Raw genomic sequence first — 115343 nt, 5'->3', positions numbered from 1 at the left:
ATCAACAGTCCTAGTTTCTCCATAAAAGTCAAATCCCCAAATTTTTTCTAATAATACTTCTCTAGTAAGTACATTATTAATGTTATTTAAAAATATTAATAGCAAATTATATTCCTTTAATGTTAGTTGCACTATAACATCATTAGATTTTACTAATCTCTTATTAGTTTGTACTAATAGATGATGATATTTAATTACATTTTCTTCTTTCTTACTGCTTTTTTTTCGTCTTAGAACAACTTCAATTCTTGCCAATAATTCTAATGGCTCAAATGGCTTAGTAATATAATCCTCTGCTCCAAGCTTTAATCCTAAAATTTTATCTTGAACTTGAGATTTTGCAGATAAAAATATAACTGGAACACTCTTATCATCAATCATTCTTATTAATTTGAATCCATCTATTTTAGGAATCATTATATCTAAAAGAATTAAATCAAATTTCTCATTTTCTATCTTGCTTAATGCTTCTTCTCCATCTTTTGCAGTAATTGTAGTATAATTTTCCATCTTTAATGTCAACTCAATTAAATCCCTTATACCATAATCATCTTCAACAACTAGTATTTTTATCATTTTCTTCCTCCACATATTTTTATTTCTTCTATATTTAGTATATACATATTATTATCATATACACTAAAATACAACATGATTTTACAACTTTATTACAATTTAAAAAAATTTATCATATATTTAGATGTTAATATTAACTTGTTCAAAAGATTTAATATTTATGAGGTAAATTGTTATGATAAAAAGAAAAAACAAATTCATGTATCAAAGAATTAGACAAAAGAAGCTACGTAGAAAAAGAGCTATAAAATTAACCCTTAATGCATTAATTCTTATTACATTAGCTAGTGGAACATTTTCAATTATGGGTGGAGTAAAAACCAATGAGGTTATCGCATCAGATAATTTAAATACAAATTCAGATAATTTAAATACAAATAATGAAATTGATAAAGAAGAAAATATACCTATTCATAAAGACACTGATATTATAAAATCCAGTAACATTACTTATGGAGGAGAAAAATATTCAGTTCCTGCAAAAAAAGTGCAAGAAATTGTTAATGGCTCTTCAATTGATGAAAATAAATATGTATTTTTAACATTTGATGATGGACCAAGTCCTAATACAGAAAAAGTATTAGATATATTAAAAGAAAAAGATGTAAAAGCAACATTCTTCGTTCTTGGACAGAACTTAGAAAATAATACATCTTCTCAAGAATTATTGAAACGTGCTATAAAAGAAGGAAACGCTATTGGAAATCACTCATATTCACATAATCTGAAAAAGCTTTATCCTAATAACAAAATAAATATAGATGCTTTTATGGATGAAATAAATCGTACTAATAATTTACTAAAAAATATCTTAGGTGATGATTTTGATACCAAATTGATTAGAATGCCAGGTGGATATAATAGTAGACAATATTATAATGACCCATTTCTTCCAGCTTTTAATGATAATTTAAATAAAAATAATATTGTGAGTATAGATTGGAATGCATTAAATGGAGACGCAGAAGGTAAAAATTATTCTACTCAAGATATGCTAAATTATGCTATAAAAACTTCAGAAAATAAAAATCAAATAGTAATTTTAATGCATGATACATATGGAAAAGAAAAAACCGCTCAAATGCTACCAGAACTTATAGACTATTATAAAAATCACGGATATGAATTTAAAACAATTCAATCATAAGGCATTATCCAAAAATAACAAGTCCAAATATGCCTAATAATTAAAATCTAATATGTATTAAATCTCCTCATTAAACACAATATATATTTAAAATATACTGTGATTAATAAGGAGATTTATTATGTCTAAAAAAAACTACATTTATTACATAAATGATATAAAATCAAAAATTAGTTCTATAGAAACATCTGTTACTGAAGCTCATTCTTTAGCAGATATTTCTGATAAAGCAGAAATCGAAAAATTAATGGTTGATATTCAGTCATTTAAAAGCACTTTAAATGAGATTGACTAAAAAACAAATAAATGTAACGGTACACTAATATTAGATATAGCGTTACATTTAACTATGTTTTTATATAAATATAATTATTTAAGTCATATTCTCAAACATTTTATAAAAATTCAACACCCCATATCCCCAATTGGGATTTGGATATAAATCTCCAGGCCTTTGAATAACTCCTCTTCTAATAAAAGTTTTTATACTTTGCACATACATATATGGGTACTTTCCTTGAACTATTCCCCATTGTAACAGTAAGATACATGCTCCTGCACCGATTGCTGCTGATAAACTTGTTCCATTTATAGTTGCAATAGAATTATCTAATCCAACTGTCTTTGTATTTACACCACCTGCTGCAACATCTATTTTATCTATATTCTCTTCTCTAAATCCAATTCCAGAATAAGGTAATAAACTATTATTGTTTTGATTATATGCAGCCATTGTAACAATAAAGTCTGAATCTCCTGGTATAGTTATAGCTCCATACGGATCACTAGACGTAAATCTTGTGCCTTTAGATACTATTCCACTTTGCATAATCCAGCTATTATATGTTGCCATTTCCCCTTCTCTCATTCTTAGCTTTAATGTCCATAATCCTGATGTTATATTTCTAAAGTTTATTGATATTAACTCCTCTCCAGAATACTCCTCAGGTAAATAATATGCTATCCTCATTGTGGTGTTTGCTAAAATGAATGAATATTTTTTTTCCATATTTAACATAGCTTGAACAAATCCTGTTTCTTCACCAGCAGGTGATACTACACTTATATCAATTATATTCGGTAAATCAACCCATATTTCTACTGATAAATTTATCTGATCTTCTGAAATTAGTAGACCTATAGATTCTACTCTATCTTTATTTTTAATAACTCCTGACACATGTCCATCTTGGAGTGCTTCATTTCCTGTTCCTGTGACTATAACTATTCCTACATTACCTGATACACTTTCTATAAAACTATCAAATACATTATCCCCTTTGTGGTTACCATTATTACTACCCAATGGCAATAATATAACTACAGGTTTCCTTTTATTAAATAATATTCTTCTTAAATACCCTACAGCCACCATAATTGGGGGCAAATTGTATACTGGTATATCTAAATTCGATAGTTCTTCAAAAAAATTTGCTTCAGCTAATTTTACTGCAACAAATTTGCATTCTGGTGCTACTCCTTTAAGCTCAATATTTTTACCTGTTGCTCCAACGATTCCGGCCATAGCGGTTCCATGCCCATTTTTATCTACACTTGGAACAATGCTATATGGATCACCTCCAGATTTATATAGTTTTATGGCTTCGTTTATTTGATCTTTCGTATAAATAGTTCCAAACGGTACATTACTTTTTTCATTTGTAGATGGAGGTATAGTTTGATCCCATATTTCCTCTATCCTTGTCTCTCCATTCATATCCATAAATTCTTCATTTAAGTAATCTATACCTGTATCTATAATTCCAACTATAACCCCACTCCCAGTTAAATTTAAAGGTACATTTGCCTGCAATGAACTAACTTGTGCAGCTTCTATTGCTGATATTTCTTGCAATGTATATAATTGTGGTAATGATACAAATCCCAATCTAAAATTCTGATCAGTCAAATATTTTTCTAGTATAGTCCTAACTTCATTATTGTCTAAATAATCTTCTAAAAGTGTTTTTTTTATAGAAGCTATAGCATATTCATTATCTATTAATGTAATATATATATCTTTATTCTTATCTATCTCGCTATCAAAATTCCCAATATATTCAACTATATACTGAATATAATTCGGACTATTAAAAATATTGGTTACATTCGCATATTGGTTATTTTCCATTAATTATATCCCTCTCCTCCAAATAAATTTGATTAGTCGGATATCTTATAAATAACTTATTTACATAATACTCTGTATATTCTTGTTTATTTCTGTGAATTCCACTGAATACATTAAAAACACCTTCTAAATCTAACTTTCCATACCCTATATTTTCATTTGGATAATCATATATTTTTTCCCTTTCTGCCCCATATATTAATGTACTTCTTAATTGAGTCGAAAAAATATTTCTTAGTCTCTTATCACCCATTCCCCATTGTATTAATATACAACATGCTCCAGTGACTATTGCAGTAGCTGCTGAACTTCCACTCACTGTAGTTATTTTGTTATCTATTCCTGATGTTGTAAGTATATTAATACCAGGAGCCGCGATATCTGGATTTATTAGATAATTTGTATTGAATCCTTTTCCAGATGATGCAAGTATAGAATTATTAATACTGTCATAATGTGATACTGTTACAACTCTTCTTGCCGTAGATGGTATAGTCAAAGTATTATATGGGTTAGGTTTCAAAAATTTTGTTCCTTCTGGTAAAAGCGTTTTATCAGGTAACCATATATCATATCTACCAGTTGTAATATATTCTCCTCTAAGCTGAAACTTCCAAATTCCTTCTTTTATATTGGTAAAATCAATAGCAAATACTTCGTGACCTGTAAAATTTTCTGGATCAAAACATTCTACCTTAACATTAGTATCAATTAAAAAGAAATTTTTACTTTCAATTGAATATATTCTTGGACTAGTAAATCCAAGTTCCTCCCCTACAGGATCTATTATATTTAATGACATTCTATCTGGTTTCCCTACCCATATAAAAAAGTTTAAGGACTTCATTGCTTTTGAAATTTTTAGTTCTACAGTGCTAATCCCACCAACATTTTTCACAAAATCCGTTACATGCCCCTCTGAATCTCCCGAATTTCCTGTTCCTGATGCAAAAACAATCCCAGCTTTACTTGCAATTGAAGTAATAAAACGTGCTGTTATATTATAACCATCATGACTTCCTTCATGACTACCAACTCCAAAAAATACTATCATTGGTCGTCCTAATTCATAGTATTTTTTTCTTAAATATTCAATAGCTGATAAGATTTCTGAATTGCTATAAACAGGAACTTCAGTTATATTATTATCTCGTAATGTCTTTTTATAACTAGGTGAAGGTAATAATTTTACAGCTATAAAATCACAATCATTAGCTACACCTTGCATTTCCCCATTATATCCCCTTGCTCCTATTATTCCTGCCATTTTTGTTCCATGATCCATTTCATCCTTACTTGGAACTATACTATATGGATCCCCACCACTTTTGTATACCTCTATAGCTTTATTTATCTCTTCACTCAAATATTCGGTTCCAATATAAAAGTCATTTTTTTCTTTGCTTTGCACTGTCTGATCCCAAATTGAAAGTATTCTTGATGTATTATCTTCTCTTATGAACTCCTGGTTTATATAATTTATTCCACTATCTATTAGACCAACCACAACTCCTCTTCCAGTCAAATTTAAATAGGGATTGATTTTGATTGTTTTTATATTGTCCGCTTCTGATGGATTAATTTGCTGTAATACATATATACTCCTTGCTTCTATAAAGATAATTGATGGAACATCTTTTCTTAATCTATCTAAGTTTTCCTGATTTACTGCTATTACCCCTAATGTTTCCGTTATAGCATCACCACATGCATAGTCTAGTTTACTTATTTCTTCTTTAAATGATCCTCTATACTCTATTACATAATGCTGATAATTTTCATCTAAAAATTTTTCACAATCTATCCTACGTTTCATTAAATGCTCCTTTCTACGTTTTATAAATATATATTAGTAATAAAATGTATTTATTAGTAAAATTCACTTTGTACACAGTAATCAATAATTTGCTTATCTATCCCTAATCTTATTTAATTTTTCAGTATGATATTTAAATATTCAATATAAAAAAAAGAAATGCAGATAGATTTGTTTACATCTATCTGCATTTCTTTTTTTCAAGTTTTGTAAAATATAATCAATTCACATTGTTTAATAATTTTATCTCATATAAACACTACCATATAAATGGAGTTCTTTATATTTGAAAGTTTGCTTTTCATATTTTTACTTACTATTCATTTCCTATTATTCTTCTTGCTTTATCCGGATAATTGGTTATTATTGCATCAATATTATTTTTATTTAAATACTTCATTTCTCTTTCATCATTTACTGTCCAAACGTGAAGCTTTATATTTTCTTCTTTACATTTTTCTATAAGATTATCATACTTAAGATTGCAGTTCCATGGATGCAAAGCATCAACTTTTAATTTTTTTGCATAATCTATAACATCTATCCATCCATCACAATACAGCAACCCTATTTTAGCATTTTCATCTAATTCTTTTACTTTCATTACTGAATAATGATTAAACGAAGAATATATTATACGTTCTTCCATTTTCATTTCTTTTGCTAGAGACAATACTTTTTCCTCTATTCCTTCATAAAAAAACACACCTGTTTTGAGTTCAACATTAATATCCATTTCAGTTGATTTCAAAAGTTCGAAAACTTCTTTTAAAGTCGGAATATTCACCTTATGGTACTTTGAATTCGAGTGATTAAAATTAAACTTTTTAAGCTCTTTTAATGTATAGTCTTTAACAAATCCTTTTCCATTACTTGTTCTATCTATTTCTTCATCATGTATTACAACAAGTTCTCCATCTTTTGAAAGCTGAACATCAAGTTCTATTCCATCTGACCCAATATCTACTGCAAGTTTAAATGCTTCCAAAGTATTTTCCGGTGCATAAGCTGATGCACCTCTATGTGCCCATACTTTTGTATTGTTCATACCTACTCTCTCCATATATCTTATCAACAATTTTATACTACACATAAAGAGTATCACTAATTTTTAATTAATGATACATTTTTATTATTAAATTAATATAATTCTTTACTAATAATAGCTCTGTTAATATTATAATGTTTTATTGTAAGTCTCTTTTATTTTTTTTCATATGTTATATAATAGTAGCAGAACATCTTTTGAGAGGAGTTAATTTTTATGCATAACCAATTAACATCAGAAAATATGAAAAAACTTCAGGAAGAATTAGAATATAGAATGACTGTTAAAAGAGCAGAAATAGCAAAAGAAAAATTAGTTGCTGCTGCACATGGAGATAGATCAGAAAATGCTGAATATAAGGAAGCATGCAGAAATTATAGAGAGAATGATAATAGAATACAATACTTGTTATCTATGATTAGTACAGCTACCATAATAGATGAAGATGATATAGATAAATCCGTTCTCGGAGTTAATAGCAAAGCAAAAATAAAATTTGTAGAAGATGACGATGAGGATACAATAACCCTTGTAACTACCATGGATGTAGACCCTGAAAATATGTGTATAAGCATAGAATCTGACCTTGGTAAAGCTTTATTAGGAAAAAAATCTGGTGACATAGTGGAAGTTAATGCTCCTGGTGAAAATTATACTGTAGAAGTGTTGGAAATCTTATAAAAAACAAAGATTAAGTGCTATCTTACAAACTAGAATTTGTTTATCAATTCTCAATAGTCAACTTTCAATAATCAATGAAGGAAAAAAGCTTACAGCTTTTTATTATATATATTGCATTGCTATGGCATTAGCCATAACATTCGCTGGCATATAGTGCTTAGTGAAGCATGAACTTAGCACTATAGCCAATATTTTTCTGGAAGAAAAATATGTTTCCTAATCAAACAGCGAATTACATTTGCTTTGGCAAATATAGATGCAATACTATAGTCTTAGAAAAACTGAAAGTTTTTCATCCTTCATTGAAAATTGATCATTGATAACTGATCATTAAAAGACAAATTCCAATTTATATTACATACAAAAAAGCTGATGTCTATTACACCAGCTTTTTTACTAAAGTGTCCCCATCCTAAGCTTCATATATTCTTTTATGCACCCTACTGTTTTTTCGAATCCTAATTTTCCTGTATCAATACACAAGTCATAGTTTTTCATATCTTCCCATTTATTTCCTGTGTGATAAGTATAATATTCACTTCTGTAGGTATCCCATTTCTTTATATATTTCATTGCTTCTTTTTTCTCTGTACATAAATAGTAAATTTCATGTTCAATACAGAAATCATCAGAAGCATATAGGAAAATTTTAAATACATTTGGCTTGTCTTTCAATACATAATCTGCACAACGCCCTATTACAACATATGATTCTCTCTCTGCAAGTTCACGTAATACTTTTGCCTGATAATTAAACAAGTTATTATCAGAAGCAAAATTATCACTTTCAGGAGGTATTAATTCTCCCTTGTAAACTTTTTTAGATACACGATATAACAAACTATTTTTTATTCTTTCATCTGCATTTTCAAATAGAGCCTCATTAATGCCACTATCTTCTGATGCAAGTCGGAGAAGCTTTTTATCATATAAATCTATACCAAAGTCATCAGCAAGCATTTTACCAATTGTAGTTCCTCCACTACCTGCACGTCTTGTAATTGCAATCACAAATCGTTCCATATAATCCTCTCCCTTATAACTTATATTAATCACCAAGATATGCTTTTCTTACAGCATCATCATGTAGTAAGTCATCTGCACATCCTTCCAAAACTATATTTCCTGTTTCAACTACGTAACCACGATCTGCAATTTGAAGTGCCGCATTTGCATTTTGCTCAACAAGCAGAATTGTAGTATTTTCTTTACGTATGCTTTTAATAATTTCAAATATTTCTTCAACAACTATCGGCGCAAGCCCCATTGATGGTTCATCCAATAATAATAATTTAGGTGAAGCCATAAGTGAACGTCCAATTGCAAGCATTTGCTGCTCTCCGCCTGAAAGTGTTCCTGCTAATTGATTTCTTCTTTCTTTAATACGTGGAAACCATGCAAAAACTTTTTCCATGGATTCATTAATTTGTTTTTTATCTCTTTTTAGATAAGCTCCTAAAAGTAAGTTTTCTTCACAAGTCTGATCTCCAAAAACACGCCTTCCTTCTGGGACCTGACTTATACCTGCAGCCACAATTTTATGCGGTGCAATATTACTTATAATTTTACCATCATAGCTTATAGATCCGCTTTTTACTGGATTTAAACCACTAACTGCCCTAAGAGTTGAAGTTTTTCCTGCTCCATTTGCTCCAATCAAAGTAACTATTTCTCCATCATTTACCTCAATACTTAAATCATGTATTGCATGAATTGCTCCATAGTATACATTAATATTTTCAATTTTAAGCATGCTTATCAGCCCCCCTTCCAAGGTATGCTTCTATTACCTTTGGATTCTTTTGTATTTCTTCTGGTACTCCATTTGCTATAATCTGACCAAATGAAAGAACATAAATATATTCACAAACATTCATAACCAGCTTCATATCATGCTCAATAAGTAATACAGATATTTTAAATTCATCCTTAATCCATCTAATCATATCTGTTAATTCCTTTGTTTCTTGTGGATTCATTCCTGCTGCTGGCTCATCTAATAATAATAACTTAGGCTTTACAGCTAAAGCTCTGGCAATTTCTAACCTTCTCTGCTCTCCATATGGTAAATTTTTTGCAAGCTCGTTAGCTTTATTCTCTAATTTCATAATTTTTAAGAAGTTCATTGCTTCTGCTTTCATGCTTTCTTCTTCTATAATTTGCCCTGGAGTATGAAGAACAGATCCAAGCAAACTTGTTTTAGCTTGACAGTCAAAGCTTGTCATTACATTTTCAAGAACGGTTAATTCTTTAAATAGACGAATATTTTGAAATGTTCTTGAAATTCTTTTTGACGCTATATCATAAGGCTTAATACCATCAATTCTTTCATTATTAAATTCTATCTTTCCATATGTAGGTTTATAAACACCTGTAAGCATGTTAAACAATGTTGTTTTTCCAGCTCCATTAGGTCCAATAAGGCCTACAAGACTTTCCTCTCCAATTTCCATATTCACTTCAGAAACTGCTGTCAATCCTCCGAATTTTATTGTTAGATTTTCTACATTCAATAAAGCCATGCTATGCACCTACCTTTGTTTCTGATTTAGAAGTTTTCTTAGAAAATAATTTTTTTATCCATTTAACTATACCTTTTACTGTTATTTCTTTAGAGCCTAAGATTCCATCTGGCCTAAAGATCATCATTAAAACAAGTAAAAATGCATATATTAACATACGATTTTCCTTTAATGCATCACCTAAACCACGTAATGATTCTGGCAAAAATATTAATATAGATGTTCCAATTACTGTTCCTGATAGGCTTCCCATTCCTCCAAGTACAACATAAGTAATTAATTCAAATGATTTTGAGAAATTAAATGTTACTGGATCAATAAATGTATTAAAATGGGCATACAATCCTCCTGCAAGCCCAGCCATGCCACTTCCGATTATAAAAGCGATCATTTTATATTTTGTAGTGTTTATTCCCATTGCTTCAGCAGAAATTTCATCTTCACGGACTGACATTATAGCCCTTCCCTTAGATGAATGCAGTAAATTTTTAAGAAATGCAAAGCATCCACATACACACAAGAAAATAATTAAGAGACTTGACTTTGTAGGTATGCTTGTCATTCCTCTAGCACCGCCTACATAATCGATGTTTTGAATAATAACTTTAACAATTTCACCAAATCCTAATGTACATATTGCTAAATAGTCACCTTTTAATCTTAAGATTGGATAACCTATTGCTGCGGCTAAAATACATGCTACTATAGTTCCTACAATTAATGATACTGCAAAAGGCATATTAAAATTTTGAGTCATTATTGCAGAACCATATGCACCAATTGACATAAAAGCTGCATGTCCCATAGTAAGCTGACCAGTAAACCCTAGTATTAAATTAAGTCCAAATGCCGCTATCATAAATATACCAACCTGCTTTATAATTCTTAGGGTATAGTTATCCATAATACCCATTTGAATCATCATCAATGCTATCCAGTATATAATCAATATAACTCCGAGAGTAACAGCATTATTAATGTAGGTCTTTTTTATACTTTTTTTAAAATTCATTTTTTCTGCATTAATATCCATAAATCTTTTCACCTACACTTTCTCTCTTGCATTCTTTCCAAATAAGCCATCTGGCTTTACTAAAAGAATAATTATAAGTATTGAAAATGCTATTGCATCTGATAAACCTGAACTAATATAAACCTTTGATAAAGTTTCAATTAGTCCCATAATAATTCCACCAACCATTGCTCCTGGAATTATTCCAATTCCACCAAGAACAGCTGCTACAAATGATTTTAAACCTGGCATAACCCCCATTGCTGGTGTTAGTTTTGGATATAACATACCAACTAATACTCCGGCAGTTCCTGCGAGTAACGATCCCAATGCAAAAGTTAATGAAATAACTCTATTTGTATTAATTCCCATTAATGCTGCTGCATCCATATCAAAAGAAGTAGCTCTCATAGCTCTCCCAACACTTGTCTTCTTAATAATAAATTGTAATATAATACAAAGTAATAATGTTGTAAGAACAGCAATAATTTGATAATTGCTTATGATGATACTTCCTAATTTATATGATGTTAAAGGTAATATTTCAGGAAATGATTTTGTATTTGGTCCTGCGAGGACATTTGTTTTAATTAAATTTTGTAACAATAATTCCACACCCATTGTAGTAATAAATAATGTAACTTTTGGTGAATTACGCAATGGTTTGTATGCAACTCTTTCTATGAGCATTCCTAATGCTGCACATGCTACCATAGCAAAAACTAATGTTCCTGAAAAACCAAATCTGCATACTGAAACAGCAAAGTATCCTGCGTATGCTCCAAACATATAAATATCACAATGTGCAAAGTTAATTAATTTTATAATTCCATATACCATGGTATATCCTATTGCTATGAGTGCATAAACACTCCCCTGACAAATACCATTCACGATTTGCTGCACCAAAGTATTCATCTTTTTTCGCCTCCCTATAATCTGTACTATAAGCTATATAAAATGCTTGCATTATTTTATACAATTTGCTGCAAACATTTTATATAATTTCCCCTAATCTTCCCTATTTAGGTTCAATTTCTTTTACAAATTCGAATTGTCCATTTTTAACTTGATTTATTACAACACTCTTAATAGGATCTCTATTTTCATCAAATTTATAGTGTGTAGTTCCACAATCTTCATCTAGTTTATTTAATGCATCTTTAATTGCATCTGAGTCTGTACTTCCTGCATTTTTAATTGCTGCTGAAATAATGTATACTGAGTCATAAGCCAATACTGAGAATGCACCTGGATCTTGTCCAAATTTATTTTTATAAGTCTCTGCAAACTTAGCTAATTTTTCAGATTTAATCGATACGTGATCTGTAAAATATGCACCTTCAACTGCATCTCCTCCAACTTCTATAAGTCCTGGATCTGACCATGAATCACTACCTAATAATTGAACTTCCAAACCAATTTCCTTTATTTGTTTTGCAATTAATCCTACAACATCATAATCATCAGGTATATATAGTACTTTTACACCTTTATTTTTTATTTCTGTTAAGTAAGATTTGAAATCACTTTCTCCAGTATTATATTTTCCTTCATATGCAATTTCTCCACCTAAACTTGTAATTGTTTCTTTAAATGTATCTGAAATTCCAACACAATAGTCTTTTCCAACATCATATAAAACTGCAACTTTTTTTGCATCTAAATCGTTATATGCATACTCTGCTGCTATCTTCCCTTGGAATGGATCTATAAAGCACGCACGGAATACATATTCTCCACCTTCACTTGTAACCTTAGCATTTGTAGAACCAATAGAAAGCATAACTTTTTTATTTTGAGCTGCAATTGGGGCCATTGCGATTGAACAACTACTCGCATATGTTCCGAGTACTGCATCAACTTTATCCTGTTCTATTAATTTTGTAATAGCATTTGGTGCAGTAGCTGGTTTATTTTCATCATCTTCAATAGTAGCTTTAATTTTTTTTCCATTAATTCCACCAGCATTATTAATTTCTTCAATTGCTAGCTCTGCACCATTCTTCATTGCACTACCAAGATTAGGAACACTACCTGTTAAAGGAAGTACAAAGCCTAAATTGATAGTATCAGACTCTTTACCGGATGAGCTACTGCCCCCACTTTTAGTTTCACTACATCCTGTAAATGACAGCATACACATTGAGGCTACAGTAACTATAGCAGCTATTTTTCTTAACACTTTTTTCATAAAAATCCCCTTCTTTCAATGTAATAAAATTTTTTATTTTCATTCGCTAAATAAATGTATTTCTATATAAAAACAAACAAAGACATTAATATAATTTATACATAACGCCTTTGTTTGTAATTATTTTATATATATATTGATTTTTTTGTAATTATTTATTTAAAAAATAGCGAAGCTTAATCTTTTAAATAAGCTCCGCTGCTTTATTATTTATCTTTTTTTCATTATACTACCTGTTAATTATATATTTCAACTTGCAATTGAATAATATTCTTTGTGCAATTGCACATTTTCTTTATTATATTAATTTTTTAACATAATATCACATATAACTTCAACTTATTTTTTAAATTAATTATGTCCAACTATAATTTTATATGTTTTTAAGAGTATCTCTATTTTATATTTGTCTTGCCACTTCTACAGCCTCTGCAATACAATTTAAAGCCCTACGAGCTCTAACTGCATCTCCAATAGTATAATATTTTATATTGTTTTTATCACAATAATCTGATATTTCATTGAATTTACGAGATTTTGCTCCAATAGATACAACTACTGAGTCACATTCAATTTCTTCTATACTTCCTTTATTATCTATAACAACTGAGCTTTCTTTTATTTCAATACATTTAGCATTCGTAATAGTATTGATTGACTCAGCAAATAAATTTTCCATAACACAAATTTTACGAAGTTGTCCTAAGTCTTTTGCAACTTGGTCAAGCATTTCAATTACAGTTATCTTATCTGCCTTACCTGAAATATATTCTGCAACCTCTAAGCCAACAAGTCCTCCTCCTATTATTACAACTTTTCCTGAAATATTAACTTTTCCTGAAAGTACATCATGTGAATTAGTTACATTTTCTAAATCAGCTCCTGATACTTTTAAATTAATTGGTTCAGATCCAACTGCTACTATTACTACATCTGGATTTATTTCTTCAATAACCTTAGGGGTAACTACTGTTGAAAGCCTTATTTCTATTCCTTTTCGTTTAGCCATTTCTCCCATAGAAATTGCGGCTTCTTTCATTTCTCCCTTTCTAGGAGCTGCACCTGCAAGAACAAACTGTCCTCCAAGTGAATCAGAAGCTTCACAAACTATTGGATTATGTCCTATATCCTTTAAATTTATTGCAGCTTCTAACCCAGACACTCCACCACCTATTACTAATACTTTTTTAGGTGAATCTGTCTTTAATAAACCATATTCCGCTTCTCTTCCCAGTGCAGGATTTCTCATACATGTTATAAATGGAACCTCTGGAGATGCATATCCATCATAACAGCCTTGATTGCAACCTACACATCTTATAATATCTTCTATTTTTCCATTCATAGCTTTATTGCAGAACTCAGGATCTGCTAATTGAGCCCTTCCAATTACAACCATATCTGCTTTACCACTTCTTATAATTTCATCAGCTTGTTCAGGGGCATTTATTCTTCCTACTGCAACTGTAATCATTCCAGTTTCTTTTTTAATTCTAGCTGCGTTTTCTACATTAAATCCTCTTGGCAAATCTACTGGTGGCACTTCATATTTTATCGCAGCACTTGAGAAATTTCCTCTAGACACATCTAATACATCTACGCCTGCCTTTTTAGCTGATTTACAAAATTCAATAACTTCTTCAATTGTAAGTCCATCTTCTAAACAATCATCATGAGCATCGATACGCATAAATAAAGGCATATCTTCTGGAATATTATTACGGATTGATTCTATACATTCAATCAGGAATCTCCCACGATTCTCTAAGGTTCCTCCATATTCATCTGTCCTTTTATTAAAGGCTCCACTTAAGAAAGAATGCGGTGTATAATTATGTCCCGCATGAAATTCTATAGCATCATAACCAGCTTGCACAGCACGTTTAGCTGCTTTTCCAAATGCAGCAATACATTCTTTAATAACCTCTATACTTGCATCTGGTATCACATAGTCATCTCCAACCTTAAATTCGCTTGGAAGTACTACATTAACATCTGTATCACCACTAAACATTACAGCTGATCCACCTAACCAAAGCTGTACACCTGCTTTAGCCCCTGCCTCATGAATTGCATCAGCTAATTTCTTTAATCCTGGAATGTACTTATCATCTGAAATCGCTAAAAAATTCTTAGGTGAAGCTTTTTCATAAACTGAACATACTTCAGTAAAATTAATACCATTTCCTCCACGTGCTCTAGCCACATGATAATTTATTAATTGGTCAGTAACATATTTACTACCATTTAACATCTTAGTTCCCATAGCTGGAAACTCCACTCTATTTCTTATTTCCATCCCTCTTATTTTTATAGGACTAAAAAGATTGTTATAATACATAAAAAGACCTCCTCTATATTTAATAGTTAACGATTTCATTGACTTTATTATCAACTAAAACCTATGAATAAAATTTCATACTGTTTATAAGCAAATTATAAAGCATTTTAAATTTTAAAACAATATGTTTTAAACATTTTGTTTTATTTATAACAAATTAAAAAGTCATCTAATTAATTCTATTAGATGACTTCTATAATTTATCTATTTCCTTTTAATATTTTTAATATGTATTTTATGTAATTTATTCTTCCATCTTTATTTTTTAAAAATTCTTCATTAAATACTTGAATATTTTTATCACTTGTAGGATATAAAACTGATGATAAAACAATCATTCTATGATATTTAAAATCTTCTTCTGAGCTATCCAAAACCTTTATTAAAATTTTATCAAGCTTCTCATTCATACTAGCTGTTATATTTATAATTTGATTAGACATTTCATCCTTAACTTCAGCATTTACTGCTTCTTTATGCATTACAATAACTCCTGGGTATCTTAATGAATATTCCATTATTTCATTAAGACATAAAACTACCTTTTCTTCATCATTTAGTTCATCATTATCTAATGGTAAATAAGCAGCTATTGTATTTTCTATATAAAATCTCTGAACAGTTCTTATCATTTCATCTTTGCTTCCAAAGTAATAATTTATTGCCCCTACATTTACATTAGCTTCTTTTGCAATAGTTCTTATGGGCACATTAGTAGATCCATTTTTACCAAAAAGGTAAAGTGATCTATCTAAAATTTTTTCTTCAACACTCTTTAGTTCTCTCACATTTTCACCCCAGTTAATTAAATACTAAATATAATAAATTACTATATTTAGTATAAACTACTTTTTCATAATTTTACAATAAGTTAATTATGAAAATTAGTTTTGATTAATTTAATTATGCATTCTTACTATTAACTTTATCTAATAACCAAATTGAAATATCGTTCATTACTTCCTCTTTATTATCTTCATTCAATATTTCATGGCGTTTATCTTTATAAAGTTTATATTTAACATCCTTAATTCCATTATTCTTTAGTTTTTCATATAAATTCATTATTCCTTTCCCAAAGAATCCAACAGGGTCCATATCTCCAGCTAATATATATATTGGCAATTCATTCGGTATGGATATAAAATTTTTCTCATTATGAATTTCCTTAAGTCCTCTTAAAAGATCATAATAAAATGAGGAAGAGCACACAAATCCGCAATGTTCATTAGCAATATATTTATCTACTTCGCTATCTACACTGCATAACCAGTCATAAGGAGTTCTATTGGGTTTAAATTTTTTATTAAAATTTCCAAAAGATAATTTATCCATAACTTTACTAGTATGTTTTCTTCCAAAAAGCTTAATTTCTAATCTAGATATTAATATTCCAAATGGTGTTAATTTAGTTGGTTCTCCATTACTTCCTGATAGTATTAATCCATCTATGTCTTTTCCATGTAATTCTACAAATCTTTGACTAACAAATGATCCCATGCTATGTCCAAATAAATAAATTGGTAACCCTTTATTCTCTTGTTTAGCATTAGAAATTAATTCATATAAATCTCTAACTAACCAATCAAATCCTTCATTATCAGCTATATATCCTAAATCTTCTTTTGTCCTTGCAGTTAATCCATGTCCTCTATGATCATGACCATATACAATAAAACCTTTATCATTTAAATATTCTGCAAATTCATCATATCTTAGTACATTTTCTGTCATTCCATGAGATATTTGTACTATTCCTATTTTTTCATCTTTAGGAATCCATTTGTATACATTTAATTCAATACCATCACTATCCTTAAATTTAAAGTTTTCTCTCATATTTTCACCTCATATATTAAATATATCTTCATCCTGTCGAATTATGTTTGATTATATCAAATCCAACTTAATTGTACTAGCAAAATTCTCTTTGTTGCTATTTATTAAGAAGCATAGTAAATCGTATTATATTTTATTCCAAATATATGTCATGAACTTTTTTTGCTGATTAATATCAATCATTTTAATATCTTTTACTAAATAAGCCTGCTCCTTCTATAATTTTTTGTTCCATAAACAAATTCGCAATTTCTTTATTATAATCTATTAAATTTTGCGCTTGCCTTATTTTTTTAATATAGTTCTTATTATCTGAAAACATATAAATCATATATGACCACAACTCTTTCATTTTAAATAAAGCACCTGTTTCTTGTGGAAATAATTCTATATATTCATTCAAAATATAATCATGAAACTTTTTTAAAGTTTTTTTATCTATATTGATATTATTCTCAATTTCATTTATTAATCCTGGATTCGCTAATATTCCTCTTCCAATCATAATTGTATTTACACTCGGAAAAGTTTCTATTAATTTGTTATGATTTTCTACGGTAAAAATATCACCATTATAACATACTTTATTTGTGCTTAAAGATAATGCATCTTTAAATACTTCTAAGTTAGGTTTGTTTCCATAAAAATCTTCTCGTGTTCTAGGATGAATAATTAATTCTTCCAAAGGATATTTATTATATATTTTTATAAGTTCATAAAACTCTTCTGGTCTATCTTTTCCTATTCTCGTTTTTATAGAAATCTTCATATTATCTATTTTAAATATTTCATCTAAAAATTTATCTAATTCATCCCTGTTTGCTAGAAATCCTGCGCCTCTCCCCTTCCCAACCACTGTTCCAGAAGGGCATCCTAAATTCAAATTAATTTCATTATAACCTAACTGCTTTAATTTATTTGCAGTTATAATAAAACCTTCTGCATCATTAGTTAGTATTTGAGGAACTATATTTAATCCTTTATTATTTTCAGGTTGAACATCTATTAGTTCTTTAGTTTTTAAACTTTTGCTTTCGTTTGGAATAATGAAAGGCGTAAAATATTTATCAAAACTAGGAAAGAATTTTGCATATGAATTTCTATATATGTATCCTGTGATTCCTTCCATTGGTGCTAAATAATATTTCATTTACTGGCTCCTTAAAATTTATATAATATTTACTTTTATTATAATATCATTACTTGAAATTATCTTCTACTTAAATGTTAGCTGAGTTTCCTTGGCATATACTGCTTGGTGAGGTACAAACTTAACATTCTATCCCATATTAATCTACTAATAAATATGTTTCCTTAACCAGAGAACCAAAATCTGCGATTTGGTGTGAAGCGCTTATACCTACGAATGTATATGAGTAGGTATTTCCTCTAAAAGAATTCCTTCTAACCCTCATAAAATAAGAAAAGATCCGTATTGCAGCATAGCCGCTCTTTTTATGGGTGCATATTCTTATATTCTTAAGAATATATCTTCTAAAATTCTTAAGTTCTTAAGATCTAAAATTCTTAAATTCTTATATTCCAAAGAACTCATTTTGCTAACTTAATATTTTCTCAGTAATTTTTTTAGAAAAAACTATTCATAGTACTTGTTAATTTTTTAAAATAATTTGAAATTTAAATAAATTTCGTTATTATGGATAATCTAATATAGTAATACTTTTCAAGGAGGATACAAATTATGAGCGATAAAAATATTCAGTCTAATGTAGATGTTACTTTTTCAGATCCTGCATCACCAAAATATAGCAAAAATATAAAGAATAAGGCACATGAAAAAAGTCCTTATGGAGAAGCTGAACCTTCTACAGGTACTACTTATAAATAAAATATTTAAAGGAGATAATATATATGTCTAATATAACTGGTATTGTTAAATGGTATAATAAAGAAAAGGGCTATGGATTTATTTCATGCAATGATGGAAAAGATGTTTTTGCACATCACTCACAAATTAAAGAAAAAGGACCTGAAAAAGATTTACATGAAGGAGAAAATGTAAGCTTAGATATACAAGATGGTCAGCGTGGTCCAATGGCTATAAATATACAAAAATTATAGCTTTATAAAAGAATCGTTTAAACATAATACTTAATTAATTTTATTAATTAAAATAAAATAACTTCAGCCCAATATTATTAGGCCTGAAGTTATTCAATTATATAGTACAAACAAAATATTTACTATTTTTAAATTCAATTTTCAATATATTCTAATTTTCATAATTGATGTCTAGAGTATCCCTATAATTGAATATTTTTATTTCTTTCGCATCTAAATATTCTTTATTCATATCTATTGCATTTATTCTATTATTATAATATGTATTATAATAATAAATTCCTTTCTGCTGACACATGCATGAAGTATAAAGAGTTATATCATTTTTCCCTTTTTGGGTCCTTACGGCACCATTTACCATAGCTACATTATTCAATATATGAAAAAACTCAATTATTCCACGTTCTAAATCACTAACTGTATTAATTCTAGATTTAAAAAATGCTGTTCTCACAAATCTAGATACCGTAGAAAAATCCCCAGGTATCCCCATAGAGCCCAAACCTTGCCCTAAAGGAGTTAATTCTTGATTATTCCATACTGTATTTTCTGGCTGAAGTGAACTAATGCCCATATACTGTCTTAAATTAGTTATATGCCAGTCAAATGTTGGAGAATTAGTTAAAACTCCAACTTTATTTTCGTAAACACTCAATTTCTCTTTTGTTTTTTCTATTACTATAGAATTTCCATCTTTATCTGATACCATCCAATGGAGAGTTGGTAATGGAGTAAATTCATTAAATGGCTTTTTAACTATATTTACATTTTTAATTTCTTTTCTAACCTCATCTACAGTTTCAAAATTAGATAATATCCAAAGTATTAAATCATATGGTGCTAAATTTATTTTATTAGGGATTACTTTATCCTCATAATAAGCATATCCAGGAAAGTTTAATCCTGCACAAGCTAATCCTTTTTCATTTAATCCATCTGCAAATGCTGGATACCCTTCAAATAAAGTTCCCATGCCTATTATTGCATATTTAGTTTTTTTCATTTCACCTGTTACATTATCTTTATAAGCAAATTTTCTAGGTACTAAATGTATCGATTGATTAAATGAATATTCTATATCCATATTCCTGCCAAATAGGTTATATCCATCTTTTGTTTCTAATGCTAATGCTGTACACATACTACTTTCCTCCGAATAATTTATATATTTATTATTTTAATCTAATAAAATAAAATTTATTCATCTATAAATTCTTAGCAACATCATATATCTTTTTCTTTAATCCAATTAATTCATTTCTTATAAAATTTAAATCTCCGCTGACTAATTTCTTATTTCTTACAACAATTTTACCATCCACTAGCACAGTATCAACATTTGCTGGATTAGCAGAATATACTATAGATGCATAGTAATCATATATTGGCTGCATATTTACTGATTGAGTTTCTATTAATACTAAATCAGCTTTTTTCCCTTTTTCTATTGAACCAATCTTTTTATCTAATCCAAGGACTTTCGCCCCACCCATTGTTGCCATTTCAACTAACTCTACTGATGGAAGCACTGACCTATCATTTGAAAATAATTTATGTATCTTTCCAACTAAATTCATTTGAGTAATTATATCTATTGTATTTCCACTCATAGGGCCATCACTTCCAAGTCCTATATTTATCCCTTCTTCTCTCATTTTTAAAATAGGAGCTACCCCTTTTGCACCCTTTGCATTTGCGCCAATATTATGAGATACTTTAACTCCTCTCTCTTTTAAAATATTTATATCTTCATCATTAACTAATACACTGTGGGCTGCTATAAAATTTTCATCTAATATTCCTAATTTATCGAGATATTGAACTGGTGTTAAATTATATTCTTTTACATACTTATCATACTCATAATCCATTTCAGCTACATGCATAGTTAATGGTACATTATATTTTTTGCTTAATTCATAAGCTTTTTTTAATGATTCATCATCATTAGTATATGGAGCATGTGGCGCAATGCCTGGTATTATTAAAGAATCATCTATCCATTTTTCTATAAATTCTTTTGAATACTCTAGTCCACCAAAAGGCTCTTTTGAATCTGGGGCAGGAAAATTTATAACTGATTCACATAATACTCCCCTAATGTTTAATTCCTTTGATGCCTTTGCAACTTCATCTTCAAAGTAATACATATCGCAAAATGTAGTTACTCCCCCTAACAGCATTTCACATATTGCATATTTTGCACCTATATACACTAATTCTTTATTAACTAGCTTTTGCTCTAATGGAAATAAATATCTTTTTAATCTATCTTTATAATCATCAGCTAAGCTTCTAAATGGAATCATAGATGCATGAGTATGACAATTAACCATTCCTGGAATAAGTATTCCTTCATCACCATCTATAACTTCAGCTTCTTTATATTTTTCTCTTATTTCATTATTTCCTACTTCTAATATTTTGTCATCTCCTATTACTACAACACCATTTTCTATAATATCTCTATTTTCATTCATAGTTAGTATTGTTACATTTTCTACTGCTTTTATATTTTTCATATAATAAAATCCTTTCTTTAATTTATACCACCTAATATCTTTAAAGCGCTACTTCACAATTAAAACTAAAATTGCAACTAAGTTTCTTAAATAATTATACTAGCTGTTATCTTTATTTGTTCATTTATAATTCAAGCCATTATATTTAATTCTATATAATTATTATTAATTAATCTAATAATACCGTTTTTAAAATTAAATAAAAGGTGCCTGCATCGCTTTCTGCAAACACCCTTTATTTATCTTTGTATTATTTAGACAGTAAAACTATATTATTTCCTTTAAATTAGTTCATTATTCTATTCCAAGTATCTAACCAAGTACTCATTTGCGAATTAATGTATTCAAAGTTTAGTACTTTTGCATTATCAACAACTGATCCATAAGTTAAATTTTTAGCTTCTTCATCAGTTAATTCTACTTTTGTATTTACTGGTGATTCACTTAAAGCTTTAGCTGCCCTTGCTTGAACTTCTTCACTTAATGCATAATTTATAAATTCATATGCTAAATCTTTATTTTTTGAATTCTTGTTTATATTTATAGTATTAAAGTTTAAGTATGTTCCGCTTTCTGGTACTACATATTTTACTTCAGGTTTTGCTTTAGCAATTGTTTCATAAGCAAAATTTGCTGATACAGCTGCTACTATTTCACCACTTGAGAACATGTTTGCAAGGTCTGATGATTTGCTATATGTTTTAACTACGTTTGGCTTTAACGCTTCTAACTCTTTAAATGCAGCTGCTCCATTATCACTTTCTAAATCTACTCCAGCTTTTTCTGATGCCATGGCAACAATTGCAGGACCATTAGTTGTTGTTATATCTGGTATTGCAATCTTACCTGCAAGTTCTGGTTTCCATAAATCCTCAAATGAATTAATTTCTACTCCTGCTGAAGGATCAACAACAATTCCTATACTATTTAATGTATAAGCAGGACCAAATCCTCTTTCTACAGTTGTTTGTGCTTTTTCATTTAAAAGCTCTGCATTAGAAACCTTTGAGTAATCTATTTCTTCAAATAATCCTGCTTCTATTCCTTGTTCAGCAAATGATTCTGCAAGGTATATTAAATCTACATTTGAGTTTGGATTGTTTTGAAGCTTAGTTAATCTTTCTGAGTTGTTTCCTATTTCTAAAACTACATCCACTCCATACTTTTCTTCAAAAGGCTTAAATACATTTTCATTTAATAAGTCTTCACTTAATCCCCATGTTGATATAACAAGTTTCTTTCCAGATTCATTTGATGATGCGTTGCCACATCCTACTAATGTTGTTAAAGTTAATGTTCCTAATAATATTGCTGCTAAACTCTTCTTTATCATTTGTAATTCCTCCATTATATAGACTTATTATACTAATACTATTTTATTACTTGGTAATTCTAATGTTATTTTGTCCCCTTTATCATAAACAGCTGTGTTTTCACCATTAACTATGATATTTCCAATTGAAGTTTCAACTTCATACTGATAAGACTTTCCAAGGAATGTTCTTATTAATATAGTTCCTTCAATAGTGTTTTCTTTTTTAGAATCAACTATCTTAATATCATCGGGTCTTATTGTACCTTTTACTTTTTCTTTTGTATTGCCTTTATTTACATTAAATATTACTCCAGATTCATCTTTATAAACATTATCTGAAATCCTGCTTAAGTTTATGAAATTTTCAAACCCTACAAACCTTGCTACAAATTCTGTACTTGGATTTGAATATATATTTTCCGGTGTATCAAATTGCTCTATTACACCTTTGTTAAGTACTGCGACTCTATCTGATATTGAAAAACATTCTTCCTGATCATGAGTTACAAATAAAGTTGTTATTCCAAGCTTTTGTTGAAGTTTTCTTATTTCAACTCTCATTTTTAATCTTAATTTTGCATCTAAATTACTTAAAGGCTCATCTAAAAGTAATAAACTTGGTTCTATAACTAAGGCCCTTGCTATAGCAACTCTTTGTCTTTGTCCTCCTGATAATTCCTTCGGATATCTTTTAGCTAAGTGACTCATATCAACTACTTCAAGCATTTCAGAAACCTTTTTATTTATTTCATCTTTACTCATCTTCTTCATCTTTAATCCAAATGCCACATTTTCTTCAACTGTTAAGTGTGGAAATAATGCATAGCTTTGAAATACCAATCCAAAGTTTCTTTTATGTACAGGCATCTTTGTATAGTCTTCATTATCTAACATGAATTTACCACCAGTTGGCTCTATGAATCCTGCTACGACTCTTAAAGTTGTTGTTTTTCCGCATCCACTTGGTCCTAAAAGCGAAACAAGTTCTCCCTTTTTTATTTTTAAATTCAGGTTTTCAAGTATATTATTTTTGCCATCATATGATACATCTATATTTTCTAACTTAATTAAATCCATTTTCATCCTCCGTAATTTTAGCTTATTTTTATGCTACAAATTTACCTAGACCTAAAGTCTTTTCTGCTACAAACATAACTCCAATAGTTATTATCATTAATAATACTGATAACGCTGAAACTGTTGGGTCATAATTATATTCCACATAATTCATCATTGTTATTGGCAGTGTGCTAACTCCAGGTCCTGTCAAAAACATTGATACTGGTACATTATTAAATGAGTTAATAAAAGCTAACATAAATGATGCAATTATTCCTGATGTTATATTAGGAATTACTACTTTAAAGAATGACTGAACCTTAGTACATCCAAGGCTTACAGCTGCTTCTTCAATAGAGTAGTCTACTCCTTCTAAACTAGAACCTACAACCCTTATAATATAAGGCACTATTACTAATGTATGACCTATAAATAAACTAAGATATATTGGTAATCCTAGCTTTACAATAAGAAATTGGAATAAGGAAAAACCTACAACTATTCCTGGAACTATAAGTGGTGAAAAGAAAAAACTTTTTAAAGCACTTTTTCCTTTGAAGCTTCCCCTGCTTAAACCATAAGCTGCAGGAACACCTATAATAAGCGCTATTAATGTTGATATACCTGATATAGTAAAACTAATGCCCATACTGCTCATAAAACTATCTGAATTAAATACATTTAAAAACCACTTTATTGAAAAACCTTTAGGTGGAAATGCTATGTAATTTTCTGTTCCTATACTTGTCATAGCTATTATAACTAGTGGAGCAAATAAGAAAATATATACTAATACAACGAAAATACTTAATAATTTCCCTTTTTTCATATTATGAAACACCTCTCTTATCCATTTTTGATGCTAAGAAATTAATTCCTTTAATAACTATAAGAGTTGTAACTATCATTATAGTTGCTACTACTGCTGCTCCTTGCCAGTCACCAAGAGTCATTGTCTTTTGATATATAAGAGTTGCTAAAACAGTATTTTTATTTCCTCCTAATAATTGTGGCGTAGTATATGCAGTTAAAGAACCTGTAAATACTAAAACTTTTCCAACAATTAATCCTGGTAAACTTAATGGAAATACTACTTTAAAGAAAGCTGTAACTTTATTTGCACCTAAACTTTCAGCTGCTTCTAATAAATCTTTTTCTATATTTTCCATAACACCTATTAGTGAAATAATCATTAGTGGTAAGAATATATATACTGTACCAATTATTATTGCGCCTTCAGTATATAACAAAGATAATGGTTCATTAATTAAATTTAGCTTTAATAATATGTTATTTATAACTCCATTTTTTCCAAGTATACTCATCCATGCAAATGATCTAACAACTGAGTTTGTTAATATTGGGAAAACAGTTAAAGCTATAAATAAACCTCTAAACTTTTGAGATGTTCTTGATATGTAATATGAAACTGGTACTCCTATAATCATACATATGATTGAAGATACTAATGATATTTTTAAAGTTCTATAAAATATATTCATCATATATTCATCTTTAAAGAAATCTGTATATAATTTCAATGAAAAACCGCTATCATCATTAAAAGTTGGAATTATTGTTCCAAGAAGTGGCGTTATCATGAAGTATAAAATCAATATTAAACATGGTATAAACAGAAAATAAATCCATTTCTTCTTCATTTGTTAAATCTCCTCTTTAAAATAATATTACGAACATTAATTTTATTTTACAAGTTAAAATACGTGTTTATTTTAAACTTTTCAAGTAATGCCTGTCAATATTTTTTGTAGATTTCTATCATATTTAAAAATTTTAATTTAATTTAGTTTTATTTAATATAAAAACATTTAAATAATTTTACCCTTAAATATAATTATTTTGTCAAAATTGAGCAGTATATATAATTAAATCATTATTTTTATAAAGATTCGCTAGAAAGGTTTTTAATATAAAAAAATCGCCAAGGCGACTTCCTAACTTTTTCCTCTCAAAGAAATAAATACATTAACAGTCAATAACTTTAATTAAAGTTATTATGAGCCGTCGATTTTTTTAGCGCATTCTGGATTTTCTGAACTTGCCGAAGAAAAGTCCAGGCGCATATATTTTATTCTTTAGGAAACTTTTCTTTTATCTTCTTCTAAATTACAAATTAAGTTATCCACATATTAAAAGATAATATAATTTCCTAAAGAATAAAAATAGACTATGTTTTAGTCTATTTACTAAAACATAGTCTCATAAATAAAATTCATATTATATTTATAGTTGTCCTACTATTTTTAAAATTTTTTTTACATTCTTTTCGCCATTTTTTATTCCCATATTAATAATTATTGATGAAATTGTACACACAATCATAATAATTATTCCTATAACTCCAAAAGCAAATTGTAATGTAGTTCCTTGAATTCCCCAACAAGCTATAACTAAACCTATAGTTGAAAATCCCATAAAGTTTCTAAGCCACTTTTTTAAATTTTTCAATACCTTAACTTGCTTATCAGCTTCATCTATTAACAATTTCTTCTTTTCATTTAACATATTATAGCCTCCAGCTCTGGATATATCTCTAAATTAGTATTGTAATCCAGGGTTAAAGAATCCTACAAGTACTCCTATAAATGCTATTACTACAAGAATAAGCATAACTTTTGTAGGTGACATTTTCTTTTTGCTCATTAAGAACCAGCAAAATATTACTGTTAATAGTGGCAATAATTTAGGGAAAATACCATCACATACATTTTGAAGATCAATAATTATCCCGCCTTCAGAATTAAACATTTTAAATGAGGTTGTTACACTTATCCATGATGCAGCAACTGCTCCTATAACTATTGTTCCAAGCATAATAACTGATTCACGTATAGCATTTGCTTTTTCACCAACTATAATCTCAACTGCTTTTCCACCTAATTCATATCCTTTGTAATAAAGAAATCTCATCCCTAAAGTAATAACTAAATTCCATACAACAATATAAAATATTGCACCTAATGGTGATCCATTTGTTGATAGACCTAAAGCTATACCTAATAATATTGGAATTAATGTACCTACAACAAGAGAATCTCCTATTCCTGCTACTGGTCCCATAAGTCCTGCTCTAATACCATTAATCATTTCTCCATCTATATTATCATCACCATTAGCTCTCGCCTCTTCAAGACCTGCTGTAATACCAACTACAACTGTACCTAATTGCGGCTCAGTATTAAAAAATGCTGTATATGTTTCAAGTGCTTCTTTTTGTTCTTCCTTTGTATCATATAAGTCCTCAATTATTGGAAGCATTGAACATAAATATCCGAATGTCTGCATATGCTCTTGAGAGAAACAAGTTAAATGTCCATAATACCAATTTCTAAAAGATTTCTTTAATGCCTGTTTAGATATTTTTTTATTACTTTCAGCCATTTTATATCTCCTCCTCATCATCATATACTGCATTTCCTCCACCGGAGGCTACTGGCTTTGCAATTTGAATCATCTTAATTTTATAATTAATTACAGCAAAGAAACCTCCTACTATTGCAGATCCAATTAAATTTACTCCCATAAATGCTGCTAAAATGAATCCAAATAAAAATGTAAGCATATCTGTTGCTTTATTTACAACTTGCTTTAATAATATTGCTATACCAACTGCTGGAAGCAAACTTCCTACAGTAAATAAAGTTTTCATAGCTAGTCCATCCATAGGCAATGTTGTTTTTATTATATCAACCATATTAGCACCCATCTTAGTGATAATTAATGTTGGGATAAAGCTAAAAAGTATGTGTGAAACCCAAGGTAATATCATATCTACAGCATAAAGTTTCTTGAAATCACCTTTTTCAACTGCTTTCCAGCCTATATGCTGCCATACTAAGTTCATAGTAGCAGTTCCATAAAAAAGTACTGTTCCAAGTGTTCCAACTGCTGCTCCTAAAGCTGCTGCCATTTGAGCAGCTTCAACTGTTGAAGGATCAATTCCAAGTCCTTTTATTGCTGCTATTGATAATGGAATTCCTATATAACTTATTGCACGAACATCAGCTGATACTGTTCCACCTGGTGTTACTAATGCTATATATATAACCTGAATAGCTGCACCAACCATAATACCTGTTGAAACATCACCAACTATTAATCCAACTATTAATCCTGCAACTAATGGTCTTCCTAAAGTATAGTTTCCTATTGCTGTACCTCCCATACCTGGCATACTTGCTAGACATGCAAGTAATCCAAATAATATTGCCTGAATCCAAGTAATTGTCATTTACACCATCCCCCTTTATTATTTAAATCCAAATTGACCTCTAAATTTTTTCCAATTTCCAATTGCTTCTTCTTTTAATAATGCAAATTCAACATTATAACCAGCATTCATAATCTTTTCTAAAGCTTCTGCTTCTTCTTGTGTAATTGATTGATTATTACCAAGTTTTATTGAACCTGGTCTATCATTACATGGACCTATAATAACTTCTTTAATTCCTGGTTCAAATTTATCATCTACTAAAATTTGAGCCATAGAAATTGGATCTTTTGTTATTAAAAAATAACGGCTTTTACTTTCCATTACCTTTTGGGATTTTTCTTTCCATTCTTCATGCGTCCATACAAAAGTCTTTTTCCCACTCGCACTTTTGTATGCTGCTTTTAATACAGGTGTATGTGCAGCTTTATCATTTACAGCTATTAGTCCATCACAAGGATATTCTAATGCCCAGCGTGTGCATGTTTGACCATGAATCATTCTATCATCTACTCTAATAAATGAAATTGACATAATTTATTCCCCCTTAAATATCATCATCATTTCCATCTGAATCTAATTCAAATTCTTTTATAGATTCTTTTGACTCTTCGATTAGTACTTGTTTAAATTCATCTTGTTTTAGAACATCTTTCATTAATACTGCATTAAGCGCTAATGATAAATTCATTCCACCAAAGACCATTGTGTTTTTTAACATATCTTTTTTACTTAAAACATTCAAAGTTGTTGTTAGTGGTGATCCACCTATAAGATCTGCAAGTAATATTATTTGGTCCTCTTGAGTAATTTCTTGAACTAGTTTCTCAACTTCACCTTCGAATCTCTCTACAGTCATACCATTAATTAAATTAGTGCTTAAAATATCATTTCTATCACTTCCAGCCATCATCTCTAACACGCTATGCAGTCCATTTGCAAAAATTCCATGACTTACTAATAACACATACTTCATATTTCATCCCTCCCCTTAAATATAAATTAAACATTTATTTGTTTGATTAAAGTGTAACAATTTATTAGAACGATTACATGTGTCTATAGTCATCGTTTTCATATTACATTTGTCATGATCATAATGATAAATGTAATATGAAAAACTTTTCTTCCCTATTATTCATCAAAGAATATACTATCTTCGTATTTAAAATATTATATTTCTTACATAATGTAGTTATAGATTTATCTTTATATAATAATTTAGAGTATAAAAATAGCCTTCTTAAAATTATAAGATGGCTATTTTTATATACTATTTAAAACTATATTTTTTTAATACTTCAAATATACCCTCATTGTTATTATCTAATGTCACATAGTCAGCTTGCATCTTTACTTCTTCTGGAGCATTTCCCATGGCATAACTTTTTCCAGTAGTTTTAAGCATATCTATATCGTTGTAGTTATCTCCAAATGAAATAGAATGTTTAATATTTATATTCATAGAATCACATAATATTTTAACAGCATCAGCTTTATTAGCTTGTCCATCCATTATTTCTAAATAAGTATCCTTGGACTTGTAAATTGAAAGCTCTGGATATTTTTCTTTTAATTTATTTACAGCCTCATTAATAATATCAGCATCTCCTATACATAGTATCTTATGAATTTCTTGATTATTTTCTAATACATCTGTAAGTTCTCCTATTATTGGAATTGCTTTAGTTATCTCACTTTCTTGAATGATCCACTTATTTTTTATATCATCAGCAATCCAATTATTATATGAATAGACACTGCAGCAAATATCTTTCCAGTTATCTTTTACATATTTTTTAACTTCAATGGCTTTACTTACTTTAATTCCCCTACTATCAATTATTTTGTTTTCTTCATCTATTATTAGACCACCACTATAACATACGATTGGTGATTTTATATTTAAAGCTTTTTGAACTAGATAAATACCTTCTGACATTCTTGCTGAAACCAAAACAAATGGTATACCTAAATATTCAAGTTCTTTAATTTTCTTATTAGTATTTTCGCCTATCTTATTCTCGCTAGTTAAAAGTGTTCCATCAATATCACTAAATACTATCTTACATTTATCCATTATATATCCTCCTCCAATATCTCAATCTCCACATTAGCTTCTTTTAAACTTTCTACAATTTCTTTAGGTGGCATTTTATTTGTAATTAGTATATCTATATCACTTAGTCTTGCTCCTTTAAACTTGCTAGTCTTTAAAAATTTACTATCATCAGCTACTACGCATACTAAATCTGATCTTTCTGAAACCTTCTTTTTAATATAAGAATCTTCTTGATCTTCAACATATATTCCATCTTTTTGAATTGCTGCAGCACCTAAAAACGCAATATCAAAATGAATATTTTCTATTTGTAATATTGTAGCTGCACCATAAAGAAATCTGTTATTCTTATTAAGTTTTCCTCCGAGTATATTAACATCACACTCTTTTTTATAAAGTCGTTCCATATTGTCTATTGAATGAGTAACCACATAAATACCATTTTTAACATAATCACATATCTCATTTAAGGTTGTAGATACATCAAGAAAACAAACCTGTTTGTTTTTTAAGTGATTTGAAGCTTTTTTAGCTAACTCTATTTTTACTGATGAATTCATATTGATTCTTTCCTTATAGTATCCTATTTCAGAAAACAATTCAGGTATTGTAATTCCACCATGTGTACGCACTGCCACCCCCTCATCAACAAGTTTTAATATATCCCTTCTTGCAGTATCCCTAGATATATTAAATTTCTCCATAATTTCTTGATTAGATAAACTCTTCTTTTCTCTTAATAGTTTTAAAATTTTGTATATACGTTCTTCTTGATACATTATTATCACTCCTTAAAAGTGCTTATATTTATATTAATATATTAAGCGTTTTTAAGTATTTTTTCAATATATATAAGTATTTATAAGTGATATATTGATTTAAATACGATTCTTTAATCATAATGTATCTTTATTAAATTCCTATAACACAGTCTTCTTCATAAACTATATCTTTGTATTTACAAAAAAGCTCATCAGATTCTTTAGAGATATATTTTTATAAAAAAATCCAATGAAGTTATATTTTATAATTAACTTCATTGGATTTTCTCATACAAATTTTAGTTTCTTAAAATATTATTTACTTCACGCTGAAGCTTTGATAAAAGATAACTTAAATTATCGTCCTCATCATTTATAGCTTGATTTATCATATTATCTGCCATATCCATTACAGAATTATATTTTCTAAACCTTGGTGAAACAATTCCACTTTCCATTATTTCATTTAACAATGTCATATCAATATAACTTCCATTAGGTGTACTTTTACTAAGCTCCTCTATGACTTCTTCTGAATTTGTAACATTTTTTAATACTGATACTCCTTGAGAATACTTGAATATTTCTTTTTGTACGTCTTCATCATAAGTTAATGTCTTTAAAAATTCCCATGCCAGCTGTTCTTTCTTTGTCTTAGAATTAATACCCATAAGCAGTGTAGTAACTTCTGATATATTTTCTCCATTTTCACCTGCTGGCAGCTTAATACAATCCCATTCAAATCCAGAATATTTTTTTATCTTCCATGGGTAAGTCTTATATGTAGTATATTCTGAAAATAATAAAGGATGAAAGGCTACTTTTCCATCATCAAAATCTTTTGATGTTACTCTATAGCCATTATTAAGCTTATCTAATTTCTGTATAAAGCTAACTGCTTCTTCAACTTTTTTATCTCCAAAATATGATTTTGTTCCATCTTCATTGAATAAAGTCACTCCATTCGAATATATAGCATCCTCCCAAGTATAATCATAATATCCAAATTGATCTATTATTCCATCATTATCAGTATCCTTAGTAACTTCTTTGCATATCTTATAAAATTCATCAAATGTCCAATTATTACTTGGCATCTGTATCCCTTCATTTTCTAGCAGAGTTTTGTTAACAAACATCATAGTTGGTACACTTTCATAAGGTAATGCAAATTGATTTTCTTCATATTGTCCAAACTTATAAGAAGTATTATAATATTTATTTTTATCAAACTCCTTATCTTTTTGAATTAATTTATTAAGATTCTTCATTGCACCAACATTAGATAATGTATTAAAATCTTCTGGCAAAATCATAAATACATCTGGTGCAGTTCCTTTTAGAAGTTCACTTGATAACCACTCTGAATAATCTTCCTTCATTATTCCATTTACATATTTCACTTCTACTCCTGGATTTTTTTCTTCAAATCTTTTTATAGCATTATCTATTATTTCATATGAATTACTATAAGGAACATCCCAATTACTCCCTGCAAACATTCCAAAAGTTATAATTGTTTTCTTTTGTGATGCTTTTAATACTATAAAAAATATTATTACCAAGAATATACAAACTAGTAATCTAAATATAAATCTTCTATCTTTCATATTTATCACCAAAATCTCTAGTGGTTACGCCTGTTTCTACTGCCCAAATAGCTAATTGAGTTCTATCTCTTAAGTCTAATTTATTTAACACCTGACTCAAATAGTTTCTTACAGTTCCTTCTGATAAAAATAATACTTTTGCTATTTCTTTGTTTGATAATCCTCTTCCAACCTGCTGTATAACCTTCCATTCTGTCTTTCCAATTGTTTCGATGTTCTTTTTATTCACCTTTATTCCTAAATTTCCCTTTGCGAGTTGTGAGAATAGCTTAACTACCTTTGTAGCAATATCTGGATTTATCATTGCACCACCTCTAGCTACTGTATGTATACCTTCTATTAATTCCTTCATAGAAACCCCTTTTAATAAGTATCCACTAGCTCCATACTTAATTGCATCAAATATATATTCATCATCATCAAAAGTTGTTAATACTATTATTTTTATATCATGATACATTTCTTTTATTACTTTTGTACACTGAACTCCATCCATTTCTGGCATCCGGATATCCATTAATATAACATCCGGATTATTTCTTCTTACACTCTTAATAACATCTAAGCCATTGGAAACAGTATCAATAACCTCTATTTTTTCATCTGAACTTAATACAATTTTTAAGCTCTCTCTTATTAATTCCTGATCATCAGCAATCAATACTTTGACCATATATATCACCTCGTCTAATTGGTATATTAGCTATTATAGTAAAACCGTTTTTACTACTAAATTCTATACTCCCATTTAATAATTCTACCCTTTCCTTCATATGCTGTAAGCCAAATCCACTTTCTATTTTTTCACATCCTATTCCATTATCCGTTACTATTAAAACTAAGTCATTTTCTCTTTTATATATAGTTACATAAACCTTTGTAGCATGTCCATGCCTTATTGCATTTGTTATACTTTCTTGTATTACTCTATATATAGCATCTTCTTCATCTGAATCAAATTTAAGGTCATCCATTTGATTTTCTAATATTATATTGCATTTAGAAGCATCTCTTATTTCAAATATCATCTTTTCTATTGCTTCTTCAAATGATAGATTTTCTAGCACATCTGGTCTAAGAGCTTTTACCGACCTTCTTACATCATTAATCCCTTGCTTGGCTACTTTTCTTATAACATCAAGCTGTTTTTTAACACCTTCTGGCGAATAATCTATAATTGTACTACATGCATCTATACCTGCAATTATGCCTGTGAGAGAATGTCCAATAGTATCATGAATTTCTCTTGCAAGCCTATTTCTCTCTCTTGTTTCTGTCATTTTTTCAGTTTTACTTGCATAATCTTTAAGTTTTATATTCATTATCTTAAGCTCACTATTAGCTTTATTTAATTTATCATTAAGGACTTTTATCCTTTCATTTTCATCACTTTGTATTCTCATAAGAATAATTACATACAATATAAAACTCATTATATTTATTGATGTAAGCATACTTTTTAATCCTAAAATATAATTTTGAATTCTAGTGTTATAATAAACTAAGTACTTTGAAAATGAAACCATACTAAATTTTAGTGACACAAAATCATAATCACATAAAATATATATAATAATCATAATACTTAAAAATATTAATTTATTATTTCTATCTTTTACATGATAAATTATATCTGCAATTACCACTAGAATTATGCCGTTATAGCTCATATTTAACGCATATAATACTACTGAACATAAGGCTAACTCCATAGTAGAAAACAAGATTATTATACCTAGACGTTTTCTTTCCTGTTTTTCTTTTAATTGCATAATGATTAAAAGTACTATATATGTTATTATTGAAATTATAACAGTAAGATTAGGCTTCATTGGCAAAGTAGGTATTTGCTCTAAAAATTCTCTTGATCCACTAGAATTACTTATTAAATAAGTACTATATGCCATAGTTATAGAGATAAAAAGAATTATTAATAAATTCAGCCATTTCATAAAATAACCAATATACGATAATATCTTATTCCATTTCATTATACTGCTCCTTATTACTATCTAATTTTCTTACTGCCATGCATCTATTTTATATTTATCTATATTCTCACTGTTTATAATCTCAACTGGAACAATTATTTTCTTCTCTATAGAATTTCCTTTAAATATTTCGTATAATTTTTCTGCTGAAATTCTCCCAATATTCTTTGGAGATTGTGCTACTGTAACAGTCATTCTGTTATCCTCTATCATTCGCTTTCCATCTGGAGATCCATCAATTCCATAAACCTTTATATTTTTTATATTCTTTTGTTCTAAAGCCATAATCGCACCTAGTGCACTTGGATCATTCAATGCCATAATAACGTTTGCATCTGGTGCTTTAGCTAGTAAGTTTTCTACAACAGGCATTGCTGTTTCTAATTGTCCATCACAGTTACTTCTTGCAACTATTTTATAATTATTATTATTTTTAATTGTATCTTCAAATCCTTTAATCCTGTCTATAGCTGATTTTGCTATTGTATGCTCTAATAAAATTATATTAGCTTCTTCACTATTTTTCATTAAATCTTTTGCACATTCTACACCAGCATTATAATTATCAGACAAAATGGTACAATCTATTAAATTTTCATCATATACATCTGTATCTATTGCAATAATAATGATTCCTGCCTTTTTTGCATCTTCAAGAGCTGGCTTTATCCCTATCCAATCAACTGTATTTATAAAAATTGCATCCACTTTCATATCTATAAAGTCATATATTTCTTCAATTTGTTTGTCTAAATTTAAAGCTGGATCTCTTGTTATTAAAACATCACCTTGTTCTTCAACTATATAACGTATTTCTTGATTTATGACTTTAAAATAAGTATTATTCATAGTCATATAAGTTGCACCAATTCTTCTTTGATTTTCTACTCCATCAGCAGAATATATGCCATCACTATCAATATAAATAAAAATACCTATTGTGCCTATAAAAAACATGAATATAAGAATAATAGCTATTAGTGTTCTTCTATACTCCCTTATCATATCTCCCCCCACTATTTTCTAAAAACTCATTACAATACAACTATATATTATCTCATTTTTTCTATTAAATCCAGTTTATCACAATATATTCTATTTAAGTATATAATAGAAATACTTAATAAAATGTAGTATGACAATTGTATATCAATTTTATATAATAAAATCAAAAAATTATCTAATTAAAGAATCTCTCAATTTGATTTAACCTTTTTATCAGACAGAAACATGTAATATATATAATTAATTGAATCATATGAAATAAAATCATATAATCAAATAGAAGTAAAGAATATTTAGGAGGGAACCAACATGGAAAAAGGTAATTTTAAGTTAGGCAGTCTACCTTATGATAGATTCACAATTGAATCCTTCGAAGCTGAAGGCAAAAATATTTTAAATAAATTTAAAGAGGCAAATTCTGGAGAAGAACAATTTACAGTTCATAGAAAATATTATGAATTAATAGAAAAAATGGCTACAACAAGAATTTTAGTACAATTAAGATATGATGGTAATGTTACTGATAAGTTCTATGAAGATGAACAAAATTATTATGATTCAATATGGCCTAGAGTTACAGCTTTCGAAACTGAATATAAAAAAGAATTATTCAATACTAATTTCAGATGTTATTTGGAAGAGAAGATAGGAAAGATCGCCTTTAAAGATATAGAATTTGATTTAAAATCTTTTGATGAATGTATCATTTCTCTAAAGCAAGAAGAAAATACATTAATTTCTGAATATAACAAGCTTCTAGCAGAAATTAAAATTGATTATGAAGGTGAAAAATTAAATCTTTCTCTTTTAGGAAAATATTTGACTAATAAAGATAGAAATATAAGAATATCAGCCACTAAAGCTAGAAGTCTAGAGCTTTCAAAAATCAAAGATAAGTTAGATGACATTTATGATAAAATGGTCAAAAACAGAACTGAACAAGCTAAGAAATTAGGCTATAAAGATTATGTAGAACTTGCTTATTACATTATGGGAAGAACTACTTATGGAATAGAAGAAGTAAGAAAGTTTAGAAATCAAGTCAAGAAATATTTAGTTCCTTTTGCAAGTAAATTACATGATGAAAGAAGAAAGAGATTAGAATTAGAAAACTTAGATTCTGTTGATGAAGGAATTTATTTTAAAGAAGGAAATCCAACACCTATTGGAACTGCTGATGATATTTTTAGAGCTGGAAAGAAAATGTATAGTGAATTATCTGAAGAAACTAATGAATTCTTTAATTTCATGTTAGATCATGAACTTTTTGACGTACTTGGCAGACCTAATAAAGCTGGTGGCGGTTATATGGAAATGCTATTTACTTATAAAGCCCCAATAATTTTTGCAAACTTTAATGGTACAAGTGGAGATATAGATGTTATAACTCACGAATGTGGCCATGCATTCCAAGGATTTATTACAAGAAATGATGAAATTAGAGAACATAACAATATAAAAATGGAAACAGCTGAAACTCATTCAATGTCTATGGAATTCTTTACAGAAAAGTGGATGGAATTATTCTTTGGCAATCGTGCTGATGATTATAGAAAAATGCATTTAGAAGATGCTATAGCCTTCATTCCATATGGCTGTATGGTAGATGAATTCCAAGAAATAGTTTATTCTAAGCCTGAACTTACTAAAGAAGAAAGAAGACAAGTTTGGAAAGACTTAGAAAAACAATATAAACCTCATTTAAAATATGAAAATGATGAATTCCAAGGAGAAGGGCGTAGATGGCAGCTTCAAAAGCACATATACATGTATCCATTCTATTATATTGATTATTGTATAGCTCAAACTTGTGCTTTACAATTTAAAATTAAAATGGATGAAAATTATGAAGATGCATGGAATAAATATTTATCCTTTTCTAAAGAATCTGCAAAAGATAGTTTCCAAAATATGCTTCATCATATAGGATTTAAGAGTCCTTTTGAAGATGGATACATGAAAGATTTAGTGTCAAAACTAGATAAATAAATTTAAAATAATTCCAATATAGAATCAATTATAATTATTCTATAGAATAAATCCTATAAAAAAAGTATAAATAGGCAATTTTGTTTTACTCCACTGTCTATCTATACTTTTATTTATTTTATTAAAACTAAGCCCTTACTTCTCGCACAAGTACATTCTCTTGGTTCCTCTGAATGTAAACATTGATATTTGATCTTTTTAGGTGCTTGAATTTCAACTTTCTCTTTTATGTTATTTAATTTATTTTCTTCTTTACCTATTTTGACCACTTCCTTTTATAGCATATTATGATTATATAATAGTAATTATTATTAATCAATCATTTTCCATATTAAAATAAATTTATTCAAAATGCTAATTATTAAGTGTTATCTAAAAACTATTAAATCTAATTATAATTTAGATCATAATATAACAGGCATAAAAAACATCTGCTTTTTATTTTCAACTTTATGAATTTCAAAATCCATTTCATATACTGCCTTTAAGTTTTCTTTTGTTAAAACATCTTCTACAAAGCCATTTGCATAAACAGAACCATCTTTCATCAAAACAATTTTTCTGCAATAAGCTGAACTTAAACTCAAATCATGTAATATTGCAATAATTGTCTTGTTTTCTTCTTCGTTTAATTTTTTTAATGTCTCCATTAATTCAACTTGATATCTAATATCGAGATGAGAAATTGGCTCATCTAAAATCAAGTATTTTGTATCTTGAGCTATTGCCCTTGCTACTAATACTCTTTGTGCTTCTCCTCCACTTAAATAGGAAAATACTTTATCTTTTAAGTAAGTGCAATTAGTGACTTCCATAGCATGATCAATAAGCTCCCTATCTCTTTTAGATAAATCCTGGAATCTCTTTTGATACGGAGTCCTTCCCATAGAGATAATATCATAAACTGTAAAATTCACATCCATATTAACATTTTGAGGTACAAAAGAAATATTAGTTGCTATTTCTTGTCTAGAATATTTATTTATATTTCTATTATCTAAGCAAATACTCCCTTCCTTTATCTCTAAAAATCTAAGAATATGACGTATAAAAGAAGTCTTACCTGATCCATTTGGTCCCAGAATACCATAAAATCCCCCTTCATGAAAATCTTCTGAAATATTATTTAATATATAATTTTCATTATCAGGCTTCCAGCATAAATTATTTACTGATAAAGTTTTATCTTTCATTTTCAACATCTTAAAACCTTCCACTTTTTGTATTACGATAAAGTAAATATATAAAATATGGTGCTCCAAATACTGCAGTAATAACCCCTACTGGTATTTCTGTAGGTTGTGCTATTGTTCTTGCAATAGTATCACAAATAACCATAAAACCAGCACCACCAAAATAAGAAAATAAAATTAAAAATCTATGATCTGATCCCACAAGTAATTTCATGCAATGTGGAATTATCAATCCAACAAATCCTATTGTTCCACTTACAGATACACCGGATGCTACTAAAAGTGCACATATTAATATCAAAATATTTTTTAATCTAACTGTATCTATTCCTAAGCTACTTGCTATATCATCACCAGTCAAAATTACATTTAAGTCTCTGCCAAACATAAATATAGTAGTAACACAAATTACTGATATCACCGTTAAGAATATAACCTTATTCCAATTAGCTGAACTAAAACTTCCAAGCTGCCATAAGTACACTTTTTCTAATTGCTCCCTATTATAGATCATAAGTAAAGATATTAATGCACTCAGCATTGTTCCTATAGCTGTTCCTGTTAATAACAAATTTGTAGTCATAAATTGTCCACCTAAACAACCAATTTTATATACTAAAAGTACTGATAAAATAGCACCAACAAAGGCAAAAATACTAGTTATTCCTAGACCAAAAAAATTCAATGTAATTCCTGATAAAATAGCCAAAGTTGCTCCAAGGGATGCTCCTGATGAAATCCCAAGTATATGAGGATCTGCTAGAGAATTTCTAAATATTGCTTGGAAGGTGCAACCCACCACTGCAAGGGCTCCTCCAACAAGAGAAGCCTGCAATATCCTCGGTAGGCGCACCTTCCAAATAATAACTTCATATACTTCTTTTATATCTGCTGTATCTATCAAATTATTTATAATTGGAATTTTAGAAAGTATAACTTTAAAACTATCGCCAATTGTAATAGATGATGATCCAACAGACGCAGAGGCTAATATACATAGGAACAAAAAAATACTCAATATAATAACATAAAAACAATACTTTTTTTTCTTTGCTTCCACTCTATTATCCTCCTATTATTTAAATGCTTCTGGATGGAATATTTCAGCTAATTTTAATAATCCTTCTGAATTACGGTAGCCTTGACGATCTAATAGATTATTGTCAATTTCATATACTCTACCTTCTTTAACAGCAGTTAATTCTTTATATCCTTCTGTAGACATAAAGTTTTCTTTTTCACCTGCTCTTACGACTATAATATCTGGGTCTGATTCTAATAATGATTCTAATGAAAATGACCAGCTATCTGATTCTGGTACTATATTATTTCCACCAGCTAATTTTATAAGCTGACCTACAAATGTATTTTCTGGTGCTGAGAAGTCTCCACTTTCTCCATATCCAACAACATAATATACACTCGGCTTTTCTAATTCAGAAACAGTTTTTGTAACTTTATCAATTGAAGCTTTCATTTCTTCTACTGTCTCAGTTGCTTCTGGCTGTTTATTTAATGCTGTTCCTAATGTCTCAATCATACCATATACACCAGTAACATCATTTTCTTCATATAAACCAATCACTTTAATACCTGCTGCTTCAAGTTTAGCTGTATTTTCTTCATCAAAATGTGTAGAAGCAATAACTAAATCTGGTTCTAATCCAATTATCTTTTCAATATCTGGTTTTCTTAACGTTCCAATAGATTCTACATTCTCTACTTGCTCTGGATAATCACAATAATCTGTTCTTCCAACTAATTTATCTTCTGCTCCAAGTTTATATATAATTTCAGTTATATTGGGAGCTACAGAAATAATCTTCTTCGGTTCTTTTTCAAGTGTTAGCTCTTTTCCAAACGAATCTTTAATTTTAACAGGATATGATACCTTTTCTGATTGAGCTGATTCCTTTGCATTATTTCCACCTGATACATTGCTATTTCCACAACTCATTAAACCTATAGACATGACAACAAATAATAGTAATACCGAAACTTTTTTTAATAGTTTATTCATTTTATCTCCTTCTTGTTTTCTCCCGCCCAAAGAAGAACACGATTTAAGTTATGGCAGGTTTCCTGACTTAAGAATCATATTACTTACCAAATTCCTTCTCAAGCTTAATGCTCAATGGTAAATATAATTTTGGCTTTCATCCTCTCTCACAGTAGTGGGGGCTGCTATGGAATCTCACCATATTCCCTTTTAACTTCTAAACCTTATGTTAATATAGAAGCACCATACTAATACGCAATTTATTATATATACCTCTTTAATATATTTCAAGGATAAATAATTTTATTAACTTTGAAACATAAATATGAAATTCATATAGCTGCTGTATTATCAGTATCTTATAAAATAAAGCACGTTAAAAGAATATATATTTTTAAATTCTTATATTCTTTTCAAAAAACACACATCACTATAAAATGTGCGGTTTTCAATAAACTATTTCTCACTCTACTTCTTCAATATACTTACAATTAATGTATATATGATTTAGAAAAATAAATAATCTTTCATAAAGCGGATATATTTTTTCACCAAATCTGCCTTCTAAAATCTCACCTATTTCTTTAACAGTTTTGATCCCATCAATCTGCATAAATACTTCACTGCTATATTCATCTAACATTATCTTTTTATACATAGGAATTTTAAATCTTAACCTTCTAAAAAACTTCTGTATTTTATGATCTTGCTTTTCAAGTACAGTAACTCGCCTGTTTTTATCTACTTCATATTTAATATAGTCACATATTTTAAATTTTAAGTTTAAAACTTCATCATTATTCATTGTTGTTCACCTTAGATAACATGATTGGTATTGTAGTAGCTACAACTAAAATTACTAATAAAAGTATAGCCATCATATTACTATCAGCAAATCCTAATGGAGTTTTAGGTGTTATAATCCCAATTACTTGTAATACAATTCCTAACAATCCTATTATAGATCCACCTGCAACAAGCCCTGATGATAAACTTATTCCATTTGATACCCTAATTTCTTTTTCCTTTTCACTTTTACTCATTTTTTCAACAAATACCCTTATTAAGGCTCCTACTAATATTATAGAAGTTGTTGATATAGGTAAATAAAATCCTATAGCAATAGTCATTATTGGTAAATCCAATAAGAATAAAAATAATGCCATAACAACACCTACTATAATCATAGGCCAAGGTAAATCACCTGACATTATACCTGAAGTTAATGTAGACATTAAATTGGCTTGAGGCAATGCAAATTGTGCATTTACTCCTGTAACCGCTAATTGTCCTGAAAGTACCATTATTGTTCCTGTAACAACTATAACACCTATTATACTTGCTATTGCAAAGGAATTTTGCATTTCTTTTTTACTTCCACCTATTACATATGTCACTTTTTGGGATTGACTATATCCACCGGCTACTGATATTGCTACAACCATAAATGCAGCAAATAAAAGTAATGATTTATTATCAGCTTTAGTAGTCCATCCCATTATAACAAATACTAATGTTAATATAACTAATGAAGCTATTGTCATACCTGATACAGGAAGATTTGATGTTCCTATTGTACCAGTTAAACGTCCAGCAACAATTACAAATAATAAGGATAAAATTAATGAAACAATCACGGCTATTATAGCCATTGTAATACTTTGAGAAACTATAAATGCTGCTATAAATGCTATTATAATTCCTCCTAAAAGTACCATGATTTCACCTGAACTCTTTCCCGAGTTTTTATCACTTCCTGATTTTGCTTTGAATGTTTCTTTCAAAGAAATAAATATAGTAGGTATAAGCTTAATAGCTCCTATTATACCTCCACAAAGCATCATTCCTGCTCCTATATACTTAACATAACTTGATGATATTGCATTTACATCCATTTGATGAAGTAATATTGTAGCATCATTCCATGTCTGCATATTACGATCTGCCAAATCAGTGAAATAACCTATCAATGGAGCAATACCAAAGTTAGCTAAAACTGAACCTGCAAACATATATAAAGATACTTCTAATCCTACAATAAATCCTATACCTAATAATAATGGATTTACTTCAGTAGAAAACTTCCACTTATAAAACTTACTTCCTATAAAATTAATAGTATTATTAATTACATTTAAAAATGATCCTGTTAAAATATTTATAATACCACTTATTACAAAACCAATTCCCATAAATTTTATAGCATCTCCGCCACCTTCTGATGCAACAAGAGTTTCAGAAATTGCCATTGATTCTGGATACATAAGCTTTCCATGCTCTTCAACTATTAAGTAGTTATAAACTAATGATAGACAGCCTATACCAAATAAAGCTCCACCAATCCCTACGCTTACTCCTTCTAAAAAAGTAATATTCCTTCCTATTAATATGATTGCAGGTAACACAAAAATCATACCACTTGCTATAGATTCTCCACCACTTGACATTCCTTGTATTATGTTTTTTCCTGCAACTCCTTTGCTGCTTGCAAATGCCTTTATAAACATTGAACCTATTATAGCACCAGGTATTCCTGCTGCAACAGTTAATCCAGATTTCATGCCTGAATAAGCAGTAGATGCTGCAAATAGAGCTGCTAATATTATTCCTATTATCATTACTGCTAAATTTGATCCTTTATTTGATTTTCCAGATAAATATGGAACATATTCTTTTCCATCTACTCCGCCATAAGCTTCTTTAGGTAATTTGTTGTTCATAAAATATTCTCCTTCTTTTGTTTTATTAATCCAATTATATTTAGTATATCCATTTTATTATTTAAAATAATTTAACCTTCTATTTTTTATAAAATAAATATAAATCTTCACAATCAAAAAATAGTACCTTTTCAGCCTTATGACGCTTAAAGAAACATTGTATAAAAATTTTGCATGATAAATAATATGGAAATTAAAGAACCCCACAAAAATCTTATATTTAGATTTTTGTGGGGTTCATATTTATAGAAAAAATGTTCTTTAAAATCATCAATCTTAAATTATAATATATTTAATAATTTACTATACTTGAATAATTCTATTAATCTTTAGACGTAATATTTAAAAAGATTCATTAATATAAATAATACAACTAGGAAGCAATTTTGAAAAACATTTCTTTAGTTATTTGATATTCGATTTCTCTATCCAATTCTTTAGCTTCCATAAATCCTATTCCTTTAAATAAATTTCTTGATCTATCATTTGTTTTTTTGATTTTTGCAATAACCTTATTTGTTCTCATATCAAAAAACGCTTTTTTTAAGGCTTCAATTACAGCATCGTGACCTATACCTTTTCCCCATAACTCCTTTTCTCCAACTGCGATTACTATTTCAATATCCCCATTTTTAGGGATTAATCTTAAAAAACCGATTGTTTCATATGTGGCTTTAATAGTAAAAAAACTGCAATTATTATTAAATAAATGAGTTAGTATAGGCATATCTATTCTGTTTATAACATTAATTAGATTCTCTTTAGCATTTACACCTTCATTTAAGTTACTTGCTATTTCTTTATCGCTAAGCCAATAAGCCATTTTTTCTGCATCAGATTTATATACTTCCTGACTTAGCTGAATACTAATCGTTTCCACTAGTTACACTCCTTAATCTATCTATTCTCTTTACGAATATATTATTACTGGACCGGCCTTACATACATATTACTATCAATATGGCAATAAGTAAAAATCTATATTGTTTATTATTTGAGTTTGGCTTATTTTTTAAATGTTTCTCTCAACTTTTTACTCTTTTTCTATACAAGTTATATTTTCCATTTTTAGCCTTTAATTTCCTTTTAAAGTTATTAAAAGGATTTTTATTACATAACTAATTATCAATATTTTATAATGAAGCTTTCAAATTCTATTTAAAATATTATCTATATTATAGCTGTACGATTTCAAGTTATATTTGCATTATAATCTGTGATAATTAGAATATTTTATATTTGTCTATTAATATAATTATTTATTATATTAAACTGAAAGATGAAATCACAATTTCCGATAAATAATTTATATACATGCCAACTTCGTCTTTAGCTTCTTTGTATAACAAATTCTGATATAAACTTTAATGCAATAAAGTATTTAAAATATGAATACTTTATCTAAAATTTTTTTAAAATCTCTTTAATTTTTCTTATATTTCATATTTTTTTAAATACTCATTGAAAAAAATTTTAAATCATATTATTCTTCATTGTAGTGGAATGTTATCATTCTGCAATGTTCCGGAACAATTATTGTATTAATAGAAAGGGATTTGATAAAATGAAAAATTCAAATTGTAATTATACTGCGGCTCAATGGCAAAGTGTACCTCCTTCTAAGGTAGATATAAATGAAGAAACGCTTTTAAAGCTTGATCCTATTATACGTTCACAATATAACAATATAAATGGAATTATTATTGTGCATAAAGGAAATATTGTTCTGGAGAGATATTATAATGGATATAGAATTAATGATAAATTTCATGTAGCATCTATAACTAAAAGCATTTTAAACGCCTTAATTGGTATTGCTATAGATAAAAAATATATCAAAAGTATTGAAGAACGAGTACTTGATTTCTTTCCAGAATACACATTTTCATCACATGATGAACAAAAAAATAAAGTTACGCTCCATAACCTTCTTACCATGACTACTCCATACCCATTTGAGGATTGGAAAGAACCATTAGACAAGCTATGTACTCAAGCCGATTGGGTAAAATATACTCTTGATTCCCTAGGAGAAGATGGTGAGATTGGCAAGTTTAAATATTCAACAGCAGGAGCACATCTAATTTCAGCTATAATTACACGTTCTACAGGAAAGTGTGCACGAGATTTTGCAAATGAATACCTATTTAAACCAATCGGAATTAAACCAATTTCAGATTACAAAGTAGATAAATTTGACTATGAATATTTGTTTGGCAAAAAATTAAAGGGATGGCCTCATGATCCTAATGGTAATTCTACAGGTGGGTGGGGACTTAACCTAACAACTAGGGATATGGCTAAATTGGGCCTCCTATATTTAAATAACGGTATTTGGAATGATAAACAAATACTCTCTAAAAATTGGATTAAAGAATCAACGACTATGCATGAAGGAGAAAATGATTTTATGTCCTATAAATATGGCTATTTATGGTGGCTTCAAAAAGATGACGTTTTTTCATATTCAGCTATAGGAGATGGAGGTAATATGATTTGTTGTATACCAGAAAAAGATTTGGTAGTAGCAATTTCATGTGAAATAATTCCGCAAACAAATGATAGATGGGAACTTATAAAAAACCATATTATTCCATTTATAAAAAATTAAGATTTATATTAATGTAAATAATATAAAACAAAAAAACTACTATCAATCAGAGATTAATAGTAGTTTTTTATAATTATTAAAAAATCTTACATTATAGTATACTTAATCAAATAAAAAGTCTTTAGTATAATATGTTAATATTCTTGTAAAAATAATCATTTATATATCTATAATTCATTTTTCTAGTTCAATCCTGCTGCTGCTTTACGATTGCTTATTTCCTTTTTTGCTCTATCTATATAGCTATTTATCTTACTTCTTTCTGAATCACTTTTTGCATTTTGTAAATTATGTTCATAAACTCTTAAAATTTCATTTTCATTTTTAATATCTATTTCTGCATTCATTTTATTCATACTGATTACTTCCTTCTTTAATTTAATACTATTTTATATAATAATAAAATTTCATAAATTTCATTTTTACTTATATTAAATAATACTATTTATATAGTAAAAACAAAGTTTAATATTGATACAATAATTATATCTTTCGATTCTAAATATATGCATTTATAATTTCCATAGCTTTCGATATTATATCTAATATATTTTCTTTAAATATTTTTTTCGCCTCCTGGATATTATTTGCATCTATTTAAACTAATTCTTTGCACTATACTATAACTCTATTTTTGTTAAACACCTCTTTTTAATACATCATATTAACATAGGCAATACTTTTTATGATTAAAAAAATGTATATATTAAAGTCCTCAGATGATAATTATTAGATATCTCTTTCTATTAATTATTATAGCACTTTTATCTTTATTTGTTAAGAAACAACAATAATTATATTCTATATATAAAGTAAGATAACTAAATATTTTTCTTTTATAAAAATATTTAGTTCTTTATCAACTGTACAGATATAAGTCTTTATTTCATATACTTTTTCTTTCTCCCAAGGCTGACTATATCTAAAAGTAATTTCAGTTGTACCTTCTTTTAAAGCCAAGAACTTCCAAGTGTATATTCCTCCAGAACCATATAATCCATTATTATTGGTAATATACTCATCATAATCTTCATTTATAATACCATCTGTCTTAGTGCTATATTCCCAGCCACAGCTTGCTATTGGGTTTCCTTCAAGACTTATATTTATTTCGGTTAGCTATTTTATAAATTTTATTTTTCTCCTCTAAATACATCTATGACATTCTCAGGTGCATAATAACCATAGTACTCTGTAGAACTAAAATTTAATGAATCAGCAAGCTTAGTTTCTAACCCATCTTTTGTCTTCCATAAACTAAATAAATCTCCATCTTTTCTTACAAACAGCACTTCATTGTTTGATAAATATTTAGGCATAAAATCAAATGATTTGCTATTTGTAATTTGACTTACTTTCTTTGTATCAACATTTACTGCATATATATAGTGTGGTTGACTTTCCCAATTTTTTAAACTTTCCGTTTCATCATCTTTTAAAGTGTTACTTCCAGAATACATTATATTTTTTCCATCGCTAGAATAGTCAGGTGTCATTGATACTTGGTCTTTTGGAATTAAACTTGTAAATGTGTTATTTTTCACATCGAAAACTCCCAATGTTTTATTATAATACATCTCTCTATATTCACCATTATTAACTGCAACATAGTTACTATTCACTGGATTTTGTGAAATATTATCTTTATATGCCAAAGCAATCATATTATCATTTTCTATAAACTTATTATTTAAAATATCATATACTGTAAATTCTGTCATATCAGCAGACATTGAAGCAGCATTAGGTTTGTTCCATATATATAAATACCTATCATCATTTGAAATTTTCGAAATATTAGGTGTTGATCCTATTGATTCCAACAAGTCAGACATTTTTGCTTCTTCTCCAATATCTTTATCATTCCCCTTTTTACTTTCTAAAATAACCTTTTCTTCTTTAGTATCTAAATCATAAACAATTATTCCTATTGATTTAATATACTGATCATTTCCTTCAGTATATTCTAGCTGTTTATTGGCATATATCTTATTCTTACTATCACAATTAATATTGTAGTAGTTATACTTATTATTTATAATACTTGTTGAATTTTTTAAATTAATATCATACTTTAATATTCCAGAATTCTTAACAGAATAAATCAACTTTTCTGAACTGTTCCAATTATATGACTCTACATTTTTTGATACTTCTATTATTTCTTTAGTCTTAATATTGCAAACATATAAATTGTCTTCCTTGGTATAAGCTATATATTTACCATTTCGAGATATTATAGGCAAATTAATATTATCGCTTTTATCAAGAAGAATTGGATTGCTTCCCTTTAGTTCTGACATATATAATCCATCCTTTGATACAAAAACGGCAAATTCCGTTGTTTTATTAGTTGCTAAAGTATTATTGCCTTCAGCAAATACAGATTTCGCTGCCAATAGACTTGTAGATGTAAACATAACAACAGCTATAAGTGAAATGCCAACAATTAACTTACGTGATTTTTTAAAAAATATTATATTTTTCAATCTTTTTTCAAGCTCCCTTCTACTTTTGCAAACTGATGCCCCTAATGATAATGATTTATTTTGCGAATATTCTATTTGTTCTAATATAATTTCTCCATAATATTTTCTTTTTACTTTATCCATATTTTTAATAATTTGTTCATCTAAAGACAATTCGCAAATTATATTTATCTTATTTCTAAGAATATATACAACAGGGTTAAGCCAGTTGATTACATTTGCAATAAGTGGCATTATTTTTATCCATAAGTCTTTACGTTTATAGTGAATTAATTCATGTGTAAGTACTATTTCAAGCTTGTCCAAATATTGATTCATTTTAGGAATTATAATTACAGGAGCAAATATACCTGTAATCATTGGACTTCTTATAAATGAACATTCTTTCAAAATTATTTTTCTATTTATATTCAATTTTTTCTTACATATTTCTAAAGAAGTAATTATAGATTCATCTTGAATTAAATGACTTATATTTTTAAGCTTTTTAGAAAAAGACATATACACATATATTTCTTTAGCTGTAAATATTATTGCACCTAACATCCATACATAAAATAATATTTCTTTATTAAAAATCTCAAACATTATTTTTGATTTTTCCAAATCACATTGTTGTTCACTTGTAGATTTTAATTGCTTGTCTTTATTATTCGGAACTTGATTACTAATTATTCCATTATGTTCTTGTGATGAATTCATTTTATTAATGTGTAATATCTTACTTTCACTTTGGGCAGGCAGGTAATTATTGTAAATTGTTACTGATGGTAATTTAACAAAAGTTCCTATAGGTATAATAAAAACTAAAAGTGTCAGAACTAACATATAATAATTCCAAGTTGCACTAAAGTTTTTATTTGTAAATGGCTTAAATATACAAGTAATTATAAATAAAAAGCTTCCTGTTACAGACATTTGTAGAATCGGGGTTAAACTCCCCATATTTCTATACCTCCTTAAGCCATTTTTTTAATTCAGCTATATCATTTTTGCTTATTTTCTTATTATTAAATAATGTGGCTATAAAATTTTTAACAGAACCATTATGCATATCTTCTAAGAAATTATCGGCTTGAATTGCCTTGTATTCATCTTCAGTGATTTTAGCAGAGTAATGATTTAATTTTCCCACTTTAGTCATACTTAATATTCCTTTTTCCACCAACCTTGATATAAGAGTCATTACTGTTGTAGTTTTCCATGAATTATCTTTCGGCAATTCTTCTAAAATCCCCCCTGTTGTAACCTGCTCATTTTTCTTCCAGATAATTTTCATTATTTCCATTTCCGCTTCTGAAATCTTTCCCAATTTCATATATATCATCTCCAAAATTTAATTCTACAATCTGTAGTTTATGTTTTTATACTACGCCTTGTAGAATGTATTGTCAATATATTCCTTGTAAAATTATTTAACTATAATAGTGTATTTATCTGAAAATAAGTCTCCATTCTATGCAATGGCATTGAATGAGAAGATTTTCTTTTTCCTTTGTAGCATTAATCATATCTATGAGTTTGCTTTTCTTTACCACTCTATATTTTCTATAGGCGATTATTATGAAGATCCATGAAAATACTAAGATTACTATAAGGATAAAATTTATTGAAATTGTAAAAGGATGGATTTTGCTAATAGCTTAAAAAATAGTTTAGATAAGATTATATCAAATGCAAGTTAAATTGAAAAAAACTTGAAGTTCTAATATTAAAAATGATGAAAATGCCTCCCTGGTTAAAGCCTCACTAAAATGTGTGCACAAATACTCAAAATATAAGAAAATATCTGAATTTGTATATTTAAACTTCTCCATAAAAAGCAAAACAATGGTTGAGCCAATTATTTCAAGGCCTTTCCATTGTATCACATTGTTTGTTCTTATTTGGTGGAGGCGAAGCATTGTCTTTGAAAGCCACCATTCTATTCTTAAATAAAAATACGAATAACATTAAAAATATCTATATTATAAAAATCCTCAACTTTCATAGAAGAAAAGTAGCTTATTATTCTTAACTCTTTATTGTTGCAGTTTGCAATTGTCAGAATTATATATCTAGCAAATGCTATTGAAGTATAAAAGCATCTTTGAATTATCAGTGTTTTATTCTGAAGCAGATTTTAAATCATTTAGTAATTTATCATTATATTATTGAGATAGTATTTCTCTACTAGTAAATAATTCAACATATAAGTAAAACTCTTCTTTAGTTTTTATTCTCTGTCTTATCCAATAGTTTATATTTTTTATAATTAACTTTTGATTGTTTCTTAATACATTTCTACTTTTTATCCATACATTTCTTATATATTCATATTTAATTTCAAGATTTTTAGCTGCGTCATAAATATAAGATTCACAAAAAAATAAAATTACAATCCATCACCTTCTCACCATGACTACTCCATATGAATTTGAAGGTTGGAACGAACCATTAGATAAGCTATTTGCTCAAGTTGATTTGATAAAATATGCTCTTGATTGGTTAGGAGAAGGTGATGAAATTGGCAAGTTTAAATATTCAACAGCCGGATCTCATTTACTTTCATCTATAATTACACGTTCTACAGGAAAATGTGCAATGTGCATGAGAGTTTGCAAATGAATACCTATTTAAGCCAATTGTGATTAAACCAATGCCAGATTACAAAGTAAAAATTTAATATTTATATTAATATTATTTGTAATATCGGATATTTTTACCGATCAAGAATAAGTTAATTTTAAGATGTTTTTAAAATATGTGGCTAGTCAGCCTATACTTCAGCACTCACACCTGCTACTAAAAATTTACTCAAGTATTAAATCCCCTTAAGTAACACAAAATATAATTAATAATTTTTTTTGGGAATAATAACGTTAAACGTTCTGCTGATAGATTTATTTATGAAAAGACTAATAGAATACCAACTGTTCTTCCAATGATAATGGAAATCTAAGCTTAAATAAAAAAATATAGGTAAACAATATAATAGCAAATTGTTTACCTATATACACACATTTATGCTTGGAAATATTTATCTTACAAGTTTTCTAAAAAGTATAATTGATAACGATGATTTGATTTATAGCTTAGGTATACCTAAAATTATTTTTTATCAATTATTTATTTGATTTAACTGTAATCTATCATAATATATATACTTCATTAAGCATCTTCACTGGAAAATTTAAGCTTTTAAAAGCATAATTTCCTCTTAATTTCCGTTATATTTATTCCTTCAACCATTGTTTTTGCAAAGATGCATATATTATTAAGAGCTTCATTCAATCCTCCATCACCTTTTTTAGGCATCTTAACAATATTAATACTATCTTTATAGCCTGCTATTACATCTTCATTTTCTTTTGACATCACAGCAAATGCTTTTATAGAAGTTTTAGTTGTAATATCTGTTGCTAATTGTGCACACATTTTTGCATAATCTTCATAATTAAAAGCTGGTCCACATACTACAATATCCGGTTTGATTTTTTCTAACATAGCACATATTTTACGGCTAACTTGATCTGATTCTGAAAAATAAGTTCCAGTTCCACAATAAAATATTGCATCTATCCTAGAATCTATCTCTTTTAAATACGGTTTCATCATAATTGCTGGACCAATCATCTCTCTAGTTCCAGTTAATGGTATAGATTTATCTTCCTTTGTACCACGTCCAGATTGAATCTGGTCAAATATCATTACAATGTTCATATCCTTATCTCCATTTACTTATTTTTAAATGTTCATTAGCTTTACATCAAATCTGTAATCATAAGCTTTTCAAAATTAACTACAAATACTTTACATAATGCTTTATAAATCATCAAATGAAATTGCATTATCTGAGTCACTAACTGATTCCACTTCATCTTTTATATATTGTTTATCCATCATTTTTACAAATGGCATATAAATAAATATACCACCAATTAAAAGAATTAGTTGAAGCAAAGCGCCTCTCCATCCAGTTGTCAAAAATCCTGATATAATAACTGGTGTTGTCCATGGTAAACTTACCCCACTGCAAAATGGTACTAATCCACTTAACATTACAAAGTATGATACTAAAATATTTATAAGAGGTGTTAATAAAAATGGAATCAAAATCATTGGATTTAATACAATCGGAAGACCAAATATAATAGGTTCATTTATTCCAAATAATGCTGGAGCAAAAGATATTCTACTCAAATCTTTAATACGTTTTGATTTACAGAATAATACCATAGCAATTACCATCGATAAAGTAGAACCAGCTCCTCCAAATGTTGTAAATAAATCATAAAATTGTTGATTTATTACATGCGGAAGTGGATTTCCAGCTTGATATGCTGCTAAATTTTCCATTGATAACGGTGTTAATATTGGTTGCATGATACTTCCTACAATTGATCCACCATTTATTCCAAAGAACCAGAATACATGTTGAAATCCCATTGCAATTAATACGGCACCTACTGTACTACCTAGTGATTGAAGTGGTCCTTGTAAGCATTTAAATATAAAATCAAATGCATTACCATATGGTGTTAATGAAAATAAAATATTTATTAGAAAAAATATAGTTAAAACTACTGCAGAAGGTACTAATGCTTCAAACGATTGAGTAACAGCTGGAGGTACACCTTCTGGCATTTTTATCATCCAACCTTTTTTCTTTACAAATGCATAAATATGAACTGATATAAATGCAGTAATAATTCCAACAAAAATTCCTTTAGATCCTATCCATCCAAGAGGAATTCCTGGTAATGTAACATTTCCGTCTGTAACTGAATATGGCATCAAAATAAACCACGATACAAGTGCTACTGCTGCTCCAGACAATTTATCTACATTTAGTTCTCTCGAAAAAGAATATGCAATTCCAATAACAGCAAAAATAGCCATAATGTCAAATGTAGCATTTGTTGGTTTTGACATATATGAAGTCCAATTATCGCCAAAAAACTTTGCCCAAAATTCTACCCAATTAGGAATTGGAAAATTTGCAACTAGTAAAAAGAAGGAACCAATAATTAATAGTGGAGTTGTTAATAAAAATCCATCCCTAATAGCAAGTAAATATCTATTTTTACCAATCTTTTCAGCAAGTGGTATAAAAATTTTTCAAGTTTATCTATCATTAATAATCTCCCCTTATTGTTATTTTTTAGACTTTGACTTTGTTAATAAATTCGTCATAACTGCACGATTCACACAATAATTCCATTTTATTCGGATTATTTATAAGATAAGATATCCAATCAAATAATATTTTAATAAGTTGTTTCTCAAATTTATTAATTACGACTAATATTACAAATTTTATATAAAATCCACCCCATTTTATCGGTCTTTTAAGTTGTGCAACTGATATGATTGTTTCTTCTCCTAAAAAACCTAATGTATGTGGAATTGCAAATGTATTAGTTATTGATGTGGCACATATCTTTTCACGATTTAATACTAATTCTTTAAATTTAGAATTTACCTTATTATCAACATATAATTTATCGCACATATATTCTATGATTTCGTCTGGTGTAGAAAGTTCAATAGATTCATAATAGTATTCTTTATATATACGCTTCCTTATATTTAAGTTAAATTCTACCCTGAAATTGTTGATTTCTAACTTATTTAATATTTTACAGATACTCATATTTACATCTAAATCCGAAAATAATTTAATAACTACCATCTCTATTGGTAAATTATGAATAAATGGTGTAGTAGTAAGAATTAAATCTGGCTTTATTTGGTAAATACTATTTTCTTCAAAGTAATGAAGTATTTCTACAATATCAATATAATTTTTGAATATATGTAATATTTTTTCTACATATACTTTTGAAAACATTTGATTATACGGAACTATAGCTACAGCTCTATACTTAACTCTATTCTTAGCCCATCCACTCGAAACTCCTATATATAAAGAAATAATTTCAGCTTCACTATACGGTATATCTATACTTAATTTTTTTGCCCAAAATTCTACAATGTACAATCCAACTTCAAATATATGTGGATTCTCAAATCTAATATTACTTATATTTTGATTCTCTAACTCAACATTATTGTTCTTGCGTTCAATTATTCTATGTAATTGCATTTTCAAACTATTAATTAAGTAATTATCCCATCTAATGTCTATATTAAAAACTTCATAAACTTCTTCTAATACCTCAGTTACAATATCCATAGTATTTATAAATTTTTCTTTAATACTTACTAATTCATTTGCACCACAATTTGATAAACCTTTATTGCTAATCATAAGTGCAAGTGCTTCTATTTCTATGTCTTTTACCTTAATATTAATTTTTTTTGATATACTCTTATAAAATGTACTTGAAATTTCATATTCAATTCTCCTATTTAACTTATCTTGCAATATATTCGAATTTATATAATTTCCTTGAATCATTCTTTGAATATTTATTCCTATCTGAAGTATTAAGCTTGGAATCATTTCTTCATAAATTGAATAGTTATATTTTTCACAAGTGCAAATTAATATATCTTTTATTTCAATAAGATTAAATAATTTAAAAAATACTGAGAGCTGATTTAAATTTAATAAATTTTTCTGAACTTTTGATATTATTAAATCTTTACAAAGTTTTCTTTTGTTAATTTCATCACCCTGTAAATATATATATCCAAATCTATGAATTAATTTTAATCCACTATATTGTTCTAACATTTTACGAATTCTACAAAGGTCCCGCTTAATTGAATGTTCACTTACATATATTTTACTTTGAAGACTTACCAGATTAACTTCTTTTCTTTCGATTAATAGCTTTCGAATTATATAGATACAACGTGAAATTGAAGTTTGTGGAATTTTAACTTCCTCTTTTTTATAAAGATAAAAATATACATCTTGATTAATTATTCTATATCCTTTTCTTATGTTAGATTTAATTAATTGGATTGAAGCTTGTTCATTAATAAATTCTATATCAGAGCGAATTGTTCTATCAGTTACTTTCAATATATTTGAAAGTTTTTTCCCTGTAATCCATTCTTCTCTCTCTTTTAATATATTAATTAATCTGTTCTGTCTATCATTTAACATAATTCAATCCACAACTTAACTTACTTAAACTTGAATCGCTTTCTTGGCTCCATATAATCTAATAAAAATAATTCATTTTCAGGAATATGTCCTATTACATTTTTCCTATTATCGTTAGGCATATCCTTTAAAGCAATCTGAAGTTCCCCTTTATATCTAGAATAATTATCATTCAGTATTACTACATCACCTCGTTTTAAATCACGAGTATTTTCTGCTGGTATTGATGCTTCAGAGAACATTGCTCTCGGTTCACTTGAACGTATCATATATTCGCTGACATCACCACGATCTGCATGATTCTTTTCATAATATAAAATATTACGCTCTATATTAGTTAGCTGTTTTTCAAATTCAATTCCAAATGTTAAAATTCCAGAATTAATTTCAGAACATGATTTTAATTCTTCTTCAGAAGCATATGCATTAGCAATAATTACATCATCAATCATTTCTGTTGCAAACAAGTGTCTAACTTGTAAATCAATAGGCAGACCTCTATGCATTTCTAATGTACATAGTCCTTCATTAACAGGCCAAGGACCAAAAGTATTTTCATTATTACTTGATACAAACGCTGCTGTATGCAGATTATATGATTTCATTAATTTATTACAGTTATTAAAGTGATTTAAACTTAAACCCGTATATTTTTGTGGATAAAAATTATGACACGTAATTAACTGATTTCTGTTTGGAAAATTGCTCATTATGTTTTCAATGTATCCATTACCTGAACTTGCATTCAGTTCAATTTTGATATTGTTTTCATTGTAGGTCATAAGACTTTCTTTAATTCCATCAAATCCTTCATCCAGACGTATACCATCTGCATTTATTTCTTGGAATAAAGATAAGTTATCATATGATACATTAAAAATATCAAATACTTTGGGATTTACATCGAATATTATCTCCATACCTTCTTCATGAGCAGTATCAATTAGTTGTTTAAACTCCTCCAATAATTCTTTTTTTGTTTTCTTTCCTACACTTAAAAGACATGTAAAAACTCTTTTAAATCCATATTTTCCAGCTAAGTGAATATATTCAATGTCTTTTTCTTTTGTTGAATGTTCTGGGTAAATAGATATTCCAAGTCTTTTCATTATTGTTATTCCTCCTTTAGTAATATATTTTTAAGTAATCTATCTTTATTTAAGAAAGATAATTTAAAATTTATTTTGTAACAATATTTTATTTATAAATAAATTTTAAATCTTTTATAATGTTAATTATATTAGAAAACTTTATTCACAAAAATAGACTCAAGATGCTAAAATATGTATTTATGTTTCCAAAAGATTTTATAAAAAATGGCTCAGCACTAAAAACTTTACTTGACAATATGAAGCAAGACTTTTTTAGAATTTAATAACCGTGCATTGACATCTTGATTCTGTCAAGAGCACATTTGTGTGTTGATCCTACAAAATTATTCATTTTTATATACACTTCAATGTTATAACAAAAATATTAATAAGTTTTTAATAGATAGATCTAAATCCTTACTTTAATTAAAATATTATTTAATTAAAATATTATTTTATTAAAATGTAACTTTGATAATTAGATTTTTAAAATCATATTAATTCCTAGTAGTTAGGAAATCAAATTACCTATTATCCGTCAATTACAGTGTATAATTTAATTTAATGAAAGTACTTTCTTAAACTACTAGATGATAAAATACTATGTATTCTTAAAATCTCAATTAAAAATATTTAATTAAAGGAGTAAATATTATGGCAATCAAAAAAATTTTATCATTTTCTTGTAAATTATGTTTTATTTCATTTGCGTTAACATCATTTCTTAATCCAATTGCAAAAGCTGATACAATAACATCAACTTCACCAACTTTACCTTATGCAACATCATATTATAATGGATATAATATGGTTTGGAATGATGAATTTAATGAAAACAATTTAGATCTTACCAAATGGAAGTATGGAACTACTCCAGAAAATGGTTCAATGAAATATGTGAATTCTTCAGATAATGTTTATGTAAAAGATGGTAATTTGGTATTAGCCGCAATTAAAGATGATTCACTTGGTGACAAGTTTACTGCAAGTTCTGGAATGGTAATTACTGAAGGTTTAGCTTCTTGGAAATATGGACGTTTTGATATTCGCGCAAAGCTTCCTGTAGAGCAAGGCATGTGGCCTGCAATATGGATGATGCCTCAAGATTCAAAATACGGCTGGCCAAATGATGGTGAGATAGATATAATGGAAGCTCTCGGCTCAGAAAAAAATAAAATATATGGCACACTTCATTCTGGAAACAATACTGATGGAGGTCAAAGTACTGGTGTAACTTATACATTATCAAGCGGAGATCTTTCTGATGATTATCATACTTATTCAATTATTTGGGAGCCAGAAAAGATTCACTTTTTAATTGATAATAAGGAATATGGTGTTGTTGATAAATGGCCTTCATACTTCAAAGTAAACGATACTCAGTATTCATTAGATTTTCCTGATCCATTTAACAAGCCATTCTACTTAATGTTAAATTTAGGTGTAGGCGGAGACTGGGGCGGTGAGCCAAATAATACTACTAAATGGGGAGAAAATACAAAGATGTATGTAGATTACGTACGCGTTTATCAAAAATCTAAATAGATTTAATCTCAACTGTAATCAAATATTAACATTACTTAGGATTATACTTCTAGTAATGTTAATATTTTTGACTATATTTTAAAAAGTACTTATAATAAAATACAAATATATACTAAAACATCGCTAAAATTATCTATAGGAGAAATTTAATGCAAATTTTATGGAAGAAATATAAAATCACTAATTTTGAAATGAATCTGGATGAATGTGGTATTGAACAATGTACTCCTGGTATTAAATATAATTACGAAGTAGTAAAAAATTCTGTTATACATTATATTTCAGAGGGAGAAGGTACATTTAAAATAAATAACCAAATATTTGATTTAAAAAAAGGGGATGGCTTTATTCTATTTAAAGGAATGAATGTTGAATACACTGCATCTATAGACAATCCATGGAAATATTATTGGGTAGGATTTAGTGGAACAAATGCAAATGAATATTTACATAGGAGTTCAATTTTTGATAATTATATAATAAATTATCAATCTAATTCCAAGATTCCATCTATAATAAAAAATATGTGTGCCTTATCTAAAACATATGATCAAAATTCATCCGATGATATTCTCCTGTTAAATAAACTGTATTATCTTCTATACACAATAACTCAAGAATTCCCTAAACCATTTCAATTGGTAAACAATTTAACACATACATATATACAACAATCAATTGATTTTATAAATTCTAAATATGCAGAAAAAATAACAGTTCAACAAATTGCAGATAATGTAAATTTAAGTAGAAGCTATTTATATAAAATGTTTATAAAATATCTTGGCGAATCTCCTCAAAAATATTTGCTAAATCTTAGGATGTATAAAGCCACCTTATTATTAAAAGAAACTGATCTGTCTATATCTCAAATTTCTAGTAATATTGGATATGATGATCCCCTATTCTTTTCAAAAACATTTTCAAAACATTTTTCCATCTCAGCTTCTCAGTATAGAAAGCTCTATAAAAAATAATTAAGACTATCCAGATATTTTATATTATATCTTGATAGTCTTTAATCATCTTACTAATGTTAAGTTTTACATTCTAAGCATTATTTAATTATTGTTATTCTCTGAAAATTTTAAGTAAAAGCTAAAATCTATTTCACTTTCATTAAGCTGATATTTTTCTTCTAAAACAGGGCCACAACTGTTTGATCCAATACCGCTTTGTTTATAATCTATTATCAAAAATGTTGCATTACTTTCTTCTAACTCATAGTTATGTGTTTTATCTGTTAATTCCTCTTTAGAAAAATGAGATGCATTAAAAGAAAAATCCTTATTTTCTGATAAAACATAAATTTTACTGTTATCATTTTTAATACATAATTCTTTACAACAGCTACGACTTCCATTTTCCTGAGGTCTAATATAATCTTCATGCATTTCAGAAACTTTTGAATCAAATCTTCCTAAATAGCTTGAATAGTGCTTATCTTGATAGTTTTCATATGGGCCTAATCCAAAATAGCTTAAATCTTCATAAGATTTATCTAGTTTAATCTCTACTCCAAACCTAGGTAAAAATGGCTTATCTAATTTCTTATACGCTTTAATCCTACAGTTTATAAGACCATTTGAAAATATGCGCCACTCAACTAAAATATCTAAGACTTTTTGACGATATATTGGTGTCAAACTCAATCTACTTATTATTGCTAGACTATTTATATCTTCTTCTATAGTAACCTCATTTACTCTTACATCTAATTTATCAAATCCAGCTTCAATCCAATCATTCTTTATTTTTCTATCATTATCTGTAGGTGGACGCCAAATTGTAAAATTCAGTGGATGATTAATAAATTTTTTATTTCCTTTTTCTATTAGAGTAAACATTCCTATTCTTTTATCATAAATATATTTAAAATCTCCATTAGTAATTTGGATATTGTTCTCTATATTATCTATATAATTTATTTTAAATTTTTCTTTTTCATCAATATTTATAAGCTGCTTAAATGATTTTAATTTTTCTATATTATTAGGCCAAATTATTTGATCATAACCTAATACAAAACCTTTTTTATATAATAGTATATCTAATTTCACAGTATATTCAAATAATATAGTAACAATAGTTTTAGGTAAATCCTGAATACTTAAATCATACCATTTTTCTTCTTTTGGTTTTAACGTATCCAGTTTAATTTCCTTCTTACAAATCATATCTCCATCTGAAAATAATTTATAAGTAATTTGCACTATATCATTTACATCTCTAAAATCTAACATATTTTTCAATTTAACTTTATTATTCACCGTATCAATTTCGATTACTCTTATTGGACGATTTATATTTTGATATTCTAGAAGTCCTATATGCTTTCTTCTATCTGGATATACTAATCCGTCAACACAGAAATTCCCATCATTAGGGTATTCTCCAAAATCGCCACCATATGCATAAATGCTTTTACCATCTTTATTGCTTCCATTATATATAGAATGATCACACCATTCCCAAACATAAGCACCTGCAAACTCTTCATTTGCTTGTATCAAATCATCATATTCTTTTAAACCACCTGGGCCATTCCCCATAGCATGAGCATATTCACATAATATTAAAGGTTTATCTATTCCTTTATCAAAATATTCTTGTATTTCATCAATGCTTGGATACATTCTACTAATTACATCTAGTTCAGTAAAGTCATTTTTTCTATTCTTATCTGCATAATACGCCCCTTCGTAATGAAGCAAACGTGTAGGATCTAATTTCCTAGCACATTTTAAGCCTTTCTCAAAATTATATCCATACCCTGATTCGTTTCCAAGTGACCACATGAAAATTGAGGGTCTATTTTTAAATGGAATAATTGATGATTCAATCCTATCAATAATTACTTTTTCATAAATCGGATCATCAGCTATCATATTATAATTTTCAAGATATCCCAAACCATATAATTCAACAACACCATGAGTTTCAATATCAGCTTCGCTCATAACCAAAAATCCATATTCATCACATAACTCATAAAAAATAGGTGACTTTGGATAATGTGCTGTTCTTATAGAATTAATATTTGATTCTTTCATTAATTTTAGATCTAAAAGCATGTCTTCCCTGCTCATTACATATCCTTTTTTAGGATGACTATCATGATGATTAACCCCTTTTAGCTTAACCGGAATACTATTTATTTTTAAAACTTTATCTTCAATATTTATTACCCTAACTCCAATTTTTTCTTTAATAACTTCAGCTTTTGTTTCCATTAATAAAGTATATAATTTAGGATCTTCAGGATTCCATAATTGAACATCCTCTATCTTTAACATAATTTTGTCATCAATAATATTTCCAGATAAAATCATATCATTATTATCATTCAACAAATAATACTTAATATCTGGCTTATTTTTTGTATCTAAAATATCAATATATATATATCCTATGTTTTTAACTAAATCTACATTTGTTTTTATACTATAATCATTTATTCTTTGATTTGCCCTCTCTAAAATATACACATCTCTAAAAATTCCAGACATCCTAAATTTATCTTGATCTTCAAAATATGTTCCATCACACCATTTCAAAACAAGTACTTTAATTACATTAATACCAGAAGATAAATATTTTGTAATATCAAATTCTGAAATGCTATGTGATATTTGACTATATCCTACAAAGTAATCATTTATCCATATATAAAAGCATGAATCAACACCTTCAAAATTTAAATGATAATCTCTTTTGTCACAAAAATTCTCTAAGTTGAATTCCTTTATATAAAGACCGCATGGATTATCTTTAGGAACAAAGGGTGGATTAAATGGAATTGGATATTTTACATTTGTATATTGGTTATAATCATATCCCTCCATCTGCCATACTGATGGAACATTTATATTATTAAATAACTCATCTTTATATTCTAATTCTACTTCATCTAAACTATTAAAATATCTAAAACTCCAATTACCATTAAGTGAATTGAATCTAATCTGATTATTTCTATCTTTACATTTAAGTGCCTCATCACAATTTTCGAATGGTATATAATAACTTCTTCTAGGCAACATATTTATATGTAGTGAAGCTATATTTTCATGATATAAATTTTTTAACAAATTAATCACCCTTTTTTATATAATTTATTTATAGAAAATACTTTCTTAAACATTTTCATTATATAAAAAAAATATTTTTATCAAAATGGATTTAAAATGCTAAAATATGTTTTTATGTTTCTAATTTAAAAGATTTTTCGCAATTATTTTTGTATTAATTGATAACATTTGTAGTGTAGCGTAAACATATCCAGTCAAAAAATAACTCTGTTTCCGCTTTCCTTCTTCTAGCCAATCTAACTAGAACTTTTTTCATAAAGAGACTTGGTCTTTTCTCATTAAATTGCTGAAGCCCGCAATAAATAAGCATATTCTTATCTGGTAATATTCTAATATTCTCGTATGTATATATTCTTTTATTCTGATATTCTTAAGAATATTACAATATATATTTATTGTTTGAATTACATAGGAAGGGATCTATAATCAATTGGAAGAAGTTGAGATTTCTATATATCTACTTCTTGTACTTCAATTGCTAAAGCTCGAACTTTTCCACTTCTCTTAAATATGTTATTTCTATCATCTAAATTCCTCCTAAAATAGAAAAACGAATATTTAAAGCTTTTTTCTACTTTAAATATTCCTTTTCTTTATTACATGATAATAATATACTAGACTTGTGCAGTAAATAGGAAAAATTTAAGCTACTAGTCCTAATTTGGCAATAGTAGACTGTAAATCAATCCCGTTATCTGCACATTCATGTGCAAAAGAAACTATTTTTACCAAATAGTTGTTTCGGAAGTGTAATATTACATCTCCAATATTTTTAAATTTATATAATTTTTCACATTTGACTCTGAAAATCTCAAGAAAAGTATACGTTAAAAATATCATGCTCCAATATCTATGTATTGATTTTAAAGATTGAATTTGAAATTCATCAAAACCAAGAGCTGTTTTATGATATCTATAACTTACTTCAATATCCCAACGCTTTTCGTAATATGAAATTATGGTTTTATTATCGAGTGAAACATCCGTACTTATAATGAATGCTGGATTATCAGATAAATCGTTTTTAGTCCAGCTTATAAGTACAACTACATTCTCAATATCATTAAGTTTTCCTTCATATCTATAAACATAGTACTTGTTATTACTAGCGGTAACTAAGCTAGTCTCATTAGTCCTAATGTATGAAGAAAACTTTTTGACATTTGTTTTAATGCCAGCCGGATATATTACTCTGTTAGATTTTATTCTCCCTATAGTGTGACAACCATTTATTAAACCGTGAAGCAAAATTTTTGCTGAAGTATACCATGAATCAACTAGTAAATAATTGTTTTTAGTTACAGGAGTGAATTCATTAATCAGTTCCATCGCAAGTTCATTTTTATCTAGAAATTTTTTAGATAGTTTTTTACTCGATTCCTTTCGGTGATATTGTCTAAAATCTAAAGGTATAGAATAATCATTAATCTTATAATGCGATGTAACTAAGCAGTGTGACCATTTAGGTTTATTGCCATCAGCATGTGAATTGTGAAAATCTAAGCCTTCAATTTTTTTAGTTGAAGTATTTTTCTTAGTTAAGGTATCATCAATGATTAGGAATCCAACATCACTATCTTCACAAGTGTTGGAAATTTCAGATATTGCATGAAATATGCGTTCTTGCGTAACATATTCATGATTCCATGAATATGAACTTAGGAACCTTGAACCAGTACTTCGATCTCTATTGCATGTAATTTTATTATGAACAGATGAAATAGTTTTGCTTCCTTCTGTTACAATAATTCCAGATACTATATTTACCATATGATTCTTTATCGCAGAAGAATATGGCAGATTTAACTCTGAAATATAGTTGATAATTGTTTCATTTTGGTTTAATATTGTTGTCAGCATATAAATCTCCTTAGATTTGGTTTCGCAACAATAAATCTAGCATGTTTGAGGTTTATATGCTACTTTTTTATTTAAAATTATACTGGTAAAATGTCAATAAAAATCCAATGGTAAATTTTCTTAAATTAATGCACAAGTCAAGTTAGTTAAAGTGTATGCACTTCTCTATAATTATTTCAATTTTTTTATAATTGGTGTTGTCATTATTCCGACACCAATCAAAGCTAATCCAAATATAATTTGATAATATATTTGCTTGTCCCCTGTTTTAGGAAGTTTTTCTTTACCTTTTATATTATTTTTCTTATACTCTTCTGATGATTTAGCTTCTAAATTTCGAGAAACATTATTCATATTTTCAGCATACACATTATTTGAATTATTATTAGCGCCTTGAGCATTATATGTGTTGTTTGAATTATTATTAACCCCCTGATCATTTATTTTATCTAGAGTACTAGAATTATCTTTTTTATCATCTGAAGCCTCTTCTTTTGTTGTATTATCTTCACTAGAATCCTTTTTTGATTTCTTAGATGACCTTGAATGTCTGTGTTTTGGTGTTATCACAGAACTCACTGGAGTTTCTGGATTCACTGGTGTTTCTGGGTTTACCGATGTCTCTGGTCCTGGTAGATTTCCATCAAATAAGCAATCTACCATCAAACAATACCAAGTCAGGACCACCCGTAAAACGGGTGGCTTGCTCTGCGCCTATAAGGCTTTGTTACTGGCCGTGCTACTCGCACGTTGAAATTACTTACCTTTTGCAAAAACATCCCCTAGTGCCATTAAAATGGCTCTTTTTTTGTTCTTCCTCTTACTTTCAGCTAAAAAATACACTTTATTACTTACTTCAAAAAATAATTACTAACTTTCTTTAAGTAAGTTTATTTTTATACTTTAAGCTCTTAAATTTAATTTTTCTCTTATTCATAATTAGCTTTTTTCTGCTCACCGCTGAAAGCTTTCCGGAACCACCGGTCTAACCGGTGGTATTCTAGATACAAAAAGAATGTAGTAGATTTGTTTTACACAAATCTACTACATTCCCTTCAAATAAAATATTATTTAGTTTAGAATATAAATATTTATAAATTCTAATTTTTATAATTAGTTGTATTTCTTCTCATTCATATATACTGAATCTCATCAGTATATATGATATCATCTTGTTTTTATTCTGTGCCTTCAGTTCCTGTGCCTTCAGTTTCTGTGCCCTCAGTTCCTGTGCCTTCAGTTCCTGTGCCCTCAGTTTCTGTGCCCTCAGTTCCTGTGCCTTCAGTTTCTGTGCCCTCAGTTCCTGTGCCCTCAGTTCCTGTGCCTTCAGTTCCTGTGCCTTCAGTTCCTGTGCCCTCAGTTTCTGTGCCCTCAGTTCCTGTGCCTTCAGTTTCTGTGCCCTCAGTTCCTGTGCCCTCAGTTCCTGTGCCTTCAGTTTCTGTGCCTTCAGTTCCTGTGCCTTCAGTTCTTACACCCTGCATTTCTTCCAATACCGGTATTTCTTCCGATACTGGTATTTCTTCCAATATAATATTGTCTATTATAATTGTATGTTCCTCAGTAATTTGTTTTTCTCCTACTGCTCCCATTGCTATATTGAATAATGCACTTTCATCTGCCTTATCCATTACAAATGTTACTTCGAATTCTTTCTTTTCATCCTTATTTAATTCTATTAATCCTTGAGAGTATGGAGTCCATCCACCACCATTTTCCTGTAAATTATACTGTATTGTTCTGTCAATACTACTTTCTACATCAAAACTCAATCTATATTTTTTCCCTTGTTCTAATTTAACATTCTCCTGCTTTAATTGAATTTTCCAATCAGCATCTCCAGTATCCTTAATGTTTATATTTGCATTTCCGCCACTTAAATCACTCTCTGCATCAGCTGATCCATCTGCAAATACTCCCCATCCAGTATTTCCCTTACTGAAATCACCATTTTTTATTAAAGCATTATCAAAATTATCAAGTTCATCCACTTCTTCAACTTTAACATTATCTATAGTAACTGTATGTGTATCAGTAATTTGTTTTCCTCCTACTGCTCCCATAGATATTGTGAATATAGACTTAGAATCTGTATCCTTCATCATTTCAAATCCAAGTTCATAAGTTTCATAATCTTTTCCTAATCTGATTACATTTGATCCTGTATATGCATCCCAGTTATTATCACTAGATCCATCTCTTTGTATAGCATACATAATGTCTCTGTCCAATGTAGATTTAGCATCGAAAGTTAACTTATACTTTTTGCCTTTTTCTAATTTAACATTATTTTGCTTGAACTGAATTTTCCAGTCAGCATCTCCAGTATCATCAATTTTTACTTGAATTGCATTCTTTTCACTTAAACTATCAAGTGCTGCTGATGCTTTACTTGCAACACTAGAATCTTTAAATAATTCCCATCCAGTAAGACCTGCATCAAATTGTCCATTTCTTATAATTGAATTTTCTTCGATTCTTACATTATCAATATAAGTTATACCTGCTGCTCCTAATAGAAGTTCTAAATTTTTATTATCTAATGTATCTCCAGTTTTAAATTCAAACTTATAAGTCTGTTTATCTGTAGTAATATTAGCGTCAAACGTTTCTCCAGCAACCTTTGCTACAATATCTTTATCTTCCTGTGCATAAGCATCAAAATATAATACATACTTTGTATTTTCCTTCATTGCAAGATCTGTTTGTTTTACTATTACATCTTCTAATGCACATTTATTATCTTTTACATTAACTTTTAATTCTCTTAAATTATTACTATTTGTTACAGTAATTTCTGCATCCTTAACTTTTGATTCAACTTCCCAATACTTCATACGATTTTCGCCAACATCAAATGTACCATTATTTACATAATTACCATCTGGCATAATCTTCTTTAAACCATCATCTTCTTTTTCTATCTGACCTATTTTTTCAATTTTTACATTACTTATTTCAACATCAGCTGTAGAACCTTGATTTCCTAAATTGAATTCTAATCTTCCATTTGCATCATCTTCTTTTTCCATAGTAAATTCATAAGAATAATTTTTAACTTCTGTTGTTAAATCTAATGATGTATCATCAAAATATCTTACATATGATTTATCTGGTCCTGATATATCCACAATCATAGTTCTATCTTCACTGGCTTTTGCATCAAAAGAAACTCTGTATTGTCCTCCCTCTTTTAATGGTATTCCAGCTTGTACTAATTGAATTGAATAATCAACTGTTCCTGGATTTTCAGTCTTTATCTTAATTTTATTATCTGCAATTTCAGAACTTCCTTTACCGTTTAATGCAGTCATAAACTCCCAGTTTTTATCTTCAGAAAAATCTCCATTGATTACATAATTTCCATTTCCATCTGGATCCCTAAGAATAACCTCTTTTTCTGGCTTTTTAACATTTTCATCATAGCTATCTAATTGATATGCCTTTATATAATCAACTTTGAATTCTGCATTATTGAAATCTGTAGTCTCATCTGGATTTCCTGGCCAATTTCCTCCAACAGCTAAATTACATATTAGATAGAATGGTTGGTCAAATGGAGCTGGATAAGTAACCTCATCTCCACCTTCTACTTTAGTGTACCAATCATTAACCTTATGATATAATTTTCCATCAACATAGTAACGAATTTCTCCTGGTTCCCACTCAATACCAAATAGATGATAATCATCTGCAAATGTTCCTTCTTCTAATGTATAAGATCCTTGGCTTTCTGCATGTGGCTCACCATAATGAATTGTTCCATATAATTTTTCAGGTTCATGTCCCAATACTTCCGCCATGTCTATTTCACCACATTTTGGCCATTGACCATATAAACTTTCATCATTAGGCATCAACCATAACGCAGGTAATAATCCTTGTCCTTTTGGGAATTTTGCTCTTATTTCAAATTTACCATATTTAAAGGTTTGCTTGTTTTGCGTTGTTATTCTTCCTGATGTATAATGTTTTTTTCCGTCCTTTTCTGTTTCAATAGCTTTAATAACAAGGTTTCCATCCTTAATAAAGGTATTATCTTCTGAGTCTGTATATTCCTGCAATTCATTGTTAACCCAGCCTGGTTCATGCTTTTCATAACTCCAATTTTCCAAGTCTAATTTATCCCCTTCAAAACTATCTTGCCACACCAAGTTCCATTGTTTATTTTCTTGCTGATTATTATCAGAACTGCTTCCACTATTACCACTGCTTCCACTACTACTACTACTACTACTACTATTGTCTTCTTTATTTTCATAATTTGTTATATCTGTTATATTATTCATACTTTCATCTGTTTTTTCTATATGTTCAAATACTTTATTATTAGCTACAGGAGGAATTTCTCCAACTGCTTCACCATTAATATTGAATTCATACACTTTTCCATTTATATTAATCTTTCCAGTCTGCATTGCTCCACTTTCATTTAAGTAGTATACTTTATCTGCAACACTTATTGTTCCAGTCTGCATTGCTCCACTTCCACTTAAATAATACCAGTTGTTATTGTCTTTTAACCAGCCTGTTTTCATAGCTCCTGATTCTGAAAGATAATACCATGTTTCATTGTCTTTCAACCAACCTGTTTCCATAGCTCCTGATTCTGAAAGATAATACCATGCTCCATTATCTTTTACCCAACCTGTTTTCATAGCTCCTGATTCTGAAAGATAATACCATGCTCCATTATCTTTTACCCAACCTATTTTCATAGCTCCTGATTCTGAAAGATAATACCATGCTCCATTATCTTTTACCCAACCTGTTTTCATAGCTCCTGATTCTGAAAGATAATACCATGCTCCATTATCTTTTACCCAACCTATTTTCATAGCTCCTGATTCTGAAAGATAATACCATGTTTCATTGTCTTTCAACCAACCTGTCTGCATTATTCCTGCATCATTAAAGTAATACCAAGTATTGTCATAAAGTTTCCATCCAATAGCTCTCTGACCATTTTCAATATATGTCCATGTATTGTTTTCACTCCTCCAATCCGCTAACGTTTTCATAGGAAATATGTTAACCCCTGTCCCTATTATTGATGCGCTTAATAAAAGTGTTAAAATCTTTTTCTTATTCATTATTATAACTCCCTTCATGTGGTTCTTGTTTATTAATCTATTTTTTCAAAAACAGTCTAATAATTTATTTATTCATATAAAATTCCATTAAATTTATGGTACTCTGTAAATAAAGAAACATTAATTGCACTTTGAAATTTTCCCATGATTTTCTCCCCCTTTTTATACTAGTTTATTTTAGTAAGAGCATCTTCTAAAATTGCTCTTCCATTCATAATTCCATAGAATCGCATGTTCATTACTTCTACTGGTATTCTACCATTTACAAGTTTTTCAACTTGTAATTTTTAGAAACGAACTTGTGGTCCTAAAAATACTATATCTACACTATCAATTACAGAACTACATTCTGCTACTGGTAGGACATCTATTCCTATTTCAATTTCCTTTTGATCTGCTACTTCTTTTATTTTAGTTACAAGGAAGCTTGTACATATTGCTGCCAAACATACTAATAATATTTTTTCATTATTAATTCCTCTTTAATAAATATTTCATATTATATATTAAATTAAAATTATAAACTTTAAATTAATCCTGTTATTTATTGATGCGCAATCACCTTATATAATATATTTAGGTTGATAAAGGTAACCTATAACCCTTTATTTACTGTATATTTATACAATATTGAATTAATTGTATAATAACTTTATTAGATAGAGTGATGTCGATTCACCCTTGAGGTAATAGCCTCGTCATTGAAAGACTGACACCTCTATCTGATAAACTGGTTACGAATAAGTTGGATGTTGACTCTTTCGGAGTACTTCGTATGGTCTTATGTCAATATTTTGCTATTCTAAAAAAGAACTGTACATACGAAATTCGATACTCAAACGTCTAACTTAATTTTTCAAAAAACTTGCTTATGCTGGTCTTTTTATCATGCTTAAATATACATTTTTTATTCACAATTTTTTTCTATTTTCTTATTGACTTTTGATAGTTGGTCTTATATCTGTTGTAATGATCTACTGCAACATTACCATTTGTATTTTTAAAAGTTGTTCCAGGTATTCTTGTGTATACATCCCATATACTTTCTCCCTTCCCATCTTTGTCCCATGCACCTTCAACTTGATACGCCGCTGATGCTGATCCCCATAGAAAATCATCTTTGAATTTATCTAGCTTTTCGTATATCACTACATCCACTCCTATACATTAATGTAAATTAATTATTTGCTATTAACCTATATATAAATTTATTTTTAAACTATTTCTTTCTGAAACAAAAAACTCTATTTTTTTATAGAAGCATTTATAATTGCACCTAATATGTTGGCATCATTATTGTACTTGCATCTATCAATTTTAGTAGTAATAAAATCTGCTTCAAGGTATTCAATGCAGGTCTTCTTATACTGTTCCTTTACTTTATTTATAAACCAATCCTCTTCTGATATTCCTCCACCTATGCATATAACTTCTGGATTATAGAAAACTGTAATTACAATCAATTGAGCTACTATGTTTATTATCCACTCATCTACTGATAATTCAGCTGTTTTGTTTCCATCTAAGTACTTCTTACATACTTCATATCCATACTGCACCTGATCACCCATATCAACTTTGCTATTATATATATTTATTAAGCCAGTCATTGATGCATAATCACCCATCTTAGCAAGACCACCTATCGCATCGTTTACAAAGGGCATATTATGAAACTCTCCTGCAAATGCATCTTTTCCATATACTACTCCATTTTCATCACATATACATCCGCCAGTTCCCGTTCCTATGATTAAAAATGCTGAAGATTTGCTTCCTTTTGCATTTCCTATTTCAAATTCACATAACCCTGCTGATTTTGCATCATTAATTGATGACACTTTTTTATGTGTTCTTTTCTTGATTTCATCGTTTATATTTGTGCCATACATAATGGCTACGTTAGGAGCAGCATATAATTTAACATTTGAATCTTTATCAATGAGCCCTGGTGCACTTATACCGATTACATCAATTTCATCAATTAATTTTATGTTTGAACATATATAGTCATAAAATTCATCTGCAGTATTGTATTTAATAGTTTCAATTTTCCACTTGTCTTTAATGTGGTATTGCTTGTCCATTAAGGCATACTTAATGAATGTTCCTCCTATATCTATTCCTAAATTAAATTTTTCCATACCATCTCTCCTTAAAATAAAGGTCTTATAAATTGCCTGCTTATAATACAATAATGAATTAATTCTGTGAACTCGTGTTTATTTTTTGTCAAAAAATAAATCCATACATTCTTTTTTTGATTTGTTTTACTTTTATGTTCTTTATTCAATTCTTTAATTCATATAATCTACAAGTATCATCAATCTATAAATGTTATTTCAATGTATTAATCTAAAAAATCATAAATACTCTAGTCTATAACTCTGTAAATTATTACTCTATGAATTATTAGTTATGCATTTATAACTTTGAATTATATCAGTTTATAATATCTAATATAGCTTCATCATAAGTATAACTACAATTTATAAACACTTTCTGTAAGATAGAACACTTAGTGAACTCGTGTTTATATATATAATATAATAAAAACAATTATATTTCAATATATTTTTTCAAATTTATGCTATGCCTTACTTATCTTATAATCCTTTATTTTTTGTGTCATCAAACTAAGTCCAATAAACTTGCCAGCAAGTCAGGTACTAAATCACTGAAATAAAAATTACTAAATATGAATTAGCATAATAAAAAAGTGGCTGTCACAAAACTAATGTTCCCTATGAAAAAGGCTAGCAAGCTTTTTAATTCCCCATTGGTATCTGTAATTATTATAGTAATCCATATAATCATCTATTATTAATTATAGTTGTACAGTTTTTTTAAGTCTATCTCAAAAAGGGTTGCATTTACTTATGATACGGTTCTCCACAACTTATCCTAAAACTCTAAAAAGTCACTTTACATTTTCATGGTTTTCTATATAAAAATGGAAAATAACACAACACACATAAAATTTTATAAAATTCCATAACATAAAATAATTTTTAGCTATTAGAAAATCCCACAAAATAAGACTTTAGACAATACTATAACAAATAGTAAAATCTAAAGCCTAGAACAACTGGATCTAGCCAACCATATGAGAAGCTATATTAATATGTTTTTAATGGTTATACCCTTTAATTTTCTTCAAAACATAAATAAACCCACGAAAATCCAAAATTTAGATTTTCGTGGGTTTCATGGTGGAGGCGACGGGTGTCGAACCCGTGTCCGAAAGGAGCGTCATCTGCCTTTCTCCGAGTGCAGTTCATGTTTTAAAATTCCCTAGAAGACACGCCCATGAACAGGCTTATCTTTTCGGTAGCTTCATGAATACCCCTCTAGCTCAAAGCTTTGCTAGACTTCGTTTCCCACTCTATGACACCAGCTACCCGAACCGTAGGCAATCCGGACTGATGAGTAGCTTAAATTAAGCTGCTAATGCAAAATTGTCTTCTGCGTTTACATTTAATGCATACTTTATTAACGAGGACACATGCTTCCCTCGACTCGCTTAGCAAACCACTTCCCCCCCCGTCGAAGCCAAAACGCCCCCAAGTTAAGAATGGTTTCTTTAGAACCATATTTAATTTTTAAAGAACTATCTTGCAATATTCATTTTATATTATTAGTCTTTAACTGTCAACATAAACATTATTGGTATCTATATAGTTTATTAGAAATACTAGAAGGTTTAATTTTTTTTGAATTTTTTGGTATCTGTTTACAAAAAATTTTTCAAAAAGCTTTGATACTATGTTGAACTATTAATATTACTATCCATTATTTCATAATCTTTTTCGAAACTTTATCTGATAAAGCCTCATAAAAATCATACCCCTGAGCTATTAATAAAAATATCTATATTTAATCCTTTACTCATTATTTCATTGTACAATTCAATTTGTGAATTTACTTTTATTAATATATTTTTACAAAATAAAAGGTAATTTAAACATTATTTAAATCACCTTTTATATATATTTATGCTGCTATCTCTTGTTTTTCAGATTCATGCTGGCTTAAAATTGAGCTCACAATCTTTTCTCCATATGGTAGGCAAAGCTGTATAAATGGGCCTTGTGATAGCATAGCTATAATTGTACCAATCCCAACTTTTCCACCTAATAAAAAGCCACCAATTAAAAATATGGCATCTAAACTTATCCTAATCCATCTATATTCTATTTTAGTTTTATCTTGAATAATAAATGGAATTATATCATTTGGTGCTACTCCAAGATTGCTTGCAGAAAGTATTGAAAAACCAATAGCTATTATAAAACAACCTGCTAGTAATAAAATCATTTTTATCACATAGTTATATGACTCAACTGGAAAATACGAAATAATATTTACTCCAAGATCAATTATTGGCCCTACCCCAACAACACAAATTAGTGTTCCTATTTTAATACGTTTTTTTTCAGTAAATAATATTATCAAAAATAATACCATTAAAATTATCATATTAGCAATACCTGGAGTAACCTCTGATTTTCCAGCCAACATTTGCACAAGTGAGAAATCTTTTAAACCAGTCTTATTTAAAGCCATTGATAATCCTTGAGTGAATACAGTAAACGGATCTGATCCTATGTTTGTTTTTAAAAATAGTGCTACGCCCAATTGAATTATGCTCATTCCTAAAAAGAATAAAATGATTCTCTTCGTTAAATTTAATCCCTGCTTCATCTATTCATCATCCTTTGCTAAATATATTAATACGTATAAGCTACAAATATACTTTTTTCACAAGAATTAATTTTATCATATGTAACTAAAATGTCAAAACCATTTTTAATAATATTTTTTATAAAAATGCTAGGAGATTAATATTCCCTAGCATTTTAACATTTATTTTTTAAAGAAATTCACCATAATATTTCTTATAAACTTCTTTTATTGCACTTGCTACAATTATATAACATAATAATATTACTATTAGCCAGCCAAAATACATTATTGGCATTGACACCATTTGTAATGCTCTACCAATAGAAGTATACTGAATTGCTATTCCTACAGTAATTGCAATTATAGTACTTAATATTACAGCACCTGACGCCCTACTGTTAATAAATGGTATTTTTGCTGTTCTAATTATATGAATGACCATTGTTTGTGAACATAGACTTTCAACAAACCATCCAGCATTAAAAACTGCTATAAATAGAGTCTTATTTACTCCGTAGTCATTATAACCACCATGGCAGACCATAGGACAGATTATAAAGAACATAACTGCATAAGTTACAATATCAAAAAGAGAGCTTGTTGGGCCTATCCATAACATGAATTTACCTATTGAAGAAGCATCCCATTTTCTTGGTACCTGCAAATAATCTTTATCTACATTGTCCCATGGAATAGAAATACATGAAATATCATAAATTAAATTTAATATTAATATTTGTATTGGCAACATTGGTAAAAATGGTAATGCAATACTTGCAACTAATACTGAAAACATGTTACCAAAATTAGAACTTGCAGTCATTTTAATATATTTAATTATATTTCCAAAAGTTCTTCTTCCTTCAATAACTCCATCTTCAAGTACCATTAAATCTTTTTCAAGTAAAATAATATCTGCACTTTCCTTTGCAATATCAACAGCAGTATCAACTGATATTCCTACATCTGCCTTCTTCATAGCCAAGGCATCATTAATACCATCTCCCATAAAACCAACAATATGTCCATTCTCTCTAAGAACACTTACTATTCTTCCTTTTTGATTTGGACTTAATTTTGCAAATATACTTACCTCTTCAACTTCTGCTGCTAATAATTCATCATCCATTTCATCAATATCAGAACCTAGCAAAATCTTATCTGCTTTAATTCCAACCTGCCTACATATACATCTTGTTACTTCATCATTATCTCCTGTTAATATCTTTACTGCAACTCCATAATTCTTTAATGCCTCTACAGCAGCTTTTGTGCTCTCCTTTGGTGGATCTAAAAATGCAAGGTAACCCATCAATACCATTTCACATTCATCATTTACAGAAAATACGCCTTGAACTGAAGGATTGTTTTTTTGAGCAATTCCTATTACTCTCATACCTTCTTTATTTAATTTCTCTACAGTTTCTAATATTTCTTCTTTTATTTCATCAGTTAACACTTCAACATTGCCTTTATATTCTGCATACTTTGATATTTGAAGCATTTCTTCTACTGCACCTTTTGTTATAAGCTGTGTTTTTCCTGATGTGTCTTTAATAACTACACTCATTCTTCTTCTATTGAAATCAAATGGAATTTCATCTACCTTAACATATTGATCTATTAAAACTTTAAATGAAGCATTATCAGCATATTCAAGTATTGCAATATCCATTAAGTTTTTAAGACCTGTTTGATAGTAGCTATTTAAAAATGCATGCCTTAATACACGCATATCTTCATTTCCATGAATATCTAAATGATATTCCAAAACCACCTTATCTTGAGTTAAAGTTCCTGTCTTATCTGTGCAAAGTACATCCATAGCTCCAAAATTTTGTATTGAATTAAGGCTTTTTACAACAGTCTTTTTCTTAGCCATTTGTACTGCACCTTTAGCTAAATTTGTAGTAACTATCATAGGTAACATTTCTGGAGTTAATCCTACTGCTACAGATAATGCAAATAAAAATGCTTGAAGCCAGTCTCCTTTAGTAAATCCATTAACAAAAAATACTATTGGAACCATAACCATCATAAACTTTATTAAAAGCCATGATACTGAATTCACTCCCTTGTCAAAACTTGTTAAAACTTTTTTTTCTGTAATCCCCTTAGCCATAGTTGAAAAATAAGTGTTGTCTCCTGTTGCAATAACCACACCAATTGCAGTTCCACTTATCACATTGGTACCCATAAAACCAATATTAGTACATTCTAATGGTGTCTGAGCCTCATTTATCATTGGTTCAAAACATTTTTCAACTGGTTCACTTTCACCTGTTAATGCTGACTGAGCAACAAACAAATCTTTTGCAACCAATATTCTCAAATCAGCTGGAATCATGTCTCCTGCAGCTAAATAAATAATATCACCTGGTACTACTTCTTCAAGAGAAATCTCTTTTTTACCATTTCGTTCAGCCGCTACAGTTGTTTTTACCATTTCTTTAAGCTTTTTGGCAGAGTTATTTGAGCGTGTTTCTTGTACAAGACATAATACTCCGCTTATTGTAACCATCATAGTCATTATTATTATAGATGTAAAATCATGATCTTTCTTACTTACTAATATTACATCTGTAAATAATGAAATAATAGCTAATAAAAAAAGTACTATTGTAAATGGATTTACAAATGCATCAAATATTCTTTTTAATGCTGAATCAGGCTTTTCATGAGAAATTTTGTTTTCTCCATAAATTTCTCTAAGTTCTTCTACACGTTCATCTTGAAATCCATTCATAGATGTCCCCATATTTTCTAAAACAACTTCATTTGTTAATCTGCTAACTTTAAGTAAATTTTCATCAATATAATTCAAATTATTATTTTTCATAGTTCTTTCCTCCATTCTAATAACAGTTGATAATTTAGAGATACAAAAGGATAGAACCTAGAAATGCTTAATTAAGCGTAATATATTAAATCCATTAAATATTATTTAGTGAATCATATTGCATATAGCTTATATTTTCTATTCAGAATAAATAAGAATAGACAGTTATCTGCTATATTACAATTATTAAATTTAATACTCGGCAGTTCTGGTTCCATACTGTTTCTACTCTGTTCGTCCATTCTTATTCACTCCTTTCCAAAATACATTTTAAAAATTATAAATGATTGCATTAAAAATATCCTCAATCATAAACATGATGAGGATAATTCAAACACAAATATAAGTAACGTAAAAGTAATTACTTTTCATGTTCAAGCTTTAGCATCATAGGGCTTGTAATTGAATTAGTTTATGCCTTAACTACGACATAAACTGCTAACCTTCTCATAGTGTCTCCACTACTCCGCGGTATCAACCCGTATCCCTATGGTAACCTCACCTACCATGTTTTGATTTCATATAATATTTTTAATCTTTATATATAATATTCCAAATTTATAGTTTTGTAAATACATTTCTTATAAAATATATATTATTATTAATATCAAAATTTATAAGTTAATCTTATATCACATTATCAAATTCATATACTTAATAATTCTTTTTAATATCAAAATAATAAAATTATACATAATAAAAAGCAGAAGAAAAAATTCCTCTGCTTTATATATTTCTGCATTATTTACTTAAAAATTTATCAATTGCAGCTGCAGCCTTTTTACCAGCGCCCATAGCTAGAATAACAGTTGCAGCACCTGTAACTGCGTCTCCTCCAGCATATACACCTTCTTTACTTGTAAGGCCAGTTTCTTCTTCAGCTACTATACATCTTCTCTTATTTATTTCAAGGCCTTCTGTTGTAGAAGATATTAATGGATTTGGTGATGTACCAAGTGACATTATTACAGTGTCTACATCCATAATAAATTCTGATCCTGGAATTTCAACTGGGCTTCTTCTTCCTGAAGCGTCTGGCTCACCAAGTTCCATTCTTATGCATTTCATACCTTTAACCCATCCCTTTTCATCTACCAATATCTCTGTTGGATTAGTTAATGTATCAAAAATAACGCCTTCTTCTTTGGCATGATGCACTTCTTCTGCTCTAGCTGGAAGCTCAGTTTCACCTCTTCTATATACAATATGCCCTTCTGATCCAAGTCTTACTGCAGTTCTTACTGCATCCATAGCAACATTTCCACCACCAACTACTGCGACCTTCTTTCCAGCTCTTACTGGAGTTGGATATCCTTCTTCTGCTGCTTTCATTAAATTAACTCTTGTTAGGAATTCATTTGCTGAGAATACACCATTTGCATTTTCTCCTGGAATTCCCATGAATCTTGGAAGACCTGCACCAGAGCCTATAAATACCGCTTTGAATTCCTCTTCATCAAACAACTCATCTATAGTAATAGTTCTACCTACTATTACATTAGTTTCTATCTTAACACCCATTTTTTTAATGTTTTCAACTTGCTTTGCAACAACCTTTTCTTTTGGAAGTCTGAATTCTGGAATACCATATTCTAAAACTCCACCTGCTTTATGAAGTGCTTCAAATATAGTAACATCATATCCCATTTTAGCTAAGTCACCAGCACAAGTTAATCCTGATGGCCCTGATCCTATTACTGCAACCTTTATTCCATTTTTAGGTGCTGTTTTACTTAAATCAATATTATTTTCTGTAGCCCAGTCAGCTGTAAATCTTTCAAGCTTACCAATAGATACTGGATCTCCTTTAATTCCTAAAACACATTTTCCTTCGCATTGTTTTTCTTGTGGACATACCCTACCACAAACCGCTGGAAGTGAGCTATATTTTGCAATTTCTTTTGCTGCACCTTCGAAGTCTTCCTCTTTAACCTTTGATATAAAGGCTGGAATATCTATTGATACTGGACATCCATTTCTACATTGAGGATTCTTACAATTTAAACATCTTGCTGCTTCTTTTACTGCTTCCTCTTCATTATATCCAAGACAAACTTCTTCAAAATTAGTAGCTCTAACTCTTGGATCTTGTTCTCTTACTGGTACTCTAACCATTCTTTCATTCATATCCATTACTTATCACCTCCGCATCCGCAGCCACCATGGCTATGAGTATTTCCTTCTTCTACCTTCAATTGAGCCTTACCTTCTTCTGTCTTATACATTGCTTGTCTTCTCATTGATTCATCATAGTCTACTAAATGCCCATCAAATTCTGGTCCATCAACGCAAGCAAACTTAACTTTACCACCAACAGTCACCCTACAAGCTCCACACATGCCTGTACCGTCAACCATTATTGGATTTAAGCTTACTGTTGTTGGAATATTTAATTCCTTAGTCAACATAGATGTAAATTTCATCATTATCATGGGTCCAATTATAACAGCATGATCATACTTTTTACCTTGATTATTAACTAATTCTTTAAGCATATCTGATCCTGTTCCTTTAAATCCATATGATCCATCATCAGTTGTTACATAAAGGTTTTCTGCTACTTTCTTTAATTCTTCTTCATATATCAATAAATCTTTATTTCTGCTTCCTAAAATCACATCAACTGCTACACCATTTTCATGCATCCATTTAACTTGTGGATATACTGGCGCTGCACCAACTCCACCTGCTATAAAAATTAATTTTTTCTTTTTTAATTCTTCCAGATCCTCATGAACAAATTCACTAGGTTGTCCAAGTGGCCCCACAAAGTCACTCACATATTGTCCTTCTTCATATGTAGCTAATTCTTTTGTACTGTTACCTACTGCTTGAAAAACAATTGCAACTGTACCTTTTTCTTTATCATAGTCTGCTATTGTTAACGGAACTCTTTCACCCTTTTCATCATTTTTTATAATGATGAATTGTCCTGGCTTAGCAGATTTCGATACTCTTGGAGCTTCTATATCCATTAAGAATATATTATTTGTAAGCTCTCTTTTGCTAACTATCTTATACATTCATAGCACCCCTTTTAAAATATGTTAATATTATTACTCATTATATAGTTTACACCATATCAGTATATTTTTGAAATACTTTTTCATGAAAGTTTTCTATGATTTTAAATTTTTCTTCATACATGAATCTTATCTATGTTAAAACCTACTTAGAATTAATTTTTATTATATATGTCTTTAATTTACTCAATAAAAATTTAATGTGACACACTCTCATCTTTTCTTTAGCTTCCTAGACTTGTTTGTTTTATAAAGCATATCCTAATAATTAATGTGTATATATTTAATTGAATAATATCAACAATAATATGCTTATTAGCAATTTATATTATAGTATTTATAGAATAATTTTGAAATTAAAAAGACATCCAAATTTAACTGGATGTCTTTTTATATGTATGTAAATTTAAATATATATGTACTTTTATTCCATTTCCTTTGATGGCAACACTATTTTAAATTCAGTCGATTTATCACTGCTTCTAACTGATATATTACCTCTATAGCTTTCGACTAATTCCTTAACTATGCTTAACCCAAATCCATGATTGCCGTTCTTATTATCTTTACTTGTAAATCCCGCATTAAAAATATTTTCTAAATCTTCTTCTGGTATTTTCGGTCCATCATTTTCAATTTTTATTACAACATTTTTTAAGTGTTCATATACTTCAGTAGTAATTATCCCTTTTCCATTCATTGCTTTTACTGCATTATTTACTATATTGCATATTATTCTATACAATTCCATTTCAGTAATATCTATTTTCTTTAAACTACATTTATCTTTGATTATTACATGTATTCCTTGATCAATAGCTGGTTGCATTGCTAGAGATAATAAAACATTATTATTTTTATTTATTTCGACTGCACTAGTTATTGAATCATTATTATTGATTATATTCTTTAATGCATCTCCTAAATCATCAAATCTCTTCATCAGATGTAGACCATATAAATATGAAATTTGTGCTCCATAATCATGTTTTATCTTTCTAAGTTCTTTATTTTTTTCATCCAATACTGTATTCAGTTCAAAAATCTCATCAGCTCTTTGTTTTATCCTTGCAAAATATACTATCATCGTTACTAAATACATGCAAAGTATTAATATAACAACATTTTTCAATAATTTACTTTCATCATTATAAATTACTACTTTTAATGCTATAACAATGTCAACTATAAAGCTTGTAGTTATTAAAATTATGATATTCTTTGTTTCACATATCATCTGGTTATAAAATTCTTTAACTTTATCAATATATTTAAAAAATCCAGCTATAAAAATTATTTGTGTCGAATATATAGTTATAATTTGCACTATAACTTTCCGATTTTCTGCAATCCTATCATATAAAAAACCAAAATACACATTCGAAAAAAAAATAATAATTAGTGATAAAAAACAATATGCTATAGAAAATGCTATTATTGCTTCCTTTCTCTCAGTTTTATATATAACTGATACTATTAGTAAAATTAATAAATGAATTAATACAACACATAATGATAAATTTCCAAACTTGCTTGTAAAATATGCACATGTCATAAATATCATTAAAATTGTTATCAACACTTTATTTATACTTTTTCTTTCAGTAAACCAATATATTGGTACTGAAAAAAAACAAGCTTGCAATACAGAAGTTATAATATCTGCAATTAAAATCACCAACCACACCCCCAATATATTAACTTTTTTTCTAAATTATCTCATTTTTTTCATTGATTCTGGCATGTCTTCTACTCCTGCAGATAATGCTGATGCTGTAGCTGAAGTTACCATCTTCTCAGAAGCTTTCTTTAAAATCTCTGCTGTTAATTTTTTTATCATCATAATTTCCATCTCCTCAAAAGTTAATTTTTATTTTTTTCTAATCTATTGAACATTAAAAGTGTTTGGAATATTACTGTCCAGGTAATTAATAGGTAATAATTACTATACTTGTACATTATAATCGAAGCAAGTATGAATAGAATTATGTTACATAATCCCTTTCGTCTATTCTTTTGTATTAAATGGGGATGTGTAATTGGCATTTTGGGATTTATTACTGGAGCCTGATTATATATGCAAAAAATACATATAATAAGTACAATACAATTTCCCCAAAATGTAAAAGATGTATTTAGACTTAAAATCAAAATTCCAGCTGTTAATAGCATAGTTGCTATAAAACACTTTAATTGTGTATCTTCATGATATCCACCTATAAAAGGTTTACTCAAAGACATTACAGAAATAATAATTACTGATTCGATAAAATATCCCAATATAGAAAATATCACTAGTGTCGAAATAAGTTTTATACTTTCAAATAGTATAGTTCTTAAAACATAATCCATTTCTTCTTTTTCTTCTTTTGTATAATTATCCTGTGCTACAAACTCAACAACTTTTTTCGATATCTTTCTCACCATAATTTATCTCTGTTTCCTTTTTAATTTTATATTAACATTATATAACATTTAATCTATCTACTCAATATATTTTTACATATGATTCTAATTTTTTCTTATTCTATTTACTTTTTACTAACTTTTATATATAGACAGCATAGAAATATATGTATTTTATTGAACATATTGTTATGAACTTTGAACACTGTTAACATTATATTGTTCATAAATTGAACTATACATTTTCATTTTGGAGGTAAATTAATATGAATGATAATATGTCTTATTGGAAAGAAGTTTGGGAAAGAAAAGGAAATTCAGATGCTATAAGCTTAGAAGAATTTGATGGTTATGAAGACACTTGTGCAAATGTAAAAGAAATCTCAGACTATATTACAAAGGAATTATGTATAACAGAAAATGATACAATACTAGAGGTTGCATGTGGTGCAGGTGGACTAGCTCAATATTTAAAATATAAAAAATACGTAGGAGTAGACTATTCTAATTCTCTTGTAAAAAAACATATTGAAATCCTAAAAAATTCTGTTTTATGTGGTGAAGCTAATGATTTGATATTTAAAGATAAAAGCTTTGATTATATAATATGCTTTGGTGCATTTCATTACTTTCCAAGTCATGAATATTCTAATCAGACAATTTCAGAATTCAAAAGAATTGCCAAAAAAGGAATATTCATTGGTGATCTGCCACTAACATCACACAGAGATACACATCTATTATACAAAAAGGAAGATTTCTCTGACTGGAAAATAACTGACGGTTGCTATAATCCTTGTAGATTTAATATAAGCTTAAAATTATAATCTAAAACATATAAATAAATTGTGTAGAATCAAAGTTTAGTGGATAACAACCGAAATTCAATATATGATAGGCTCGATTGTAAGAAAATTTGAAGCAAAAATTCTAAAGCCAGAGGATGCCCCCAAAAATGTTTGCTCCAAAAAGCAAGTTTTGGACAAACAATTTTGGAACATCCTCTGGCTAAGAATTTGGTACTCTATAAGTGTAGATATAGATCATAAATATATGATTTAACATCTGCACTTATTTTAATTTATAATAAAGGGAGTAATTTGGTATAACGAGCTAAGAATTGGATTTTAACATCCGTGGTTTAAACTGTTAGCCACCCCTTATTATAAAGATTCGATTAAGCAGGTTGAAACCGTATGGCTTTCGTGTAACTAACCAAAATGAATTGTAATAAGTGTAGGTGGATTAAAATTACAATAATTTCTTAGGAGGATTTACATGATTAGTGTTGGAATTGATGTTTCAAAAGAAAAAAGTACAGTATGTATATTAAAAGAATATGGTGAAGTTATTAGTGAACCACATGAAATAAATCATACTGAAACTGATTTAAAAGCATTAGTTGAATCTATTTCTGAATTAAATGAAGAAACTAGAGTTGTTATGGAAGCGACCGGTGCATACCATTTGCCACTACTTACTTATCTTAAAAATCATGGTATATTTGTAGCCGTAATAAATCCATTAATTATGAAAAAATATTCTGCTATAGGATTAAGGAAAGGTAAAACTGATAAATTAGATTCTATCAAAATAGCTAATTATGGAATTGATAATTGGTTTAAATTAACTGACTATGAAGCAACAGATGAGGTGTATTCTGAATTAAAATTATTAGGTAGGCAATATTCTCATTATATAGCTATGAGAATAGAGAGCAAACTTGTACTAAGTAATCTATTAGATAGAACAATGCCAGGAATTAAAAATCTATTAAAAAATAGATCCGATAAGCCAGAGAAAGATAAATTAAATGATTTTGTTAAAGAATACTGGCATTACGATAATATTACCAAGAAAAATGAAAAGCAATTTATAAATAGTTATTTTAAATGGGCAAAAAATAAAGGATACCATCAAAGTGAAACAAAAGCAAAACAGATATATGCTTTAGCACAAGAAGGCATCCCTACACTATCTTCTAGTACCCCATCAACCAAAATGTTAGTATTAGAAGCTGTTCGAGTTCTTAGCGAAATAGATAGAACTCTATCTATGATATTATCACAAATGCAAGAATTAGCAAGTAGTTTAAAGGAATACAATGTTGTTAGAAATATGCCTGGAGTTGGAGATACATTGGCTCCACGCTTAATTGCTGAAATCGGTGATTTAAGACGCTTTTATAATAAAAAGGCTTTGATAGCTTATACGGGTATTGATTCACCTCCTTTTGAGTCGGGACAGTTTGTTGCAAACAAACGTCATATTTCTAAAAGAGGTTCTGCATTATTACGAAAAACTGGATATGAAATTATGAAATGTATCAAAAGTACTAAACCAAAGGATGATCCTATATTTTTATATATGTTAAAAAAAGAAGCAGAAGGCAAATCTAAAAAAGTTGCTAAAATTGCTGCATTAAATAAATTTTTAAGAATATACTACGCTAGGGTAAAAGAAGTTTATAATACTCAAGTTTAAATAATATTTCTATTTAAATTAAACAGAATTTTTTTGGGTTTATTTGTCATGCAAAAAAATATATGAAAAAAACCATTAGAAAAGACTTGATTTTTATTAGCAGGTTTAATGCATAAAATTTTTAATACAATACTACGCCTATTCATATATTGAATTTCTTTGTTTTCTCTATGATCATAGAAATCGAACTCTTGTTAATTATGATTTATGTTTTCAAGAATATTTCATGACTAAAAATATACTTTTCAAGCAATTGTAGTAATCTATGAAACTACTTATAAAATCTCTGTAATGCCCAAGAAATAAGCAAATTCTTAAGAATTTACATTCTGATATTTATAAATTCATAAAATTATACCTTTTAAAAAATAATAAAATATTAACTTTTTAAATCTTTAACATATATAAATAAATATTATTTAATTTAAAAATGTATTTATTTAAATCAATGATGTTAATAGTATGAGTTTAGATGAAACAAAGAAATAAAGTTCTTATGTTGGCGGTGTCTTGCATTCGAAAATGAAGGTGTAGAATTTTTACATTAATGATTGTTCCAAAATTGTTTGTCCAATACTTGTTATTGGAGCAAACGATTTTGAGCACAATCATTGATGTTTAAATTCACAGCTTCATTTTTGTGGCAAGCGAGCCACACATAAGAGCTTTATTTCGGTTATTTAACTCTAAACTCTGATTCTACATCCTATTTTTAAATTTCACATAATCTTGCAATTTTATTTTCATAAAATATTCACTCATTGCTTCAATGAATCTTTCAATATCATCAGTTTTAATATCTCCCATATTAGCAACTCTAAAAGTATTTTTTTCTGCTAATTTTCCTGGATATATTGTAAATCCTTTTTCATATAAATAGTCATGAAACTCTTCAAAATCATAATTTTCATTATCCGGCTCTATTACTGTTGTTAATAACATTGAAGCATTTTCATCACCGACTAATCTTTTTAGCTTTAATTTATCTAATCCACTCCATAAAATCTTGCAACATTCCTTATATCTTGCTTCTCTTTTTTCTACTGTTTCCTTTTTTGTCTCTTTTATTGCTTGCTTTAGTGCATACACAACTTGTACTGGAGGTGTAAATCTCATTTGATTATTTTCTTTGAAATACTCATACTGTTTATATAAATTTAAATACATATTTCTCGGCTTAATATACTTAATTTTATTTAAAGTATCTTTATTACATATAACAAAACTAACTCCAGCCATACCTTGTATGCATTTGTTTGAACTGGAAATCAAATATTCTATATTCATTTTTTCCATATCTATTTCAATTCCAGCAAAAGAACTCATAGCATCTACAATTAAGTTTACTTTATATTTTTCGCACAGTTCTCCAATAGTTTTTATATCATTTAAAAGACCTGTTGTAGTTTCATGGTGGACTACTGCTAAATGTGTTATATCTTCAATTTCATTCATCTTCTTATCTAATTCATTAAAATTTATTTTTTTTATTGATGAACATTTAAATTCTATATAATTTAAATTATATATTTCACACATTTCACATATTCTTTTACCATACGCGCCATTATTAATTACAAGAATCTTCTCTTCATTATTGATTACTGAGCTTATTACTGATTCAACTGCTGCTGTGCCAGAACCTCCAAATAATATTGTAGTATATTTAGAATTATCTGCTACAAGATTTGTTAATTCTTTTGATATGTATCCCATAACATCTCCAAATTCTTTTTCCCTTGGGCAAATATCTGAAACTATCTGTGCAGATTTTACACTGTCTGATGTTGTTGCTGGACCTGGATTTAATAAAATATTTCTTTTTATATCTTTACATATCATAATTTTTTCCTTTCTATATTTCATCCAAATATTCCATAAGCATATTTTTATTTTCAATTGGAGTTGTAGTAGGTCTGCCTAAATCTTTTCTCGCCCCCTTATTTACCTTAATCTCTAGGAATGCCAATTCATTTGTTTCATTAATTTCTTTTAAGCATCTTCTAATCTCACTTGTATTTACACATGAATAAAATTTTTTATATCCACAAGCCTTTGCTATTTTCAATAAATCTATATCTAATCCAACAGTTTTTTGTCCCCCTACTGAATCATGTGCTCCATTATTAATAACTATATGAACATAATTATTTACATTTTGATTTCCTATAATAGCCATTCCGCCCATATGCATAATTAAAGCGCCATCCCCATCTAAGCAGTAAACTTTAGTATTTCTTTTGTTAATTGCAATTCCCAAAGCTATTTGTGAAGCATGTCCCATAGATCCCACTGTCAAAAAATCTTTATTATGACCTTCATTTCTCTTTTCTCTTATCTCAAATAATTCCCTTGATGCCATACCAGTAGTTGAAACAATGACAGATTCCTTATTTATCTCTGATAATATTATTTCTATAGCTTGCTCTCGTGATAATTCAAATTTATTTTTACTGTCACCTAAACATGTTGAAGCATATTCTTCAAAAGTTTCCTTCCTTACAATAATTGCATATGGCTCTTTTGTTTCTATCATATAGTTATATGCTCTTTTTAATACATTCTTTATATCATCATTTGTAGTATCTTTGCTTATTACTTCATATGATATTCCTATACTCTCCATAAGCTCAACTGTTATTATCCCTTGCTTTTTGTGCTGAGGTTCATCTTTTTTCCCTGGTTCACCCCTCCACCCTATTAATAGCAACATAGGAATTTTATAAACTAATTTATCAGCTAATGAAACTAGTGGATTCACTGCATTTCCAATTCCTGAATTCTGCATATATACTAAAGGAATTTTTCCTGATGATAAATAATATCCTGCAGCAAGTCCGATTGCATTACCTTCATTTGCTGCAATTATATTGCTTTTTTCTTCTTGGTCAGAAATATATGCACAAAATGATTTTAATAGTGAGTCTGGCACTCCTGTAAAAAAATCTATTTCATAGCTTTTTAGTGTATTATAAAAACTTTCAACATTTATCATATCTTTTCTCTCCGCATAATATTTTTTAAATTAGCTTTCACCTATTATTAATAACTAGATTTGATACAATATAAGACTTACTAAAATATATAATTAAATACTACTAGGAATTAGATTTAAAATTTCTTTTATTGGCATACAATTTATTGATGCTTCCTTAGACCTTTCATTTAGTAATATGGTTTTCGCTGTATCTACCATTGCTGGATATGCGCTTCTTATTAAATGATTTGCATAAATTATCACATTGATTCCGAGTTCTGATAGTTCATTTTCAGTCATAAAATTATACGAGGTAGGTACAACAACAAGTGGAACTCTATTTTCTAATTTATTATATAATCTGCAGAATTCAATTATTTCTCTTCCATCACTTTCTTTACTATGAATCATAATTCCATCACTGCCTGCTTCTATGTATGCTTTTGCTCTTTTTATAGCATCATCCATTCCATTTTTAGCAATCAAACTCTCAATTCGTGAAATTATCATGAAATCACTAGTAACTCTAGCTTCTCTTCCCGCTCTTATTTTTTCACAAAAATGTTCAATAGTATCTTGTGTTTGAGTAACTTCTGTTCCAAATAAAGAATTTTTTTTAAGTCCAGTTTTATCTTCAATTATAATAGCTGACACGCCTAATCTCTCTAAAGTTTTTACTGTATATACAAAATGTTCTATTTGTCCACCTGTATCTCCATCTACTATTATCGGCTTTGTTGTAACCTCTAAAATTTCATTTATTGTATTTAGTCTAGATGTTAGATCTACAAGCTCAATATCAGGTTTCCCCTTAGCTGTAGAATCACATAAAGAACTAATCCACATCCCATCAAATTCTTTAACTTTTCCATCTTTCTCTACTTTAGTCTTTTCAACTATTAGACCTGTCAGTCCATTATGAGCTTCAAGTATTCTTATATGTTTCTTTGAATATATCAATTCTTTTAATGATTTCATTCTTTGCTCTGGGGTTATACCAATATTATAAAGTTGTTCTTCTAATTTACTTATAGATACTCCTTTAGTATATGGGACTTCAACAAGCTTACCATCCCATTCTTTTAAAACTTCTATAACTTTATCTCTTATTTCCCTTTGATCTCCTTCCATCCAATCGTCACCATGCAAAACATAATCTGGCTTAATTTTTCTAAGATTAGGCACTTGATTTAATATATCTTGAGGTATTACTTCTATAACACCTTTAATATTTTCAACCACTTTTTTTCTTTCTTCATATTTCATTATTGGATTTCTCCAATATCCTCTAATAACCTTATCTGTATGCAATCCTACAATAACATCGCCAAGCTTCCTTGCTTCATTAAGAACATTTAAATGCCCTTGATGAATTATATCTGCACTCATAGCTACATATACTTTTTTCATAATTAAATTCCTCTCACTTTCATTTTTTCTAGTTGCGGTAATATTTCATTTTTTATTCTTTTTAAATGATGTTTATCATCAACTTCGCCCCATATTAAATTATCAATTTTTAAATATCCAACTTTTCTATTCTTAGCTGCATCAAATATTGCATTTTCATAATCGTATTTTCTGATTTCTTCAACTAGATTATTATCATAATATACATCACTCATTTTACTTCTATATTCTTTAATCATTTCTTTATACAATTTCATAGAAATCTTTGATATCCCAACAAGTTCTCCATAAACTTCATCAATTTCTTCCCTAGCTTTAGATATTTTATATAGGTTATCATCTCTAACTTCTACATAACATTCATCACCTGAATTTGTTTTTCCACTTAAAAGAACACAATCTTCGCTTTCAGAATTAATTGTCTTAATTAATCCATAAACCTCGTATAGAATATCACTTTCAAGTAATATAAAATCCTCTTTTAACTCATTTTCTAATATTGACAGTGAAGTCATGCTTCCTGTTGCTTTATATTTTCTATTTTTAACTGTATGAATACAGCTTTTGTCTTTTGCAAATTCCTCATATAATTCACTAAGATATCCAGTTACTATATAAATTTTTTCTATTCCAATACTCCTCAATTTTTCTATTGACCGTTCCACTAAACTTTTCCCTTCTATTTTTAGAAGGCCTTTAGGTACTTCATTTTGGGTTATATCTTGCAAGCGACTCCCCATTCCTGCCGCTAATATTACTGCCGTTTTAATACTCATAACTCAACCTCCATATAAAGTTCATTTTTTGAACACCTTTATCCTATCACCTTTCATTGTTCAAAACAATATGTTCAATAATTGAAATTACAATTTTTACAAAGAAATAATCATGCATAAAAATAAACACTAAGTTTTACACATATAAAACCTAGTGTTTATTTAATAATGCTTTATTCAGATAAAAGTTCCCATTCTTCATATAGCTTCTCTATATTTTCTTGTATAATCTTAATTTCCTTATTAACTCTTTCGCTCTCTTCCGGATTAGAATATATTTCTTCTTTACACAACTCTTCTTGTAAATTTTCAAGTTTTTCTTCCTTTTTGCTTATATTATCTTCTAATTCCTTAATTTTCTTTTGTTTTTCTTTTTCTTCTTTTTCTAACGCCCTCTTTTTCTTCTTCTCTTCATTTATTTGAGTTTTGGTTTTTCCTCCGGCTAAGCTTTCAAAATGCTCAAATCTTTGTGGATTCTTTTTCTTTTCAACATAATAATTATAATTTCCTAAATATTCATTAACCCCATTCTCTTCTAATTCCAATATTCTATTAATAACCTTATTCAAGAAATATCTATCATGTGATATAACTATTAGTGTTCCATCATAAGTTAAAATTGCTTCTTCTAAAGCTTCCCTTGATGGAATATCTAAATGGTTAGTAGGCTCATCTAAAAGTAATAAATTTGATTTAGATAACATTAATTTTAATAGATTTATTCTACATCTTTCTCCACCACTTAGCTTATTTATTTCTTTAAATACATCATCACCTCTAAATAAGAATGATCCAAGATAGTTTCTTAGCTCTGTGGTAGTTAATTCCGGAAACTCATCCCATACTTCATCTATTATTGTCTTATCAAGGTTTAAGTTTGACTGCTCTTGATCATAGTATCCTAGATTAACATTTGCTCCAAGAACCTTACTTCCACTATCACTTTCTATTTTATCCATTATTATTTTAAAGAAGGTAGTCTTTCCACGCCCATTTTCTCCTATTAAAGCTACTTTTTCTCCTCTTTTTAAATCAAAGCTTAAGTTAGTAAATAGTTTTTTATCGCCATAACTCTTAGATAACTTTTCTACATGCAATACATCATACCCACTCTTCACCATTGTCTCAAAATTGATTCTTGATGCCTTCTTTTCTTTATCTGGCGCATCAATTCTTTCAATTTTTTCAAGCATTTTTTCTCTACTTTCTGCTCTTTTTATACTCTTTTCTCTATTAAATGATTTAAGCTTTTCAATTACTGCCTCTTGTCTTTTAATTTCTTCTTGTTGAAGATTATATGCCTTAAGCTTTGCTTCATAATCTTTTTTCATAAGCTCTAATGCTTTAGTATACGGTGCATTATAACAATTAACATGACCATTTATAACTTGAAAAGTATTGTTTGTTACAGAATCCAAGAAAAATCTATCATGGGAAATTACAATAACAGTTCCTTTATAAGTTTTTAGATATTCTTCTAGCCATTCAATAGCCTCTAAATCTAAGTGGTTTGTAGGTTCGTCTAAGAGTAATATTTCCGGCTTCAAAAGCAGTAACTTACATAGTGCTACTCTTGTCTTTTGTCCACCACTTAATGTATGTATTTCTTTACTAAAATCATCTTCTGTAAAGCCTAATCCTTTAACAACTCTTGATATTTCACCTTTATATGTATAACCGCCTCTATTTTCATAAAGATCTTGTGCTATTCCATAATCCTTTATTATTTTTTCATGATAATCAGCTTTACTTTCATCATATGGCTCATTCATTTTTTCTTCTAAATCTTGAATTTTCTTTTCAAGCCTTTGTAGATCTTCAAAAACTAACAACATTTCATCATATATACTATTACACGATTCTAAATCTAAATGTTGGGATAGATATCCCAAAGATTTATTTTTATCTATAAAAACTTCACCATCATCTTGAGATAATTCTCTTGTCAATATTTTAAATAAAGTTGATTTTCCTTCTCCATTAGCACCAATGATACCAACTTTATCTCCTTCATTAATTGAAAATGTTATATCTTTTAATACTTCAGTTATTCCATAACTTTTGCTTATGCCTTTACAACTTAAAACAATCATTTTTCTTCCTCCAGCAATACTATGTCAATTATAATTTCCCACAGAATAATTTTAAAATTATTCTGTACTTTCACTTTTGTATAAATTAAAAATTACAATAACTTTCTGTAGATTATTATACTATAGATAACTAACTTATATCAATTTTACTCATTTTCATATAAATTATATTCTATAGTTAATTTGTTTTACAGTTGTAATATAAAAACATTAACAAGAAAAAAATTAGAATGATTCAATAATTTGAACCATTCTATTATCAGTAATTTTAAAACTAATCTCATTTTTCTACTTTGTCTATTTCATCTTCATCAAATATCTTAAATCCGGCTTCTTTTTCTAACGACTTCATTTTATTGCTAATACTATTTTTCTCTCTAATAAAACAGCTTATCTTCCCTTATAATAATATTTAAGTAATGTTCAAGTTTAGCCTAAATATTATTATATTAGGAGATGAATACATCTCCTAATAATTAAGCATTCAAAATTAATCTTGTATTTTTCATTGTATCATCTTGAACTAAAACATACCCTATCTGTGGTCTCTTATTGAATAATCCTATTATATATATTGTTATGAACTGTGCCTTACGTAACCTAATATTACTAATATACTTAGCAAATGATCCATCATCGCTTACTACCAAGAAATTATAAATTCCAGGAGATATAGGATAATATTCATTTGTTTCAAGATATGATACTTCATCGAACAAAACAACATTTTCTGGTAATCTTAAAGATAAAAGCGGAGAATCTGGTGATAAATTTATAAATCTAACTGATGACAATAATGGATTGGTTATATTATGTGTATCATCTAATACAAAGAATGATATTTCACCATTTTCATAGGTCACAGCAATTGTATAAACTCCATTTGGTTGAACCTCAGATGGTTCTGTTATTAATGGTCTTGATTTTGTCCCAGCTTTATATAATTGAACCTTATATTTATCTGCTGGTATTGATATATATTCAGTTATAGTCCCAAAAGCTAAATTAGAATATATAAGTTTTCCATTAAAATATACATCTACATTTGGTCCATCTGGAATAGCATGTAACAATCTTACTTTTCCATTTACCCTAGGTAATGAATCATCAAATAACATCATTACTCCATTTCCTCCTTATTATAATATTGTAAAGATAGCTTAACTATCCTTTTTGTAATCACTTTTGCCAATGGAGAAGGTATTTGATAATCAAAAAATGCACTCATTACATTTTGATTATTTGCTTCAATTTCTGAAAATATTCTATTTACCTCTGCATCTCCTCTATTTTCATCAAGATCTGTTTCTTCATTTAATTCTAAATCAAAGTTTTTTAATATATCTGATGGTAATGGAACTTTTACTATTGGCTGCATTGGTATATACTTATCAATGTCGCTTCTGCCAGCACCCATAGAATTTGTACTTTCTTCTTCTGTATAACTCATGGAACTTGGATTTTCACCACCTGATTCACTCATAGAACTTGGATTATAGTCCAAATTTTCTGTATTGCCCATTGCTCCTTGGTTCATATTTGTATTTGATTTATTGCTTCCTTTATAACATTCACCTATCTCATTATAGTAGCAATATAATTGATCCTTACTTGTTTCACTAGGAAATAAGTTAGGACTTTCCAAATTCTCATCTACTGGATTATTAATTTTTCCTCCCATTATACTACCTTCATCACTTCTAAATAAATTTTGATCAAATTTAGGTGGTATAAATCTAAACTGTTTATTCTTAACTTGAGACATATATTTATCTGCTATATTCATTTAAATCCCTCCTTTAAAATTCTTTATAAATATATGAGTAAAAATGCTATTTGTTCCCTTTAATAATATGAAATCATAAAATGATATAGTACAATATATGATTAAGATTATCACATTAAATATCTTCTATGAATAAGATATACTGGAGGAGATGCATATGAAGATAAAAAATAAAGGAAACATCAGAGATTTATTTATTGGATTAAATGAAAAAGTCTGCGATGGTAACGGTGAATGCATAGATGGAATAAACTTTGATAATGCTGCTACTACTCCAACTTTTAAATCTAATATAAATGTTCTAAAAGATATGAGTAAAATTTATGCTTCCATTGGCAGAGGAGCTGGGCAAAAAGCTGAAATATCAACTAATCTGTATAATGAAGCTAGAAATTTTTTAATCAATTACTTTAATATAAAAAATAAAGATGACTATACAGTTGTCTTAGTAAAAAACACCACTGAAGGTATAAATAGACTTTCAAAAATTCTACCACAAAATAATGACGATGAGATTATTATAAGTTCTAGAATGGAACATCATTCAAATGATTTACCATGGAGAAATCGTGGTAAGGTAGACTATATCGAAATTGATGAATATGGAAGACTCAAATTAGAAGAATTAGAAGATAAACTCAAGAAAAACTTAGGTAAAATAAAATATGTATCACTTACTGGCGCTTCTAATGTAACAGGCTATATAAATGATATTCATTATATAGCAAAAATTGTTCATAAATATAATGCCAAGTTAATCGTGGATGGAGCTCAGCTTGTTCCACATAGAAGAATCAATATTGGTGGTAATTCTAAAGATGAGCAAATTGATTTTTTAGTCTTCTCTTCTCATAAAATATATTCTCCATTTGGAATTGGCGTAATTATAGGATTAAAAAAAGATTTTGATTTAGGTAAGCCTGATCATATAGGCGGCGGCACAGTTGATTTGGTACTAGATAATGAAATTACTTATCTCGGTCCACCAGAAAGATACGAAGCTGGTACGCCAAATTTTTTGGGTACTATGTCATTGATTAATTCTTTAGAAGTTTTAGACGACATTGGCTATGATTATATTGAAGAACACGAAGACAAGCTACTAAAAGCCACCATAGAAGGTCTAAGTAGTATCCCAAAAGTTATTAATTATGGTGATACGGAATTCTTTGATGACAGGTTAGGAATATGTACTTTTAATATAAAAGATATGTATCATCGTGATGTTGCTGAAATTTTAGCTAAGAGAAAGGGCATTTCAGTTAGACATGGTTGGTTTTGTGCGCACCCTTATTGTAGAAGGTTAATGAATGCTACTGAAGAAGAAGCAAAAGCTTTTCTTAAAAATCCAGATGAAAAAATGCTTGGCATGATAAGAGTAAGCTTTGGACTTTATAATACTATAAAAGAAGTTCATGTATTTTTAAATGTTGTAGAAGATATATGTAATGGAAGATTTCAGTAACAAAAAATATTGATTTAATTATATTAAAAGGGAGATACATCAAATTGATCAATAAAATCGATTATGATAATCTCCCTATCTGTTTATTATAAATTAAACACTTTGTATTTAGGTAAGTTTCCTTCAAAAGCTAACTCGGGCATATTCTTAATTAATGGCTTAAAATAATCATAAGCTTCTTGCGTAACGAAGTTTCCTTCTTCATTAATCCATTCTTTTGGAAAATATTTAACTTGATTAGCTATTTTTTCTGTATCAACTAACGTATATGAAACATCATATAAGAAATTACTTGTTCTATTAATTGCAACCATTTTTCCTGTTTCACCATCAACTGCATACTGGTATGCACATTTACCAACATCATATGCTTCTTTTAAGTCCATATCAGAAGCACAATGCATTGAACAACGTTGTAAAATTCCAAGTTCAAGTGCCTTAACTCTGTTAGTAATTCCATTTTCTATAATAATGTTCTTTAAATAATTACATACTCCGCCTAATTGTGCATGCCCAAATTTATCCTGTGTTGAAGATTCAATTTCAGAAATGAACTTTCCATCTTTATTTCTTATTCCCTCTGAAACCACTATGTATACTTTATTATTTTCTTCAAATCTCTTTCTAACATCTTTTAAGAACTTTTCCTCATCAAAGACTACTTCTGGAAGATATATAAAGTCTGCCACAGGCTTATTATCAATTCTTGCAAGGCAAGCTGATGCTGCAAGCCATCCTGTATCTCTACCCATAGTTTCTAATATAAATATCCCATTATTAGTATATACGGAAGAGTCTAAATATGTTTCTATTGCTGTAGTTCCTATAAATTTAGCTGCGCTTCCAAAACCAGGTGTATGATCGGTATACATTAAATCATTATCAATTGTTTTTGGAATTCCTATGAATTTAATATCTATATTTTTCTTCTTAGCATACTTCGATAATTTATTTATTGTATCCATTGAGTCATTTCCACCAACATAAAAGAATGCTTTTATATCATACTCATGGAATATTTTCATCAATCTATCATATTCTTCTTCATTGGTTTCCGGATCTTTTAATTTATATCTACAAGATCCAAGTCCAGATGATGGTGTAAATCTAAAGTATGAAATTTCTTCATCTGAAATTTCTGAAAGATTTATTATATTTCTTTCTAATATTCCTTCAATACCATTTAACCCACCATATACATTATCAAATGCTTTCATCTTCTTATTGCCTTTTAATAATCCTACAACACTTGAATTAATTACTGCTGTAGGTCCTCCTGATTGAGCTATTATACAATTAGACATGAAAATCCTCCTTATATTTGCTACACTAATAGTTTTAAATAACGTATACTATTTAGCAATAAATATACTCTATTTAATAATATACAATAAAAATAGACTTAAATAAAGGGTTTTTTTATTATAAAATAGATTTATTTTCTTTAAAGCTTTATATTATACTGCTCTTTATTAAGTAATATAAGTTTTTATTTTATTTTGGCATATATTCTTATTTCCGTAATTATTATTAAAGTAAGAGATTTTTTTAGAAAGGATTTTTATATGGAAATTCAATATCTTATTTTAATTGCTATAGCATTGGCTATGGATGCATTCGGCGTTACACTTGGAATTGGCTTAAATAATTGTCTATATGCAAAACATAAAATTATGTATATAATATCATTTTCTTTTTTTCAATTTCTATTCACATATATAGGTGGAAGCTTAGGATATTTATTTGATACTTATGTAACCAATATTCCTTCTGTAATAGGAGGAATTATAATGGCTATAGTTGGAATACTTATGATAATTGATGGAATAAAAGAAAAAGAAAATACCATTTTAATAAAAAAAAGTACATCATTAATATTAGGTATATCAGTTAGTATTGATGCTCTTGTTATAGGATTTACCACTTTCCATAGTCAAGGAATAAGTCTATCACTATTTATTAATTCTGTTTTTATAGGTCTTATAACAATGTTTATATGTACATTGGCATTTTTTATATGCAGATTTATACGTAAAATTGATTATGTTGTTAAATATTCAAATTTCTTGGGTGGATTAGCACTTATAGGATTTGGAATAAAAATGTTATTATTTTAATGATTCCTTCTCCTATATATTTATGTTACATATATGCTATAATATATTTAATATTTTATTGTTAGGAGATATTAATATGGATCCAAAAGAACTTTTAAAAATGAAAGGTCTTAAAGTGACCAATGGACGTATTAAAATATTAAATATATTGTCAAAGTCTGAGAATAGTTTATCTGCTGAAAATATATATCAAATTTACCTTAAAAACAATATAAATATAAATTTGAGTACAATATATAGAACATTAGAATTATTTTATGAAAAAAAAATAACCGAAAAAATAATCCAAGATGATAAAGTATTTTCGTATAGATTAAAACGCAATACTCATAGACATTATCTAGAATGTGATATTTGTCATAAAGAGATAGAAATTCCTTGTCCAATGAGTCAGATAGAAGAGACTGTAAAAAACACAACTGGATTTACTTTAACTGAACATGACCTAAAACTTAGAGGCGTATGTAAAGACTGTAAAAATAAAAAACATAATTAATTTAATTCCTTTTTATAGGATATATTCCTCCAATTTCATAGATTATATTTATTGTCTCTGCACACAATAATAGTGCAAAGCAAAGATGCTTAGCAAAAAATATTACATTCCAAAGGAGGAATACATTATGGCAAATTCATCATTAGTACCAGAAGCAAAACAAGGATTAGCTAAATTCAAAAATGAAGTAGCTAGTGAAATGGGAGTTCAATTTAGTGACTACAATGGAAACTTAACTTCAAAACAATGCGGAAGCGTTGGTGGAGAAATGGTTAAGAGAATGGTACAACAATACGAATCTGGCATAAAATAAGGATTCCAAAAGAGTGTACCAAATAGAGAGATAGCTTATTAAAGCTATCTCTTTTCTTTTACTTATGATATATATTATTATAAATATTTTAAGACATTCCGATAAACATACCTATAAAATATGGTATTAACCAAATAATCCATACTGTTATACTAAATTTGTGAAAAGTATCTTTTTTCTTTTCATCATTTTTATATAAAACCCATGTTGCCCATCCTGCATGAAATAACATTAATATTATTGCTAAGGCACCTGTGATTCCATGAATACTTTGACTTGTAGGATTCATAACTTCTATTCCTGACTTTGCTATTTCTCCCATTGTAAATGTTCCTATTGTATCAAATATTAATCCTAGCCAAAATATTATAACATGATTTTTATTAAGAGTTTTTGCCTTTCTTTCTCCAAATACTCCTGTTGTATAAAACACTAACGCTAATGTTATTGTTATTATTGCAAAAATTAATTTTCCATCCATATAATTTATTTGTTCTCCTTTATTTTATTTCTTAATTTTGTTAAAGCATCTTTTACTTGCTTTACTTCTTCTTCTGTAAAATTTTCAAATACCTTATCAAAACTTCCATTGATTTCTTCTATAAAGTTTTTTGCAAATTCAAATCCTTTATCTGAAAATGCAACATATGTGTTTCTTTTGTCCTTTTCATCTTTAATCTTTTTAACATAATCTGCTTTTTCAAGTCTTGCAACTATTCCAGATATTGTTCCTTTTGATAGAGACATTTCTTCACACAATTGAGAAATATTAACCTGTTTATTATGAGCAATAAGCTTTATTACCATGATCTGTTGATTTGTAAGTCCACTTTCTCTTAAACTCTTACTAACTGTGCCCATTGTATTTGCATATATTTCCTTTATAAGCATTGCTACCTCGAAAGAATCTTGTCTCATCTAATCTTCCCCCTGTTACTTCAATAATTTTATTATATTTCATCTTAATTTTACTTCTGTTATTTAATAATTTTCCTATCTTGTACTCTAACCGTCCTTAAAACTATTAAACAATTAAATTCTAATAATGATTAGATATTTAATTGGTGCTGATTTAGTTTTACATTGTTAATTTCCCCAAAAAATTAATTACTATATTTTAACTTTGTATTAGTAAATTTTATTGAGCTTAATAAGAATAATACTCCTGCCATAAATAGTGCTAAGCCAAGTCCCATATAAAAGTCTCCTACATATACTGGATTAAATACTCCTATATTTCTAACTATAATACCTAAGAAAATCATAAAACTCATTATGAAATAGCTTTTAAAATCAAAAAATGAAAATACACAATGCTTTTCTAAGCTGCTGTTTATAATCCTTCTTGTATGCTTTTTAAACATTTTACTAAATATAAATTTAAAAAACATATAAAATACTATACTCCCAGAAGCTATGCTAATAATCCAGTTACCATTATTAATTTTTACGTCTCCTAAGCCTAAAGTTAATACTCTAAAGCCAGCAAATCCCCATACGATTCCTGCTATTAAAAGTAAAGTCCTCTTTTCTACTTTTGGTGTATATTTAATTAAATTTTTCATATTATCATCTCCTATAAATTTTAGCAAAAATAGTTTGCATAGAAACTAGTTAGTTTCTATGCAAACTATTTTATGCTTAAAATTTCATTTAGTCAATATAAAATTCCAATATATCTTTAAATTTTAATAAAAAAATCGCCAAGGCGACTATGATATAATCCCCCATAAAATATAAATCCAATAGAATACAGTAACTTAAATTCAAAAAAATCCTTTAGCCGTCGATTTTTTCAGCGCATTCTGGATTTTCTGAGCTTACCGAAGAAAAGGCCAGGCGCATATATTTTATTTTTTTATTCTTTAGGTTAAATGACATTAGTTTATTGCAATATTTTTCAAAACAGTTTATACCCTCAAGGGGTACCTCCTCCACAGATTGTCCATCAATATAATTTCCTAAAGAATAAAAAAGCAGGAAACAATACATTTCCTGCCTAATTACTTTTATTATTCAACTGGCATAAGAACTGGTGTAATTATGATTTCATCACCTACCCCATCAATCCTTACTTTAGATCCATAATTAAGGTCTCCCCTAATTATCATCCTTGCAAGTCTATTCTCTAAAGTATTTTGAATATATCTCTTTAAAGGTCTTGCTCCATAAACTACATCATAGCCTTCATTTGCCATTATAGTCTTTGCTGCATCTGTAACTTCAATTTCAATATTCTTTTCTTTTAATCTTCTTGAAACATCTTTTAAGAAGATATCGATAATCTTCTTAATTCCAGATTCAGATAATGGTTTAAACATAATTATATCATCAACTCTGTTTAAAAATTCTGGTTTAAATCTTAGTTTTAACTCATTCATTACCTTATCTTTTATTTCAGGCTGAACAGCATCTTCATTGTTATTCTCCAATAAATATTGACTTCCAATATTAGATGTCATAATAATTATTGTATTTTTAAAATCTACTGTCTTACCTTTATTATCTGTAAGTCTTCCATCATCTAAAATTTGAAGAAATATATTAAATACATCTTCATGTGCTTTTTCAATTTCATCAAATAGTATTACACTATATGGATTACGTCTTACAGCTTCAGTTAACTGACCACCTTCATCATATCCAACATATCCTGGAGGCGCTCCAACTAATCTTGACACTGCGTGTTTCTCCATATATTCAGACATATCTATACGTATTATATTTTCTTCAGAATCAAATAAGTTTCTAGCTAAAGTTTTAGCAAGCTCTGTTTTACCTACACCTGTTGGTCCAAGGAAAATAAATGAACCAATTGGCCTATTTACATCTTTAAGTCCAGCTCTTGCTCTTAAAATAGCATTAGTTACAGCTTCAACTGCTTCTCCTTGGCCTATTACTCTTTGACTCATATCATCTTCAAGTCTTAATAATTTTTCTCTTTCACCTTCAAGTAGTCTTGAAACAGGAATTCCAGTCCACTTAGAAAGTACAGCTGAAACTTCTTCTTCTGTTACTTCTTCTTTTAATAAAGCGCCTTCATAGTTTTCTTTTGTCTCTGATTCTTTTTGCTTTATCTCTTCTTCAAGTTTTGGAATTATGCTATATTGAATCTCTGCTACCTTATTATAGTCAAAATTCCTTTGAGCTGCTTCTATTTCTCCTCTAGCTTCATCCAATTTGCTCTTTAAAGTTTTTATAGCTGTAATATTTTCTTTTTCCTTTGTATATTTAGCAGTCATTTCATCATTTTTTTCTTTAAGTTCAGCTAATTCTTTTTCAACATCACTTAGTCTCTTTATAGAACCTTCGTCTTTTTCTTTAGACAATGCTTCTTTTTCTATTTCCAATTTGAAGATATTTCTTCTTACAACATCAAGTTCTGTTGGAAGAGAGTCTATTTCTGATCTTATCATTGCACCAGCTTCATCAATTAAATCAATTGCCTTATCTGGCATGAATCTATCTTGAATATATCTATCAGAAAGTTTTGCAGCAGCTACAATTGCTGAATCATGAATTCTTATTCCATGATGAATTTCGAATCTTTCTTTTAATCCTCTAAGTATTGCAATTGTATCTTCTACACTTGGTTCATCAACAATAACTGGTTGGAATCTTCTTTCAAGTGCTTTATCCTTTTCAATATATTGTCTGTATTCATCAAAAGTTGTAGCACCTAAACAATGAAGCTCTCCTCTTGCTAAAAGCGGCTTAATTAAATTACCTGCATCCATTGCACCATCAGTTTTACCTGCACCTACTATAGTGTGAATTTCATCTATAAATAATAGAATTCTTCCTTCACTATTTGATACTTCTTTAAGTACTGCTTTTAATCTTTCTTCAAATTCACCTCTATATTTAGCACCTGCAATTAATGCTCCCATATCCAATGAGAATATAATCTTATCTTGTAATCCTTCTGGCACATCGCCTCTTACTATTCTTTCTGCAAGTCCTTCAACTATTGCAGTTTTACCAACACCTGGTTCACCAATAAGAACTGGATTATTTTTTGTTCTTCTTGATAATATTCTTATGGTTCTTCTTATTTCTTCATCTCTGCCTATAACTGGATCTAACTTATGCTTTTTAGCTAATTCAACTAAATTAGTACCATATTTAGCAAGTGCATCATAAGTTCCTTCTGGATCTTGAGTCTCAACCCTTTGACTTCCACGTACTTCTGATAATACTTTTAAAAAATTATCCTTTGTTATATTGTATTGTTTTAATATTTTTGAAACTTCTGTATTTTTATCAACATCCATAATAGCAAGCATCAAATGTTCAACACTTATATATGAATCTTCGAATTTCTTAGAAATTTCTTCTGCTTTAATTAATGCTTCATCAACTTTTCTTGTTATATATACATTACCAAGACCTTCTCCTGTGACCTTTGGCATGCTATCTAAGGCACTATTTATTGAGCTAGATAATGCCTTCACATTTACCCCCATCTTAGTAAATATGTTAGGTACTAATCCATCTTCTTGTTCTACAAGCGCAGAAAAAAGATGAATTAAATCTATTTGAGCATTATTGTACTTAACAGCAGTAGCATTAGCATCACTTAATGCTTGTTGTACTCTTAATGTCATTTTATCAATATTCATAATCTTTCCTCCCTTTTACATAAACTACATTCAATACTTAAATATAAAGCATTCAAAATATATCTTTCCCAAATAATTTAATATATTTGCTTAAATATATTTTTGATATTTTCTTTATTTCTATACATATATAATAATACAAAGGTCAAAGAAAGTCAAAGTGTATTTTAGATTTTTTATAATTTTTTTAAATATAAATGAAGTTAGACATATTACTGCCTAATAAATACAAAAAAATAAAGCTCTAATGCTCTGCAGTTACTTGCGTTCAAAAATGAATCTTTAGAACTTTTACATCAATGGATTGTTCTAAAATTGTTTGTCCTCTTTTTCATCAAAACAAACAGTTTTGCTTCAATCAGTGATATTTAAATTCGTAGCTTTATTTTTATAGCAAGCCAGCAGAACTTAAGAGCTTTATTTCACTTGTATTAAACTTTATTCTTTATCAAAAGTATTTTCCTTGTTAACCTCTTTATTTTTTAAAGCTTCTACGATTTCATCCATATCCACTTTACCATTTTCTTTTGATTTTATATATGATTTCAATATTTCTGATACATCAAGACCTGTTAAATCTTTTAAAACTTCAAACCCTGATCCTACAACATTCGTTACTGTTTTAGCTATTGAAGATGCTCCACCTTTTCCATCACCAGTATCAATGACAGTTATCTTATCAATATTACTCATCGGTTTAGCTACTTGTTCCATTATTTGTGGAAGACTTGAAATTAGCATCTCTGCTATTGCAGCTTCCCCGTACTTAGACATAGCATCTGCTAATCTGTCTTTAGCTTCTGCTTCTGCAATACCTTTAGCCTTTATTGCTTCTGCTTCTGCTTGTCCCTTAGCCCTTATAGCTTCTGCTTCTGCTTGAGCTTCTATCTTTTTTGCTTCTGCTTTGGCTATTGCTTCTATTCTTATTTTTTCTGCTTCAGCTTCTGCTTCTTTTATTGCTTGAATTTTTTTAGCATCTGCATATATTGCCATTTTTGTCTTTTCTGCATCAGCTGGTTTTTCTACTTTAGCTATAAGTTCTTTTTCTACTCTAATTGCTGCTTGTTCAGCAAGTAATGCTTTTTCTTTTTCTACTTCTGATTGCTTTTCTATCTCTTTTAAACTATACGCAATATCCGCTTCTGCTTTAGCCCTATCTTGTTCTGCTCTAAATTGTTCAACCCTTATTCTCTTATCTCTTTCTGCTGCTGCAATTTCAGTATCTGCTGAAAGTTTAACCTTTTCACCTTCTCTTATTGCCTCAGCAGTTTTGATATCAGTGTCTCTTTTTCTTTCTGCTTCTGCAACTTCTGCGTCCGCTTTAGATTGAGCAACTTGTGGTCTAGCTCTATTTTCCAAGTATCCACCTTGTGTTGATATTTGCAAGATAGAATAAGAAATTAATTGCAAACCCATTTCTCCAAGTTCTCTTTTTATATCTTCTTCAACTTTTTTTTCGAATGCAGAACGATCATTATTAATTTGTTCCACAGTCATTGTTGATACTATCCCTCTTAAGCGGCCTTCAAGAACTGGCTCTACCATTGCTCTTATAACAACAGTGGTATTCTTTGCATTTCCATTACAAAATTGTTCAACTGCTTTATATACACTTTCTGTTTTATTTTCAACCTTTACCACCGCTGTTCCTGTTACATCAACAAAAATACCTTGCTGAGATGGTGCTTCTTTAACATCTGTTGTCATAGATATATTTTCTAATGAAATTGTACACCATGTTTCAAGAATTGGGATTATAAAACCACCTTTTCCTGTTAACATCCTCTTTTTAAGACCTGTAATAACCATTGCCTTATCTGCTGGAACCTTACGCCAAAAGGCTAGTATTATAGCTAATAAAATAATTACCAATAAAACTATAGGTCCATATTCAAGAATTTTTGATAAAGTACTATCCACTTTTACGCCCCCTTATTCATTATAAAATAATATTACTATATTAATTATATATTATTTTCTATGATTTAATAATTAAATTCACCTTAAAAATATATAAATAAAAGAAGATTATCCATAAATTTCATTAAGATTCGATAGTCTTCTTTTCACATATAATTATAGCTTTTTATCCACTGCAAATGCTAAATTAAAATATTTCAATGAATCAATAGTATCACCAAGTTCATAATATAGCTTAGCCATATCTATATATCTGTCTTTTCTTTCTTCTCTAGATCCAAACTTAAATAAAGAATCTAAAGATAAATTCATATATCTTTCAGCTTCTTTTAATCTATCCATTTTTTGAAGTATAGTTCCTTTTAAATAATATGACTTTTCTATTAATCTAATATTATCAGTAATTATTGCCATATTCAAAGCTTCTTCTGCAATATCATAAGCAATTTGATATTCATTGTTGTCAATCAAAATTTTTATACAATAATTTAAAAACTCTACATGTTTTTCATTATTGTCTTTAGGAAATATTTTTATTCCTTCGGTTATTTCGTGTATTGCTTTTTCTCTTTCACCTACTTCAAAATAATACTTTCCATAATTTCCCTTAGATAGTGCAACTGAAATAGGATTATGTTTTTGACATTCATAGGCTTTTTCTTTATATTTATCAACTTCTTCTTTTTTTAACTTGATACATACATTAGCATATATATGGTAAATCATCCCTTTACTTTCATCATCATATAGCGTGTCTACATGCTGTATAATATCTGATAATATTTTATATGATTCCTCAAACTGTTGTATGTTTTGATAACATAAAGCTTCATTATATCCAATCAAGCAATATTCACTTTTATCACAGCTATCCTTTTGTAATAACATTTCTCTAAGTTTTCCGTAATAAGATATTGCCTCTATATACTCTTTATTTTTTGAAAGATATTGTGCCATATCTTTAAAATATATAATTGTGTTTTCTTCTGTATTATTTCTTTGGAATAAATCATAATATTGTGATACAATAAGCTGAATTTTTTCTACTTTATTTTCCTCAACATAACAAGAAAATAAAATGTGCATTAATTCAAATGCTAAATCAAAATATTCATACTTAATTGCATACTCTATATTATCTATTAATTTTTCTTCTGAACCATCATAACATGATACATTTTTTCTCAGACTTATTAGATTGTTATAAAGCTGATCATAAACATCTTCTAATAAATAATCAACATCTATTTCTATTTTATCTGCAATGTACTGTAATAACTCTTTATCAGCCTTAACTTTTCCATTTTCTATACAGCTCATTTTAGCAATAGATATTTTATCTTGGCATAATTCCTTTAAGGTAATGCCCTTAAAAATTCTAGCCCTCTTTATTTTTTCACCAGTAGATAGTATTTCCACATATATCACCCATTTACTTATTAGTTTTTATTTTTTCTGACTCATTAAATAATTTAATACCTTCATTTAAATAATATGTTGCTTGTTCTTCATCTTTTCTATCTATGAAATATTTACCAACCCTCATAGCTAATTCTCCTGCCTTAGATAATTTTCCATTTTCTTTAGCTATATAGTATGTATTTATTAAAACTTCTTTTGCCTCATCTGCTTGTCCTCCAATATTATATATAGTATATCTAATCAAATTACATTGAATAATTCTATCTATATCATTTTCATCTAAAGTATCTTCTATATTGGTCAAAATTTCTTCACACTTTTCAATATTTTTCACTTTTAGGTAATTATTACAAATTCCTATAAGTGTATCATTTATTGATCCTACACGACTTTGATAACCGATATTTTTTGAAATATCGAAATGTTTAAATGATTCATTTAAATCATCTAATTCATAAAATAGCTCTCCAAGTGTTCTTTCAATTTCAACTATATTTTTATTATGTTCTATCTTCCTATATACTTCTAATGATTTTTTAGAGTATTTTAATGAATTAATTAGATCTCCTTTTTTGCTAAATTCTTCTGCAAGATAAAATAAGTTTTTTGCATACTCTTTATCATTATACATTTGCTCAAACTTATCTTTAGCTAAATATGAATATTTTAGGGCATTGTCCATATCTTCTACATCAAAATATGTTCTTGCCAGGTTATAATGAATTTCTCCTATTAAGAAATCATCAATAACTTCATTATCCACATATACTTTTTCCGCTTGTTTTAAGTAGCTGCTTGCAGAATGATATGCTCGCAACTCTAATGCTATATTAGCTAGATTAATGAAAGTTTTTATTATTTCCTCATAATTATTGTTTTTTACAAATATTACATTGGATGATAAAAAAAACTTTTGAGCCATAGGAAAATCTTTTTTTATCATATATGACTTTGCTGTAATAAATAATATTTTAGCTTTTCTATACTCTAAGTTATACTTTTCAGAATAATATAAAGCATTATCTATGTATCTTTGTCCTTTTTCATAGTCCCCTTGTAGAATGCATGCTTCACCTATTTGCTCATAGTAAATACTAATCTTTTCAGCTTGGCTTTCTTCTGATTCCATTAAATATTCAACTGTAGTATTTAGTGAATCTGCTAAATATTCAAGAAGATCAACTGAAGGATTAGACCGTCCAGATTCAACTAAACTGATTTGTCCGGGTGTTATCCTATCTTTAGCCAAGTCTTTTAAAGTCATATTCATTTGTTTTCTTTTTCGTTTAATCTTTTCCCCTAATGATAGTATCTCCATTTATACATCCTTCTCTATTCAACAAATTATTTAATTGGTTAATATAATTTTACTTAGATTATAACATAAATTTATAAAATACTGCATAAAAAAATATATATTTTACTAATTTTTTTCTTTTTTTATTTAATTATTCATAATAATTACTGTGAATTATTATCTAATACATTTTTAATCATATATTTTTATAATCTAATTAATAGAATTTATTATTCTATAATATATTTATTTCATTTTATATATAAAATGAAGATGCGAAATCATTTATTAATAAACAATTTTTCATCTTCTTTTTTACCTTAAACTATATTCAGTTATCTTATAAAATTTTGCATTCCATCATATGTATCTTCCATCATAGATCTCATCTTTTCTCCTGCTCTTCTCATTCTTTTTCTAGTCCTTCTATCACAATTTGGTAACATCATCATTTCAACAGCAACTCCGATTAATACTCCTGCAGCCATGCCTTTAATAAATCTTCCCATAACAACACCTACTTTAAAATTATTTTTTATATATGTATGTTATGTATTATTAAAAAAGTTATTCATGCTAAATTCTTTTACATTTTATCTTCTAGCAAATAAAATATAAATCTTTCTTTTTCCTTAGTTAAAAGTTTCGATATTATCTTTTTTCCTTGTTCCTTATCCGCTTTACATACATTTAATATATTTTCAAACTTCTCTTTTTCTTCATCAGGCTCAGAAACTTCATTTGTTATGATATCTTCATCTGTGTCTATTTTACTGTTTTCACCAGCTATACATATATTTTTGTTACCATTAGGTGCAATAGCTAAAATTTCATTTTTCACTTTAACATCGCTCACATATATTTTATTTTTAGAAAGATGTTTTTCGACCATTCTATCAGAAGGTATTCCTAAGCATTCTTTACACTTTTCATCTACCAATTCATTAAATAAATCCCCCGTGTGACTATCTACTTTTACAAAAATAACATCAATCCCTGTATTCATAAGCTTTTGCATATCATTATAATACTTTTCTGAAGAAGCTTCTTTTCTTTGCCATGCTCCTGTTGCGTGATGAGCTATTCCTTCATAATCATGAAATAATACAAGTTTTTTCTCATTTTTATTAACTGCATATTCTAAGCCTTTAAATGCCCCTTGAAGTTCTCCTGCAATCTGTCTTATATTATTTTCTGAATCACTATTACCACTTCCACTTTCTATATATTCAACAACATTATCTCTTACAACAACCACACCATAAGAGTATTTATTACTCGTTGAATTATAACTTCCATCTACATAAATATGAAGACAGTCTTTTGGATAAGTATTATCACATTTCTTAAGCATTCTATTTCCTTCATTTAGGTATGCTTTTGCTTCTTCTAAATTTTCAAAACTTTTATATTTTGCTCCCTTTACACCTTTAACATACTTTAAGCATTCTGACCATGTATTTACTATTTCATTTTCTATTTTTTTATTATTATCAAAATCAAATCCATATTGAATTGCATAAACTTTTTTTCCCATGATATTTTCCTTTCACATTTTATAATGTTGATAACTCTGATATTACATTATAAAGGCTCTCTACATTTTTAGCTTTTGTAAAATTAATTAAATAATCTAATCCACTAGTAAGAACTAGAAGTATATCATTATTTCCTTCCCAATTTTCTACAATAATTTCTAATGGAACATCTTTAACTATTCTATTTAAGGCAAAAAACACTACTGCAACATCATCAATCTTACCTATTAGTGGTATTCTATCAGGTATCATATCTGTTGGAACTGTAACATAAGCAATTGCTGCTGATATTATAACTTTAGTTCTTACAGGTACTTTTTTATCCTTAAGAAGCCTATATATTAATGTAACTACATCCGGCAATACAAATATGTAATCACTATATTTCTTTCCATTATCAGACATCTTATTCTTTAAAATTTCTCTTCCCTTAGAATAATTATCTTTAACTTTTTTAATGCTTTCTAAATCTACTTCTGACTTTTCCTCTTCATTGACTTCTTCATCTTCAACTTTTTTAATCAATGTGCCTGCTATTGATACCTCAACATTATTCACTTCAACATAAACTTCATTTTTCTTTATATATATATCATCTATATTAATATTCACATAAGGAACATCTTTTAATACCTTATTTATATCTATTACAGCGACTTCTTTTTCATTTGTTATTCCAAATTGTTCACAAATCTTTGTTAGTTGCTTTAATGCAAAACTTCGTAAAATTCTAAAAACACCAAGTTTTAAGATTTTAACTTTTGCAAGCCTTACAAATATTTTATTATTTTCACATTCTACTATTTCTGCTTTAGCTGAAAAATTTATAGTAATTCCTTTATGAAAACTTCCTTCAAGAATTATCCCATCCTCAATTATTATCTTTTCTAAATTTAATCCATCGATATTAACAAATTCATTTATTATACTTAAAATATCTTGTCCAGTTAATTTAACATTAACTTGTGATATGTTCATTTTTATTCCCCCATCTTACACTACAATTAAAATTACATATTAACACATATATCTTCTTAACACTTATATCTTCATTAAATTACCATTAGCATATGCATGATAAAAGTATACATTATTTATTAGAAAGATAAAAGAATAAAAAAATAAGTGTAGATGGTTATGTAATATTTTACTTATCATCTACACTTATAAAATGCAAATTTTGAATCTATAAACTCAAATTTTAAAGATTAATATAAAATTATTTTTGATTTTTTATAAATAATATTTTATCAAAATTTCTTTACAAATATTTGTTCCATGCTGCCATTATGATATTTTTCATCAATTTTAACAAATCCATACTTTTCATAGAGTCCTATTTCTCCACTCACAATATATACTTCATTAAAACCAATTTTTTTAGCATAATTAATCGCCACTCTGATTAACCCCTCACTTAATCGTTCTCCTCTATATAATTCGCTAACAAACATATATCCTATATATGGAGTATATTCTATATCTTGAATACTATCTTTTTTTAGTAAAACTACAAAATCCCGCTATATTTTCATTCTCAATAGCAACAATAACTCTTTCCCACTCTTCGAATTTGCTTTCAAGTATTTTTTGTGCAAGAGATTTTCCCGCTTTCCATGAACAATTTTGGGCAAAATCAGCTACTTTATTCCATAACTCTTCTTTATTGGTAATTATTCTAAATTCATATGATTTAAAATCTAATAAATCTTTTCTTATAGCTCTCATTATGCTCCCCCCTTTTCCTACTATGAACTCAACGATAAAGAATTTATTTCTTTTTCTAATAACATGAACACTTTTGCATTCAAATATCCATCTGCCACTGCATGATTTAATCTCACACTAACAGGCATTAAGAATTTTCCATTTTCCTCCCTATACTTTCCCCAATTTATAATTGGAAGAAAATATAGATATCCATCTGGTAATTCAATATTTAATGATTCATAAGAAAGCCATGAAATATATGAAGCATCAAAATAATTTGGATGATTTTCAGGATCTAATCCATACGATCTTGTTTGCTTTGCTTTTTCAATTTCTGCCGCGCAATAACTATAGAACTTTTCATATTCCTCAAAATATTCTGTATAAACAACTGTACATGTTTCTGTATCTTCATGAAAAATATAATGGGCAGGATTAATTTTATCAAAGACAATTAATTGTCGTTTATCATACAAATACTGCATTCTATAATCTTCCCTGGAATTTAAAACCTTTGCTAATATGTACAAAAAATTAATATAAAATTTTGTGTTTGTTTTTTTAGAATATTCAATAAGCTTTGATACATCAATCTTACTTGTAATTGATGTAGAGCATTTACAATCTTCTGTAAAATGACGATAAACTCCCCTGCGATAATATTTTTCCATATCTACTACTTTATAATTCATGTTTATTTTCCCCCTTATAATTTCCTATCTTCTTACTTTATACAATTCTTTTTTATTTAATCTATATCTTTTATATGATATAATCCATTAATATTTAATTGTTTTAAAATACATTAAATTTTATATTTATAATAATCAACTTGAAAATCTATTTTAAATCCACATTTTTTATATAAATTAAATGCAATTGGGTTATTAGAATCAACATCAAGAACTACCTTATTACGTTTTTTAAGCCCTTCCTCTAACGCAAAACCAATAAGCTGTTTTCCAAAACCTTTGCCCCTATAATCACCATGAATAGCAACTCCATATAAAAAGGCATCGCTATCTTCATAATTATAGTCAAAAACACCAATTGGAGTGTCATTCTTATAAGCTATGTATCCCACTCTGTTTTCACACTCTATTACTGTATCAATAAAGCTGTCATTTTCATCTAAATCATTAAAGGCATCTAATGTAATATCACTAAAAATTTTTTTATTTTCATAATTTACTTCTGAAAAAAACAAATCATTGTATTTTGGAATAGTATCAGATTTTTCATAAGACATTCGATATTCAGAATGTTCAAGTTTATATTCTTCAAATTTTTTTAAAGCTTTTAAACCACTTTTACTTTTTGTTTCTATAACCAATAAAATGTTTTTTATTCCTGCACATAATAAGATTTCTTTTGCTGCCTCAAATAACATACTAAAACATCCTTTTTGTCTATATTCAGGATGTACAACAGCTAATATTTCTGCATCATTTGATGTTGGAATAAATGTTGTTAAAAAACCGATTAATTTATTATCATCATATGCCATATAAAAACATTCCAAATTTTTATCAAAGTTAATTTCATTTGATAAGAATGCATGATTTTCTAACTGTTCTTCCTTAAATGCCATATTTTCTAAATTTAATATTTCATTCTTTTCACTTTCTGTTAAAACACTACATTTCTTTACTCTCACGATTATCATCTCCACAAATATTAAACTTTATTTTGATTTTCCATCTAATAATTCAACTACATTTTCCCATTCTGAAATCATTTTCTCCAATTCTTTTTCCATATCTCTTTTCATACAATCAAGGTCCTTAAGCTTAATAATCGCATGAACATTCAGACATGTCTTTATCTATCTCTTGTATTTTTTCTTCTAAATCCAATATGCTTAACTCCATTTTCTCTGCTTTTGATTTTAATTTTCTAAGCTCTCTTTCTTGTTCTTTTTGATTTTCCCACATATCTTTTGAATTTTTTCCACAATTACTCAATTTTTCTTTTGCATCTATGGATTGTTTTTCCACATTTGTTGATTCTTTATTTTCTTTATAATAATCATAGTTGCCTAAATAAGATTCAAATTTTCCATTTTCAATTGCAACAATTCGTTCACTCATCTTATTTAAAAAGTATCTATCATGGGAAACTATTATAACCATTCCTTTATATGACTTTAAAAAGCCTTCAAGCCATTCACAAGATTCCATATCTAAATGATTTGTTGGCTCATCAAGAAGTAATATATCTGGATTTTCAATAAGTATTTTTCCAAGAACTACAGTTGTCTTTTCTCCACCACTTAATATTTTAAAATCCTTTTTTAAAAATTCTTCATTTATTTTTAAACCTGTACATATTCTTTTTAACTTTTCATCCTGCTTATATCCATCATGAGCTTCATAGAATTCTTGAAGCCTATTATATTCCTTTAACGCTCTTTCAAGTTTTTCATCTTTAAACTCTCTCATTCTGCTTTCTAATTCTTTCATTTTAACTTCAGCTTCTTTTACAGTATCAAAAGCTTTATTTAAAACATCCAAAACAGTTGTATCTTGAGAATAACTAGGCATTTGATCTAAATATGATATACTTGCATTTTTTGTTATAAAAATACTTCCTTTATCATCACGTGTCATTTCATAGATTCCACATATTATTTTTAATAAAGTAGTTTTTCCACATCCATTATCCCCTACAATTCCAACTTTTTCTCCATCATATATATTAAGCGTTATATCATCAAATATTTTATTGCTATCCAAGTATTTTTTTAGTTTGTTTATTGATAGCTCGATCATTTTACATCTCCCCTTTAAAACATAAAAATAATTAATTGCTGCAAAATATGGTTTTATCACAATATAATAAAATTTAGTCAAACTCGAATTAGTATTATATTGTAATATTATTCATATTGCAGCATTCCCTTTACTAAATTATATTTATATTATTCAATCACACATGTGCCTCTAATTGTTTAGGCATCTTTTAAGAAACTATATTGTGCTGAATACAATTTATAGTAATTACCATGTTTCTTAAGTAATTCGTCATGTGTACCTGCTTCAATAATTCTTCCCTTAGACAAAACAAATATTTTATCACAGTCTCTAATTGTAGAAAGTCTATGCGCTATAACTATTGAAGTTCTACCTTTCATTAGCGTTTTAATACCTTCTTGAACCAATATTTCTGTTTCTGTATCAATATTAGCTGTTGCTTCATCTAGTATCAATATTCTTGGATCTGCAATTAATGCTCTCGCAAAAGCAATTAATTGTCTTTGTCCAAGTGAAAGTCTTGAACCTCGTTCATTTACTTCTGTATCATATCCCTTATCAAATTTCTCTATGAATTCATGGGCATTAACAGCTTTACAAGCATTAATTATTTCTTCATCTGTAGCATCAAGTTTTCCATACCTTATATTTTCTTTTATACTGCTTGAAAATAGAAATGAATCTTGAAGCATTATTCCCATTTGACTTCTTAAGCTTTCAATATCTACATCTTTTATATTTATTCCGTCAATTTTTACTTGTCCAAATGTGGGATCATAAAACCTGCTTATTAAATTAGTTATTGTTGTCTTTCCAGCTCCTGTCTCACCAACCAAAGCTATCTTTTGTCCTTGCTCTATTTCAAAAGTTGCATCTTTTAAAACTGCAGCTTCATCTTTTACATAAGAAAATGTAACATGGTCAAACTCTATATTTCCTTTAATTTGAGGCATTTTTTCTTCTGCATTTTCTTCTACCATAGTGTTTTTAGTATCTAAAATATCAAATATTCTCTCTCCTGCAGACATACTTGTTACAAATGCATTATAAAAAGATGATAATTGTATTATAGGCCTCCAAAGCATCTCTATATACATTATGAAAGCCATTAATGTACCAATAGTAATACTATTATTTTTCATAAGTATAAAACCTGAAAATAATAATATTGCTAAACTTAATCCTCTAAATAAATCTAAAAATGGCCAAAAGAAATCCTGTACATAAACAGAAGTCATAAATCCATCTGCATGTTTATTTATATGATGATCAAATTTATTTTTTGTATATGATTTTTTACTGAATCCCTGTATCACTTTCATTCCTGATAATGATTCATGAGTATATCCAATCATGGCTGATCTATTTTCTCTAAATATCTTCCATTTCTTATCTGCTTTAATTTCAACAAAAAACATAGTAAATGTTAAAAATGGCATGGTGATAAGTGATATTAATGCAAGTATAGGATTCATAACTATCATAATACAAACTACTAATATTATTGTAAAAATATTAGGTATTAAA

At 28.3% G+C, this 115343-nt stretch carries 100 protein-coding genes, 1 other RNA gene, 1 pseudogene and 2 riboswitches (2 of these 104 only partly in view); of the genes and pseudogenes, 17 read left to right on the top strand and 85 right to left on the bottom strand.

From position 1 onward, the window contains the following. On the bottom strand, positions 1-576 hold the 5' portion of the coding sequence (locus CNEONATNEC86_RS05095; RefSeq protein WP_058294172.1) for a response regulator transcription factor. It extends 87 nt beyond the left edge of the window; the window shows 576 of its 663 coding nt (coding positions 1-576); its start codon is at positions 574-576; its stop codon lies beyond the left edge, outside the window. A gap of 175 nt (positions 577-751) precedes the next feature. Here CNEONATNEC86_RS05095 and CNEONATNEC86_RS05090 point away from each other — a divergent pair, with 175 nt between their 5' ends. Next, positions 752-1723, top strand: a complete 972-nt coding sequence (locus CNEONATNEC86_RS05090; protein WP_058294171.1) for a polysaccharide deacetylase family protein — start codon at positions 752-754, stop codon at positions 1721-1723. 121 nt (positions 1724-1844) lie between these two features. After that, positions 1845-2018, top strand: coding sequence for a hypothetical protein (locus CNEONATNEC86_RS05085; RefSeq protein WP_157065762.1), 174 nt, complete (start codon positions 1845-1847; stop codon positions 2016-2018). Between the two features lie 78 nt (positions 2019-2096). Here CNEONATNEC86_RS05085 and CNEONATNEC86_RS05080 read toward each other — a convergent pair whose 3' ends face one another. The 3 genes from CNEONATNEC86_RS05080 to CNEONATNEC86_RS05070 form a co-directional block, all read right to left on the bottom strand. After that, positions 2097-3854 carry a S8 family peptidase gene (locus CNEONATNEC86_RS05080; protein ID WP_159135621.1) on the bottom strand — a complete coding sequence of 586 codons (1758 nt, stop codon included), beginning with the start codon at positions 3852-3854 and terminating at the stop codon, positions 2097-2099. Continuing rightward, a complete protein-coding gene (locus tag CNEONATNEC86_RS05075; RefSeq protein ID WP_159135620.1) occupies positions 3844-5670 on the bottom strand; it encodes a S8 family peptidase in 1827 nt (608 codons plus the stop codon). Before CNEONATNEC86_RS05075 ends, CNEONATNEC86_RS05080 begins: the two co-directional genes overlap by 11 nt. A gap of 316 nt (positions 5671-5986) precedes the next feature. After that, complete coding sequence (locus CNEONATNEC86_RS05070; protein WP_058294168.1) at positions 5987-6718, bottom strand: glycerophosphodiester phosphodiesterase; 732 nt, start codon at positions 6716-6718, stop codon at positions 5987-5989. Between the two features lie 216 nt (positions 6719-6934). Here CNEONATNEC86_RS05070 and CNEONATNEC86_RS05065 point away from each other — a divergent pair, with 216 nt between their 5' ends. Then, on the top strand, positions 6935-7399 hold the full coding sequence (locus CNEONATNEC86_RS05065) for a GreA/GreB family elongation factor (protein WP_058294167.1): 465 nt from the start codon (positions 6935-6937) through the stop codon (positions 7397-7399). A 396-nt stretch (positions 7400-7795) separates the two neighbouring features. Here CNEONATNEC86_RS05065 and CNEONATNEC86_RS05060 read toward each other — a convergent pair whose 3' ends face one another. The 10 genes from CNEONATNEC86_RS05060 to CNEONATNEC86_RS05015 all read right to left on the bottom strand — a co-directional run bounded on the left by CNEONATNEC86_RS05060 (position 7796) and on the right by CNEONATNEC86_RS05015 (position 18457). Next, positions 7796-8422 carry a cytidylate kinase-like family protein gene (locus tag CNEONATNEC86_RS05060; protein WP_058294166.1) on the bottom strand — a complete coding sequence of 209 codons (627 nt, stop codon included), beginning with the start codon at positions 8420-8422 and terminating at the stop codon, positions 7796-7798. A gap of 25 nt (positions 8423-8447) precedes the next feature. After that, complete coding sequence (locus CNEONATNEC86_RS05055; protein WP_125149274.1) at positions 8448-9152, bottom strand: ABC transporter ATP-binding protein; 705 nt, start codon at positions 9150-9152, stop codon at positions 8448-8450. Further along, positions 9145-9921 (bottom strand): ABC transporter ATP-binding protein, encoded by a 777-nt coding sequence (locus CNEONATNEC86_RS05050; protein ID WP_058294164.1) that lies wholly within the window; start codon positions 9919-9921, stop codon positions 9145-9147. Before CNEONATNEC86_RS05050 ends, CNEONATNEC86_RS05055 begins: the two co-directional genes overlap by 8 nt. A gap of 1 nt (position 9922) precedes the next feature. Beyond that, the gene (locus CNEONATNEC86_RS05045) at positions 9923-10954 is read right to left on the bottom strand and encodes a branched-chain amino acid ABC transporter permease (protein ID WP_083498725.1); all 1032 of its coding nucleotides are present in this window, start codon (positions 10952-10954) and stop codon (positions 9923-9925) included. Between the two features lie 12 nt (positions 10955-10966). After that, positions 10967-11851, bottom strand: coding sequence for a branched-chain amino acid ABC transporter permease (locus tag CNEONATNEC86_RS05040; RefSeq protein ID WP_058294163.1), 885 nt, complete (start codon positions 11849-11851; stop codon positions 10967-10969). Between the two features lie 103 nt (positions 11852-11954). Beyond that, positions 11955-13127, bottom strand: a complete 1173-nt coding sequence (locus tag CNEONATNEC86_RS05035) for an ABC transporter substrate-binding protein (protein ID WP_058294162.1) — start codon at positions 13125-13127, stop codon at positions 11955-11957. Between the two features lie 400 nt (positions 13128-13527). Further along, positions 13528-15468 (bottom strand): bile acid Fe-S flavoenzyme BaiCD, encoded by a 1941-nt coding sequence (gene baiCD / locus CNEONATNEC86_RS05030; protein WP_159115755.1) that lies wholly within the window; start codon positions 15466-15468, stop codon positions 13528-13530. A 200-nt stretch (positions 15469-15668) separates the two neighbouring features. Continuing rightward, a complete protein-coding gene (locus CNEONATNEC86_RS05025; protein WP_058294160.1) occupies positions 15669-16256 on the bottom strand; it encodes a TetR/AcrR family transcriptional regulator in 588 nt (195 codons plus the stop codon). Positions 16257-16371: 115 nt separating this feature from the next. Continuing rightward, positions 16372-17307, bottom strand: coding sequence for an alpha/beta hydrolase (locus CNEONATNEC86_RS05020; protein ID WP_058294159.1), 936 nt, complete (start codon positions 17305-17307; stop codon positions 16372-16374). Positions 17308-17491: 184 nt separating this feature from the next. Next, positions 17492-18457 carry a tRNA dihydrouridine synthase gene (locus CNEONATNEC86_RS05015; protein WP_058294158.1) on the bottom strand — a complete coding sequence of 322 codons (966 nt, stop codon included), beginning with the start codon at positions 18455-18457 and terminating at the stop codon, positions 17492-17494. 552 nt (positions 18458-19009) lie between these two features. Here CNEONATNEC86_RS05015 and CNEONATNEC86_RS21185 point away from each other — a divergent pair. Together CNEONATNEC86_RS21185 and CNEONATNEC86_RS05010 are read left to right on the top strand one after the other, a co-directional pair. Beyond that, positions 19010-19156 (top strand): hypothetical protein, encoded by a 147-nt coding sequence (locus CNEONATNEC86_RS21185; RefSeq protein ID WP_172437841.1) that lies wholly within the window; start codon positions 19010-19012, stop codon positions 19154-19156. 23 nt (positions 19157-19179) lie between these two features. Then, a complete protein-coding gene (locus tag CNEONATNEC86_RS05010) occupies positions 19180-19389 on the top strand; it encodes a cold-shock protein (RefSeq protein WP_058294157.1) in 210 nt (69 codons plus the stop codon). 151 nt (positions 19390-19540) lie between these two features. Here the strand turns inward: CNEONATNEC86_RS05010 and bsh are convergent, their stop codons facing one another. The 17 genes from bsh to CNEONATNEC86_RS04925 all read right to left on the bottom strand — a co-directional run bounded on the left by bsh (position 19541) and on the right by CNEONATNEC86_RS04925 (position 35945). Further along, a complete protein-coding gene (gene bsh, locus CNEONATNEC86_RS05005; RefSeq protein ID WP_058294156.1) occupies positions 19541-20530 on the bottom strand; it encodes a choloylglycine hydrolase in 990 nt (329 codons plus the stop codon). A gap of 64 nt (positions 20531-20594) precedes the next feature. Next, complete coding sequence (locus tag CNEONATNEC86_RS05000) at positions 20595-21911, bottom strand: amidohydrolase (protein WP_058294155.1); 1317 nt, start codon at positions 21909-21911, stop codon at positions 20595-20597. A 286-nt stretch (positions 21912-22197) separates the two neighbouring features. Continuing rightward, positions 22198-23244, bottom strand: a complete 1047-nt coding sequence (locus CNEONATNEC86_RS04995) for an ABC transporter substrate-binding protein (RefSeq protein WP_083498724.1) — start codon at positions 23242-23244, stop codon at positions 22198-22200. Positions 23245-23271: 27 nt separating this feature from the next. Next, the gene (locus CNEONATNEC86_RS04990; RefSeq protein WP_058294154.1) at positions 23272-24303 is read right to left on the bottom strand and encodes an ABC transporter ATP-binding protein; all 1032 of its coding nucleotides are present in this window, start codon (positions 24301-24303) and stop codon (positions 23272-23274) included. A gap of 28 nt (positions 24304-24331) precedes the next feature. After that, the gene (locus CNEONATNEC86_RS04985; RefSeq protein ID WP_058294153.1) at positions 24332-25114 is read right to left on the bottom strand and encodes an ABC transporter permease; all 783 of its coding nucleotides are present in this window, start codon (positions 25112-25114) and stop codon (positions 24332-24334) included. Position 25115: 1 nt separating this feature from the next. Further along, positions 25116-25946, bottom strand: a complete 831-nt coding sequence (locus CNEONATNEC86_RS04980; RefSeq protein ID WP_159135619.1) for an ABC transporter permease — start codon at positions 25944-25946, stop codon at positions 25116-25118. Positions 25947-26529: 583 nt separating this feature from the next. Further along, positions 26530-26811 (bottom strand): hypothetical protein, encoded by a 282-nt coding sequence (locus CNEONATNEC86_RS04975; protein WP_058294151.1) that lies wholly within the window; start codon positions 26809-26811, stop codon positions 26530-26532. Between the two features lie 33 nt (positions 26812-26844). After that, positions 26845-27687, bottom strand: a complete 843-nt coding sequence (locus tag CNEONATNEC86_RS04970) for a PTS system mannose/fructose/sorbose family transporter subunit IID (protein WP_058294150.1) — start codon at positions 27685-27687, stop codon at positions 26845-26847. 1 nt (position 27688) lies between these two features. Further along, positions 27689-28537 carry a PTS mannose/fructose/sorbose/N-acetylgalactosamine transporter subunit IIC gene (locus tag CNEONATNEC86_RS04965; protein WP_058294149.1) on the bottom strand — a complete coding sequence of 283 codons (849 nt, stop codon included), beginning with the start codon at positions 28535-28537 and terminating at the stop codon, positions 27689-27691. A gap of 18 nt (positions 28538-28555) precedes the next feature. Beyond that, entirely contained in the window at positions 28556-29050 is a 495-nt protein-coding gene (locus tag CNEONATNEC86_RS04960; RefSeq protein WP_058294148.1) for a PTS sugar transporter subunit IIB, read from the bottom strand. A 13-nt stretch (positions 29051-29063) separates the two neighbouring features. Next, positions 29064-29492, bottom strand: a complete 429-nt coding sequence (locus CNEONATNEC86_RS04955; RefSeq protein ID WP_159135618.1) for a PTS sugar transporter subunit IIA — start codon at positions 29490-29492, stop codon at positions 29064-29066. 297 nt (positions 29493-29789) lie between these two features. Further along, complete coding sequence (locus CNEONATNEC86_RS04950) at positions 29790-30596, bottom strand: Cof-type HAD-IIB family hydrolase (protein WP_159135617.1); 807 nt, start codon at positions 30594-30596, stop codon at positions 29790-29792. Then, positions 30596-31357, bottom strand: coding sequence for a DeoR/GlpR family DNA-binding transcription regulator (locus CNEONATNEC86_RS04945; RefSeq protein ID WP_058294145.1), 762 nt, complete (start codon positions 31355-31357; stop codon positions 30596-30598). Before CNEONATNEC86_RS04945 ends, CNEONATNEC86_RS04950 begins: the two co-directional genes overlap by 1 nt. Before the next feature lie 281 nt (positions 31358-31638). Continuing rightward, positions 31639-32949, bottom strand: coding sequence for an ABC transporter substrate-binding protein (locus tag CNEONATNEC86_RS04940; protein WP_243145346.1), 1311 nt, complete (start codon positions 32947-32949; stop codon positions 31639-31641). Continuing rightward, complete coding sequence (locus CNEONATNEC86_RS04935; protein WP_159135615.1) at positions 32939-33622, bottom strand: response regulator transcription factor; 684 nt, start codon at positions 33620-33622, stop codon at positions 32939-32941. The genes CNEONATNEC86_RS04940 and CNEONATNEC86_RS04935 overlap by 11 nt, the downstream gene beginning before the upstream one ends. After that, positions 33600-34940 carry a sensor histidine kinase gene (locus CNEONATNEC86_RS04930; protein ID WP_159135614.1) on the bottom strand — a complete coding sequence of 447 codons (1341 nt, stop codon included), beginning with the start codon at positions 34938-34940 and terminating at the stop codon, positions 33600-33602. Before CNEONATNEC86_RS04930 ends, CNEONATNEC86_RS04935 begins: the two co-directional genes overlap by 23 nt. Before the next feature lie 30 nt (positions 34941-34970). Further along, complete coding sequence (locus tag CNEONATNEC86_RS04925; protein ID WP_058294142.1) at positions 34971-35945, bottom strand: sugar ABC transporter substrate-binding protein; 975 nt, start codon at positions 35943-35945, stop codon at positions 34971-34973. A 309-nt stretch (positions 35946-36254) separates the two neighbouring features. On the opposite strand from CNEONATNEC86_RS04925, the gene CNEONATNEC86_RS04920 reads away from it, so the two are divergent. Then, a complete protein-coding gene (locus CNEONATNEC86_RS04920; protein WP_125149277.1) occupies positions 36255-37934 on the top strand; it encodes a M3 family oligoendopeptidase in 1680 nt (559 codons plus the stop codon). 404 nt (positions 37935-38338) lie between these two features. On the opposite strand, the gene CNEONATNEC86_RS04915 is transcribed toward CNEONATNEC86_RS04920, so the two are convergent. The 6 genes from CNEONATNEC86_RS04915 to CNEONATNEC86_RS04890 form a co-directional block, all read right to left on the bottom strand. Then, positions 38339-39136 carry an ABC transporter ATP-binding protein gene (locus tag CNEONATNEC86_RS04915; RefSeq protein ID WP_230132022.1) on the bottom strand — a complete coding sequence of 266 codons (798 nt, stop codon included), beginning with the start codon at positions 39134-39136 and terminating at the stop codon, positions 38339-38341. Position 39137: 1 nt separating this feature from the next. Beyond that, positions 39138-40187: a FecCD family ABC transporter permease gene (locus tag CNEONATNEC86_RS04910; protein ID WP_159135613.1), complete on the bottom strand. Its 1050-nt coding sequence runs from the start codon at positions 40185-40187 to the stop codon at positions 39138-39140. Between the two features lie 15 nt (positions 40188-40202). Then, positions 40203-41147, bottom strand: coding sequence for an ABC transporter substrate-binding protein (locus CNEONATNEC86_RS04905; protein ID WP_058294139.1), 945 nt, complete (start codon positions 41145-41147; stop codon positions 40203-40205). A gap of 35 nt (positions 41148-41182) precedes the next feature. Continuing rightward, a riboswitch (cobalamin riboswitch) is annotated at positions 41183-41389 on the bottom strand. A 200-nt stretch (positions 41390-41589) separates the two neighbouring features. Continuing rightward, positions 41590-41931 (bottom strand): hypothetical protein, encoded by a 342-nt coding sequence (locus CNEONATNEC86_RS04900; protein ID WP_058294138.1) that lies wholly within the window; start codon positions 41929-41931, stop codon positions 41590-41592. After that, positions 41924-43846 (bottom strand): OPT family oligopeptide transporter, encoded by a 1923-nt coding sequence (locus CNEONATNEC86_RS04895; RefSeq protein ID WP_159135612.1) that lies wholly within the window; start codon positions 43844-43846, stop codon positions 41924-41926. Before CNEONATNEC86_RS04895 ends, CNEONATNEC86_RS04900 begins: the two co-directional genes overlap by 8 nt. A 373-nt stretch (positions 43847-44219) precedes the next feature. Further along, complete coding sequence (locus CNEONATNEC86_RS04890) at positions 44220-44726, bottom strand: GNAT family N-acetyltransferase (RefSeq protein ID WP_058294136.1); 507 nt, start codon at positions 44724-44726, stop codon at positions 44220-44222. A gap of 684 nt (positions 44727-45410) precedes the next feature. Between CNEONATNEC86_RS04890 and CNEONATNEC86_RS04885 the strand changes: the two genes are divergently transcribed. Beyond that, positions 45411-46457 carry a serine hydrolase domain-containing protein gene (locus tag CNEONATNEC86_RS04885; RefSeq protein ID WP_058294135.1) on the top strand — a complete coding sequence of 349 codons (1047 nt, stop codon included), beginning with the start codon at positions 45411-45413 and terminating at the stop codon, positions 46455-46457. 182 nt (positions 46458-46639) lie between these two features. Here CNEONATNEC86_RS04885 and CNEONATNEC86_RS04880 read toward each other — a convergent pair whose 3' ends face one another. The 4 genes from CNEONATNEC86_RS04880 to CNEONATNEC86_RS04865 form a co-directional block, all read right to left on the bottom strand. After that, complete coding sequence (locus CNEONATNEC86_RS04880; protein WP_157065761.1) at positions 46640-46813, bottom strand: hypothetical protein; 174 nt, start codon at positions 46811-46813, stop codon at positions 46640-46642. A 445-nt stretch (positions 46814-47258) separates the two neighbouring features. Continuing rightward, positions 47259-47561 (bottom strand): protease inhibitor I42 family protein, encoded by a 303-nt coding sequence (locus tag CNEONATNEC86_RS22000; protein ID WP_276325916.1) that lies wholly within the window; start codon positions 47559-47561, stop codon positions 47259-47261. Between the two features lie 29 nt (positions 47562-47590). Then, on the bottom strand, positions 47591-49891 hold the full coding sequence (locus tag CNEONATNEC86_RS04870) for a M56 family metallopeptidase (RefSeq protein ID WP_058294134.1): 2301 nt from the start codon (positions 49889-49891) through the stop codon (positions 47591-47593). 4 nt (positions 49892-49895) lie between these two features. Continuing rightward, on the bottom strand, positions 49896-50264 hold the full coding sequence (locus CNEONATNEC86_RS04865; RefSeq protein ID WP_172437840.1) for a BlaI/MecI/CopY family transcriptional regulator: 369 nt from the start codon (positions 50262-50264) through the stop codon (positions 49896-49898). Positions 50265-51343: 1079 nt separating this feature from the next. Between CNEONATNEC86_RS04865 and CNEONATNEC86_RS04860 the strand changes: the two genes are divergently transcribed. Together CNEONATNEC86_RS04860 and CNEONATNEC86_RS21995 are read left to right on the top strand one after the other, a co-directional pair. Further along, complete coding sequence (locus tag CNEONATNEC86_RS04860; protein ID WP_058294133.1) at positions 51344-51553, top strand: hypothetical protein; 210 nt, start codon at positions 51344-51346, stop codon at positions 51551-51553. Positions 51554-51782: 229 nt separating this feature from the next. Beyond that, on the top strand, positions 51783-51887 hold the full coding sequence (locus CNEONATNEC86_RS21995; RefSeq protein ID WP_159136059.1) for a hypothetical protein: 105 nt from the start codon (positions 51783-51785) through the stop codon (positions 51885-51887). 239 nt (positions 51888-52126) lie between these two features. Here the strand turns inward: CNEONATNEC86_RS21995 and CNEONATNEC86_RS04850 are convergent, their stop codons facing one another. From CNEONATNEC86_RS04850 to CNEONATNEC86_RS04835, 4 genes are all read right to left on the bottom strand, one after another. Then, entirely contained in the window at positions 52127-52648 is a 522-nt protein-coding gene (locus CNEONATNEC86_RS04850; RefSeq protein ID WP_058294132.1) for a GrdB-related putative oxidoreductase, read from the bottom strand. A 102-nt stretch (positions 52649-52750) separates the two neighbouring features. After that, positions 52751-54019, bottom strand: coding sequence for a PTS cellobiose transporter subunit IIC (gene celB, locus CNEONATNEC86_RS04845; protein ID WP_243145354.1), 1269 nt, complete (start codon positions 54017-54019; stop codon positions 52751-52753). Positions 54020-54089: 70 nt separating this feature from the next. Beyond that, positions 54090-56006, bottom strand: coding sequence for a BglG family transcription antiterminator (locus CNEONATNEC86_RS04840; protein ID WP_058294130.1), 1917 nt, complete (start codon positions 56004-56006; stop codon positions 54090-54092). A 20-nt stretch (positions 56007-56026) separates the two neighbouring features. After that, positions 56027-57115: a DUF871 domain-containing protein gene (locus CNEONATNEC86_RS04835; protein ID WP_058294129.1), complete on the bottom strand. Its 1089-nt coding sequence runs from the start codon at positions 57113-57115 to the stop codon at positions 56027-56029. Positions 57116-57751: 636 nt separating this feature from the next. Between CNEONATNEC86_RS04835 and CNEONATNEC86_RS04830 the strand changes: the two genes are divergently transcribed. Both CNEONATNEC86_RS04830 and CNEONATNEC86_RS04825 read left to right on the top strand, forming a co-directional pair. Continuing rightward, positions 57752-58642, top strand: coding sequence for a glycoside hydrolase family 16 protein (locus tag CNEONATNEC86_RS04830; RefSeq protein ID WP_058294128.1), 891 nt, complete (start codon positions 57752-57754; stop codon positions 58640-58642). A gap of 149 nt (positions 58643-58791) precedes the next feature. After that, entirely contained in the window at positions 58792-59619 is an 828-nt protein-coding gene (locus tag CNEONATNEC86_RS04825; protein ID WP_125149291.1) for an AraC family transcriptional regulator, read from the top strand. 84 nt (positions 59620-59703) lie between these two features. Here CNEONATNEC86_RS04825 and CNEONATNEC86_RS04820 read toward each other — a convergent pair whose 3' ends face one another. The 16 genes and pseudogenes from CNEONATNEC86_RS04820 to CNEONATNEC86_RS04755 all read right to left on the bottom strand — a co-directional run bounded on the left by CNEONATNEC86_RS04820 (position 59704) and on the right by CNEONATNEC86_RS04755 (position 82658). Beyond that, a complete protein-coding gene (locus CNEONATNEC86_RS04820) occupies positions 59704-62733 on the bottom strand; it encodes a glycoside hydrolase family 2 TIM barrel-domain containing protein (RefSeq protein ID WP_410470487.1) in 3030 nt (1009 codons plus the stop codon). A 642-nt stretch (positions 62734-63375) separates the two neighbouring features. Continuing rightward, the gene (locus CNEONATNEC86_RS04815; protein ID WP_058294124.1) at positions 63376-64593 is read right to left on the bottom strand and encodes an IS701 family transposase; all 1218 of its coding nucleotides are present in this window, start codon (positions 64591-64593) and stop codon (positions 63376-63378) included. Between the two features lie 171 nt (positions 64594-64764). Further along, positions 64765-65256 (bottom strand): LPXTG cell wall anchor domain-containing protein, encoded by a 492-nt coding sequence (locus tag CNEONATNEC86_RS04810; RefSeq protein WP_058294123.1) that lies wholly within the window; start codon positions 65254-65256, stop codon positions 64765-64767. 515 nt (positions 65257-65771) lie between these two features. Beyond that, a complete protein-coding gene (locus CNEONATNEC86_RS04805; protein WP_276508205.1) occupies positions 65772-69683 on the bottom strand; it encodes a carbohydrate binding domain-containing protein in 3912 nt (1303 codons plus the stop codon). Between the two features lie 287 nt (positions 69684-69970). Further along, complete coding sequence (locus CNEONATNEC86_RS21450; RefSeq protein ID WP_268259395.1) at positions 69971-70144, bottom strand: PTS sugar transporter subunit IIB; 174 nt, start codon at positions 70142-70144, stop codon at positions 69971-69973. 493 nt (positions 70145-70637) lie between these two features. After that, positions 70638-70832, bottom strand: a pseudogene (locus CNEONATNEC86_RS04795) (family 1 glycosylhydrolase); the annotation flags it as partial. A gap of 95 nt (positions 70833-70927) precedes the next feature. Further along, positions 70928-71827, bottom strand: a complete 900-nt coding sequence (locus CNEONATNEC86_RS04790; RefSeq protein WP_159135611.1) for an ROK family protein — start codon at positions 71825-71827, stop codon at positions 70928-70930. Positions 71828-72893: 1066 nt separating this feature from the next. After that, positions 72894-73248, bottom strand: a transfer-messenger RNA (tmRNA) gene (gene ssrA, locus CNEONATNEC86_RS04785). A gap of 428 nt (positions 73249-73676) precedes the next feature. Next, positions 73677-74387 carry a YczE/YyaS/YitT family protein gene (locus CNEONATNEC86_RS04780; RefSeq protein ID WP_125149294.1) on the bottom strand — a complete coding sequence of 237 codons (711 nt, stop codon included), beginning with the start codon at positions 74385-74387 and terminating at the stop codon, positions 73677-73679. A 169-nt stretch (positions 74388-74556) separates the two neighbouring features. After that, positions 74557-77223: a magnesium-translocating P-type ATPase gene (mgtA, locus tag CNEONATNEC86_RS04775; protein ID WP_159135610.1), complete on the bottom strand. Its 2667-nt coding sequence runs from the start codon at positions 77221-77223 to the stop codon at positions 74557-74559. 98 nt (positions 77224-77321) lie between these two features. Continuing rightward, a complete protein-coding gene (locus CNEONATNEC86_RS21750; protein WP_268259064.1) occupies positions 77322-77450 on the bottom strand; it encodes a hypothetical protein in 129 nt (42 codons plus the stop codon). 120 nt (positions 77451-77570) lie between these two features. Continuing rightward, a riboswitch (M-box (ykoK) riboswitch) is annotated at positions 77571-77725 on the bottom strand. A gap of 224 nt (positions 77726-77949) precedes the next feature. Next, positions 77950-79341 carry an NADPH-dependent glutamate synthase gene (gene gltA, locus CNEONATNEC86_RS04770; protein WP_159135609.1) on the bottom strand — a complete coding sequence of 464 codons (1392 nt, stop codon included), beginning with the start codon at positions 79339-79341 and terminating at the stop codon, positions 77950-77952. Next, positions 79341-80231 carry a sulfide/dihydroorotate dehydrogenase-like FAD/NAD-binding protein gene (locus CNEONATNEC86_RS04765; protein ID WP_159135608.1) on the bottom strand — a complete coding sequence of 297 codons (891 nt, stop codon included), beginning with the start codon at positions 80229-80231 and terminating at the stop codon, positions 79341-79343. The genes gltA and CNEONATNEC86_RS04765 overlap by 1 nt, the downstream gene beginning before the upstream one ends. A 424-nt stretch (positions 80232-80655) precedes the next feature. Next, positions 80656-81909 (bottom strand): sensor histidine kinase, encoded by a 1254-nt coding sequence (locus CNEONATNEC86_RS04760; protein ID WP_159135607.1) that lies wholly within the window; start codon positions 81907-81909, stop codon positions 80656-80658. Positions 81910-81945: 36 nt separating this feature from the next. Then, on the bottom strand, positions 81946-82074 hold the full coding sequence (locus CNEONATNEC86_RS21745; RefSeq protein ID WP_276508204.1) for a hypothetical protein: 129 nt from the start codon (positions 82072-82074) through the stop codon (positions 81946-81948). Between the two features lie 20 nt (positions 82075-82094). Continuing rightward, positions 82095-82658, bottom strand: a complete 564-nt coding sequence (locus tag CNEONATNEC86_RS04755) for an accessory gene regulator ArgB-like protein (protein WP_159135606.1) — start codon at positions 82656-82658, stop codon at positions 82095-82097. Between the two features lie 245 nt (positions 82659-82903). Between CNEONATNEC86_RS04755 and CNEONATNEC86_RS04750 the strand changes: the two genes are divergently transcribed. Then, positions 82904-83464, top strand: coding sequence for a class I SAM-dependent methyltransferase (locus tag CNEONATNEC86_RS04750; protein ID WP_159135605.1), 561 nt, complete (start codon positions 82904-82906; stop codon positions 83462-83464). A 451-nt stretch (positions 83465-83915) separates the two neighbouring features. Next, positions 83916-85121, top strand: a complete 1206-nt coding sequence (locus tag CNEONATNEC86_RS04745) for an IS110 family RNA-guided transposase (RefSeq protein ID WP_159115729.1) — start codon at positions 83916-83918, stop codon at positions 85119-85121. Between the two features lie 699 nt (positions 85122-85820). On the opposite strand, the gene CNEONATNEC86_RS04740 is transcribed toward CNEONATNEC86_RS04745, so the two are convergent. From CNEONATNEC86_RS04740 to CNEONATNEC86_RS04710, 7 genes are all read right to left on the bottom strand, one after another. After that, positions 85821-86987 (bottom strand): 2-aminoethylphosphonate aminotransferase, encoded by a 1167-nt coding sequence (locus tag CNEONATNEC86_RS04740; RefSeq protein ID WP_243145344.1) that lies wholly within the window; start codon positions 86985-86987, stop codon positions 85821-85823. After that, positions 86977-88116, bottom strand: a complete 1140-nt coding sequence (gene aepY, locus CNEONATNEC86_RS04735) for a phosphonopyruvate decarboxylase (RefSeq protein WP_159115728.1) — start codon at positions 88114-88116, stop codon at positions 86977-86979. Before aepY ends, CNEONATNEC86_RS04740 begins: the two co-directional genes overlap by 11 nt. A 93-nt stretch (positions 88117-88209) precedes the next feature. Then, positions 88210-89508: a phosphoenolpyruvate mutase gene (gene aepX, locus CNEONATNEC86_RS04730; protein WP_159135604.1), complete on the bottom strand. Its 1299-nt coding sequence runs from the start codon at positions 89506-89508 to the stop codon at positions 88210-88212. A 2-nt stretch (positions 89509-89510) separates the two neighbouring features. Further along, positions 89511-90284 carry a phosphocholine cytidylyltransferase family protein gene (locus CNEONATNEC86_RS04725; protein WP_058294110.1) on the bottom strand — a complete coding sequence of 258 codons (774 nt, stop codon included), beginning with the start codon at positions 90282-90284 and terminating at the stop codon, positions 89511-89513. Positions 90285-90457: 173 nt separating this feature from the next. Then, positions 90458-92377 carry a ribosomal protection-like ABC-F family protein gene (gene abc-f / locus CNEONATNEC86_RS04720; RefSeq protein WP_159115726.1) on the bottom strand — a complete coding sequence of 640 codons (1920 nt, stop codon included), beginning with the start codon at positions 92375-92377 and terminating at the stop codon, positions 90458-90460. Positions 92378-92853: 476 nt separating this feature from the next. Further along, positions 92854-93498, bottom strand: coding sequence for a DUF4397 domain-containing protein (locus CNEONATNEC86_RS04715; RefSeq protein WP_058294108.1), 645 nt, complete (start codon positions 93496-93498; stop codon positions 92854-92856). Next, complete coding sequence (locus CNEONATNEC86_RS04710; RefSeq protein ID WP_159135603.1) at positions 93498-94163, bottom strand: hypothetical protein; 666 nt, start codon at positions 94161-94163, stop codon at positions 93498-93500. The genes CNEONATNEC86_RS04715 and CNEONATNEC86_RS04710 overlap by 1 nt, the downstream gene beginning before the upstream one ends. 157 nt (positions 94164-94320) lie before the next feature. Here CNEONATNEC86_RS04710 and CNEONATNEC86_RS04705 point away from each other — a divergent pair, with 157 nt between their 5' ends. Continuing rightward, complete coding sequence (locus tag CNEONATNEC86_RS04705) at positions 94321-95628, top strand: aminotransferase class V-fold PLP-dependent enzyme (RefSeq protein WP_058294106.1); 1308 nt, start codon at positions 94321-94323, stop codon at positions 95626-95628. Positions 95629-95714: 86 nt separating this feature from the next. Here the strand turns inward: CNEONATNEC86_RS04705 and CNEONATNEC86_RS04700 are convergent, their stop codons facing one another. Further along, entirely contained in the window at positions 95715-96932 is a 1218-nt protein-coding gene (locus CNEONATNEC86_RS04700; protein WP_125149301.1) for a 6-phosphofructokinase, read from the bottom strand. Between the two features lie 261 nt (positions 96933-97193). On the opposite strand from CNEONATNEC86_RS04700, the gene CNEONATNEC86_RS04695 reads away from it, so the two are divergent. From CNEONATNEC86_RS04695 to CNEONATNEC86_RS04685, 3 genes are all read left to right on the top strand, one after another. After that, positions 97194-97745: a manganese efflux pump MntP gene (locus CNEONATNEC86_RS04695; protein WP_058294104.1), complete on the top strand. Its 552-nt coding sequence runs from the start codon at positions 97194-97196 to the stop codon at positions 97743-97745. Between the two features lie 76 nt (positions 97746-97821). Then, positions 97822-98241, top strand: coding sequence for a Fur family transcriptional regulator (locus CNEONATNEC86_RS04690; RefSeq protein WP_159115725.1), 420 nt, complete (start codon positions 97822-97824; stop codon positions 98239-98241). 127 nt (positions 98242-98368) lie between these two features. Continuing rightward, positions 98369-98554 (top strand): alpha/beta-type small acid-soluble spore protein, encoded by a 186-nt coding sequence (locus CNEONATNEC86_RS04685; RefSeq protein ID WP_058294102.1) that lies wholly within the window; start codon positions 98369-98371, stop codon positions 98552-98554. An 88-nt stretch (positions 98555-98642) separates the two neighbouring features. Here CNEONATNEC86_RS04685 and CNEONATNEC86_RS04680 read toward each other — a convergent pair whose 3' ends face one another. The 16 genes from CNEONATNEC86_RS04680 to CNEONATNEC86_RS04610 all read right to left on the bottom strand — a co-directional run. Then, complete coding sequence (locus CNEONATNEC86_RS04680) at positions 98643-99035, bottom strand: HsmA family protein (protein ID WP_159115724.1); 393 nt, start codon at positions 99033-99035, stop codon at positions 98643-98645. 5 nt (positions 99036-99040) lie between these two features. Further along, the gene (locus CNEONATNEC86_RS04675) at positions 99041-99472 is read right to left on the bottom strand and encodes a MarR family winged helix-turn-helix transcriptional regulator (protein ID WP_058294100.1); all 432 of its coding nucleotides are present in this window, start codon (positions 99470-99472) and stop codon (positions 99041-99043) included. A gap of 185 nt (positions 99473-99657) precedes the next feature. Then, positions 99658-100119: a hypothetical protein gene (locus CNEONATNEC86_RS04670; protein WP_159115722.1), complete on the bottom strand. Its 462-nt coding sequence runs from the start codon at positions 100117-100119 to the stop codon at positions 99658-99660. A 447-nt stretch (positions 100120-100566) separates the two neighbouring features. After that, on the bottom strand, positions 100567-103176 hold the full coding sequence (clpB, locus tag CNEONATNEC86_RS04665) for an ATP-dependent chaperone ClpB (RefSeq protein ID WP_159135602.1): 2610 nt from the start codon (positions 103174-103176) through the stop codon (positions 100567-100569). Positions 103177-103614: 438 nt separating this feature from the next. Then, positions 103615-105096 carry a flotillin family protein gene (locus CNEONATNEC86_RS04660; protein WP_159135601.1) on the bottom strand — a complete coding sequence of 494 codons (1482 nt, stop codon included), beginning with the start codon at positions 105094-105096 and terminating at the stop codon, positions 103615-103617. 156 nt (positions 105097-105252) lie between these two features. Beyond that, complete coding sequence (locus tag CNEONATNEC86_RS04655; RefSeq protein WP_159135600.1) at positions 105253-106515, bottom strand: helix-turn-helix transcriptional regulator; 1263 nt, start codon at positions 106513-106515, stop codon at positions 105253-105255. A 13-nt stretch (positions 106516-106528) separates the two neighbouring features. Continuing rightward, positions 106529-107836 (bottom strand): helix-turn-helix domain-containing protein, encoded by a 1308-nt coding sequence (locus tag CNEONATNEC86_RS04650; protein WP_159135599.1) that lies wholly within the window; start codon positions 107834-107836, stop codon positions 106529-106531. 314 nt (positions 107837-108150) lie between these two features. Next, on the bottom strand, positions 108151-108324 hold the full coding sequence (locus CNEONATNEC86_RS04645) for a YtxH domain-containing protein (protein WP_159135598.1): 174 nt from the start codon (positions 108322-108324) through the stop codon (positions 108151-108153). A gap of 77 nt (positions 108325-108401) precedes the next feature. After that, the gene (locus CNEONATNEC86_RS04640; RefSeq protein WP_159135597.1) at positions 108402-109352 is read right to left on the bottom strand and encodes a ribonuclease H1 domain-containing protein; all 951 of its coding nucleotides are present in this window, start codon (positions 109350-109352) and stop codon (positions 108402-108404) included. 19 nt (positions 109353-109371) lie between these two features. After that, entirely contained in the window at positions 109372-110331 is a 960-nt protein-coding gene (locus CNEONATNEC86_RS04635; RefSeq protein ID WP_159135596.1) for a YkvA family protein, read from the bottom strand. A 272-nt stretch (positions 110332-110603) separates the two neighbouring features. Next, complete coding sequence (locus CNEONATNEC86_RS21445) at positions 110604-110807, bottom strand: GNAT family N-acetyltransferase (protein WP_243145343.1); 204 nt, start codon at positions 110805-110807, stop codon at positions 110604-110606. Between the two features lie 37 nt (positions 110808-110844). Next, positions 110845-111081 carry a hypothetical protein gene (locus CNEONATNEC86_RS21440; RefSeq protein WP_243145342.1) on the bottom strand — a complete coding sequence of 79 codons (237 nt, stop codon included), beginning with the start codon at positions 111079-111081 and terminating at the stop codon, positions 110845-110847. 20 nt (positions 111082-111101) lie between these two features. Further along, the gene (locus CNEONATNEC86_RS04625; protein WP_159135595.1) at positions 111102-111755 is read right to left on the bottom strand and encodes a CatA-like O-acetyltransferase, family 3; all 654 of its coding nucleotides are present in this window, start codon (positions 111753-111755) and stop codon (positions 111102-111104) included. A gap of 113 nt (positions 111756-111868) precedes the next feature. Then, positions 111869-112720 carry a GNAT family N-acetyltransferase gene (locus CNEONATNEC86_RS04620; RefSeq protein WP_159135594.1) on the bottom strand — a complete coding sequence of 284 codons (852 nt, stop codon included), beginning with the start codon at positions 112718-112720 and terminating at the stop codon, positions 111869-111871. A 133-nt stretch (positions 112721-112853) separates the two neighbouring features. After that, complete coding sequence (locus tag CNEONATNEC86_RS04615) at positions 112854-113834, bottom strand: ATP-binding cassette domain-containing protein (protein ID WP_159135593.1); 981 nt, start codon at positions 113832-113834, stop codon at positions 112854-112856. A 179-nt stretch (positions 113835-114013) separates the two neighbouring features. Further along, positions 114014-115343, bottom strand: partial view of an ABC transporter ATP-binding protein gene (locus tag CNEONATNEC86_RS04610; protein WP_125149311.1) — the 3' portion only. Its footprint extends 437 nt past the window's final position; the window shows 1330 of its 1767 coding nt (coding positions 438-1767); its start codon lies beyond the right edge, outside the window; the stop codon is at positions 114014-114016.

The organism is Clostridium neonatale (assembly GCF_900465025.1).
In the GTDB taxonomy this organism is placed as follows: Bacteria; Bacillota; Clostridia; order Clostridiales; family Clostridiaceae; genus Clostridium; species Clostridium neonatale.
This window is presented reverse-complemented; position numbering and strand designations above follow the sequence as displayed.

Bases quoted from the DNA above. Each gene is read 5' to 3' on its own strand.
- CNEONATNEC86_RS21440 (WP_243145342.1), bottom strand. From the start codon at position 111,081: ATGAGAGCTATAAGAAAAGATTTATTAGATTTTAAATCATATGAATTT.
- CNEONATNEC86_RS04715 (WP_058294108.1), bottom strand. From the start codon at position 93,498: ATGATGTTATTTGATGATTCATTACCTAGGGTAAATGGAAAAGTAAGA.
- CNEONATNEC86_RS05065 (WP_058294167.1), top strand. From the start codon at position 6,935: ATGCATAACCAATTAACATCAGAAAATATGAAAAAACTTCAGGAAGAA.
- CNEONATNEC86_RS05070 (WP_058294168.1), bottom strand. From the start codon at position 6,718: ATGAACAATACAAAAGTATGGGCACATAGAGGTGCATCAGCTTATGCA.
- CNEONATNEC86_RS04870 (WP_058294134.1), bottom strand. From the start codon at position 49,891: ATGGGGAGTTTAACCCCGATTCTACAAATGTCTGTAACAGGAAGCTTT.
- CNEONATNEC86_RS04740 (WP_243145344.1), bottom strand. From the start codon at position 86,987: ATGAAATATAGAAAGGAAAAAATTATGATATGTAAAGATATAAAAAGA.
- CNEONATNEC86_RS04650 (WP_159135599.1), bottom strand. From the start codon at position 107,836: ATGGAGATACTATCATTAGGGGAAAAGATTAAACGAAAAAGAAAACAA.
- CNEONATNEC86_RS04675 (WP_058294100.1), bottom strand. From the start codon at position 99,472: ATGAGACAAGATTCTTTCGAGGTAGCAATGCTTATAAAGGAAATATAT.
- CNEONATNEC86_RS04705 (WP_058294106.1), top strand. From the start codon at position 94,321: ATGAAGATAAAAAATAAAGGAAACATCAGAGATTTATTTATTGGATTA.
- mgtA (WP_159135610.1), bottom strand. From the start codon at position 77,223: ATGGAGGAAAGAACTATGAAAAATAATAATTTGAATTATATTGATGAA.
- gltA (WP_159135609.1), bottom strand. From the start codon at position 79,341: ATGGATATGAATGAAAGAATGGTTAGAGTACCAGTAAGAGAACAAGAT.
- CNEONATNEC86_RS05060 (WP_058294166.1), bottom strand. From the start codon at position 8,422: ATGGAACGATTTGTGATTGCAATTACAAGACGTGCAGGTAGTGGAGGA.
- clpB (WP_159135602.1), bottom strand. From the start codon at position 103,176: ATGAATATTGATAAAATGACATTAAGAGTACAACAAGCATTAAGTGAT.
- aepX (WP_159135604.1), bottom strand. From the start codon at position 89,508: ATGAAAAAAGTATATGTAGCTATGAGTGCAGATATAATTCATCAAGGG.
- CNEONATNEC86_RS04725 (WP_058294110.1), bottom strand. From the start codon at position 90,284: ATGAGTATTAAAACGGCAGTAATATTAGCGGCAGGAATGGGGAGTCGC.
- CNEONATNEC86_RS04965 (WP_058294149.1), bottom strand. From the start codon at position 28,537: ATGACAATTACTTGGATTCAGGCAATATTATTTGGATTACTTGCATGT.
- CNEONATNEC86_RS04960 (WP_058294148.1), bottom strand. From the start codon at position 29,050: ATGTCAATTTCATTTATTAGAGTAGATGATAGAATGATTCATGGTCAA.
- CNEONATNEC86_RS05080 (WP_159135621.1), bottom strand. From the start codon at position 3,854: ATGGAAAATAACCAATATGCGAATGTAACCAATATTTTTAATAGTCCG.
- CNEONATNEC86_RS04685 (WP_058294102.1), top strand. From the start codon at position 98,369: ATGGCAAATTCATCATTAGTACCAGAAGCAAAACAAGGATTAGCTAAA.
- CNEONATNEC86_RS04980 (WP_159135619.1), bottom strand. From the start codon at position 25,946: ATGAAGAAGAAATGGATTTATTTTCTGTTTATACCATGTTTAATATTG.
- CNEONATNEC86_RS04915 (WP_230132022.1), bottom strand. From the start codon at position 39,136: ATGTTGAAAATGAAAGATAAAACTTTATCAGTAAATAATTTATGCTGG.
- CNEONATNEC86_RS04885 (WP_058294135.1), top strand. From the start codon at position 45,411: ATGAAAAATTCAAATTGTAATTATACTGCGGCTCAATGGCAAAGTGTA.
- CNEONATNEC86_RS04940 (WP_243145346.1), bottom strand. From the start codon at position 32,949: ATGAAAGATAGAAGATTTATATTTAGATTACTAGTTTGTATATTCTTG.
- CNEONATNEC86_RS21445 (WP_243145343.1), bottom strand. From the start codon at position 110,807: ATGTTTGTTAGCGAATTATATAGAGGAGAACGATTAAGTGAGGGGTTA.
- CNEONATNEC86_RS04780 (WP_125149294.1), bottom strand. From the start codon at position 74,387: ATGAAGCAGGGATTAAATTTAACGAAGAGAATCATTTTATTCTTTTTA.
- CNEONATNEC86_RS04975 (WP_058294151.1), bottom strand. From the start codon at position 26,811: ATGTTAAATGAAAAGAAGAAATTGTTAATAGATGAAGCTGATAAGCAA.
- CNEONATNEC86_RS04815 (WP_058294124.1), bottom strand. From the start codon at position 64,593: ATGCTGACAACAATATTAAACCAAAATGAAACAATTATCAACTATATT.
- bsh (WP_058294156.1), bottom strand. From the start codon at position 20,530: ATGTGTACAGCATTAGCATTAGAAACAAAAGATGGATATAACCTATTT.
- CNEONATNEC86_RS04680 (WP_159115724.1), bottom strand. From the start codon at position 99,035: ATGGATGGAAAATTAATTTTTGCAATAATAACAATAACATTAGCGTTA.
- CNEONATNEC86_RS04635 (WP_159135596.1), bottom strand. From the start codon at position 110,331: ATGAACATATCACAAGTTAATGTTAAATTAACTGGACAAGATATTTTA.
- CNEONATNEC86_RS04860 (WP_058294133.1), top strand. From the start codon at position 51,344: ATGACTACTCCATATGAATTTGAAGGTTGGAACGAACCATTAGATAAG.
- CNEONATNEC86_RS04640 (WP_159135597.1), bottom strand. From the start codon at position 109,352: ATGGGAAAAAAAGTTTATGCAATTCAATATGGATTTGATTTTGATAAT.
- CNEONATNEC86_RS05000 (WP_058294155.1), bottom strand. From the start codon at position 21,911: ATGAAAAATATAAAAGCAGTAGAAAATGTAACAATACTAACTATGAAT.
- CNEONATNEC86_RS04835 (WP_058294129.1), bottom strand. From the start codon at position 57,115: ATGAAAAGACTTGGAATATCTATTTACCCAGAACATTCAACAAAAGAA.
- CNEONATNEC86_RS04745 (WP_159115729.1), top strand. From the start codon at position 83,916: ATGATTAGTGTTGGAATTGATGTTTCAAAAGAAAAAAGTACAGTATGT.
- CNEONATNEC86_RS05010 (WP_058294157.1), top strand. From the start codon at position 19,180: ATGTCTAATATAACTGGTATTGTTAAATGGTATAATAAAGAAAAGGGC.
- CNEONATNEC86_RS04670 (WP_159115722.1), bottom strand. From the start codon at position 100,119: ATGAAAAATTTAATTAAATATACACCAAAAGTAGAAAAGAGGACTTTA.
- CNEONATNEC86_RS04955 (WP_159135618.1), bottom strand. From the start codon at position 29,492: ATGAAGTATGTGTTATTAGTAAGTCATGGAATTTTTGCAAATGGACTG.
- CNEONATNEC86_RS04930 (WP_159135614.1), bottom strand. From the start codon at position 34,940: ATGAAATGGAATAAGATATTATCGTATATTGGTTATTTTATGAAATGG.
- CNEONATNEC86_RS04895 (WP_159135612.1), bottom strand. From the start codon at position 43,846: ATGAACAACAAATTACCTAAAGAAGCTTATGGCGGAGTAGATGGAAAA.
- CNEONATNEC86_RS04925 (WP_058294142.1), bottom strand. From the start codon at position 35,945: ATGATAAGGGAGTATAGAAGAACACTAATAGCTATTATTCTTATATTC.
- CNEONATNEC86_RS04765 (WP_159135608.1), bottom strand. From the start codon at position 80,231: ATGTATAAGATAGTTAGCAAAAGAGAGCTTACAAATAATATATTCTTA.
- CNEONATNEC86_RS04615 (WP_159135593.1), bottom strand. From the start codon at position 113,834: ATGATCGAGCTATCAATAAACAAACTAAAAAAATACTTGGATAGCAAT.
- CNEONATNEC86_RS04790 (WP_159135611.1), bottom strand. From the start codon at position 71,827: ATGGAAAAATTTAATTTAGGAATAGATATAGGAGGAACATTCATTAAG.
- CNEONATNEC86_RS05075 (WP_159135620.1), bottom strand. From the start codon at position 5,670: ATGAAACGTAGGATAGATTGTGAAAAATTTTTAGATGAAAATTATCAG.
- CNEONATNEC86_RS04840 (WP_058294130.1), bottom strand. From the start codon at position 56,006: ATGTTAAATGATAGACAGAACAGATTAATTAATATATTAAAAGAGAGA.
- baiCD (WP_159115755.1), bottom strand. From the start codon at position 15,468: ATGTATTATAACAATCTTTTTAGTCCTATAAAAATAAGAGGGATGGAA.
- CNEONATNEC86_RS05020 (WP_058294159.1), bottom strand. From the start codon at position 17,307: ATGAGAGAAAACTTTAAATTTAAGGATAGTGATGGTATTGAATTAAAT.
- CNEONATNEC86_RS04995 (WP_083498724.1), bottom strand. From the start codon at position 23,244: ATGATAAAGAAGAGTTTAGCAGCAATATTATTAGGAACATTAACTTTA.
- CNEONATNEC86_RS04825 (WP_125149291.1), top strand. From the start codon at position 58,792: ATGCAAATTTTATGGAAGAAATATAAAATCACTAATTTTGAAATGAAT.
- CNEONATNEC86_RS05055 (WP_125149274.1), bottom strand. From the start codon at position 9,152: ATGCTTAAAATTGAAAATATTAATGTATACTATGGAGCAATTCATGCA.
- CNEONATNEC86_RS04900 (WP_058294138.1), bottom strand. From the start codon at position 41,931: ATGAATAATGATGAAGTTTTAAACTTAAAATTTAAAATATGTGACTAT.
- CNEONATNEC86_RS04920 (WP_125149277.1), top strand. From the start codon at position 36,255: ATGGAAAAAGGTAATTTTAAGTTAGGCAGTCTACCTTATGATAGATTC.
- CNEONATNEC86_RS04935 (WP_159135615.1), bottom strand. From the start codon at position 33,622: ATGGTCAAAGTATTGATTGCTGATGATCAGGAATTAATAAGAGAGAGC.
- CNEONATNEC86_RS04830 (WP_058294128.1), top strand. From the start codon at position 57,752: ATGGCAATCAAAAAAATTTTATCATTTTCTTGTAAATTATGTTTTATT.
- CNEONATNEC86_RS04805 (WP_276508205.1), bottom strand. From the start codon at position 69,683: ATGAATAAGAAAAAGATTTTAACACTTTTATTAAGCGCATCAATAATA.
- CNEONATNEC86_RS04710 (WP_159135603.1), bottom strand. From the start codon at position 94,163: ATGAATATAGCAGATAAATATATGTCTCAAGTTAAGAATAAACAGTTT.
- CNEONATNEC86_RS21185 (WP_172437841.1), top strand. From the start codon at position 19,010: ATGAGCGATAAAAATATTCAGTCTAATGTAGATGTTACTTTTTCAGAT.
- CNEONATNEC86_RS21750 (WP_268259064.1), bottom strand. From the start codon at position 77,450: ATGGACGAACAGAGTAGAAACAGTATGGAACCAGAACTGCCGAGTATT.
- CNEONATNEC86_RS04690 (WP_159115725.1), top strand. From the start codon at position 97,822: ATGGATCCAAAAGAACTTTTAAAAATGAAAGGTCTTAAAGTGACCAAT.
- CNEONATNEC86_RS04695 (WP_058294104.1), top strand. From the start codon at position 97,194: ATGGAAATTCAATATCTTATTTTAATTGCTATAGCATTGGCTATGGAT.
- CNEONATNEC86_RS05090 (WP_058294171.1), top strand. From the start codon at position 752: ATGATAAAAAGAAAAAACAAATTCATGTATCAAAGAATTAGACAAAAG.
- CNEONATNEC86_RS05040 (WP_058294163.1), bottom strand. From the start codon at position 11,851: ATGAATACTTTGGTGCAGCAAATCGTGAATGGTATTTGTCAGGGGAGT.
- CNEONATNEC86_RS04970 (WP_058294150.1), bottom strand. From the start codon at position 27,687: ATGGCTGAAAGTAATAAAAAAATATCTAAACAGGCATTAAAGAAATCT.
- CNEONATNEC86_RS04850 (WP_058294132.1), bottom strand. From the start codon at position 52,648: ATGAACATTGTAATGATATTTGACCAGATTCAATCTGGACGTGGTACA.
- CNEONATNEC86_RS21745 (WP_276508204.1), bottom strand. From the start codon at position 82,074: ATGATGATAAAAAAATTAACAGCAGAGATTTTAAAGAAAGCTTCTGAG.
- CNEONATNEC86_RS04810 (WP_058294123.1), bottom strand. From the start codon at position 65,256: ATGGTAGATTGCTTATTTGATGGAAATCTACCAGGACCAGAGACATCG.
- CNEONATNEC86_RS04945 (WP_058294145.1), bottom strand. From the start codon at position 31,357: ATGTATCAAGAAGAACGTATATACAAAATTTTAAAACTATTAAGAGAA.
- CNEONATNEC86_RS05015 (WP_058294158.1), bottom strand. From the start codon at position 18,457: ATGAAATATTATTTAGCACCAATGGAAGGAATCACAGGATACATATAT.
- CNEONATNEC86_RS04990 (WP_058294154.1), bottom strand. From the start codon at position 24,303: ATGGATTTAATTAAGTTAGAAAATATAGATGTATCATATGATGGCAAA.
- CNEONATNEC86_RS04750 (WP_159135605.1), top strand. From the start codon at position 82,904: ATGAATGATAATATGTCTTATTGGAAAGAAGTTTGGGAAAGAAAAGGA.
- aepY (WP_159115728.1), bottom strand. From the start codon at position 88,116: ATGATAAATGTTGAAAGTTTTTATAATACACTAAAAAGCTATGAAATA.
- CNEONATNEC86_RS04700 (WP_125149301.1), bottom strand. From the start codon at position 96,932: ATGTCTAATTGTATAATAGCTCAATCAGGAGGACCTACAGCAGTAATT.
- CNEONATNEC86_RS04625 (WP_159135595.1), bottom strand. From the start codon at position 111,755: ATGAATTATAAAGTAGTAGATATGGAAAAATATTATCGCAGGGGAGTT.
- CNEONATNEC86_RS05085 (WP_157065762.1), top strand. From the start codon at position 1,845: ATGTCTAAAAAAAACTACATTTATTACATAAATGATATAAAATCAAAA.
- CNEONATNEC86_RS04985 (WP_058294153.1), bottom strand. From the start codon at position 25,114: ATGAAAAAAGGGAAATTATTAAGTATTTTCGTTGTATTAGTATATATT.
- CNEONATNEC86_RS04755 (WP_159135606.1), bottom strand. From the start codon at position 82,658: ATGGTGAGAAAGATATCGAAAAAAGTTGTTGAGTTTGTAGCACAGGAT.
- CNEONATNEC86_RS05045 (WP_083498725.1), bottom strand. From the start codon at position 10,954: ATGGATATTAATGCAGAAAAAATGAATTTTAAAAAAAGTATAAAAAAG.
- CNEONATNEC86_RS04865 (WP_172437840.1), bottom strand. From the start codon at position 50,264: ATGAAATTGGGAAAGATTTCAGAAGCGGAAATGGAAATAATGAAAATT.
- CNEONATNEC86_RS04905 (WP_058294139.1), bottom strand. From the start codon at position 41,147: ATGAATAAACTATTAAAAAAAGTTTCGGTATTACTATTATTTGTTGTC.
- CNEONATNEC86_RS05050 (WP_058294164.1), bottom strand. From the start codon at position 9,921: ATGGCTTTATTGAATGTAGAAAATCTAACAATAAAATTCGGAGGATTG.
- abc-f (WP_159115726.1), bottom strand. From the start codon at position 92,377: ATGATTGTTTTAAGTTGTAAAGGCATAAGCAAAAGTTATGGAATAACT.
- CNEONATNEC86_RS04950 (WP_159135617.1), bottom strand. From the start codon at position 30,596: ATGGATAAATGTAAGATAGTATTTAGTGATATTGATGGAACACTTTTA.
- CNEONATNEC86_RS05035 (WP_058294162.1), bottom strand. From the start codon at position 13,127: ATGAAAAAAGTGTTAAGAAAAATAGCTGCTATAGTTACTGTAGCCTCA.
- CNEONATNEC86_RS04880 (WP_157065761.1), bottom strand. From the start codon at position 46,813: ATGAATAAAATGAATGCAGAAATAGATATTAAAAATGAAAATGAAATT.
- CNEONATNEC86_RS04645 (WP_159135598.1), bottom strand. From the start codon at position 108,324: ATGGGAAGATTTATTAAAGGCATGGCTGCAGGAGTATTAATCGGAGTT.